Origin of the sequence: Nostoc sp. DedQUE07 (genome assembly GCF_034530975.2) — a bacterium.
In the GTDB taxonomy this organism is placed as follows: domain Bacteria; phylum Cyanobacteriota; class Cyanobacteriia; order Cyanobacteriales; family Nostocaceae; genus Nostoc.
In genome coordinates this window covers 114408-226063 of sequence record NZ_JAVRCC020000003.1, presented here as the reverse complement: position 1 = coordinate 226063, position 111656 = coordinate 114408, and the positions used below count along the sequence as shown (strand labels likewise).

125 protein-coding genes, 3 pseudogenes, 1 CRISPR repeat array and 2 riboswitches (2 of these 131 cut by a window edge) are annotated in these 111656 nt (G+C 42.7%); of the genes and pseudogenes, 59 read left to right on the top strand and 69 right to left on the bottom strand.

The window, feature by feature from the left end:
* From rnc to RMZ95_RS03800, 4 genes and pseudogenes are all read right to left on the bottom strand, one after another.
* Nucleotides 1–400, bottom strand: partial view of a ribonuclease III gene (gene rnc, locus RMZ95_RS03815; RefSeq protein WP_322686009.1) — the 5' portion only. Its footprint begins 287 nt before the window's first position; only the first 400 of its 687 coding nucleotides appear in the window; its start codon is at nt 398–400; its stop codon lies off the left edge, out of view.
* 137 nt (nt 401–537) lie between these two features.
* On the bottom strand, nt 538–1338 hold the full coding sequence (locus RMZ95_RS03810; RefSeq protein WP_322686008.1) for an NYN domain-containing protein: 801 nt from the start codon (nt 1336–1338) through the stop codon (nt 538–540).
* A 682-nt stretch (nt 1339–2020) separates the two neighbouring features.
* Nucleotides 2021–2233, bottom strand: coding sequence for a hypothetical protein (locus tag RMZ95_RS03805; RefSeq protein WP_409882142.1), 213 nt, complete (start codon nt 2231–2233; stop codon nt 2021–2023).
* A pseudogene (locus RMZ95_RS03800) lies at nt 2220–2303 on the bottom strand (Uma2 family endonuclease); the annotation flags it as partial. The gene RMZ95_RS03805 and the pseudogene RMZ95_RS03800, both read right to left, overlap by 14 nt.
* A 121-nt stretch (nt 2304–2424) precedes the next feature.
* Between RMZ95_RS03800 and bchD the strand changes: the two are divergent.
* On the top strand, nt 2425–4455 hold the full coding sequence (bchD, locus tag RMZ95_RS03795; protein WP_322686006.1) for a magnesium chelatase ATPase subunit D: 2031 nt from the start codon (nt 2425–2427) through the stop codon (nt 4453–4455).
* Between the two features lie 51 nt (nt 4456–4506).
* Here bchD and RMZ95_RS03790 read toward each other — a convergent pair whose 3' ends face one another.
* A complete protein-coding gene (locus RMZ95_RS03790) occupies nt 4507–5292 on the bottom strand; it encodes an RNA polymerase sigma factor SigF (protein WP_229498888.1) in 786 nt (261 codons plus the stop codon).
* A gap of 651 nt (nt 5293–5943) precedes the next feature.
* Between RMZ95_RS03790 and RMZ95_RS03785 the strand changes: the two genes are divergently transcribed.
* From RMZ95_RS03785 to RMZ95_RS03750, 8 genes and pseudogenes are all read left to right on the top strand, one after another.
* Nucleotides 5944–6672: a Bax inhibitor-1 family protein gene (locus tag RMZ95_RS03785; RefSeq protein WP_322686005.1), complete on the top strand. Its 729-nt coding sequence runs from the start codon at nt 5944–5946 to the stop codon at nt 6670–6672.
* A gap of 131 nt (nt 6673–6803) precedes the next feature.
* Nucleotides 6804–7932: pseudogene (locus RMZ95_RS03780) on the top strand (PCRF domain-containing protein).
* Nucleotides 7933–8082: 150 nt separating this feature from the next.
* A protein-coding gene (prfB, locus tag RMZ95_RS03775; protein WP_322686004.1) for a peptide chain release factor 2 occupies nt 8083–9205 on the top strand; the annotation gives its coding sequence in 2 pieces (ribosomal slippage) (nt 8083–8154 and nt 8156–9205; 1122 coding nt in all).
* Between the two features lie 130 nt (nt 9206–9335).
* The gene (locus RMZ95_RS03770; RefSeq protein WP_094350437.1) at nt 9336–9491 is read left to right on the top strand and encodes a DUF3285 domain-containing protein; all 156 of its coding nucleotides are present in this window, start codon (nt 9336–9338) and stop codon (nt 9489–9491) included.
* Between the two features lie 163 nt (nt 9492–9654).
* On the top strand, nt 9655–10143 hold the full coding sequence (ybeY, locus tag RMZ95_RS03765) for an rRNA maturation RNase YbeY (RefSeq protein WP_409882145.1): 489 nt from the start codon (nt 9655–9657) through the stop codon (nt 10141–10143).
* 153 nt (nt 10144–10296) lie between these two features.
* Nucleotides 10297–10752, top strand: coding sequence for a diacylglycerol kinase family protein (locus tag RMZ95_RS03760; protein ID WP_322686003.1), 456 nt, complete (start codon nt 10297–10299; stop codon nt 10750–10752).
* 294 nt (nt 10753–11046) lie between these two features.
* Nucleotides 11047–11646, top strand: a complete 600-nt coding sequence (locus RMZ95_RS03755; RefSeq protein WP_322686002.1) for an aminodeoxychorismate/anthranilate synthase component II — start codon at nt 11047–11049, stop codon at nt 11644–11646.
* 3 nt (nt 11647–11649) lie between these two features.
* Nucleotides 11650–12417 carry an MBL fold metallo-hydrolase gene (locus tag RMZ95_RS03750; protein ID WP_322672732.1) on the top strand — a complete coding sequence of 256 codons (768 nt, stop codon included), beginning with the start codon at nt 11650–11652 and terminating at the stop codon, nt 12415–12417.
* Between the two features lie 125 nt (nt 12418–12542).
* Here RMZ95_RS03750 and RMZ95_RS03745 read toward each other — a convergent pair whose 3' ends face one another.
* On the bottom strand, nt 12543–13784 hold the full coding sequence (locus tag RMZ95_RS03745; protein WP_322672731.1) for a VCBS repeat-containing protein: 1242 nt from the start codon (nt 13782–13784) through the stop codon (nt 12543–12545).
* Nucleotides 13785–14517: 733 nt separating this feature from the next.
* Here RMZ95_RS03745 and RMZ95_RS03740 point away from each other — a divergent pair.
* Nucleotides 14518–15828, top strand: coding sequence for an aminopeptidase P N-terminal domain-containing protein (locus RMZ95_RS03740; protein ID WP_322686095.1), 1311 nt, complete (start codon nt 14518–14520; stop codon nt 15826–15828).
* A gap of 123 nt (nt 15829–15951) precedes the next feature.
* Here RMZ95_RS03740 and RMZ95_RS03735 read toward each other — a convergent pair whose 3' ends face one another.
* On the bottom strand, nt 15952–17142 hold the full coding sequence (locus RMZ95_RS03735; protein ID WP_322672728.1) for a HAMP domain-containing sensor histidine kinase: 1191 nt from the start codon (nt 17140–17142) through the stop codon (nt 15952–15954).
* Between the two features lie 416 nt (nt 17143–17558).
* A riboswitch (cyclic di-AMP (ydaO/yuaA leader) is annotated at nt 17559–17780 on the top strand.
* Nucleotides 17781–17877: 97 nt separating this feature from the next.
* On the opposite strand from RMZ95_RS03735, the gene ntrB reads away from it, so the two are divergent.
* The 4 genes from ntrB (at nt 17878) to RMZ95_RS03715 (ending at nt 22227) form a co-directional block, all read left to right on the top strand.
* The gene (gene ntrB / locus RMZ95_RS03730; RefSeq protein WP_322686001.1) at nt 17878–18729 is read left to right on the top strand and encodes a nitrate ABC transporter permease; all 852 of its coding nucleotides are present in this window, start codon (nt 17878–17880) and stop codon (nt 18727–18729) included.
* Nucleotides 18730–18816: 87 nt separating this feature from the next.
* Complete coding sequence (locus RMZ95_RS03725) at nt 18817–20259, top strand: ABC transporter substrate-binding protein (protein WP_322686000.1); 1443 nt, start codon at nt 18817–18819, stop codon at nt 20257–20259.
* Nucleotides 20260–20309: 50 nt separating this feature from the next.
* Nucleotides 20310–21146: a nitrate ABC transporter ATP-binding protein gene (locus RMZ95_RS03720; RefSeq protein WP_322686094.1), complete on the top strand. Its 837-nt coding sequence runs from the start codon at nt 20310–20312 to the stop codon at nt 21144–21146.
* A gap of 37 nt (nt 21147–21183) precedes the next feature.
* A riboswitch (cyclic di-AMP (ydaO/yuaA leader) is annotated at nt 21184–21403 on the top strand.
* 203 nt (nt 21404–21606) lie between these two features.
* Nucleotides 21607–22227 (top strand): universal stress protein, encoded by a 621-nt coding sequence (locus RMZ95_RS03715; protein ID WP_322672769.1) that lies wholly within the window; start codon nt 21607–21609, stop codon nt 22225–22227.
* Nucleotides 22228–22562: 335 nt separating this feature from the next.
* Here the strand turns inward: RMZ95_RS03715 and RMZ95_RS03710 are convergent, their stop codons facing one another.
* Together RMZ95_RS03710 and RMZ95_RS03705 are read right to left on the bottom strand one after the other, a co-directional pair.
* Nucleotides 22563–22775, bottom strand: coding sequence for a high light inducible protein (locus RMZ95_RS03710; protein WP_322672725.1), 213 nt, complete (start codon nt 22773–22775; stop codon nt 22563–22565).
* Between the two features lie 41 nt (nt 22776–22816).
* Nucleotides 22817–23020 carry a high light inducible protein gene (locus tag RMZ95_RS03705; protein WP_322672723.1) on the bottom strand — a complete coding sequence of 68 codons (204 nt, stop codon included), beginning with the start codon at nt 23018–23020 and terminating at the stop codon, nt 22817–22819.
* Nucleotides 23021–23745: 725 nt separating this feature from the next.
* Between RMZ95_RS03705 and RMZ95_RS03700 the strand changes: the two genes are divergently transcribed.
* From RMZ95_RS03700 to RMZ95_RS03685, 4 genes are all read left to right on the top strand, one after another.
* Nucleotides 23746–26865, top strand: coding sequence for an MFS transporter (locus RMZ95_RS03700; protein ID WP_322685566.1), 3120 nt, complete (start codon nt 23746–23748; stop codon nt 26863–26865).
* Nucleotides 26866–27155: 290 nt separating this feature from the next.
* A complete protein-coding gene (locus RMZ95_RS03695) occupies nt 27156–27428 on the top strand; it encodes a hypothetical protein (RefSeq protein ID WP_322672721.1) in 273 nt (90 codons plus the stop codon).
* A 278-nt stretch (nt 27429–27706) separates the two neighbouring features.
* Nucleotides 27707–27949: a hypothetical protein gene (locus RMZ95_RS03690; protein ID WP_322672720.1), complete on the top strand. Its 243-nt coding sequence runs from the start codon at nt 27707–27709 to the stop codon at nt 27947–27949.
* A gap of 113 nt (nt 27950–28062) precedes the next feature.
* Entirely contained in the window at nt 28063–29004 is a 942-nt protein-coding gene (locus RMZ95_RS03685) for an alpha/beta hydrolase family esterase (RefSeq protein ID WP_322672719.1), read from the top strand.
* Between the two features lie 12 nt (nt 29005–29016).
* Here the strand turns inward: RMZ95_RS03685 and RMZ95_RS03680 are convergent, their stop codons facing one another.
* The 3 genes from RMZ95_RS03680 to RMZ95_RS03670 form a co-directional block, all read right to left on the bottom strand.
* Nucleotides 29017–29847 (bottom strand): dienelactone hydrolase family protein, encoded by an 831-nt coding sequence (locus RMZ95_RS03680; RefSeq protein ID WP_322672768.1) that lies wholly within the window; start codon nt 29845–29847, stop codon nt 29017–29019.
* Nucleotides 29848–30153: 306 nt separating this feature from the next.
* Nucleotides 30154–30988: direct repeats of the CRISPR family, unit length 37 nt; unit sequence ATTGCAATTTATCTAAATCCCTATTAGGGATTGAAAC.
* A 3-nt stretch (nt 30989–30991) separates the two neighbouring features.
* The gene (locus RMZ95_RS03675) at nt 30992–31513 is read right to left on the bottom strand and encodes a DUF29 family protein (protein WP_322672718.1); all 522 of its coding nucleotides are present in this window, start codon (nt 31511–31513) and stop codon (nt 30992–30994) included.
* Nucleotides 31514–31608: 95 nt separating this feature from the next.
* Nucleotides 31609–32232 (bottom strand): class I SAM-dependent methyltransferase, encoded by a 624-nt coding sequence (locus RMZ95_RS03670; RefSeq protein WP_322672717.1) that lies wholly within the window; start codon nt 32230–32232, stop codon nt 31609–31611.
* 93 nt (nt 32233–32325) lie between these two features.
* Here RMZ95_RS03670 and hemH point away from each other — a divergent pair, with 93 nt between their 5' ends.
* Nucleotides 32326–33492: a ferrochelatase gene (gene hemH, locus RMZ95_RS03665; protein ID WP_322672716.1), complete on the top strand. Its 1167-nt coding sequence runs from the start codon at nt 32326–32328 to the stop codon at nt 33490–33492.
* 119 nt (nt 33493–33611) lie between these two features.
* Here the strand turns inward: hemH and RMZ95_RS03660 are convergent, their stop codons facing one another.
* From RMZ95_RS03660 to RMZ95_RS03645, 4 genes are all read right to left on the bottom strand, one after another.
* A complete protein-coding gene (locus RMZ95_RS03660) occupies nt 33612–34166 on the bottom strand; it encodes a DUF4126 domain-containing protein (protein WP_322672715.1) in 555 nt (184 codons plus the stop codon).
* Between the two features lie 708 nt (nt 34167–34874).
* Nucleotides 34875–36170, bottom strand: a complete 1296-nt coding sequence (gene purB, locus RMZ95_RS03655; RefSeq protein ID WP_322685567.1) for an adenylosuccinate lyase — start codon at nt 36168–36170, stop codon at nt 34875–34877.
* Nucleotides 36171–36221: 51 nt separating this feature from the next.
* Nucleotides 36222–36773 carry a DUF421 domain-containing protein gene (locus tag RMZ95_RS03650; protein WP_322672711.1) on the bottom strand — a complete coding sequence of 184 codons (552 nt, stop codon included), beginning with the start codon at nt 36771–36773 and terminating at the stop codon, nt 36222–36224.
* Between the two features lie 186 nt (nt 36774–36959).
* Complete coding sequence (locus tag RMZ95_RS03645; RefSeq protein ID WP_322685568.1) at nt 36960–37976, bottom strand: YihY/virulence factor BrkB family protein; 1017 nt, start codon at nt 37974–37976, stop codon at nt 36960–36962.
* Nucleotides 37977–38189: 213 nt separating this feature from the next.
* On the opposite strand from RMZ95_RS03645, the gene RMZ95_RS03640 reads away from it, so the two are divergent.
* Nucleotides 38190–38831, top strand: a complete 642-nt coding sequence (locus RMZ95_RS03640; protein WP_322685569.1) for a type I restriction enzyme HsdR N-terminal domain-containing protein — start codon at nt 38190–38192, stop codon at nt 38829–38831.
* Nucleotides 38832–38847: 16 nt separating this feature from the next.
* Here RMZ95_RS03640 and RMZ95_RS03635 read toward each other — a convergent pair.
* Together RMZ95_RS03635 and RMZ95_RS03630 are read right to left on the bottom strand one after the other, a co-directional pair.
* Nucleotides 38848–39468 (bottom strand): annotated as a pseudogene (locus RMZ95_RS03635) (ATP-binding protein); the annotation flags it as partial.
* 57 nt (nt 39469–39525) lie between these two features.
* On the bottom strand, nt 39526–39984 hold the full coding sequence (locus tag RMZ95_RS03630; protein WP_322685570.1) for a helix-turn-helix domain-containing protein: 459 nt from the start codon (nt 39982–39984) through the stop codon (nt 39526–39528).
* Between the two features lie 181 nt (nt 39985–40165).
* On the opposite strand from RMZ95_RS03630, the gene RMZ95_RS03625 reads away from it, so the two are divergent.
* From RMZ95_RS03625 to RMZ95_RS03610, 4 genes are all read left to right on the top strand, one after another.
* On the top strand, nt 40166–40477 hold the full coding sequence (locus tag RMZ95_RS03625) for a hypothetical protein (protein WP_322685571.1): 312 nt from the start codon (nt 40166–40168) through the stop codon (nt 40475–40477).
* Nucleotides 40478–41159: 682 nt separating this feature from the next.
* Nucleotides 41160–43577 (top strand): hypothetical protein, encoded by a 2418-nt coding sequence (locus tag RMZ95_RS03620; RefSeq protein ID WP_322685572.1) that lies wholly within the window; start codon nt 41160–41162, stop codon nt 43575–43577.
* A 279-nt stretch (nt 43578–43856) separates the two neighbouring features.
* A complete protein-coding gene (locus RMZ95_RS03615; RefSeq protein WP_322685573.1) occupies nt 43857–44081 on the top strand; it encodes a hypothetical protein in 225 nt (74 codons plus the stop codon).
* Between the two features lie 32 nt (nt 44082–44113).
* The gene (locus RMZ95_RS03610; RefSeq protein WP_322685574.1) at nt 44114–44644 is read left to right on the top strand and encodes a hypothetical protein; all 531 of its coding nucleotides are present in this window, start codon (nt 44114–44116) and stop codon (nt 44642–44644) included.
* Here the strand turns inward: RMZ95_RS03610 and RMZ95_RS03605 are convergent.
* The 7 genes from RMZ95_RS03605 to RMZ95_RS03575 all read right to left on the bottom strand — a co-directional run bounded on the left by RMZ95_RS03605 (nt 44641) and on the right by RMZ95_RS03575 (nt 51099).
* On the bottom strand, nt 44641–45318 hold the full coding sequence (locus RMZ95_RS03605) for a hypothetical protein (RefSeq protein ID WP_322685575.1): 678 nt from the start codon (nt 45316–45318) through the stop codon (nt 44641–44643). The two genes, RMZ95_RS03610 and RMZ95_RS03605, sit on opposite strands and share 4 nt — an antisense overlap.
* Nucleotides 45308–45460 (bottom strand): hypothetical protein, encoded by a 153-nt coding sequence (locus RMZ95_RS03600; RefSeq protein WP_322685576.1) that lies wholly within the window; start codon nt 45458–45460, stop codon nt 45308–45310. Before RMZ95_RS03600 ends, RMZ95_RS03605 begins: the two co-directional genes overlap by 11 nt.
* Nucleotides 45457–46059 (bottom strand): hypothetical protein, encoded by a 603-nt coding sequence (locus RMZ95_RS03595; protein ID WP_322685577.1) that lies wholly within the window; start codon nt 46057–46059, stop codon nt 45457–45459. Before RMZ95_RS03595 ends, RMZ95_RS03600 begins: the two co-directional genes overlap by 4 nt.
* Nucleotides 46059–46346: a hypothetical protein gene (locus RMZ95_RS03590; protein ID WP_322685578.1), complete on the bottom strand. Its 288-nt coding sequence runs from the start codon at nt 46344–46346 to the stop codon at nt 46059–46061. Before RMZ95_RS03590 ends, RMZ95_RS03595 begins: the two co-directional genes overlap by 1 nt.
* Complete coding sequence (locus tag RMZ95_RS03585) at nt 46333–47952, bottom strand: hypothetical protein (protein WP_322685579.1); 1620 nt, start codon at nt 47950–47952, stop codon at nt 46333–46335. The genes RMZ95_RS03590 and RMZ95_RS03585 overlap by 14 nt, the downstream gene beginning before the upstream one ends.
* Nucleotide 47953: 1 nt before the next feature.
* Nucleotides 47954–48658 (bottom strand): hypothetical protein, encoded by a 705-nt coding sequence (locus tag RMZ95_RS03580; RefSeq protein ID WP_322685580.1) that lies wholly within the window; start codon nt 48656–48658, stop codon nt 47954–47956.
* A 131-nt stretch (nt 48659–48789) separates the two neighbouring features.
* Entirely contained in the window at nt 48790–51099 is a 2310-nt protein-coding gene (locus RMZ95_RS03575; protein ID WP_322685581.1) for a hypothetical protein, read from the bottom strand.
* Nucleotides 51100–51183: 84 nt separating this feature from the next.
* On the opposite strand from RMZ95_RS03575, the gene RMZ95_RS03570 reads away from it, so the two are divergent.
* The 4 genes from RMZ95_RS03570 to RMZ95_RS03555 all read left to right on the top strand — a co-directional run bounded on the left by RMZ95_RS03570 (nt 51184) and on the right by RMZ95_RS03555 (nt 55459).
* Entirely contained in the window at nt 51184–52491 is a 1308-nt protein-coding gene (locus RMZ95_RS03570) for a hypothetical protein (RefSeq protein ID WP_322685582.1), read from the top strand.
* Nucleotides 52491–53327 (top strand): hypothetical protein, encoded by an 837-nt coding sequence (locus tag RMZ95_RS03565; protein ID WP_322685583.1) that lies wholly within the window; start codon nt 52491–52493, stop codon nt 53325–53327. Before RMZ95_RS03570 ends, RMZ95_RS03565 begins: the two co-directional genes overlap by 1 nt.
* 20 nt (nt 53328–53347) lie before the next feature.
* The gene (locus tag RMZ95_RS03560; protein WP_322685584.1) at nt 53348–53839 is read left to right on the top strand and encodes a hypothetical protein; all 492 of its coding nucleotides are present in this window, start codon (nt 53348–53350) and stop codon (nt 53837–53839) included.
* Nucleotides 53840–53917: 78 nt separating this feature from the next.
* Nucleotides 53918–55459, top strand: coding sequence for a DEAD/DEAH box helicase (locus RMZ95_RS03555; RefSeq protein WP_322685585.1), 1542 nt, complete (start codon nt 53918–53920; stop codon nt 55457–55459).
* Here RMZ95_RS03555 and RMZ95_RS03550 read toward each other — a convergent pair.
* From RMZ95_RS03550 to RMZ95_RS03480, 15 genes are all read right to left on the bottom strand, one after another.
* Nucleotides 55456–56064: a hypothetical protein gene (locus tag RMZ95_RS03550; RefSeq protein WP_322685586.1), complete on the bottom strand. Its 609-nt coding sequence runs from the start codon at nt 56062–56064 to the stop codon at nt 55456–55458. The genes RMZ95_RS03555 and RMZ95_RS03550 overlap by 4 nt on opposite strands.
* Before the next feature lie 12 nt (nt 56065–56076).
* Nucleotides 56077–56391, bottom strand: coding sequence for a hypothetical protein (locus RMZ95_RS03545; protein WP_322685587.1), 315 nt, complete (start codon nt 56389–56391; stop codon nt 56077–56079).
* Nucleotides 56392–56484: 93 nt separating this feature from the next.
* A complete protein-coding gene (locus RMZ95_RS03540) occupies nt 56485–57309 on the bottom strand; it encodes a ThiF family adenylyltransferase (RefSeq protein ID WP_322685588.1) in 825 nt (274 codons plus the stop codon).
* Nucleotides 57293–57898, bottom strand: a complete 606-nt coding sequence (locus tag RMZ95_RS03535) for a Mov34/MPN/PAD-1 family protein (RefSeq protein ID WP_322685589.1) — start codon at nt 57896–57898, stop codon at nt 57293–57295. The genes RMZ95_RS03540 and RMZ95_RS03535 overlap by 17 nt, the downstream gene beginning before the upstream one ends.
* Nucleotides 57895–58641 carry a hypothetical protein gene (locus tag RMZ95_RS03530; RefSeq protein WP_322685590.1) on the bottom strand — a complete coding sequence of 249 codons (747 nt, stop codon included), beginning with the start codon at nt 58639–58641 and terminating at the stop codon, nt 57895–57897. The genes RMZ95_RS03535 and RMZ95_RS03530 overlap by 4 nt, the downstream gene beginning before the upstream one ends.
* Entirely contained in the window at nt 58638–59417 is a 780-nt protein-coding gene (locus RMZ95_RS03525; RefSeq protein ID WP_322685591.1) for a hypothetical protein, read from the bottom strand. The genes RMZ95_RS03530 and RMZ95_RS03525 overlap by 4 nt, the downstream gene beginning before the upstream one ends.
* On the bottom strand, nt 59417–59854 hold the full coding sequence (locus RMZ95_RS03520) for a hypothetical protein (RefSeq protein ID WP_322685592.1): 438 nt from the start codon (nt 59852–59854) through the stop codon (nt 59417–59419). Before RMZ95_RS03520 ends, RMZ95_RS03525 begins: the two co-directional genes overlap by 1 nt.
* A gap of 5 nt (nt 59855–59859) precedes the next feature.
* Nucleotides 59860–60309 (bottom strand): hypothetical protein, encoded by a 450-nt coding sequence (locus tag RMZ95_RS03515; protein ID WP_322685593.1) that lies wholly within the window; start codon nt 60307–60309, stop codon nt 59860–59862.
* A complete protein-coding gene (locus RMZ95_RS03510; protein WP_322685594.1) occupies nt 60306–60983 on the bottom strand; it encodes an rRNA adenine N-6-methyltransferase family protein in 678 nt (225 codons plus the stop codon). The genes RMZ95_RS03515 and RMZ95_RS03510 overlap by 4 nt, the downstream gene beginning before the upstream one ends.
* Nucleotides 60984–61393: 410 nt before the next feature.
* The gene (locus RMZ95_RS03505) at nt 61394–61966 is read right to left on the bottom strand and encodes a hypothetical protein (RefSeq protein WP_322685595.1); all 573 of its coding nucleotides are present in this window, start codon (nt 61964–61966) and stop codon (nt 61394–61396) included.
* Nucleotides 61959–62333, bottom strand: coding sequence for a hypothetical protein (locus RMZ95_RS03500; RefSeq protein WP_322685596.1), 375 nt, complete (start codon nt 62331–62333; stop codon nt 61959–61961). The genes RMZ95_RS03505 and RMZ95_RS03500 overlap by 8 nt, the downstream gene beginning before the upstream one ends.
* A gap of 25 nt (nt 62334–62358) precedes the next feature.
* The gene (locus RMZ95_RS03495) at nt 62359–62583 is read right to left on the bottom strand and encodes a hypothetical protein (RefSeq protein WP_322685597.1); all 225 of its coding nucleotides are present in this window, start codon (nt 62581–62583) and stop codon (nt 62359–62361) included.
* A 55-nt stretch (nt 62584–62638) separates the two neighbouring features.
* A complete protein-coding gene (gene dnaN / locus RMZ95_RS03490) occupies nt 62639–64156 on the bottom strand; it encodes a DNA polymerase III subunit beta (protein WP_322685598.1) in 1518 nt (505 codons plus the stop codon).
* Between the two features lie 3 nt (nt 64157–64159).
* Nucleotides 64160–64621: a hypothetical protein gene (locus RMZ95_RS03485; protein ID WP_322685599.1), complete on the bottom strand. Its 462-nt coding sequence runs from the start codon at nt 64619–64621 to the stop codon at nt 64160–64162.
* A gap of 144 nt (nt 64622–64765) precedes the next feature.
* Nucleotides 64766–65227, bottom strand: a complete 462-nt coding sequence (locus tag RMZ95_RS03480; protein WP_322685600.1) for a hypothetical protein — start codon at nt 65225–65227, stop codon at nt 64766–64768.
* Nucleotides 65228–65275: 48 nt separating this feature from the next.
* Between RMZ95_RS03480 and RMZ95_RS03475 the strand changes: the two genes are divergently transcribed.
* From RMZ95_RS03475 to RMZ95_RS03455, 5 genes are all read left to right on the top strand, one after another.
* A complete protein-coding gene (locus RMZ95_RS03475) occupies nt 65276–65911 on the top strand; it encodes a ParB N-terminal domain-containing protein (protein ID WP_322685601.1) in 636 nt (211 codons plus the stop codon).
* Between the two features lie 3 nt (nt 65912–65914).
* Nucleotides 65915–66613: a ParB N-terminal domain-containing protein gene (locus RMZ95_RS03470; protein ID WP_322685602.1), complete on the top strand. Its 699-nt coding sequence runs from the start codon at nt 65915–65917 to the stop codon at nt 66611–66613.
* 28 nt (nt 66614–66641) lie between these two features.
* Nucleotides 66642–67367 (top strand): methyltransferase domain-containing protein, encoded by a 726-nt coding sequence (locus tag RMZ95_RS03465; protein WP_322685603.1) that lies wholly within the window; start codon nt 66642–66644, stop codon nt 67365–67367.
* Between the two features lie 18 nt (nt 67368–67385).
* Nucleotides 67386–68285: a peptidoglycan-binding domain-containing protein gene (locus RMZ95_RS03460; protein ID WP_322685604.1), complete on the top strand. Its 900-nt coding sequence runs from the start codon at nt 67386–67388 to the stop codon at nt 68283–68285.
* A 77-nt stretch (nt 68286–68362) separates the two neighbouring features.
* The gene (locus tag RMZ95_RS03455; RefSeq protein WP_322685605.1) at nt 68363–69094 is read left to right on the top strand and encodes a hypothetical protein; all 732 of its coding nucleotides are present in this window, start codon (nt 68363–68365) and stop codon (nt 69092–69094) included.
* 44 nt (nt 69095–69138) lie between these two features.
* Here the strand turns inward: RMZ95_RS03455 and RMZ95_RS03450 are convergent, their stop codons facing one another.
* From RMZ95_RS03450 to RMZ95_RS03385, 14 genes are all read right to left on the bottom strand, one after another.
* Nucleotides 69139–69687 (bottom strand): hypothetical protein, encoded by a 549-nt coding sequence (locus RMZ95_RS03450; protein ID WP_322685606.1) that lies wholly within the window; start codon nt 69685–69687, stop codon nt 69139–69141.
* A gap of 57 nt (nt 69688–69744) precedes the next feature.
* On the bottom strand, nt 69745–70518 hold the full coding sequence (locus RMZ95_RS03445; protein WP_322685607.1) for a hypothetical protein: 774 nt from the start codon (nt 70516–70518) through the stop codon (nt 69745–69747).
* Nucleotides 70518–70685 (bottom strand): hypothetical protein, encoded by a 168-nt coding sequence (locus RMZ95_RS03440; RefSeq protein ID WP_322685608.1) that lies wholly within the window; start codon nt 70683–70685, stop codon nt 70518–70520. The genes RMZ95_RS03445 and RMZ95_RS03440 overlap by 1 nt, the downstream gene beginning before the upstream one ends.
* 3 nt (nt 70686–70688) lie before the next feature.
* Entirely contained in the window at nt 70689–71261 is a 573-nt protein-coding gene (locus RMZ95_RS03435; protein WP_322685609.1) for a hypothetical protein, read from the bottom strand.
* Nucleotides 71262–71263: 2 nt separating this feature from the next.
* A complete protein-coding gene (locus tag RMZ95_RS03430) occupies nt 71264–71938 on the bottom strand; it encodes a hypothetical protein (protein ID WP_322685610.1) in 675 nt (224 codons plus the stop codon).
* Nucleotides 71935–72855, bottom strand: coding sequence for a hypothetical protein (locus tag RMZ95_RS03425; protein WP_322685611.1), 921 nt, complete (start codon nt 72853–72855; stop codon nt 71935–71937). The genes RMZ95_RS03430 and RMZ95_RS03425 overlap by 4 nt, the downstream gene beginning before the upstream one ends.
* A 171-nt stretch (nt 72856–73026) precedes the next feature.
* The gene (locus tag RMZ95_RS03420; protein ID WP_322685612.1) at nt 73027–73959 is read right to left on the bottom strand and encodes a ParB/RepB/Spo0J family partition protein; all 933 of its coding nucleotides are present in this window, start codon (nt 73957–73959) and stop codon (nt 73027–73029) included.
* A 43-nt stretch (nt 73960–74002) separates the two neighbouring features.
* The gene (locus RMZ95_RS03415; RefSeq protein ID WP_322685613.1) at nt 74003–74809 is read right to left on the bottom strand and encodes a hypothetical protein; all 807 of its coding nucleotides are present in this window, start codon (nt 74807–74809) and stop codon (nt 74003–74005) included.
* An 88-nt stretch (nt 74810–74897) separates the two neighbouring features.
* Nucleotides 74898–75461 carry a hypothetical protein gene (locus tag RMZ95_RS03410; RefSeq protein WP_322685614.1) on the bottom strand — a complete coding sequence of 188 codons (564 nt, stop codon included), beginning with the start codon at nt 75459–75461 and terminating at the stop codon, nt 74898–74900.
* On the bottom strand, nt 75434–75562 hold the full coding sequence (locus RMZ95_RS03405) for a hypothetical protein (protein WP_322685615.1): 129 nt from the start codon (nt 75560–75562) through the stop codon (nt 75434–75436). The genes RMZ95_RS03410 and RMZ95_RS03405 overlap by 28 nt, the downstream gene beginning before the upstream one ends.
* A complete protein-coding gene (locus RMZ95_RS03400; RefSeq protein ID WP_322685616.1) occupies nt 75553–75894 on the bottom strand; it encodes a hypothetical protein in 342 nt (113 codons plus the stop codon). Before RMZ95_RS03400 ends, RMZ95_RS03405 begins: the two co-directional genes overlap by 10 nt.
* 118 nt (nt 75895–76012) lie before the next feature.
* Nucleotides 76013–76591 carry a hypothetical protein gene (locus RMZ95_RS03395; RefSeq protein ID WP_322685617.1) on the bottom strand — a complete coding sequence of 193 codons (579 nt, stop codon included), beginning with the start codon at nt 76589–76591 and terminating at the stop codon, nt 76013–76015.
* Between the two features lie 8 nt (nt 76592–76599).
* Entirely contained in the window at nt 76600–76953 is a 354-nt protein-coding gene (locus RMZ95_RS03390) for a hypothetical protein (RefSeq protein WP_322685618.1), read from the bottom strand.
* 81 nt (nt 76954–77034) lie between these two features.
* Nucleotides 77035–77466: a hypothetical protein gene (locus RMZ95_RS03385; RefSeq protein WP_322685619.1), complete on the bottom strand. Its 432-nt coding sequence runs from the start codon at nt 77464–77466 to the stop codon at nt 77035–77037.
* Between the two features lie 295 nt (nt 77467–77761).
* On the opposite strand from RMZ95_RS03385, the gene RMZ95_RS03380 reads away from it, so the two are divergent.
* From RMZ95_RS03380 to RMZ95_RS03345, 8 genes are all read left to right on the top strand, one after another.
* Nucleotides 77762–78016 (top strand): hypothetical protein, encoded by a 255-nt coding sequence (locus tag RMZ95_RS03380; RefSeq protein ID WP_322685620.1) that lies wholly within the window; start codon nt 77762–77764, stop codon nt 78014–78016.
* A 5-nt stretch (nt 78017–78021) separates the two neighbouring features.
* On the top strand, nt 78022–79215 hold the full coding sequence (locus tag RMZ95_RS03375; RefSeq protein WP_322685621.1) for an asparagine synthase-related protein: 1194 nt from the start codon (nt 78022–78024) through the stop codon (nt 79213–79215).
* Complete coding sequence (locus RMZ95_RS03370) at nt 79212–80822, top strand: ParB N-terminal domain-containing protein (RefSeq protein WP_322685622.1); 1611 nt, start codon at nt 79212–79214, stop codon at nt 80820–80822. The genes RMZ95_RS03375 and RMZ95_RS03370 overlap by 4 nt, the downstream gene beginning before the upstream one ends.
* Complete coding sequence (locus RMZ95_RS03365) at nt 80779–82032, top strand: asparagine synthase-related protein (protein ID WP_322685623.1); 1254 nt, start codon at nt 80779–80781, stop codon at nt 82030–82032. The genes RMZ95_RS03370 and RMZ95_RS03365 overlap by 44 nt, the downstream gene beginning before the upstream one ends.
* A 45-nt stretch (nt 82033–82077) precedes the next feature.
* Nucleotides 82078–82719 carry a hypothetical protein gene (locus RMZ95_RS03360; RefSeq protein ID WP_322685624.1) on the top strand — a complete coding sequence of 214 codons (642 nt, stop codon included), beginning with the start codon at nt 82078–82080 and terminating at the stop codon, nt 82717–82719.
* A gap of 2 nt (nt 82720–82721) precedes the next feature.
* Complete coding sequence (locus RMZ95_RS03355) at nt 82722–83228, top strand: hypothetical protein (RefSeq protein ID WP_322685625.1); 507 nt, start codon at nt 82722–82724, stop codon at nt 83226–83228.
* 219 nt (nt 83229–83447) lie between these two features.
* Nucleotides 83448–85391: a hypothetical protein gene (locus RMZ95_RS03350; protein ID WP_322685626.1), complete on the top strand. Its 1944-nt coding sequence runs from the start codon at nt 83448–83450 to the stop codon at nt 85389–85391.
* A 299-nt stretch (nt 85392–85690) separates the two neighbouring features.
* Complete coding sequence (locus RMZ95_RS03345) at nt 85691–86905, top strand: asparagine synthase-related protein (protein WP_322685627.1); 1215 nt, start codon at nt 85691–85693, stop codon at nt 86903–86905.
* Here the strand turns inward: RMZ95_RS03345 and RMZ95_RS03340 are convergent.
* Nucleotides 86870–88069, bottom strand: a complete 1200-nt coding sequence (locus RMZ95_RS03340; RefSeq protein WP_322685628.1) for a class I SAM-dependent methyltransferase — start codon at nt 88067–88069, stop codon at nt 86870–86872. The genes RMZ95_RS03345 and RMZ95_RS03340 overlap by 36 nt on opposite strands.
* A gap of 83 nt (nt 88070–88152) precedes the next feature.
* On the opposite strand from RMZ95_RS03340, the gene RMZ95_RS03335 reads away from it, so the two are divergent.
* Complete coding sequence (locus tag RMZ95_RS03335) at nt 88153–88635, top strand: hypothetical protein (RefSeq protein WP_322685629.1); 483 nt, start codon at nt 88153–88155, stop codon at nt 88633–88635.
* A 278-nt stretch (nt 88636–88913) separates the two neighbouring features.
* Here RMZ95_RS03335 and RMZ95_RS03330 read toward each other — a convergent pair whose 3' ends face one another.
* On the bottom strand, nt 88914–89216 hold the full coding sequence (locus RMZ95_RS03330; RefSeq protein ID WP_322685630.1) for a hypothetical protein: 303 nt from the start codon (nt 89214–89216) through the stop codon (nt 88914–88916).
* The gene (locus RMZ95_RS03325; protein WP_322685631.1) at nt 89213–89749 is read right to left on the bottom strand and encodes a hypothetical protein; all 537 of its coding nucleotides are present in this window, start codon (nt 89747–89749) and stop codon (nt 89213–89215) included. The genes RMZ95_RS03330 and RMZ95_RS03325 overlap by 4 nt, the downstream gene beginning before the upstream one ends.
* A 245-nt stretch (nt 89750–89994) precedes the next feature.
* On the opposite strand from RMZ95_RS03325, the gene RMZ95_RS03320 reads away from it, so the two are divergent.
* A complete protein-coding gene (locus RMZ95_RS03320) occupies nt 89995–90276 on the top strand; it encodes a hypothetical protein (RefSeq protein WP_322685632.1) in 282 nt (93 codons plus the stop codon).
* A gap of 270 nt (nt 90277–90546) precedes the next feature.
* Here the strand turns inward: RMZ95_RS03320 and RMZ95_RS03315 are convergent, their stop codons facing one another.
* From RMZ95_RS03315 to RMZ95_RS03290, 6 genes are all read right to left on the bottom strand, one after another.
* The gene (locus tag RMZ95_RS03315) at nt 90547–90681 is read right to left on the bottom strand and encodes a hypothetical protein (protein ID WP_322685633.1); all 135 of its coding nucleotides are present in this window, start codon (nt 90679–90681) and stop codon (nt 90547–90549) included.
* Nucleotides 90682–90734: 53 nt separating this feature from the next.
* Entirely contained in the window at nt 90735–91586 is an 852-nt protein-coding gene (locus tag RMZ95_RS03310) for a hypothetical protein (RefSeq protein WP_322685634.1), read from the bottom strand.
* A 119-nt stretch (nt 91587–91705) separates the two neighbouring features.
* Nucleotides 91706–92464, bottom strand: a complete 759-nt coding sequence (locus RMZ95_RS03305) for a Rad52/Rad22 family DNA repair protein (protein WP_322685635.1) — start codon at nt 92462–92464, stop codon at nt 91706–91708.
* A 2-nt stretch (nt 92465–92466) separates the two neighbouring features.
* Entirely contained in the window at nt 92467–93969 is a 1503-nt protein-coding gene (locus tag RMZ95_RS03300) for a hypothetical protein (protein WP_322685636.1), read from the bottom strand.
* On the bottom strand, nt 93966–94226 hold the full coding sequence (locus RMZ95_RS03295; RefSeq protein WP_322685637.1) for a hypothetical protein: 261 nt from the start codon (nt 94224–94226) through the stop codon (nt 93966–93968). The genes RMZ95_RS03300 and RMZ95_RS03295 overlap by 4 nt, the downstream gene beginning before the upstream one ends.
* A gap of 76 nt (nt 94227–94302) precedes the next feature.
* Nucleotides 94303–94578: a hypothetical protein gene (locus RMZ95_RS03290; RefSeq protein ID WP_322685638.1), complete on the bottom strand. Its 276-nt coding sequence runs from the start codon at nt 94576–94578 to the stop codon at nt 94303–94305.
* A gap of 143 nt (nt 94579–94721) precedes the next feature.
* Here RMZ95_RS03290 and RMZ95_RS03285 point away from each other — a divergent pair, with 143 nt between their 5' ends.
* The 3 genes from RMZ95_RS03285 to RMZ95_RS03275 all read left to right on the top strand — a co-directional run bounded on the left by RMZ95_RS03285 (nt 94722) and on the right by RMZ95_RS03275 (nt 96771).
* Nucleotides 94722–94946 carry a helix-turn-helix transcriptional regulator gene (locus RMZ95_RS03285; protein WP_322685639.1) on the top strand — a complete coding sequence of 75 codons (225 nt, stop codon included), beginning with the start codon at nt 94722–94724 and terminating at the stop codon, nt 94944–94946.
* A gap of 28 nt (nt 94947–94974) precedes the next feature.
* Nucleotides 94975–96513 carry an RNA-guided endonuclease TnpB family protein gene (locus RMZ95_RS03280; RefSeq protein WP_322685640.1) on the top strand — a complete coding sequence of 513 codons (1539 nt, stop codon included), beginning with the start codon at nt 94975–94977 and terminating at the stop codon, nt 96511–96513.
* A 63-nt stretch (nt 96514–96576) separates the two neighbouring features.
* A complete protein-coding gene (locus RMZ95_RS03275) occupies nt 96577–96771 on the top strand; it encodes a hypothetical protein (RefSeq protein WP_322685641.1) in 195 nt (64 codons plus the stop codon).
* Nucleotides 96772–96780: 9 nt separating this feature from the next.
* Here the strand turns inward: RMZ95_RS03275 and RMZ95_RS03270 are convergent, their stop codons facing one another.
* Nucleotides 96781–100050 carry a hypothetical protein gene (locus RMZ95_RS03270; RefSeq protein WP_409882141.1) on the bottom strand — a complete coding sequence of 1090 codons (3270 nt, stop codon included), beginning with the start codon at nt 100048–100050 and terminating at the stop codon, nt 96781–96783.
* Nucleotides 100051–100171: 121 nt separating this feature from the next.
* Entirely contained in the window at nt 100172–101410 is a 1239-nt protein-coding gene (locus RMZ95_RS03265; protein ID WP_322685643.1) for an ATP-binding protein, read from the bottom strand.
* Nucleotides 101411–101692: 282 nt separating this feature from the next.
* Between RMZ95_RS03265 and RMZ95_RS03260 the strand changes: the two genes are divergently transcribed.
* The gene (locus RMZ95_RS03260) at nt 101693–101863 is read left to right on the top strand and encodes a hypothetical protein (protein ID WP_322685644.1); all 171 of its coding nucleotides are present in this window, start codon (nt 101693–101695) and stop codon (nt 101861–101863) included.
* Between the two features lie 50 nt (nt 101864–101913).
* On the opposite strand, the gene RMZ95_RS03255 is transcribed toward RMZ95_RS03260, so the two are convergent.
* The gene (locus RMZ95_RS03255; protein ID WP_322685645.1) at nt 101914–102228 is read right to left on the bottom strand and encodes a hypothetical protein; all 315 of its coding nucleotides are present in this window, start codon (nt 102226–102228) and stop codon (nt 101914–101916) included.
* 72 nt (nt 102229–102300) lie between these two features.
* Between RMZ95_RS03255 and RMZ95_RS03250 the strand changes: the two genes are divergently transcribed.
* The 11 genes from RMZ95_RS03250 (at nt 102301) to RMZ95_RS03200 (ending at nt 108915) form a co-directional block, all read left to right on the top strand.
* Nucleotides 102301–102600 carry a hypothetical protein gene (locus RMZ95_RS03250; RefSeq protein ID WP_322685646.1) on the top strand — a complete coding sequence of 100 codons (300 nt, stop codon included), beginning with the start codon at nt 102301–102303 and terminating at the stop codon, nt 102598–102600.
* Nucleotides 102601–102838: 238 nt separating this feature from the next.
* Nucleotides 102839–103360, top strand: coding sequence for a hypothetical protein (locus tag RMZ95_RS03245; RefSeq protein WP_322685647.1), 522 nt, complete (start codon nt 102839–102841; stop codon nt 103358–103360).
* Complete coding sequence (locus RMZ95_RS03240) at nt 103353–104021, top strand: hypothetical protein (RefSeq protein ID WP_322685648.1); 669 nt, start codon at nt 103353–103355, stop codon at nt 104019–104021. The genes RMZ95_RS03245 and RMZ95_RS03240 overlap by 8 nt, the downstream gene beginning before the upstream one ends.
* A gap of 134 nt (nt 104022–104155) precedes the next feature.
* On the top strand, nt 104156–104806 hold the full coding sequence (locus RMZ95_RS03235) for a hypothetical protein (protein WP_322685649.1): 651 nt from the start codon (nt 104156–104158) through the stop codon (nt 104804–104806).
* Between the two features lie 3 nt (nt 104807–104809).
* The gene (locus RMZ95_RS03230) at nt 104810–105382 is read left to right on the top strand and encodes a hypothetical protein (protein WP_322685650.1); all 573 of its coding nucleotides are present in this window, start codon (nt 104810–104812) and stop codon (nt 105380–105382) included.
* Between the two features lie 2 nt (nt 105383–105384).
* Nucleotides 105385–107007 carry an ATP-binding protein gene (locus RMZ95_RS03225; RefSeq protein ID WP_322685651.1) on the top strand — a complete coding sequence of 541 codons (1623 nt, stop codon included), beginning with the start codon at nt 105385–105387 and terminating at the stop codon, nt 107005–107007.
* Nucleotides 106935–107318, top strand: coding sequence for a hypothetical protein (locus RMZ95_RS03220; RefSeq protein WP_322685652.1), 384 nt, complete (start codon nt 106935–106937; stop codon nt 107316–107318). The genes RMZ95_RS03225 and RMZ95_RS03220 overlap by 73 nt, the downstream gene beginning before the upstream one ends.
* 86 nt (nt 107319–107404) lie before the next feature.
* Nucleotides 107405–107707, top strand: coding sequence for a hypothetical protein (locus tag RMZ95_RS03215; protein WP_322685653.1), 303 nt, complete (start codon nt 107405–107407; stop codon nt 107705–107707).
* A 2-nt stretch (nt 107708–107709) separates the two neighbouring features.
* Nucleotides 107710–108153 carry a hypothetical protein gene (locus tag RMZ95_RS03210; protein WP_322685654.1) on the top strand — a complete coding sequence of 148 codons (444 nt, stop codon included), beginning with the start codon at nt 107710–107712 and terminating at the stop codon, nt 108151–108153.
* Between the two features lie 21 nt (nt 108154–108174).
* Nucleotides 108175–108579: a hypothetical protein gene (locus RMZ95_RS03205; RefSeq protein ID WP_322685655.1), complete on the top strand. Its 405-nt coding sequence runs from the start codon at nt 108175–108177 to the stop codon at nt 108577–108579.
* 12 nt (nt 108580–108591) lie between these two features.
* Nucleotides 108592–108915 carry a hypothetical protein gene (locus tag RMZ95_RS03200; protein WP_322685656.1) on the top strand — a complete coding sequence of 108 codons (324 nt, stop codon included), beginning with the start codon at nt 108592–108594 and terminating at the stop codon, nt 108913–108915.
* A gap of 218 nt (nt 108916–109133) precedes the next feature.
* On the opposite strand, the gene RMZ95_RS03195 is transcribed toward RMZ95_RS03200, so the two are convergent.
* From RMZ95_RS03195 to RMZ95_RS03185, 3 genes are all read right to left on the bottom strand, one after another.
* Nucleotides 109134–109481, bottom strand: coding sequence for a hypothetical protein (locus RMZ95_RS03195; RefSeq protein WP_322685657.1), 348 nt, complete (start codon nt 109479–109481; stop codon nt 109134–109136).
* A gap of 60 nt (nt 109482–109541) precedes the next feature.
* Nucleotides 109542–109799 (bottom strand): hypothetical protein, encoded by a 258-nt coding sequence (locus RMZ95_RS03190; protein WP_322685658.1) that lies wholly within the window; start codon nt 109797–109799, stop codon nt 109542–109544.
* 273 nt (nt 109800–110072) lie between these two features.
* Complete coding sequence (locus tag RMZ95_RS03185) at nt 110073–110324, bottom strand: hypothetical protein (protein WP_322685659.1); 252 nt, start codon at nt 110322–110324, stop codon at nt 110073–110075.
* 108 nt (nt 110325–110432) lie between these two features.
* Between RMZ95_RS03185 and RMZ95_RS03180 the strand changes: the two genes are divergently transcribed.
* Nucleotides 110433–111656, top strand: the 5' portion of a protein-coding gene (locus RMZ95_RS03180; protein WP_322685660.1) for a hypothetical protein. 261 nt of this gene lie beyond the right edge of the window; 1224 of the gene's 1485 nt are visible here — the first part of the coding sequence; it begins with the start codon at nt 110433–110435; its stop codon lies off the right edge, out of view.

Below are 111656 nucleotides of genomic sequence, written 5' to 3'. Positions count from 1 at the left end.
TAATTGCGCGGACTGTTTCAATATTAGAATCATTATCCAAATAGTAAGCACCAAGAACTGCTTCAAATGTACTACTGAGCAAATTAGGATTTTGGTAGCCTCCATCTCTAATTGCACCTTTTCCTAACCGCATTCTAAAGTCTAAACCCACCTCTTCAGCAAACTTTGCCAACTGCTTCTCATCTACCAACGCCGAACGCCGCCGGGTTAATTCATCTTCTCCCATTTCTGTATGACGACTATAGAGATATTCGCCACTTAAAAAATTCAACAAAGCATCACCGAGAAATTCTAGGCGTTCATTATGTTCGCCTTCTCTGGGGTTTTCATGGACGTAAGAACGGTGGGTAAGCGCACGGCGTAGAAGTTTTTCATTATGAAATATTAGAAGTTTGTGCATTTTTATTTTGTGTTTTGTTGCGAAAGTTGACTATTGGGAAAGTTTACGAGTGCTATTATCTTCAGACATAAAAAAACCGCAAATAGCGGTGTTAGGAAAAACCCAGCCTTTACTTAACTGGGTTTTTAAAATCTCTTTTAAGCAGCTAGTTTGTCTAATTCAACTAAAAACAATTCCTGACCTTGCTTTTGAACTTTACCATCCTTTACAGCAACGTCAATAAACTGGGTAAAACTCTTAAATTTATTGCCATCATCTGTAGAAATAGATAAGTATCCTTGATAATTCGCAAAACGTTGACGCATCAATCTATCAATGCGACCAAATACGGTGGGCTTACCTTGGCTTAAGGCAGTTTTGATAGCTTCAATTAGATACTCTATAGCCTCATTGTAATTAATCTGAGACACAATAGCTGTGTTTTGAGGTTGAGTCTTATTGCTATTGTCAACTAGCTCAGGTAATTCATCTACAAAGTAGAAATTATCATTCCCAACCAGTTTAATCAACTTTTGGCTCTCACTACCTCGTTGAGCAAAGACCATGACTTTTTTACCCATAGCTTTGAGAATGGAAATTAATACAGCAAAATCCTTGTCTCCTGAGAATAGGATAATATTCTTTAGAGAAGAATTAAAAGCAACTGCTTCATAACAGTCATCTTTAAGTCGTTTATCTGCACTATTCTTTGAGGTGTCAGGAATATTAACACATCTAAAACCAAGCTCTTTTAGCTTATTTGAGGAAGCTATTTGGTCTTGACGCTGTGAATTGTAATAAATATTTTTGCACGATACAGCCCCGTTAGATTTTGCAAATTGCAGTACCAAACTAGCGAATTTTATGATTGAGGGAACGTTCTGAATATCGCAAAAAATGCCAGTATAATCTTTTTTCTGGCTTGCTTGTTTTTTGGAGGGTAGATGATAGCTTGTCATTTGAGTATGTCCAGAGTTGGTTTAAGGAAACCGGACAGCTTTAACAAATTACATATCTAGTAGCAGCCTAGCTTTATCAAAGAGATTTATACTAAAAAGTATTTCCCTTTTCCTCACTAGGCTCTCTATTTACAAATTTAATTGATTTCTAGTCTAAGAAAGCAAAATCCCTGGCTTACTGCTAAGTATCAGGTTATTTATTCCGCCGAACATTCACCCAAATATATCGTTTTTACGCTGATAGTCTAATCAATGAATTGACCTGACATCAGGCTGAATGTTCAGCCGAAGGAATAACGCGATACTTAGCGGTAAGCTAGGGATTCTACGTTCTTAGACAACAATCAATAATTTGCACTTGTCGAGTTTTGTTTTAGAGTGCATTTGTTTTGCTGCCGTTGTTATATATCTAACATGGGCTTAATCTGTGTGTCAAGCATCTTATTTTTCCAGAACCGTAAACCCAACGACTCGATACCTATATATTTATAAGCTGTTAGGAATAATACTTTAGCGAAAACTCTACCTCATTCGAGAGATAAATTAAGTAAACAAAACAAGGATATCACTTGATTAAGTAACACAATACATTTATTTAAATCACCATATTTACTTTCAATATTTTAAAATATGGTTAACTGTAAAATATAAATATTTTATAATATTTTATTTAATAAATAATTTACGATTTACTTTGAGCGATCGCATCATGTAAAATACCTAAAATTTTCTTAATATCCTTAATATAATATTCACTCAAATCAATCGAAACTACATTACTTTCAAGCTTGAGAAATTGCCAGATAGTATCGGTAGTAACAGCACCATATATAATTTTGATTTTATTTCCACCTCTTTCGTTAAATTGAGCAGCTATCATTGTGGTCATCTTCATGGAAAAAGCCCAATTCAATAAGCTTGTGGTATTCAGCTATTGTGAAGCGTTTAGCCTGGGCAATACTCATCAATCTTCCTCCCAAGGGAAATGCGATCGCGATAACCGCTCACCAGAGGCGATCGCACTTATATTCTAAATGTGTCAGAAATTGGTATGCTAAAAGCCGAGACTCGCTATGAAAGCAAACAATGCCTGCGCCTACTATCAATCCCACCATCACTGCTTTTCCCTTGACAGCCGTAGTCGGTCAAGAAGCAATTAAATTAGCCTTACTGTTAGCCGCAGTTGATCCTGGTTTGGGAGGAGTGGCGATCGCAGGTCGTCGCGGTACGGCAAAATCTGTAATGGCTCGTGCTATCCACGCTCTACTACCACCGATTGAAGTTGTCAAAGGTTCAATCAGCAATTGCGACCCCAATCGCCCCGAAGAATGGGACGATCAACTGTTGGCGGAGTACGCAGACAAAGACACTCAAGATGTTCCCGTCGAAATCATTCCCGCGCCTTTTTTGCAAATTCCTCTAGGTATCACCGAAGACCGACTCCTCGGTTCAGTAGATGTTGAAAAGTCGGTAAAACAAGGTGATACGATTTTTCAGCCTGGGTTACTCGCTACAGCAAACCGGGGTGTACTGTACGTAGACGAAATTAATTTATTAGATGACCAAATATCAAATCAACTTTTAACAGTATTATCTGAGGGACGCAACCAGATCGAACGGGAAGGGATTAGTTTTCAGCATCCGTGCAAATCCCTATTTATTGCTACCTACAATCCAGAAGAAGGCGGATTACGAGAGCATTTGCTAGATAGAATTGCGATCGCACTCTCTGCTGATGGTGTACTCGGCTTAGATCAAAGAGTAGAAGCAGTCGATCAAGCGATCGCTTATTCTAAATCTCCCCAAGACTTTCTCGAACAGTATAACGAAGATTTAGACTCTCTCAAAACCCAAATCATCTTGGCGCGGGAATGGTTGAAAGAAGTAATCATCACCCACGAACAAATTGCCTACTTAGTAGATGAGGCAATTCGCGGCGGAGTTCAGGGACATCGGGCCGAGTTATTCGCCACGCGGGTTGCCAAAGCCGCCGCAGCTTTAGAGGGACGAACAACAGTTAATGCCGAAGATTTGCGCCGTGCGGTGGAACTGGTAATTGTACCACGCGCCACAGTTGTGCAGACACCACCACCAGATCAAGCACCACCTCCGCCTCCGCCGCCGCCACAAAATCAAGAAGAACCCCAAGACGAATCAGAAGAGGAACAAGAAGAACAGGAAGAACAGGAAGAAAATCAAGAGCAAGAACCGCCCAGTATCCCGGAAGAGTTTATCTTCGATCCAGAAGGGGTAATTCTTGATGACAGCGTGCTTTACTTTACTCAAACAGCAAAGCGGCAAGGTAAATCTGGTAGTCGCAGTGTCATCTTTTCGGATGACAGGGGACGCTACATTAAGCCAATGTTGCCCAAAGGGAAAGCGCGACGCATTGCAGTAGATGCCACGTTGAGAGCTGCGGCTCCTTATCAAAAAGCACGAAGAGAAAGACAACCAGATAGAAAAGTTATTGTCGAACAGCCTGATATTCGCTCGAAACGCCTGGTACGTAAAGCCGGGGCGTTGGTAGTATTTGTGGTAGATGCTTCTGGCTCAATGGCACTGAATCGAATGCAATCGGCTAAAGGTGCAGTAATGCAACTATTGACTGAAGCTTATCAAAACCGCGACCAAATAGCATTAATTCCCTTCCGAGGAGAACAGGCCGAGGTATTATTGCCTCCAACACGTTCTATTGCTTTGGCGCGTAACCGTTTAGAAAGGTTGCCCTGTGGTGGGGGTTCGCCCTTAGCACATGGTTTAACTCAAGCTGTGCGCGTCGGCTTAAATGCTCAGATGAGTGGAGATATTGGGCAAGTTGTCCTTGTAGCAATCACCGATGGGCGAGGTAATATTCCTTTAGCGCGTTCTTTGGGCGAACAGCTAGAACCAGGAGAAAAGCCAGATATCAAAGGAGAATTATTAGAAATTGCTGCGAGAATCCGGGCTTTAGGAATGCAACTATTAGTAATTGATACAGAAAGTAAATTTGTGTCTACTGGGTTTGCTAAAGAATTATCGCAAACAGCAGGCGGTAAATATTATCATTTGCCGAAAGCGACAGATCAAGCTATTGCTGCTATGACCAAAGGTGCGATCGCTGATTTAAAATCTAGATAATTTGTCATTTGTCATTTGTCATTTGTCATTGGATTTTTGACTTAGCTATGACTACGAGCCAGTAGGCATTACCTGTGGTTGTAAATAGCAAATCAAATCTTGAATTCCCTTTTGCAGATAGCGGGTTACTGTCATTGGACTAGTACCAATGTTCTTAGCTGCATCCTTGCGAGAAAGTTCCTTCAAAAATACCATTTCAACTGCCATACGGGGCTTTTCTTCCAACATATTGATTGCGCCTTGAAGTTGTTGGCGTTCTTCTTCTTGTTGCAGAAGCACATGAGAACGAGGACAAGGAAGTGCCTCACCTAAGGTTATTTGGCAATCAACATAGTTAACTGCGGTTGCATCTAAACTCAAGGGCATACGGTTTTGAGCAGCTAACTTGGTTTCTTGCCACTCTTGTACAGATACCCGAAGTTGGCTGGCAATTTCAGCATCCTTGGGCGGGCGACCTAAAGAGATTGACAAGTCCTTGCGAATTTTTTGTCCTTCATTATATAATTCTTGCCAACGACGAGGAATTTTTAATAGAGTACTGCGATCGCGCAAAAAGTGCAGCATCTCACCGCGAATATATGGCACAGCAAACGAACTAAAAGCATATCCTTGGCTGGGATCGAAACGCTCAATAGCTCTAATCAAACCAAAATACCCAATTTGTTCTAAATCTTCATAAGGTTCATTGCATTGATGGCTGAATTTATGAGCCATCTTCCGTACTAAGCCAGTATGTAACTGTACAAGTTTATTACGAAGTTTAATAGATGGATTCTGGTGATACAAGTGCAATAATTCTATACCATCAGTTCGTAAAGAGGACTCACTTGTTGCCATATAAATTACCTTTGTTGTAACTCCTATTCCTGAGAAAATGGAGCTGCGTATATTTTCTTCTAAGCTGTTATTATTTTGCTGAGTCAGGGAAGAATAAGCCATCGTCGTTTCACTGAACTTGTTAGGGGTCTAACTCCACAATTCAGTATTTGTACGCATGATTTTGCGAACCTCTTTGTCACAGGTGATTTTTGCTTTTTATATAACTGTTGAATGGTAAATAATCTTTAGCTTTTGCAACAAAAACTAGCTATTTATGCTGAAAAATGCATCACTTACCTAATAGTCATCTGTCATACTGAGTGCAAGTGGATCGGTAGTCAATACTGCACGCTTTGTGGATTTTTAACTCGGAATTGGATTTGGGAAAAGGTTACTGGGTTTAGGTTAAAGGTTTTTCCCCTTTTCCCCAAAACCCGACAAGTATTGGATCGGTATTGAATTAATTGCAAAATAGGTTGCAATCAAGGGTAAAGAGTATGCTATCAGTACTAAAGATGCTGTGAAATCCTCAAAAACTGACGACTCTAATTTTCAACAACAAAGCCGCCCTTCAGATTTGGCAACGATATTAAATCCTTGTCCGTTAACGGCAAAGATTGGTAAGAATAGGAATAAGCAGAACGTTTTCCTAAAAAACAGTTTTTCAATATGAGCAATACCAGTAATTTTCGTGAAGCTATCCGTGAGGCTAAATCTCACGCCCTTGTTGGCCCAAACGTGATTGCCAACGCCCTCCCCTACGTCGGTGGTGGATTGGTGCTAACCGCATTAGGAACCTACGGTGGTTTAGGAATTATCCGTACTAACCCCGAAATATTCTTTCCCACCTTCATTGGTGCGGTGATTTTGGAGTTAATTTTGTTCTTTGTTGCCCAAAATGTTGCCCAAAAAGGTAATAAGGGTCTTGCACTACCTCTGTTGGCAACCTACAGCCTCTTGTCTGGATATACTCTCAGTGGCTTGGTATTTGTCGCTTTGAGATCCCAAGGCGTTGGCATTCAAGGCATTGGGTTAGCTGCCCTTGGTTGTGGTGTCACCTTTATTGCTGCCCGTCAAATTGGTTCAAATCTTTCTGAACAAGATGGCATGGCTTTGACGAAAACCATCAATCTTGGTGTCATTGCCTTGGTGGTTGTGTGTTTAGCGCAATTCGGGTTTGCTATGTTTGGTGTTTACACGCCAAATTGGTTAGAAATCGCCATCTCCGGTTTAGGAGTATTCCTGTTTGTTGGGGTTTCTGTTGTCGATTTCTACATCTTGCCCCGCACTTACAGCGATGACCAATATTTGCCTGCTGCTTTGTCGATGTACTTAACTTACATAAACTTGTTTGTCTTTATCTTGCGGTTGCTAATTGCCATCAATGGCCGCGATTAATTGTCTGTAGGCACTAAGACAAGTAAAGTTTTATAAAATAAAACCCGTGGTTGAATTTTTAGCAACCACGGGTTTTTCATCGTTTTAATAGTAGGATATATAGATAAGTTAAGCCTCAAGTGAGCAAAACTATGCTTGAACTCTTAAATATCAAAATTGAAGTAAAAAGGTTGTCTAATATCTTGACCAAGGCTGAAGGCTGTCTTTGACCTCCCAGAACTGAGTGCAAAAACTCAAGAGTTGAATCAATTAATTTCTCAACCTACTTTCTGGCATAATTCTGTCACTTACTATCAGAAACTTCAAGAAATTGAATACCTCAACGCTAAGAAGAAACAATATCAGCGATCGCACTTCATCCTAGAAGATATCAAAGCTGCACTAGAACTACTAGAATTATCTGCTGATGAAGAATTATTGCAAGAGGCGCAAACCAACCTTACCCAACTCCAGCAAGAACTTGAAACAGTAGAAATAGAACAATTCCTGTCCGGCCCCTGCGACCAAAAGGGGGCATTCTTGGCAATTACGGCTGAGGTTGGAAGTATAGATGCCCAAGACTGGGCAGCTATGTTATTACAGCTATATCATCGTTGGGCAGTAAATCATAACCATAAAGTGTATCTAGTGGAAGAGTCAGCAGGTGATTTAGGAGGGTTTAAACATGCCACCCTAGAAATTACAGGGCGTTATGCTTATGGCTGACTAAAATCAGAACAAGGAACTCATGCAAGAATAGAGCGAATTTCTCCTGTTCATGGCAATGGCAGACGGCATACTTGCCTAGCCAGTGTAGAAGTCAGCCTGATTTTAGATGAGTCTATTGATTTTGAGATTCCAGAGAAAGATTTGGAAATTACTTTTTATCACCATCGGGGGAATGTCAACCGAACAGAAACATGCGTAAAGATGGTTCACATTCCGACTGGGATTAGTGTATCTTGTAACCAAGAGCGTAGCCAGCTGCAAAACAAAGAGAAAGCCTTGGCTATTCTCAAGAGTAAACTGTTTGCGATGTCTACGACGGGCTACGCCTACGCACTAGCCCAAGGTGTCCAGATTGACAAAATTCAACCCCGACAGATAAAATCTCTATCCAACAAGCTCATCCGTGAATATATCTTGCATCCTTACACCAAGGTGAAAGATTTACGTACCAATGTAGAAACACCTGCTGCGACAGAGGTATTAGACGGTAAAATTGATTTCTTTATCAAAGCCTATCTGCAACAGCTAAATCACACTACTTCAGTGAGCTAAGAAGCGCTTGATAATTTCAAGTCACTTTTGTAACTTATATAAGTAGTGCAGAAAAAATTTGCTCAACTACAGCTAAAATCAAGAAACATAAGTAGAATAAAGAGCAATTTTCCAGTTTAAAGCGCTCTATCTATCATTACAGCAAGCACTATGGAAGTTTTAGAACTCAAACGCGAAATCGAAACGTTGTCTGGCCGCCTGGGTAAAACCCAGGACTATCTTTGACGTACCTGCACTGACAGCCAAAATTCAAGACCTCGAAAAAATATCAGCTCAACCAGAATTTTGGGATAACCAAACCCAAGCCCAACAAACTCTGCAAGAACTCAACGACCTGAAAGCCCACCTCCAGCAATACGATCGCTGGCACGCCAATCTCGAAGATACTAAGGCAGTTGTGGAATTATTGGAGTTAGAAACCGATGAGGCACTACTCCAAGAAGCCGAATCTACCATCACTAAACTCAATCGTGACCTGGATCAGTGGGAGTTACAACAGTTACTTTCTGGGCCCTATGATGCTGAAGGCGCTGTACTGACGATTACTGCTGGTGCTGGTGGCACAGATGCTCAAGACTGGGCATTTATGCTGATGCGGATGTACACCCGTTGGGGCGAAGCTCACGGCTATAAGGTAACTTTAGCTGAAGAGTCGGAGGGTGATGAAGCCGGAATTAAATCGGCAACCCTAGAAATTACCGGTCGCTATGCTTATGGTTACTTGCGCTCGGAAATGGGTACACATCGCTTAGTGCGGATTTCCCCTTTTAATGCTAACGGTAAGCGACAAACCAGTTTTGCTGGGGTGGAAGTAATGCCGCAGATTGATAACTCTGTGCAATTGGATATTCCAGATAAAGATTTGGAAATCACCACAACTCGCTCTGGTGGTAAAGGTGGGCAAAATGTCAACAAAGTAGAAACAGCAGTGCGGATTGTTCACCTGCCCACGGGTCTTGCCGTGCGCTGTACAGAAGAGCGATCGCAGCTGCAAAATAAAGAAAAAGCCCTAAATCGCCTCAAAGCAAAGCTGTTGGTCATAGCCAAGGAGCAACGCGCCCAAGAAATTGCCGAAATTCGTGGCGATATGGTAGAAGCCTCTTGGGGAAATCAAATCCGTAACTATGTGTTTCATCCTTACCAAATGGTGAAAGATTTACGTACAAACACGGAAACAACAGCGATTGGTGATATAATGAATGGCGAACTTGATACATTCATTCAAGCTTATCTGCGCCAAGAAAATAAACTAGTAGAAAACAGTCAGGCATAGAGGCATTCATTACATAACATCCCGATTACTAAGGCGTTTCTGTGTGAAACGCCTTAGCAATATATGGGCGATCGCCATTCTATCCCAGACCAACTGTTACAGTTATAAAAGAGTCTGTAGACAAATAACTATGAGCAACTCACCTTCAACAGAACCTCAACCTAGCTACGTTAAACTCGCCATGCGAAACATGGTGCGGAAGGGTGGAACTTCCCTAAAGCATTTTGGATTGACTGCTGTAGGGCTTTTAGCTCTGCTTGTTGGTCTTGCTTACCTCACTCACTAAACTAGTCATTAGTCATTAGTCATTAGTCATTAATTATATTTAAAAGGACAGATGACCGATGACAAAGGACAAAAGACAGTCTTAACGACAAATCGTAAACCTCAGACAAGGAGACTGTGTGCCCCTGAGAGTTGAACTATATGTGGAGGAGTATTTTTATGAGTTGTCCCCGACAACATCTGTAAAAATTGACGAGACTGATGACCGAATTACCCCTGAAACTTGGGAAAACTGGTTTAATCGCTGGTTGGAAATACTTCAGCCTCAGATTCCACCAGCGCCAAGTTATGAAATCGGGCTGCGTTTGACAGATGACTTGCAAATTCAAGAACTGAATGCTCAATATCGTCAGCAAAATAAGCCGACAGATGTTTTAGCCTTTGCTGCTTTGGAAGTGGATTTTCCTCAAAGCAAAGAAATGCTTGCCTCTGTCCCATTATACTTAGGTGATATTATTGTGTCTGTAGATACAGCACAACGCCAAGCTCAACAACAGGAACATAGCTTATCAACTGAGCTAGCCTGGTTAGCTGCTCACGGTTTATTGCATCTGTTGGGCTGGGATCATCCTGATGAAAAAAGTTTGGAGCGAATGTTAAAACAGCAAGTGGGATTGCTGAATGCAATAGGTATTGCTATTGACATGGAATAGCAGTAATTGAAGTATCTCTTAATGTTAATTTTGGGTAATACTTTTATAATACTTCTGTGGAAAATTGCTTAAAGATTGCCTCAAAGTTAATTCTGCCATTAAGATCGGCGAATATTCCCACTGTAGCAACTCTGTTCTTGTGTTTTTAAGTCTATGTCGCAAAAAATTTCTCCATCACCAACGCCTACCTCGTTACAAACACTGGTGTCTGACGAACGGGAATTCTCCTGGAAAGTAGCCTCTAATTTATTTATTAGTTTTAAATATGCTTGGGCTGGAATCAGCTATAGTTTTCAAACTCAACGTAATTTTCGCATCCACGTAAGTGTTTGTGCTTTAGCTATTGCTTTAAGCGTTTTTTTGCATCTACAAGCGGTAGAAATAGCGGTAATTGGTATAACTAGTGGTTTAGTTTTAGCATTAGAGTTACTAAATACAGCGATCGAGTCCGTTGTGGACTTAACCGTTAAGCAGACATACCATGATTTGGCAAAAATTGCTAAAGATTGTGCGGCTGGTGCAGTGCTTGTCTCTGCTTTCGTAGCGATGCTAGTAGCAGGTACGCTATTGCTTCCTCCTCTGGTAAAGTTAATTATATCGGCTTTGTAGACGTGATTTAGGCATCGCTAAGTGACTCATTAAGAGAATCACACTCTGTCCGAATCCGGTTTGCAGAATATATTTAAAATTTAAATCGTGCGATGTCTACGACGGGCTACGCCAACGTGCCAAGCATCCTGGCTAAAGGATTACTTGGTAATCTTTAGAAAATGGCCGTAGAGTAGCCACTTCATACTTACACGTCTACGTCAACATTATTTTTACACCTAATGAACAAATAGCATGAGATACTTATCTATGCTTTTTGCAACTGATCAGTCGTAAAACCAGGAATGATAAGCTTTGATTATAGTTATCGATAATTACGATAGTTTTACATATAACTTAGTGCAGTATCTGGGAGAATTGGCATCAGAGTTCCCAGCGGCAGATGATATTAAAGTTTTTCGTAACGACAAGATATCCATAGATGAAATTCAGGCATTAAAGCCGGAAGCTGTAGTTATTTCTCCTGGGCCTGGTCGCCCGGAAGATGCCGGCATTTCTTTAGAATTGATTGAACAGCTAGGACAAGAGTTACCAATTTTGGGTGTCTGTTTGGGACATCAAAGCATTGGTCAAGTGTTCGGTGGTAAAATAATTTCTGCTCCAGAGTTGATGCATGGCAAAACTTCTCAGGTGTCTCACACTGGAGTGGGGGTTTTCCGGGGATTAGAAAATCCTCTGACCGCCACCAGGTATCATAGTTTGGTAATCGAACGTGAGACTTGCCCAGATGTGTTAGAAATCACCGCTTGGGTTGAAGATAACACCATTATGGGAGTGCGACACCGGAACTATCCTCACATTCAGGGCGTCCAGTTTCATCCAGAGAGTGTCCTGACATCTTCAGGAAAACAGTTATTGCGAAATTTTCTCCAACAGTTACAGTCAAGAGCATAATTAATGAAACGACGACAGTTGATGGGCTATGCTGGGGCGGGGTTGGCCACAGCTTTAGTTACTACCTTGGGTTCTGAATCTCAAGCTGACGCACAATCTAGCGGTTTATCAGTTCAGTGGTTGGGTCATACTTGCTTTCTTTTTACTGGTGGCGGTGCGAAAGTTCTCGTCAATCCATTTCGGTCAATCGGTTGTACTGCTAAGTATCGTCCCCCTAAAGTTGCAGCAGATTTGGTACTGATTAGCAGCCAACTGCTAGATGAAGGTGCTGTGGATGTACTACCGGGAAATGCAAAACTGATCTACGAACCAGGAGTTTATGAGTTTAAAGGCATTAAATTCCAAGGAGTTGCCATAGACCACGATCGCAAAGGTGGTAAGCAGTTTGGCTCAAATACTGCTTGGAGTTGGAAGCAAGGCGGAATTAATATCCTACACTTAGGCGGGGCTGCTGCACCTATTTCTATTGAGCAAAAAATCCTGATGGGGCGTCCCGATGTGGCATTTATTCCAGTGGGAGGCAGTGCAAAAGCCTACAATGCTGAGGAAGCAAAGCAGGCTGTTCAAGTATTAAATCCCAAGTTAGTGATTCCGACTCATTACCGGACACAGGCTGCTGATGCTGCTAAATGCGATCTTTCACCACTAGATAATTTTCTAACCTTAATGCAAGGTATGAAAGTGCGGCGTAGCAGTGCAGATAGTATTTCTATTAGCCCTAAAGATTTGCCGGAGAATGGCGAGATTCAAGTTTTGAGTTACAAGTTTTGAGCAGTAAGGAAATGAAGGAATCAGGGAGCAGAGGAGCAGGGGAGCAGGGGGCAGGGGGAAGAATAAAAATTACCTCTTTCTCCTCTGCCCAATGCCCAATTCCCAATGCCCCATGCCCCTAACTTTTAGAACGTATACCACTCTCCGGTCAGCTTATCTGCATCGCTGATGGGAGTCTCAACTGCTGTCGTTTCATTTATAGTCCAAATGTTGTCTGTACCTGCTGTCTGATCGCGCCAGTAGATATCAGTCTTGCCATCGCCGTTGAAATCGCCAAGAGATGGTGTCAAGGCCGCGTTATTAGCTGGTAAGAAAGCTTCAGTTGCAACTGTTGTGCCATCCATCAACCAAGCAGTGTTCTCACCAGTTGTGCCATTGTGCCAGAAGATATCGGTCTTGCCATCACCGTTGAAGTCACCAATTTTGGAAGTCCAGGATGAGTCAAGTGTGCCCAAAGCACCCTCTGTGACTAAAATACCATTTATCGTCCAAACCTTGTTCTCACCGGTTTGAGCGTTTCTCCAGAGAATATCAGTCTTATAGTCGCCGTTGAAATCACCAAGGGTAGGAGTCCAGGCGGGATCTTGTGATTGCAGCGCCAATTCAGTCTTTTGCGTACCATCCATAAACCAAGCTGTGTTATCGCCGGTGGTCTGATCGCGCCAGAAGATGTCACTCTTACCATTGCCGTCGAAATCAACAATTGTAGGAGTTAGTGCTGTGTTTGTAGTGTCTAGAACAGTTGCATTCAGAACAGTAGTGCCATCCATTTCCCAGATAGCATTCTCGCCAGTTGTGCCATTATGCCAGAAGATATCGGTTTTGCGATCGCCATTGAAATCTCCAATCTGAGGACTCCAGGCTGGATCGACGCTACTTAGAGCAGCCGCACTACCAACTTTGGTGCCATCCATTAAGACAATACTATTCTCACCGGTTGTCTTATTGCGTAATAAGAAGTCGGTTTTGCCATCAGCATTGAAGTCAGCAATTTTGTAATCATAGGCGGATAGGTCAAATTGACCCAAAGAACCCTGTTCGATAACTTTTGTGCCATCCATCAACCGAATGATAATCTCACCTGTTGCAGAATTGACCCAAACTTTGTCTGTTTTACCATCCCCGTTAAAGTCAGGAGTAATCGCCGCACTAGTTAAGTAAGGATTAGGATTGGGATTTGCTGACGTTTTAACAGGCGCAGTTACCGGTTGACTTTCTAGTGCTAGTGAAGAACTCTTATTTCCAAACCCCAAATCATAATTTAAACTCTTAAGAGAAGTTGTCAAGATTTCTGATTTTGCAAAAGAATCTGATAACAATCGAGATGTATTCAAAGCTAAGGGTGAGGAATTTGAATTTGCCGGCATGGTGTATTTTTATTATTGGGTGTTATATTCTTTTAACTTTTTTTTGTAATCTCTTTCTGTAACGAAATAACATTTGCTAGGGTTTCAATTTTTCTTTATAACTATTTTTTATTTATTAATGTTATTCCTGGAAGATAAATATTTTTTTGTTTTAAACTATTATTCTAAAATTTTCAAGTTCTATATAAGCATTTGCAAAATATATTTTGTAATTGCTTATATGATTATTTATAGATAAAAATGATTATTTTATCTATTTTCTTTGACATTAGGACTTACGCAAGTGTCACCAAAAAATCGGATTTGTAGTTTGTAGTAAGCGGCTTTAACCCTTATTTTGAGGACTAAGTCCTCTCTGTGAGACGCTACGCGAACACTACGAACTGAAAATAATATGCCAGTTGCGTAAGTCTTGGACATTTGAAGGTTGTATCAAAAATATATTTACAAACTAGAAATTTATTTTATGTTTAATTAAACCGACTTAATTAAGATAGAAGCGATCGCTACATTATTCCTAATATATTTTTTTGGTTAGGTACACAAGCTAAGTCTGTTACCCAGGTATAAAGTGTGTTTTACTCCTGAATTCTGTATTCTGCTGTATAACTTGAGTGGAAACAAATATTGGTTAGAATAACTTAGATTAGCAGCTATTAAGAGGCATCATCTGTGCATTTGTTAGTTGCTAAAAGTGTCAAAGAATACAATACCTATTAAAAGTACATCAACTATGCAAGCAGAATATCGGCAGCGTCGCGAGCAATTAATGGCAAAAATAGGTGATGGGACAGCCATTTTTCGCAGTGCGCCAATGGCAGTGATGCACAACGATGTCGAGTATGTTTATCGCCAAGAAAGTGATTTTTTTTACTTGACTGGTTTTAATGAACCACAAGCAGTAGCAGTGTTAGCGCCGCATCACGCAGAACATCGGTTTGTGCTGTTTGTCCAACCGAAGGATCGCGAAAAAGAAGTATGGACTGGTTATCTTTGTGGGGTAGATGCAGCCAAGGAAATTTATGGTGCTGATGAAGCATACCCCATTAGCGAGTTAGATGAAAAGTTGCCGCAGTATTTGGAAAAAGCTAGCCGGATTTACTATCATTTAGGACGCGATCGCAATTTTAACGACCAAATCCTCAAACATTACCAAAGTTTACTGCGGACTTATCCGAAGCGTGGTACTGGGCCGATCGCCATTGAAGATACTGGCCCTGTCCTCAACAGCATGAGATTGATCAAAAGCGAAGCTGAGTTGGAATTGATGCGTGAAGCAGCTGCGATCGCAACTGAAGCCCACAATTATGCCCAAGAAATCGCCGCACCGGGACGTTATGAGTACGAAATCCAGGCGGAGATGGAACGCATCTTTCGAGTCCGGGGTGGAATGGGGCCTGCTTATCCTTCGATTGTGGCATCTGGTGTCAATGCTTGCGTACTCCATTACATTGAAAATAATCGTCAAATGCAGGATGGAGAATTACTGCTAATTGATGCTGGTTGTGCCTATGGTTATTACAACTCGGATATTACCCGGACATTTCCTGTTGGGGGTAAATTTACGCCAGAACAAAAGACATTGTATGAGATTGTTTTGGAGGCGCAAAAACAAGCGATCGCTCAAGTCCAACCAGGTAATCCCTTCAAATTAGTTCACGATACAGCAGTGCGCGTCCTCACAGAAGGTTTAGTCGAACTTGGCATTCTCAAGGGTGAAATTGATAAGTTAATTGAAGAGGAAAAATACAAACCATATTATATGCATCGTACCAGCCATTGGTTAGGTTTAGATGTCCATGATGTCGGTGTTTATCAGCATGGTGAAGACAAACCACAAATTTTACAACCAGGTCAAATTTTGACAGTGGAACCGGGACTATATATTGTGCCAGATACTAAACTAGCAGAAGACCAGCCACAGACCGATCCTCGATGGGTTGGGATTGGCATTCGGATTGAGGATGATGTATTAGTTACGCCTGGGGGACATGAGGTGTTAACTGTGGGGGTTCCCAAAGAAATAGATGAAATCGAAAGATAAAAAATGGGGATGGTAGACATCATCGCTAAGAAAAGCCCTGGCGTTGAAATCGTGGCTATACAGACAAAACCCTTGATTTTGTATAGTCCACGGAGGTTGACTTTGCTTGTGTAACCGTGACTTTTAAAACTCCACTTCTAAAGGAAAAATTGCGGTGAAAGTAGAACCAACGCCTACCTGTGAGGCTAGGTTAATTTGACCTTGCAATAGTTTTACTAAACGCGAGACGATCGCTAATCCCAATCCTGTACTATCAGGAAGATATGGGCGATCGCTAGAACTGACGCGAAAGTAGGGTTCAAATATCTGGGCTTGGTTTTCGAGTGCAATGCCAATCCCAGTGTCAGAAACTGCGATCGCCCATCTCTGCTTCTCCAACACCTGACACATGATAATAATAGTCCCCGACTCTGTATAACGAATCGCATTACTAATAAGATTTGTAATAATTTGTTGTAACTGAAACGAATCTGTGATTAATTTTTCAGGGATGCGATCGCAATCGACTACAATTTGTAAATTTTTTCCCGCAGCTAAAGGTTCCAACATTTGACAGATATTATCGATTAATTCCCGCACATCGGTAAGCGCTAATTGGATTTTTGTCTGTCCTGCCTCATAGCGGGAAAGTTCTAGTACATCATTGATTAAATGGAGTAACTGTCTACCATTGCGTAGTACCCGCTCAATATGTTCTAAATTCGTATAGTTGTCTTTTATATCAGCCTTTCGTCGTTGTTGGCGTAAAAACAGATCCGAATAACCAATAATAGAAGTTAGAGGATGTTTTAATTCGTGGGCTAGTTGAGAAAGATACTCTTGATTGGCGCTAATTAACCGCGTGAGTTCCTCGTTATGGAGCCTTAGTGATACTTGCAACTGCTGTAATTCCCGCAAGCGTTCCTCAACATAACTCTTGAAACATCGAGCGATCGCTTCGTCTAGGATAGCGTCAATCAAACGCATAGAACGAATTATCTCTACAGGTGTTCCTTCCAATAAATCTGCTTGTAGAGCGTCAAGTATTATTGTTCGCAGCAGATGATATTCTCTAGCGATTTCTGCTGCATCAAAGCCTTGTTCGGCACGAATAGCTCCATGCTGAAAACTGGCAGTAACTATTGACTGAATATCATTATCTTGAGATTTTGAAAGCACTGTCACCATAGCTTTCAAAACATCAGGGACGTGATCCTTTACGGCTGTATAAGATAGGTCATCAGCACTTTCAATCCGTCTATCCTTGCGAACCGCTAAAATCCATTTATCGACGATGGTATCCGTTTTTTCAGCCAGTACTTGACTAAAATCCATTATGTTAAATTCAGCTAGGAGATAGATGAGTAAACTTCCATATCCAATTAGTTTAGCGAGTGCAGTGGGTTTTTACCAAATTTAACAATTTAGTTCACCTACCAAAAGGAATAGATTATATATGTTATTTTGTTTGCTAATTAAGTAGCCGTATATAAAATTTTATCAGTATATTCCGTTTTATATTAAAAAATATTAATCAAGCACGTAATATTTTTGATACTTTGCTTAACTATATTGTTTAGCTGTCTGTGCAAGGAGTTAACTCACAACATAACTAGATACACAAGTCTTATTTGTTGCCATTAACTAGTTATTAACATTTAATTTAAGTATTAAAATAAACAATAGTTATCATAAGATAGATGGCTTTTACTGAGGATCGATGTTATATTGTGCATAAATTAGTATCCATTAGAGTAAGTCAGCCTAATTCAGCGTGTCACAGTGCATAACGCTGGAGCGGAGGAACCAAATTGTGGGGCGTATCTCATAGAAAGTGAGGAGTTGAGAGTGAGGAGTTGGAACTTACTAATACTAATATTTAATTCATAACTCATAACTCATAACTTTCTTGTGAAGGGCATCTCTCAGCCCTAGCCCGTCAGCTAACTTCGTAGGCATTGAGAGGAGACTGAAGAGACGGCATTTTTATAATGTTCCGATCTCATCGGTGTCCAAGGCTGGTACTGCTCGGATTTTTTGTACCTGCACTTAAATCTGTTGAGGTCGTAAATGATATTTCAACTAAATTTGGCTGCGATCGCTGCGATCGCTGGACAAGCTGCTTGGAAAAAAACAAAACCTGTTATTGTCAGGGATGTCTTCTTTCTACCTGTATTAGGCTTCTTGGGAATAATTGTGCTGTGGTGGATTGTTGCACTTGCCAACCATGAATTGATGCCCACCCCACCAGAAGCGCTAATCGCTAATTTAGACTACATCTTAAATCCTTTCTATCAGCGAGGCCCAGGGAATTTAGGAATTGGTTGGCTATTGATCGCAAGTCTGCGCCGGGTATTAATAGGCTTTTTGTTGGGTGCGGTAGTAGCGATTCCTCTGGGGTTTCTAATTGGCATGTCCAGATCGGCAATGATAGCGCTTAATCCGATTATTCAAATTTTTAAACCCGTATCGCCCCTAGCTTGGCTACCCATCGCCTTAGCAATTTTCAATTTAGCAGATCCTTCAGCCATTTTTGTCATCTTTATTACTTCCTTATGGCCGACAATTATTAATACCGCTTTAGGAGTTTCTAGCGTTCCCAAAGATTATTTAGATGTGGCACGAGTCTTAGAAATGCCCCGTTGGAGACGAATTACAAAAATCATTTGGCCTGCAAGTTTGCCGTATATTTTTACAGGTCTACGAATTAGTTTAGGCATAGCTTGGCTGGTAATCGTCGCCGTGGAAATGCTCACAGGTGGTATTGGTATCGGCTTCTTTGTCTGGGATGAATGGAGTCGCTTAAACCTGAGTTCAGTCTTTTTAGCTGTGTTGGTAATTGGTGTAACTGGGTTAATTCTGGATTATGCCGTGGGCAAAATCGAAGAATTAGTAACCCATCGCCCTAAAACTTCCAACTAACAAAATTAGCCTGCTATCAAAACAGCAAAATTTAACGAGACTCTGCGCCTGAAGCGTGAGCAATCAATCACCAATGGAGCTACAAGAATGGGTGATATTAACTGGACTCGACGAGATATTATTAAGGGAATAGGAGCAACAACGGCGGGAATAGCGCTGTCCTCTTGTGGGATTTCAGGAGATAGGTCAGCCAAAGGATTGACAGAAGAAGCTTTAGCTGTGCAACCAGTAGTTAAAAGCGGCGACCTAGAAAAAGCCGATCTTACAGTTGGTTATGTTCCCGTTAATGATTGTGCGCCATTTGCGATCGCCTGGAAAAAAGGTTTCTTCCGCAAGTATGGTTTAAACGTTACACTCAACCGCGAAGCCAGTTGGGCCACCTCCCGCGACGGTGTAATTTTTGGTCGCCTGGATGCTTCACCCGTAGTATCTGGTGCAGTTACCAACGCCAGAATTGGTGCCGAAGGCGCACGCCACGCCCCATTGTGTGCAGCGATGACCATACATCGCCACGGTAACGCCATGACCATGAATAAAGCCATGTGGGATTTTGGGCTGCGTCCGTGGTACGAGTATCAAGAAAAATATGGCGATGGTGCTTTAGAAGCCTTTGGGCGTGATTTCCGAGGTTACTTTGACAACCAACCGCCAGAAAACAGAGTTTGGGCAGTAGTATTAAGTTCCTCCATTTACGAATACTTTATCCGTTACTTATCCGCCGCCGCAGGTGTCGATCCGCTTAAAGAGTTTCGCATCATTATCGTTCCGCCTCCCCAAATGGTAACAAACGTGCGGATTGGAGCAATGCAAGCTTACATGGTTGCGGAACCCTGGAATACACGAGCAATAACTGGTAATGAAAACATTGGCTTTACCTTTGCACAAGGTAAAGAAGTCTGGTTGGGACACCCAGATCGACTTTTGGGCGTGATGGAATCTTTCATCGAGAAATATCCCAAAACCTATCGTTCCCTAGTCAAGGCGATGATTGAAGCCTGTCAGTATTGCAGCAAAGCAGAAAACCGCCAAGAAGTAGCCGAACTGATAACAGACCGTTCCTTTACAGGTGCTAGACCTAAAAAGAAAGATGCCCCAATTGCGAAATTTACAAGTCCGGCAATTCTCGGCAATTACAACTATGGCGGCTTTGACGGCAAAGACCGCACCATCAAAGCCGATGACACCACGATTTTCTTCGATATTCCTGACAACATTCCCAAACAGCCAGGAGAACACTCCACATTTTTATGGAGATCCAGAAGTATGTGGTTGATGACACAAGCAGCGCGGTGGGGACAAATAAAGGAATTCCCCAAAAATGCCGAGAAACTAGCAGAACTTGGCTGGAGAGCAGATTTATATCGGGAGATAGCATCGGAAATGGGCATCCAATGTCCCAAGGATGATTACAAGGTCGAACCACCAGAGGTATTTATAGATAAGAAAGGCTTCGACCCCAGCGATCCGGTGGGTTATCTGAATAGTTTTGCCATCAGGGCTAACGCTCCCACTCGTTTTTTCATGTCTTAATTCCCAAGTTCAAATATTGATTGACTAAATTATTTCCGGAGCCTTTGATGATGGAATATACCTCATTACCTATTAATACCCAGACCAAAGTTATGCCCCGCGCTGGATTTTTAGAAATTGAAAATTTAGTCAAGTCTTATCCGACACCTGATAAAGATAATTTTGTCGTTTTAGATAAAGTTAATTTAACGATTGATGAAGATGAATATATTTCTGTAATTGGTCACTCAGGTTGTGGGAAATCAACTCTAATCAAAATAGTAGCTGGTTTAGAAAAAGCCACTTCCGGTTCAGTCAGGCTAGATGGGAAAGAAATTCGTCAGCCAGGAGCCGAAAGGATGATGGTATTTCAGAACTATTCTCTGTTACCTTGGTTAACAGTGCGAGAAAATATCCGTTTAGCCGTAGATGAAGTGCTAAAAAATGCTAATCGCTCTGAAAAAATTAGCATTGTAAATGAACACTTGGCAATGGTAAACTTGACGGCGGCGGCTGACAAATATCCTGATGAAATTTCTGGAGGTATGAAACAACGAGTAGGTATTGCCAGAGCCTTAGCAATTCGTCCCAAAATGTTGCTGATGGATGAACCTTTTGGGGCATTAGATGCACTAACTCGTGGCAAATTGCAACGGCAGGTATTGGATATTTGGGAAAATAATCGTCAAGCAGTGATGATGATTACCCACGATGTAGACGAAGCAATTTATATGTCCGATCGCATCGTTTTGATGACCAATGGCCCAGCTGCTAATATCGGGGAGATTTTAGAAGTTCCTTTTGAGCATCCGCGCGATCGCGCCGCCATGCGAAACTCAAAAGAGTATTTTGAACTCCGCAACCACGCCTTAAATTTCCTCGATCGATATTTTGCCCAAGACGAGTAAATTAGATTATCATTTTTTTAGTGGGTAGCCTAATTCAAATCCATGAAAGCTGAATTTGGAACGGAGGAACCATATTGTGGGGCGTATCTCATAGAAAATGAGGAGTTAAGAGTCAGAAGTTAAGAATTATTAATATTAACTCAGCACGGGCTAAACGCCCCGCTTCCGCTAACAGCACTTAGCACTCAGCACTTCTAAGAGAGAGACACCTTCCAGTCTTAGCCCGTCAGCTAACTCCGTAGGCAATGGAAGGAACCCCCAAGACCTTGGCTGTAATACAGTTATTATTGGGGTTTCCTTGACTAATTTTAAGATTTTAAATTTTGGTTATCGTCACTCAATCTAAGATCCAAAATCCTTCGACTGAACCTAGCCGAAGTCCAAAATCTAAAATTGGTCGCCCTGCTTCTCATTGCTAATTCATTTCATTAGGAGAAGTAAAGCTGTGCAAATAAAGCCAATGTTAGCACGTCTGCAAAGTGCCACAGGCCGAGATGATTTAATCGAACAAATGGTACTACTGCCAGAACCAAAAAAACCTTTTTCTAAAAAACTTCAAAAGGCGAAAGCAGTTAATTTAATTGTTGCTTATGATGCATCTCCCAACAGTCATACGGCATTAGATATTGCCTTTTGGGTTGCCCATCAAACGCGTTTGGCCACCAATACAGAAGTTACAGTTCAAGCCGTTTATGTAGTAGAAGATAATCAAAGCAATCAGTATTCAAATATCTTGAGTTTTCCCCAACAACAATCTTCATTAGAATGTGAAGTTAGTGAAGTATCAAAGTCTGTCACACAGGTATTAACTCAACCTAAATTACAGACAGCGATCGCTCCTTTACAACAAGCAGATATAATTCTCTGGCAAGCCCGAAGTTTGGCTGAAGAATGGCAGGGTTCTTTCAAATCTCATTTGCGATTTGGCTGCATTTCTACAGAACTTCGCAAAGTTGTTGAATCAGAAGCGGCTGATATTCTGTTTCTAGGTTGCAACTCTGTCAATCATCCAATGATTGAAGCACTAGGTTCTAAATTTCCCTGTGCTGTTTTGGGTATTCCCAGTAGTATTGATGAATAATCACTCTTTAAAATTTCAGTAATTTTTGTCAAATTTTGATCGGAGAAAAGTCACCTACTTGTAAGTGACTTTTTTGCTACACAATAAATAAACTTTCAAAGGTCGTATGTGGAAAACTGGCAAGCATTTGTAGAAGCCAATGCAATACTGCTAAGGCTAAAAAATGAAAATGTATAGGTTGGGTTTTGTTACTCAACCCAACCTACGAATTAACAATCTTGGTAAATTTGCCAAATTGGTGCAATATTGTACCGTCTCTGAATGGGAAGCGCTATAAGCACTTAAGTGTTTACTACAAACATATCTTAACCTGTCATAATGCTTGTAGCAGACGACTAGTAGCCAATCAGATGTAAAACGTCGCGCAGGACACTATAACCAGCTAAATCCCAAAGCAAATAAGCAAGGAAACCAATAGCCGCCAAGCGACCATTCCAAATTTCGGCTTGAGGAGTCCAACCAAACAAAAATGCATTCCGGTCTATACCGTTGTATTCCGGTGCAACAGCTGGTAAATCAGTAGAAGGACGAGTTTCTTGAGTTGCCATTTTTTTCTCCAAAATTTAATAGTTTTTTAGGTGTTTAGTTTCTAGTAGCTAATCAAATGTAAAACGTCACGCAAGACGCTATAACCAGCTAAATCCCAAAGCAAATAAGCAAGGAAACCAATAGCCGCCAAGCGACCATTCCAAATTTCGGCTTGAGGAGTCCAACCAAACAAAAATGCATTCCGGTCTATACCGTTGTATTCCGGTGCAACAGCTGGTAAATCAGTAGAGGGACGAGTTTTCATTGTTTTTTCCTTCCTAATCAAGTTGGTTTTTATTCTTTAAATGCTCTCGTAACCAATCATGTACAAAACTCTATAGCCAACTAAATCCCAAACTAAATAGGCAAGAAAGCCAATCATTGCAAAACGACCGTTTAAAATTGAGGCTTGAGGAGTTTAATCAAACAGAAAATCATTGCGATCGCAACTATTATATTCCGTTGATATTATTGGCAAATCTCTAGAAAAAGGAATTGCCATTTCCTTGCCCTCAACAATTCGTTTGTTAACTTTAATGTAGCTATTAATAACTAGAATGCTTTCTGTCTATAGGCACAAAAGACAAGCACTTCTTCTGACCGATGCTTAAACGTATTATTATAAATAAATCCACCTAGAGAGGGTGATAAAAACAGATATTGAAATAAATCTAAACTATTTGAAAGCAAACTATTTTTAAAATAGAGTTACTCACTATAAATTAAACAATTAAAATTAAAATTAGCAGTAAATTAAGTAAGATTGCTTGCCATTGAATTATGTTCTTTACCAAGAGATAACAAAAGTTATATCTTTCGCTGTATGAGGGTTTCAGCCTTTGGAGAGATGCTTTAAAGACGTAAATTCTACGATTGTGATCTAAAGAGTTAGGTATTGCCATAGGTACAAACATAATAAATACTAAGAGTTGCTTCTCAAGAAATTCTTAATTCCCCCAAATTTAAACTTAGTAGGTAGAAGGAAATCCAATGTTCCAAAGTACGGAAATCATGGTGGGACTCTATAAACCACTATTGTGGTTAGCACAGGTTCCATTAGAACGCTCAAACGTCACACCAGAACAAGCATCGGTTCTCATTTCCGGGCCACGCTTTTTTGTGGCTTTAATCTCCGGCGTGATTCTTGCCTTTGCTTTCCAATTAGTTTTAACTAATCTCTCCCTTGCATTCGGTATTTCCTACCTGGGGCACTCATCTGACTCGGATTCAGATAGTAGGGAGGTGGAAAGTTTGGGCGGTAATATTCGCAAAATCGGTACAGCAGTGGGAATTTGGACATTAGCCACTGTGACGATCGCCTTATTAATCGCTTCTTACCTAGCAGTAAAATTGAGCCTTGTGATCTCAGACCGAGGATTGGGAGCGATTCTCGGTTTAGTGATTTGGGGTGCTTACTTTTTGCTCTTAGTTTGGGTAAGTTCCACCACCGTAGGCTCCTTAATTGGCTCAGTTGTCAATACGGCAACATCTGGCTTTCAGGCGATTATGGGAACTGCTACCGCCGCACTAGGTGCGAAAGCTGTAAATAACCAAGTGGTAGCCACAGCTGAAGCCGCCGCTGCTGCTGTCCGTCGAGAACTAGGAAGCGCCATCGACCCCGTAAGTATCCGAGAAAACATTGAAGATTACTTAGAAAAGATTCGTCCTCCAGAACTCGATGTATCAAAGATTCGGAGTGATTTTGAAAATTTACTCAACGATCCGCAATTAAAAGCGATCGCTGGGACTCCAGATATCCGCAACATCGACCGCCAAAAGTTTATCGAGTTAGTCAGCAGCCGCACCGATCTTTCCAAAAAAGACGTTAGCCGGATTTCTGATACCTTATATAAAGTTTGGCAGCAAGTGGTAAGTCAGCAAGCACCCACCGCAGATCGGCTGGGTGAGTTAATGGATTATTTGAAATCACTCCCACCAGGACAAACCAAAACAGATGAACTCAATGCCAAACTGGATCGGTTATTAGCAGAACAGGGTGGTTCCAAAGAAACTGACCAAAACCAAAAGGCAGCCTCTGGCCCAGTGCAAAGTACAATCCAGCAAGCACTATCCGCCTTAACCGCCACTGTGCTGGGAAGGGCAGATTTGCCTGATTTGGATGTGGAAAAAATCTTGCGTAGTCTCACCACCGCCAAAGATAAAGTCTCTCAACAAGCAGATAAGCTAGGTTTGCCAACACCATCACAACCCTATAGCCCAATTCGGGCTGATGTCGAAAACTACCTGCACAATACTTATGCTTGGCAACTGAGTCCAGAAAGAATTGCCCAGGAATTTCATGATGTCATCTACGACCCAGCAGCCGACCCTGGAATCGTCCGCCGGGAACTAGAACGACTATCCCGTAATGATTTTGCCAATATTCTGCAACAACGGGGATTGCTTACCCAAGCCCAAATTCAGCGCATTGCCAATCAGCTAGAAACAGTCCGCCAAGAAGTGCTAGTAACAGTCAGAGCTATTGAAGAAAGAGATATAGTTCAAGACTTGCAACGCGCAGTAGAAAGTTATCTGCTCGTTACTCCCAAGGCAGATTTGACACCCGAAGGCATCGAGCAGAATTTTAAACCACTGCTGGAAGACTCAGAAGCAGATTATGAAACCCTGACATTGCGGCTAGCGCACCTCGATCGCCAAGAAATTCGGCAGATATTGCTACAACGTAACGATGTCCAGTTATATGAAGTAGATAGCATTGTCGATGAGTTGGAAAAACAACGCGATCGCGTCTTGGTAGAATCCAAAGGACTAGCAGAACAGGCACAATATCAAGCAGAAACCCTGTGGATAAATGTAGAATCATATCTGCGTAACACCGGCAAATCAGAACTGAATCCTGATGCCATCCGCGCCGACTTCAAAAAGATACTAGAAGATCCGCAAGCTGGAATTAGCTCAATTCGGGCACGCTTGTCTCGCTTTGACCGCGATACCTTAGTCCAATTGTTGAGTCAACGGGAAGATTTGAGTGAAGATCAAGTTAATCAAATCATCAATACTACTGAGGAGTCATGGTATAATATTCGCCACACACCTCAAATTGTAGTCGATAAAGCTAAAGAGCAATACGACTCTGTGACAACAACGATCGCAGATTATCTCCGAAATACTGGCAAACAAGAACTCAATCCAGAAGGCATTCAGCGAGACTTGACCAGATTGTTTGAAAATCCCAAAGAGGGAGCCGTCGCATTGCGCCGTCGGTTGTCGCGGGTAGACAGAGATACACTGGTGAAATTGCTCAGTCAACGCCAAGACTTGAGTGAAGAACAAGTCAATGAAATCATTGATTCCACCCAAACTTCGATTCGTAACTTTGTGCGTGCGCCTCGTCGTCTAGCTAGCCGTACACAACAAAGAGTAGAATCATTCAAAGGTTATTTGGAAGAGTATCTGCGTCAAACGGGTAAAGAAGAACTCAACCCAGAAGGTATCAAACGCGACTTGCAATTATTGTTGCACGATCCGCGAGTTGGAGTAGAAAGTTTTGGCGATCGCCTTTCCCAGTTTGACCGTGATACCATCATCGCCCTGCTGAAAATTCGGGAAGATATTTCTGATGAAGAAGCAGCGCGGATTGCCGATAATATGGTGTCCGTAAGGGATCAATTTGTCGAACAAGTACGCAGCATTCAACGGGGCATTCAAGATGCAATTGACGGGGTTTTCGCCCGCATTCGTAACTATCTCAACTCCCTGGATCGCCCAGAACTTAACTATGATAGTATTAAGCGCGATCTTCGCACAGTTTTTGACGATCCCCAAGCTGGTTTTGATGCCCTGCGCGATCGCTTGTCCTCCTTTGACCGTGATACCCTAGTGGCAATCATGAGTTCTCGTGAGGATATCTCCGAAGAAGATGCCAACCGAATCATCGACCAAATTGAACGGGCACGCAACACAGTATTACAGCGTGCAGAACGCATACAGCAGGAAGCCCAACGCCGTCTAGAACAGGTAAAGCATCAAGCACAGCGGCAAGCAGAAGAAACGCGCAAAGCCGCAGCTACAGCAGCGTGGTGGCTGTTTGCCACAGCATTCGTCTCCGCCATTTTCTCTGCATTAGGAGGAGCGATCGCTGTAGTTTAACAAGTTGTCTCCGCTAACTTTTCAGCCTCCCATTATGGGAGGCTTTTCTATTTTAAGTACGTCGAGAATAAAGAAATACGCATTGGCATTTGTGTAATTATGTCTTTCAATATAGTCATATATGAATATCCTTTACTGCTCTAATCTCAGCAATTAGATGGGTGAAAATAGAATTGGTTTAATGTTTTAATTTTTTTAAATAACTTGCAATTAAATCTCAGCCTATTATCAATAAATTACTGCGTAATTTTTGCAAGTTAATAATTTTACCTAAGTAGTAATTTCAAACAATGGAAAACACGTTAGTTGATAAAACCTTCCGTGACAGCAGTGGCAAAATTGTTGTGGCTCAAATGCCAAACCCACCACTTATTCTTTGGATAGTAGCTAGTTTACTCACTCTAGTTTTTACAAGTGGTAAAATCAATACAGTGTTAGACTTTGTGGCAAATGGCGCATTGTTTACTTGGGCGTGGATGGAGCTATTTCAAGGCGTTAATTATTTTCGCAGAGCGCTAGGTCTTGCCGTATTGATTGGAATGATTGCATACAGAATTCAGTAATTATACTTTATTAAGTAATAAATAAGACTCAAGGGAGAATTCTAAACTCCTTTTTTTTTGTCCAAAGTTTAAAATGTGAATAAAGTCATACTGACATTATGACTTTACTACACTGTGTTTTCTTATTCAGCATTTTAAACTGAGAGCAATACAGCAAATCAATTAATTCGTGTAACAAACAAAGCTTACTGTAAAGCTAATGAGTAAGAATATTTGTTCGCGAATTATTGATAAATGCTGTATAAAACTCAAGCAAATTAATTGATGGAGATTTGGATATGAAACGTATTTTATTAGGTACATTACTTGCTCTCCCATTTGCAATTTCCTCCTTACCGTCACAAGCATCAGCAGCAGAAATCATTGTCAGACCCAATGTTCATAGAGCTGCTATTGTGCGTAGACCTGTTGTTGCCCGATATCAACGAAAGTTAATTCCTGCACATTGGGAAACAGTACGACGCGGTCACAGGTGGGTTAAAGTTAGAGTTCCTGCTCGTTATGTAAATGTCAGAGTTTAATATCTAAATAGAGGCTAACAACTTTAGTTGTTAGCCTCTATTAGTTAAAACTTTGTTGCTGAATAAGACTTATAATTAAATACAAGTAGTTAAGATAAGTCAATTTAATCAACATGAATATATCTAAAAATTCTCATCTTTTAAAAAAGTTTTTAATATTTATACTAGGAGTTAGTTTCGTAACAGCCTGCGATTCCATTCAGGCTGACGAAAAAAATATAACTAAAGAAAAAATCTTGATTGGTGATAATTATGGAGAACTATACGATCAAGGAAAGTTACGGACTTACTATTTTTACACTCCAAAATCTTATAACCTACACCGCCCGATACCATTAGTTTTAGTGTTTCATGGAGATGATGGTAATGGTCGGTCTATCAGTAATGTGACTCGCTTTAATGAATTAGCAGACCAAAAAGGATTTATTGTTGTTTATCCAGATGGAATTGACCAAAAATGGAGTCTTAGAGGTAACGCTCAAGGAAAGGTAGATGATGTTTTATTTGTCAGTGCTTTGATTAATCATCTTCAGCAGCAACTTAATATTGATAGTCATAAAGTTTATGCCACTGGTTTTTCTAGAGGTGGCATACTTACTCAAGCACTAGCTTGTAAGCTACCTGATAAAATTGCTGGCTTTGCATCAGTAGCTGGTTCGCTCCCAGTTAGACTCAAACCTAGTTGTCAGCCTCAAACTCCGATATCGATGTTAACGATCAACGGTACAAACGATCGCGATGTACTTTATGAAGGTGACGATCGCACTCAACGAGGAGCGCTGGTTTCGATCTCAGACATGGTACAGTTTTGGCGATCGCACGATCGATGCACCTTATCAAATGCATCTCCAAATTTTTCTGAAGATAAAGTAAAAACCGCTATCTACACAGGTTGCAGTGGCAATTCCGAAGTTTGGCAGCTAGCGGTAGTCAACGGTGGACATTTCTGGCCTGGTGGTTCTTCAACTGACGAGAACCTAAACAAATTCAATGCGAAGTTGGGGCTGAACGCCAGTGAAACAATTTGGAACTTTTTTCAGCGTCACAGTTCATAAGTAGCTAATTTTTTAAACACCATTTTCCTTAAACCATGCCAAGAGGCGTTTCCAACCATCTTGAGCTTCTTGCTGGCGGTAGGAGGGGCGATAATCGGCAAAAAATGCGTGGGGTGCATTGGGATAGACGATAATTTCAGATTTGCTACTGCTGGACTGTAAGCGATCGCGCATCTGCTCTACTGTATCAAGAGAAATACCTGTATCTTTCCCACCATAAAGTCCGAGAATCGGGACTGTCAGTTTTGATGCAATATCCACGGGATACTGGGGCTGAAGTTCGTTAGCATCGCCCACAAGTCGCCCATACCAAGCTACACCAGCCTTCACCTGGGGATTATGTGCAGCATATAACCAGGTAATACGACCGCCCCAACAGAAGCCTGTAATTGCCAACTTCGCGCCATTACCCTTAGCTGACTTCTTTGCCCAGTTTACAGTAGCATCAAGATCGGATAATACTTGGGCATCTGGTACTTTGGCGACAATTGGACGAATTTCGTCTATATTGCTTAACTTCGAGACATCGCCTTGACGGATAAATAATTCGGGTGCGATCGCTAAATATCCCAACCGAGCAAAGCGACGAGTGATATCCTGGATATGCTCGTGTACGCCAAAAATTTCCTGGATTACCAGAACGATTGGGAAATTGTCACCGGTAGCTGGTGCTGCTCTATAGGCAGGAATTTCGCCATCTTTAACAGGAATTTTCACTGCACCAGCTACTAACCCCTTGGCATCAGTAGTGATGACTCCGGCAGAAATGGGTTGTACTGCAAGGGCAAAACCTGTCGCCACTGTCGCTGTTGCAATAAATTTGCGGCGCGTTATTTCTTTCATCATCTCTACGTTGAATTACTAAGTTCCCTTATATTTAGGTTACTGTATGGTCAAATGCGCGCAAGGGTAGGTGTACAAATTTCACACCCGAAAAAAAGTGCTTCTATCTCAACACCAGCAAGCATTTCACCCCACTAATTGTCCAAATTCATCCGCGCAATCTTTGAAATGCTTACAAAAATTGAGTTTCAGCTTTCAAACTTTCCCGACACTCTTTCCAAAGAAATTCTCTAATGCTATGATTGCTCTAGAACCGCGCAACCGCACCTTGAAAACTAAATATAGCTTGGCTTTCAGGCTCCCGCTATTGCAATTTATCTAAATCCCTATTAGGGATTGAAACATCAGAGAATAGAAGCATTCATTAGTTACTCTTTAAATTGCAATTTATCTAAATCCCTATTAGGGATTGAAACAGTGCTTTTCGCATTCCCGTTAGCATCTACATAGCCAAATTGCAATTTATCTAAATCCCTATTAGGGATTGAAACTTCTTAACAGTACTGATGCGGCTGCGGCCGCCGAATTTATTGCAATTTATCTAAATCCCTATTAGGGATTGAAACTACGGCCGATCCGCTAAAACAAGAACTTTCAACAATTATTGCAATTTATCTAAATCCCTATTAGGGATTGAAACATCTATATCGGGCTTACTCACAGCTTTGAGAATTGCAATTTATCTAAATCCCTATTAGGGATTGAAACGCAAGTGTTCCAAATAATTGACCTGTCATTTTAATTCCATTGCAATTTATCTAAATCCCTATTAGGGATTGAAACAGTTAGAAACCAAACTTAATTTAAATAAATAACTTTTATTGCAATTTATCTAAATCCCTATTAGGGATTGAAACGCCTATTCCAAGTAACGCAGCTATCACCCGAAGAATTGCAATTTATCTAAATCCCTATTAGGGATTGAAACTAAAAAACAGTGGCTAAGTGTTGGATGCTAAACGATTGCAATTTATCTAAATCCCTATTAGGGATTGAAACAAAAGCATTATATCCTAGATGGCTTAAAAAACATATTGCAATTTATCTAAATCCCTATTAGGGATTGAAACCTCAAAAGAAATAGAAACCAATGGATAAACTCTAATTGCAATTTATCTAAATCCCTATTAGGGATTAAAAAATTTTACCGCCTACCTGTTTTCCAATCTTCTCCACCGGATAACTGAATTAAATTTTCAGCCACAACTGCGGTTAATTCCTTAGCTGAATAAGAATAAGTTAGCGCCAAAAACTTCAACGCAATCTGAATAATTTGGTTCCTATCCACTATTTCAGACAGTTGGAATTGATTATATACTCCATTCATTACTTCATCGCTGGCATCAGCGATCGCATCTTCAATCACTTCCTCTTCTATTAAACTCTCCCACTCACCTAAATTAATATAGTAAGATTTTTTCTTATCTTTGATATTAAGATTTTTAATTTCTCGGATTGAATTACGAATAGAATTTGCCCATGAACCAGTTAATCGTTGTTCTACTTGGTTCTTAATCAAATGAATCAGCAAAATCCTTAAATAAGCTTGGATATTCCGCAGAATAGCTTGTTTACTCATGCCTTCTAATTCGTCTACAATTGCTAAAGCATCTGCATAACGTCCTTCCAAAATACTCTTTTTGAGGTCTATTAGTTCCTGCGTCATTTTTTCACCGCCTACCTGCTTAAGTACTATATAAAAATCACCTATACTTTATTAATAGCAGAGTCTCCTAGCTGCCATTAATAAAGTAGTATTGTTCATTTATTCGCCTGTATCACTTGCAAACTCCCACCTGCATATAAAGTAGATTTACTCACTTCAAAGCCAGTCATAGCTAACAACTCAGCTAAATCAGTTTTCAGCAATTCCCAAGCTGTTTCCGTCTCAAACAACAACAAAAACACCGATATCCCAGGCCAAAATATCGGATTTGTCGGAGCGTGAAAATCCACCAGCGTAAACACTCCTCCCGGCTTCAGCACCCGATAAACTTCATTAATAATTTTTCGTAATTGCTGAGGCTGCATCTCGTGTAATGCAACGCTCGTATGCACCACATCAAACAAATTATCTGCAAATGGCATCTCTTCAGCAAAAGCTTCTATGTATGAAGCTTCCGGTACATTTAGCCGCGCCCGTTGTAAAGACTTAGGTGAAGCGTCTAATCCTGTTACGTTTTGTGAAGTTTTTACTAAAAACTCCGTCGTTTGTCCACTACCACAACATAAATCTAAAACCTGAGAATCTGAGTGAATTGTTAAGCCTTGCAAAGCAAGTTGCCGAAAACGGGCTTCACCACCTACACTTAAGGCTGCTAAACGAGAGATACCATCATATAACCACTGATAGCGGTAACTCCAATCTCTTAAAATTGTTGCCATTGCATATTTCCTTGCTATTAAGCTTTATATTTAATAAAGATATATTGTTAACATTAGTAAAAAACCTGAAAAGATTGGGGGAAAGTAACTGCTATGGGTCGTGTAGGCGTCTTATTACTCAATCTCGGTGGCCCTGATAAGCTAGAAGATGTTGGGCCGTTTTTGTACAATCTATTTTCCGATCCGGAAATTATTCGCCTACCATTTCGCTGGTTGCAAAAGCCCCTAGCCTGGTTTATTGCCACACGGCGAACCAGAACATCTCAAGAAAATTATAAGCAAATCGGTGGTGGTTCCCCGTTGCGGCAGATCACAGAAGCGCAAGGGGAAGCTTTAAAAGAACAGTTAGGTTTTTTAGGGCAAGAAGTTAATATTTACGTGGGAATGCGTTATTGGCATCCCTATACAGAAGAGGCGATCGCACAAATTACCCAAGACAAGGTAGAACACCTGGTAATATTACCACTATATCCCCAGTTTTCTATCAGTACCAGTGGTTCCAGCTTCCGGCTTTTAGACAAGCTTTGGCAAGAAGATCCAAAACTCCAACCTATTGATTACACCGTCATTCCTTCTTGGTATAAACAACCAGGCTATCTTCAAGCAATGGCGCAACTCATAGCCCAAGAACTTGAGCAATTCCCCAACCCGAATGACGTTCATATATTCTTCAGCGCTCATGGCGTTCCGAAAAGCTACGTTGAAGAAGCAGGCGACCCTTACCAAGTGGAAATTGAAGAATGTACTGCGTTGATTATGCAGACTCTCAATCGACCCAATGCTCACACCTTAGCTTACCAAAGTCGTGTCGGCCCAGTAGAATGGCTCCAACCCTATACTGAAGATGCCCTCAAAGAACTAGGCGCAGAAGGCGTGAAAGATTTGGTTGTGGTGCCAATCAGTTTTGTCTCAGAGCATATCGAGACACTACAAGAAATTGATATTGAGTATCGAGAAGTAGCCGAAGAATCAGGAATTCACAACTTCCGCCGCGTACCTGCTCCTAATACTCATCCAGTATTTATTAATGCACTAGCCGAATTAGTGATTGATGCACTGAGAAACCCCAGTTTCAAGCTTTCGCAAGCTGCTCAAATGAAAAAAATGGTCAAGATGTACCCTCAAGAGCGTTGGGAATGGGGTCTGACGACTAGTGCTGAAGTATGGAATGGTCGGATTGCGATGCTGGGTTTTATTGCCTTAATCGTAGAACTGATTACCGGTCATGGCTTCTTGCACATGATTGGGCTTTTGCGATAAAGGGAATGGGGCATTGGGCATTGGGCATTGAGCAGAGGCGAAAAGCTTAGTGCAAATCTCCCCTTAGTTTTCCTACTTCCCATACTTCCTCATCTCACTTGTCTGTCATGCCCCATTCCTTATGCCCCATGCCCTTTTCTGCCTTTGTTATACCAGTCATACCACTGTTTAGCACTACGAAGTGCGAACCACAGCAGTATTAAAGCAATTACTCCTCCTTGCCAGGGAGCATCAAAGGCAAATAGTACTAGAGCAATGCACAAGGTATCTTGAAGAAAGACTGCCCACAACGGTAAGCCACGTAACCGATAGAACCAACCAATTTGGACGAGCTGGAGTACCAAAGCTAATAAACCTCCAATTATGGCAATCAGCCAGTTTGGGGTTGCTGTTGCTGTAGCTACTCCTAACCCCATAATTGCGCCTACAAGGGGAGACATGAATAACTGAACCACTTGGAGCAATCTTTGCCCCCAGAGCTTTTTTGAGGCTAATAATTCAATTAATGACCAACTGGTGAGGCAACATAATAATATTGGTGGAGAAATGTGAGATAAGATTGGAACTTGTGACCACAAGTTGCTACCCTGCAATAAGCCAATAATTAGCAAAGGTATGCCTATTCTCATTCCTGCTGCCGCAGAGGCAGAAAGTGTGGCTAGGATTTCAATCATCAAAGCACTCGTAATATTAATACATAAGTAAGTATTTGTTATGTATACTACCCAGTGCTGGCAATAATTCGAGCATCAAACAGATTACAATATTAAATTTTGTTGGTATCTTTATACAGCAGAATTCAGGATTCAGAATGGGCTACAACTCCGCTGCACCAACAGAAGTAAGCTGTTGTGTTTTTAATTTGCACATTGAGACAGCAGGGGAGCAGCACTTCGACTACGCTCAGTGACCGGAGAGCAGCACTTCGACTCCGCTCAGTGGCCGGGGAGCAGCACTTCGACTCCGCTCAGTGACCGGGGCAGAGGAGAGGGTTTACAGGTTTTACTTAAAAGATTATGAGGCAACTTGTAGGCGCGACAGCTTAAAACAGGCTTTATACGTGGCTTTGAGACTTAGCTTGCGTACCTCACTAACTTCAAATTCGCTGTATCCCTCTTCTGTCACTTTCCGGGAGGGCGATCGCTAGAAGCCTCATGAGGCAATCAATACAAGCTATACTATTAGAAAAAAATCGGTCTTGTATTTGTTATTAGAAAATAATCGCGCGATCGCAGGCTATACAAAAGCTCTAGAATTCAGAAATGGCAAAAGTTTTCGGAGAGTGACAGAAGAGGGGTATATCTTTTTTGATGATATCTGCGTATTTCTGGGATGACAGGTCTGTAGTAAGCGTTTAAGCGCTTACTACAAGGAAATTAATCCTAAATACCTAATCGTTGGTAAACTTCTTCTAAATGCCGCAGATGTTGCTGGGGGTCGAAACAAACCTCTAGTTCTGCTGGAGACAACTTTTGGGTAACACGCGGATCTTTGCTAATCAAGTCTTGGAAGTTTCCTTCTGGCTGATTCCAAGCGGCGTGGGCGCTTTCTTGAACGATCGCATAAGCATCTTCTCGGCTGCTTCCCTTGTCTATTAAAGCCAATAACACTTTTTGGCTGAACACAACGCCGCCGTAACAGTTGAGATTGCGTTTCATGTTCTCAGGATAGACCAACAGGTTTTTAACCAAATCGGTTATTTCTGACAACATAAAATGCGTCAAAGTACAAGCATCTGGCAAAATTACCCGTTCTACAGAACTGTGAGAAATGTCTCGCTCATGCCATAAAGCAACGTTTTCTAAAGCTGCACCAGCATGACTTCTGACGAGTCGTGCCATTCCCGTCAGTCGTTCCGAACGGATGGGATTGCGCTTGTGTGGCATTGCTGAGGAGCCTTTTTGACCTTTGGCGAAAAATTCTTCAACTTCTAAAACGTCTGTTTTTTGGAGATTGCGAATTTCTACAGCAAAGCGATCGATAGTTGCCGCTACCAAAGCTAATTGTTGCACGTAGTCGGCGTGGCGATCGCGGGAAATAACTTGGGTTGAGGCTGTATCGGGTTCGAGTCCGAGTTTTTCACAAGCGATCGCTTCTACACGCGGTTCAATATTCGCGTATGTTCCGACTGCACCAGAAATTTTACCCACCGCGATCGTTTTGCGGAGTATTCTCAAGCGTTCTTGGTGTCGCAACACTTCTGCTAACCAACCAGCTAGTTTAAAACCAAAAGTAATCGGTTCTGCGTGAATACCGTGCGATCGGCCAGCCATTACTGTATGACGATGTTCCCGTGCTTTTTGGCGAATTACCTCAATCAAATCTTCCAGACGTTGCAACAATATATCCAGACTGGCAACTAATTGCAGTGCTAAAGCTGTATCCAAAACATCCGAACTAGTTAAACCCAGGTGAATGTAGCGTCCGGCATCACCAACATATTCATTGACATTTGTCAAAAAAGCAATGACATCATGGCGGACTACAGCCTCAATTTCTAAAACCCGCTTTGGATCAAAATCTGCCTTGGCCTTAATTTCCTCAACGGCTTCAGATGGAATGTAACCAAGTTCAGCTTGAGCCTCACAAACAGCAATTTCGACTTGCAGCCAAGTTTTTAGTTTATAGGCTTCACTCCACAGATTAGCCATTTCGGGCAAAGTATAACGCTCAATCACAGTTCGGCACAGAATACAACCGTCATATTTTACAGTCTAATTAATGTCTAATTAATGTAGATCGCTTTTTAACGCGACTTTTTCCTCAGGGACAGCAGTAGTTTTTGAATCCGACGTGATAATACTAATCCTGCCATCAGCCTCCATATATGCGAACTTCACATCAGCTAAAAATTCTACACCTTGCTGACGTAACTTGCTCATCAACTCATCATCTGTAATTAACTCTCGTTGCAGATGGCGTTCAATCATCCGACCGTTTTTTACTAGTAGCAACGGTGGCGGATTCAGGAAACGTTGAAACTGGGGAAGTTTGTAACCCAACCAGTTCAGCAAGTAACTCCAAAAAATCACTGTTCCGACCAGAATAGCGCCTTCAGTAATTGATGTGTAATTACTTGCCATAGCATTTTGAGCAGCTTCCGCAAATAGCACAACTACGAGTAAATCAGTAATTCCTAGTGTTCCTAGTTGTCGGCTAGGAAGCAGGCGTAGCACTGAGAACAGCGCTAAGTAAACTAGCGATCCGCGGATAATCAACTCAAAAATGCTGATACTAGGAATAAAAATTGCTTGCCAATTGATAAAAAACCATTTTTCCATTAGCACTGATTTTCTTCCTTGTTCAATAGACTTCTGGAAAAAATCCAGTATAAAAAAGAGTCAGAATTCAGAATTGCTGAATACTCTACTCATCAACTGTAGCAATAAAAACTAATTCACTGGACTGGATATTAGGTACTTTCATATCTATCAGATTTACAAATATAAATCTCCAGCAATCAAGCATTAAAATCGCTGATTTTTTCTTCTCTGTTTTAAGCGTTTGGGCTTCCTAAAATACTGGAATAAGCGATTAATCAAGCGAGAAGATGGCTTCTTCTTATTCGATACTTGTTCTGTTGGCGCCTTGCCATTATAGTTTGTGTTATCAGATACATGTATAGCATTTTTAGTCGGGACTATGCCGCTGCCATGCCTTCGGGAATAAACTTGAGTAAATTCTGCACCGAAGAAAAGAATTTGTGCGGCATAGTTAACCCAAGCTAAAATTACCACCAGTGAACCAGCTGCACCATAGGTCGATCCAAAACTACCATTACCTAAATATTGTCCTAATAAAAATCTCCCAATAGAGAACAAAACTGAGGTGATAGACGCTCCAATTAAAACATCACTCCATGCAATTTTGACATCTGGTAGAACTTTAAAAATTAGTCCAAACAGTGCTGTAGTTATTGCAAAAGAGATAACTAAATTAGCAATCTGCCAGATGAAATCAAAACCTGGCAATAAATTACTAAAGTATGTTACTAAGGTTGCTAATATCGTACTAATTACTAGAGAAACTAAAAGTAAAAAGCCAATTCCAATCACCATTGCAAAGGACAAAACCCGGAGGCGAATCATGTTATTTATGCCACGACCAGGTTTGGGTTTCACTTCCCAAATCGTGTTCATGGCATCTTGCAACTCAGTAAATAAGCCTGTAGCACCCACTAGTAGAACTAGGACACTAATAATCGAAGCGATCGCTCCTGTCTTTGGTTGGTTAGCATTTTGGATGGCTGTTTCGAGAAACTTTGCGCCATCTACCCCGACTAAACCTTGAATTTGTCCGACAATTTGACCTCTTGCCGCTTCCTCTCCAAATACTGCACCTGCGATCGCAATTACAATAATTAGCAATGGTGCAATAGAAAAAATTGTGTAATAAGCTAACGCCGCCGCTAACCGCGAGGCTTTATCGTCACTCCATTCTTTGAACGTCTCTTGTAATAACTTCCAAATTTCTTGCAAATTCATCCAATCAGTCTCCTTGTAAGGGATGTTGCTTAGTCCCTGATATATTGGATACTGATTTGTTGAGTTGCGGCATCCTCCCAAGGGTGTTTGTGAAGCGTTCTTGGGGAGTAATTTAGAATTTTATAGTCACATGACAATGCGATCGCGCCAATTGGCGATAAGAAAGATGCGCTGATATCGATCCTATAGCAAAGCAATTTTTACCTAGAAGCAATGACACAGACCGCAGCAATTGCAGAAGCGATTACTACTCTTCAGGATGTAGAAAATCGATTTGGTTTTGTCCGTGTTGAAAACGAGCAATTTTTCCCAGAGTGGTATGAGGAATTGTCTGAAATTACAGAAGCGCAAAAAGCCTCTGTGGATGTTGTGCGGCGCAGATATCTTTATCACCGTGCCGGAGGTGATTTACTAGAAGGGACAGTCATATTGTTGTTGGTGTCACCAATACTTGCACTCTCTGGATTTTACGATCCTCCTTTCAGAATTAAGGCTGAATCATCTGTGGAACTAATGCTTAATGATGACGAGGAAATACTGCGCGGACGAATTGATCTTTTAGTGTTACAAGATTGGTTATGTGTGATAGTGTTGGAGTCGAAAAAAACCACACTCTCAGTTTGGTCGGCTGTACCGCAAGCTCTAGCTTATATGATGGCTAACCCCAATCCCAGTAAACCTGTGTTTGGAATGGTGACGAATGGAGACAATATTTTATTTATCAAAGTGATGCAAACAAATACACCACAGTACGATTTGTCAAGAGTTTTTGCTCCGTTTACATCCGCGAGGGAACTGTACGCCGTTTTGCAAATTCTCAAACGTATTGGTGAGTTAATTTCTCCTACGTCTTAGCGTTCCCTTTTCCCTTTTATTGCATTCTATCAATTGTGCGATATTGAATTGCTTCCGCTACATGATTGGTTTTTAACTCATCTTCTCCTGCTAAATCTGCAATAGTCCGTGCTACTTTGAGAATGCGATCGCTTGCTCTTGCCGATAAACCTAATTTTCTAATTGCTGCTTCTAATAAATTGCGGCTAGCATCATCTAACTTACACCATTTCTGGAGATGGCGACTTTGCAAATGAGCGTTGCAACGCAGATTTGTTTCTCCTTGAAAACGGGTAATTGCGCGATCGCTTGCTTGTTGCACTCGTTCGCGTACTGATATTGATGTTTCTCCCGTCGGTTGTTGGGTAATTTCTTCTGGTTTCAAGCGATTCACTGCAACTTGTAAATCAATTCGATCCATTAACGGCCCAGAAAGTTTTGCCCAATATTGTTCGCGTTGGCGGGGAGAACAAGTACATTGTTGGATGGTATCGCCATAGTAACCGCAAGGACAAGGATTCGTACTCGCCACCAAAGTAAACTGCGCGGGAAACATTACCGATAGTTTGGTGCGGGAAATTGTCACATAGCCATCTTCTAGAGGTTGACGCAAAAATTCTAAAACATCTCGTTTAAATTCCGTGAGTTCATCCAAAAACTTCCGACATTAACAAGTGCTTAGTGGAACGAGTAAAACTCGTTCCACCAAACAGTTTTACTCCTCAATCCGTTCTGCGATCGCTCTTAATAAATCAGCCAGTCCCTTTTGATTCAGCAGTTCCATGTGAAAACTGACGCCTTCTCCCGGAATGCCATTGATTGAAATCTTGGGGCGAGCTAACCGAGCGATTATCTGCTGGGCTACTTTTGCCGCTTCAGCATCCGGGAGCTGATTGATGATCGGCAAAACGTCTTCAGCGAGCCGATACTCTCGGATCTGGGGTGCGTGTGTTTTGGCTTCCAAAATCGCGATTAATTCCTCTTTTGTATAGCCGGTTAAAGGAGCAATCTTTTGCAGAGTAGTGATTTCTGGCTCTTTAAGATCCGCTTCCTCTAGCCGCGTAACCGTCCTATGGCTGATTCCAGCCTTTTTGGCAAAGCCCCTTACGGAGTCATGCCCTCGCGCCGATTTAACTATCTCTGCTAGTTTTTCTAATCCAATTCTTGTGTACAAACTGCCCATGCGTTCTAATGAAATATTTGCCGCTGGGGCGAGTCAAGGATTCCTTGGAACTTGTAAGATACAGTGTTAAAATGGGTTGTATAAGTTGCATTTGGATCTCATAAAATCCAAAAAGTCAAAGTCAAAGTCCATAAGCTACACCACCGACCCAGTTACCATGAATGGCGCTGAAATGGCAGCCACAACAATGGGTATGAGCGTCGAAAAACTCGTGAGGAGGGCTATTAACGAATTCGCGGATTCTCTTCAGTCGGAGCAAAGAACTTGCAAAGAGGGGCGAACTAAAGGAGCGACTGTAGAGATATATGACGATCGCACTGTAGGAATTTTACAGGATGCAGTGACCAGAACTGCGCTCACTCAAAGCACCGTGATCCACAGATGTTTGAAAAAATATCTAGAACATCACAAACCGCAGATAAGGCAAAATATCGAAGCGATTCTAGAGAAGCTGAATCAAGTTAATGAGGTGTTAGTGGCATGATTTGCAACTTACTTCAGACTTCTGTTATCCGCTTTCAGCAAGCAAAAGGTTTGGTCAATTTGTATTGGGAAGGTGGGCTTTGTAGGCACTGCTCTTGCAGTTTTCTTCCAACAGAGCTACTTCGCCAGCAAGTCAAAATACTACAGGTTGAGGCAACAAAATTTGACAAACCCGTGCTTGCATACAAAAAGTAGTCTGCTGGAAACAGACTACTTTTTCTGAAAAGATTGCACTATCTATCCGACAAGATTACATAGTGCGTCTATGGCTCATGTATCAATTTTGAACCTAATTATGTTCAAGTTCTGATACCAAAAACAGACTGCGAATATTTATCACAAGTGTTTGCAACAAGCACTCGCTTTTGCTTGTTTCGTTTCTTATTATGGCACAAAACTATCTAGACAGATATACCAATTTTACCGCAATCACAAAAGCGACAAAGGCGTATTTTGTCAATGCCATTTTAATCACTTCAAGCATTGCAAAACACTCTAACAAAACCAGCGTTACCAGGCTTTTAAAGAACCGATACTGCTTATTGAGTCGCACACATAACACGCTATCTGTAAGTGCGATGTCTTCGATTGAACAGAAGCAATTAACAGTTAAAGAACTTGACATAGTTCTTTAACTGTTAATTAATTGTCAATACATTGAAACCACCAATAAGGAACTCAAAATGACTTTTAATTTAGAAGCGTCACAACAACGAGAACAACAATTAGTAAAGCTGTTAAGCAAGGAAGCTAATCCTACTATTCAGGAAAGAAATTCTTTACAAAAAGAGCTTGATTCTTTGAGAGAGAATATAGCAAACAATATGACATTTCAAAGCTTGCAAGTCGGGCATTACGTCGTTAAAGCTAATAGATCCAATCTTGGGAAAATAACTGAAAAAAGTCCCTTGAGCCATCCCACAGTTTTTGTTTCATGGAGCGGAGGAACCCCAGTATCCGAACAACCTAGATTATTGCAATTAGATGAAATCGCTAATTCTGGGATTGTTAAAGCTGGCGATATTGTTCGAGTCGCCAACAAAGAGAACGGCAAAATTACTGGGTATCGCTTAGAGAAGGTAGTCGATTTACAAGCGCATGGTTACATAGAAATAGCAAATAATGAAGTAGTTTCTTTTGCCCACGGACACTGGCAAATAGTTGAAGAATTCGATCGATGGGATTTCGACTGGATTGTGGGCGAGTCATACAGCGATACAAATGAAAAGGATATCATTAATGCCAAAGCTTCTTTAGCTAGAGCAAGCTTAAGTACTGCAACCTTAGCTCTAGAATGGGTGAACCAGTATCTCAAAGGAGGCGATCGAGGCAGAATTGAAGCGTTGGAGAAACGCATCCGACAACTTTCCAATCCATCTGTATCTCTTTCGCCATTGGAATATCTGCGAGAGTTAAAAGTCATCGTCCATCCCCCGATCGCTGCTAGAATTGTCAATGCGGCGGCTGTTGATAAGTTGTTGCACATAGCTGTAGCTGCCGTCACAGCCGAAGAATTGGAAGTTGCCGAATGTCTGATTGCAGATGCAGAGAAGTTTGCCACATCTGCTGGACTGGTACTCAAAGTCAATATGGATGGCTGGCTAATCGCTCCTTTGTGCAAAACCACTGAAGAAGCGCTGGCCCTGTGCCCAGAAAGAGGCGATCGCGTAATGGTGACTGGGGAGAATGGAAGTTCCCGGCTTGGCTCAATAGTCTCGCGTACAAGTGAAGTTGGGTCTGCTGGGGTTCAAGTCAAAGCTACGGTGAAGTGGGATGATGGCGTTGAACTTGTAGAGAATGCTTTTACTCTAGAGGCTTTGCCGCCCTTACTTGAATACCTGTCTAGTATTGAGAATGCCCAGACAGATGACAACCATGCTCAGACAAAAACCGAAGAAATCAAGAAAGCGCCGCTGCCTCTGGGGGTTCAGGAAGTATTAGTTTCAAAATTGCGATCGCACCCAATCAACTCCACGATTTACGGCGAGGTGGAAGACGATACTACCTTGGATGAAATGATCCAAAGCTCTGGATGGATTAAAACTCTATTAGTGACACCAGAGGGTGACGTTGTTGGCGGTAACAGACGCCTCCGAATAGCTCGAAAGCAGGGGAAAGAGAAAGTTTTAGTAGAGGTGAGGGAATTTGCAAGTGATGCGGCGGTACTAGAAGCCTTACTGCTCGATAACGCGGTTCGGGAAAAAACGGTTGAACAGAAGGTCAGAGAAGCTAGATTATGGTTGCCCATAGAATCAGAGAAAGCCAAACTCAGAAAAGGACGATCCGAGAACCAGGAAAATTTTCCTGGAGGTGAGGCAGGGCAAGTCCGGGATATTGTCGCTGCACGAGTTGGATTAGGCAGTGGGAAGAGTCTCCAGAAAGCGGAGAAAGTGCTTGCTGCGATTGAGGCTTTGAAAGAAGTCGATGCTGTTGCGTCTGAGGGATTGCGCGATCTCTTAAACAATAAGTCAATCCATGCCGCCTACTGCTTAGTTTGTCAGAGCGAAGAACGGTTGAAGTGGCAGCCTAAAGTTGGCGAAAGGGTTTCAGTTTCTCTAAAAGCAGATCGCCATGCCGGAGCAAATGGTACGATTGCAGAGGCTCTTAAGGGAACATTCGCCCTTGTTCGATTTGACTCAGCATCTGAGGAAATGAGTGAAGACATGGTTTCTCTAAGTCTGCTGCTGCCTGCTGATATCGCCGATCGCAAGTCGAAACAAAAAGCAGATCGCGAACAAAAAAAACCTGAAACGCGCTTTGGTTTAACAGAGCAGCCGGGTGGAGGGCTGCTACCAGAAGCACCCCGAAATGAAGGCTTCGATCCAAACGCAACTCCCTCGGATGGGGACGGGAAACAGAATACCCCTATCAGCAACGTGATTAATTTGCCATTGCGGGTTGATAGTGAAACCACTGGTGACACAAGCGTAGCAATGGAAATAGCTATGGGAATTCGTCATCTTACCCCAAAGGAATTAGCCGAATCCGTGAATTGGGCGGCAGAAGACAACACCAAGCCTCTGACAGATGCTCACTTGGACGCCTTGATGGCGGTAATTAGGAACATCTGGGAAAGGCGGCATCCAGAAGTTGCTAATTGAACAGATGGCGTTCTCGACATTCCGTTCGAGAACGCCAAAATCATAGTAGGTTGCAAAATGCCTAGAAAGCTAATTCATACGATTGTTGTCAGTGCAGACATTTATATGCAAATAATCGCCTGGGCATTGCCGTCAAGATTCCCCTTTTAAGCTTTAATGGAAAGATCAAAGAGCGGTACAAAATCATCAACACCCTGACGAAAACATATATGAAGCGCCGTCTAGAAGGAGTTCTCGGAGACTATCTATACTGGAAAAAGTAATTATTCTTAAAAAATTATGGTTGCACAGATTACTCGAAACACTACGACGACCAGCAAAACTATCGATGTCCGAGAATACACCGTCAGAGCGCACAAACGCACAATCCACAGCAGGGTTTTCAACTTCATCTGCTTGAAATGTTCTCAGACGACAACCCGCGAAACATTTGGTTGCCGACCAAGCTATTGTGAAAAATGCAGCCCACCCCAAATACCTAAAACATCTAAAATGCGACGGTGAGAATAATTAAACAACCTTAAAGTGCTGTTGCCATGCACGACATTGAAAGCTTGAATCAAGCAGTTTTAAACCTGAAAAGTTACTACCAGCAAATCTTAGAAAACAATCAAGCTACAATCGCAAAACTCCAATCTGAAAACAGCCTAATAGAAGTGCAAATACATCATGCTGATGCACTTCTATTAGGACATCAGTCTCAAAGTTCAAAGGCTTTATGCTTGGTTGAAGATCGAGAACCGATTACAAAAAAAGTTGCGCCGAATGCTGGCAAAGCAAGAAGAAATAACGGTAGCAATCCTCCTTTGACCCAACCATATCAAGGGATGAGCGTCTTGGCAGCGTCTACAGAAGTTATCAAAAGTAAAGTTGGAGAAATACTTTCAATCAGGGACATCTCTGATATTATTTTCCTGCCGCATCACTCCAAGAAAGCTCAAACCTCTTTGAGGAATTTACTTAGCCGAGAATTGAGCCGTGGGGTTAAAGAAGGAAGGTTTTTTCGGGCAAAGATGGCTGGGCATTATACTTGGGATCTATCAAAGATAGAAAAGGCATCTGCCTAACTATTAATTAGCTTTTGTAGACAAGCATCAACAGGAATGCAAACTAAAGCTAAATATTTCCGAATCTGCCACAGAAAAATTAACCACTCTTGGCGATTTGGCCCCACCAGACACCGCAAACAGGCGTGAATTTCTATCGCATGAGTTAGCTCATCTTCTGCAATTGGCGCTAGCTTTAATTGCACTTCCTCTGGAACAAATCTGAGTAATTGCTTGTAGAATAGCGACTGAAAATCTTCAAGAACGTACATAAATGCCAAGCGACTTTCCCAATCATAGGAGTTCGCGGTACGGAAGCAGAAGAAGATTTTAGTTGATAAGTAGCGCGTACTCATTCCGTCAGCTTGATATGATTCGCCACTTGTGTCCCAGTCTACGCAGCCCCAGTCAAAGGCGGCTTTTTCTTCGCGGGACATCAGCCCAGCGCCTGACATATTCAGTTTGCTGCCAGTAAGCTTACAAAATACCTGCGCGTGACCGTACTCAGAGAGCGCTTGCTCTTTAAGCGTCTTTGCTAGCGTTCCGTAGAAGCAAGTTGGGAGTCCTTTCGCCTCTCGGTGCGATCGCCAGCAGAAGAAGAATACTCCAACTTCTAGCTTTTTTAGAAGAAGCAGGTAGTTGGGCAGCAGGGTAATTATTCTGGCTAACACGATCGCCAGCACTTCATCTACCATCTGCTTTTTGCTCCTCGCGTGGTTCTTGTGTCCGAGCTAAGGGTGCAAAAAGTAGATGTAGCGGGACGATGATGCCAGCCACTGTAATTGCACAAATAATTGAGATGACTAGCTCCAAACAGCTGTTAAGCATCTTCATCATTCATACCCCAGTAAGCTAATTACGTTGCCCGTCATCGTAAAACAACATGCATCCAAGTTACCGCCTCTGGTTGGATTTCTAGCGTACACTGCAATCCAACGATAAGTAGAAGTAATGTTGACCGTGAACTTACCCCCAGTTTTCGGGAGTTGGGCTATTGGGCTAGCTTCTTGCCCAGCAAGATCCGTGTTTGGTTCTTCCGACCAGCGGTAAACGCAGATGGCATCCGATACATTGTCAATCGAGATATCAAACCCCGGCACTATAATTAGTGGCAGCGCCGTTTGTGCCGAATAAAATTGAAAGATTTTGCCACTACCGCCTTCTGAATATGTGCATTCAGAAGTGCAAATAATCCTTCCGGGAATGCCACCGCCACGATTGCTGCCGTACTTGTGCCAGCGTCCCATTGTTGGATTGTCGTCGGGCATTAGTACTGCGTCGTCGTCTGCGATCGCTGTGCTAGCCGCGAGAAACATATACCATTCGGCATCTGTTTCTATAGATGTCGCTCGCGTGTAGCCATTGCTGCGCTGGCTGGGCGTGAGCGCCTTAATTGAAGCTTTATCTGCAATGTAATATCCGGTAAGTGGTGCCATTAGCCTCTAGGAACTGTATCGATGATTGCGGTTTGGGTGCCGACTGGTCGCACCAAGCTAACATAGGCCCCTTTGTGGAGATTGGAACTATTAGAAATTGCTTTGGCAAAGCCTAACGTGCCATCGGGATGCTTCACGTTATAACCGACAAAGCTGATATCGTAACCGAGAATTTTCGCTTGCTGTTCTTGATTGCGATCGCGGGATATTTGAGCATCGCGTACTTTATCAAAGTAGGCAGCGCGATTGAGTAAAGCAGCCTGGGCGAGGGCTTCAACTTCTGGCATATTTTTTCACTATTAAAAAGCTAGCGCTCACAATCCTAGCCTTTTCATCTCCAATTGGCAGCAGTTTGATAGTTTTAGGAGTTTCCTTTGTAAGGCTGCAAGCGTTGTTTTCGGTGTCTAGAGAAATAGAAATAATTTTGGCTTGAACGGTAACAGGTTGAGTTCTTAATAATTCCTGAACTTGAGTTCCTGCTTGTTCTTCGTATAAGTCAATTTTGTAAAAAACACTTTTGTGAAGATTGAAAGTTTGGATGTACAAAGGTAGCTGCAAGCACAAACCTGCTAACCCCAAAGCTGCCCGAATATTTTCAGGGGTAAGCAATGATAATTCATAGCTATAAACAGGTTGTAGCCAATCAGAATCTTCTACTGGAATTTCTGGATTCTCGTACAAAATTGCTGTAGCTTCAACTCCTTCAACGATAAACTTTTGCAAGAAGCGATATTGAGCGATTTCATTCTCATCGTATTCATCATATTGAAAGAAACTGACAAAAGTCTTTTTAGGTGCTTGAGAAAGGAAACATTGCAGCCCATTGGTAAGTCCGATTTCGCCCAAATGTACATCTTTTATTTGAGCGTTTTGTTGCCGTCTGAAGTAAAAATCTCCCACGGGAACTTTTTCAGGCAGAGGATTCCAAGTAACTTCTATTCTTCCTGATGCATAAGCAGAGCGGTATGGGCTATCTCCAAAAGCCCGTCGAAAACTAAGCAATATTCCAATGGCTGTTCGGCTTACTCCATCACCCACATAAGAGCTTCCATTTCCTATATCTGAAGCTTTGCGTAAATTCACATTAGTTGTAAAACTAGAGCCAAGATTAGGAGTTCTGCTAAGATAATAATGATTCTCGATTACCTGGGGATTTGGATAATAAAGATATTCTACTTCTTTCCCAATAACCCATTCAGTGTAATCGACTCCACCGCTTACACTTATGTCGCAATTAATCGTTAAAGTGGATGGAAATGATGAATAGGTGTCGATGTAAAAAACTAAAATAATCCACTCGATTAAGTTGTGAGCGGGATTGCTTAAATTAATATTTACGCCCGTATAATCATATTCCGTTGTGAATGACCAATCATACCCCGAAGCCCCAGCATAGGCGATGTAGGCATCACTAACAATTGAATTATTCAAGATACATTCTTCTTGAGAAGCGTAACGTTCTACTCCGCCATAATATGAGGTTACGGGTCTACATCTGCCACCACTAAAAGTCCATTCGCCACTAATGTTAGGGGCAATATCTTCATCTTTTTGAGTGTCGAGATAGTAAAGCAGATCGGTTGTAATTGCAGTTTTGGTAGTTTGTTTTTCAGTTGGTAATTCCGGGGAAACGTGCGGCATCGCGTCGTAACCAGGTAGCCCATAACCGCGCCGCAAACGCACATCTTCACCACGAGCGATCGCGCCATTTGTATCAGATTTCCCGTAAAAAACATTGCCGTTAATATCTTGCAATTTGGCAAGTTTAAGTTGCGGATCGTAGCCTAAGTATTTGGTAGCTACCGATTCATCCACATTTGGATCGCTAGCGTTACTTTCGTACTGGCTGCGATTCATTTGAGCCTGCTGCTTTAATAATTCAATTTCATCCATATTAGTTTCCAGAGACAAAGCCTGTATTGAGTAAAGCGATCGGGACTGTGTAGCTGTAGCTTCTGCCTGGGAGGATGGTAATTGGCGCAGATTCAATAGCGAAAATGCTAACTATTCCATTAGCAGAGCGGGCCCGAAAATTGCCAGAGCCAGTATTTTGAATGTTGATTGGCGTTGATGAGTTAACTGCTGCGATCGCAAAATCATTAGTTGTTGGCGTTAGGACTTGGTAAATTGTCCCGGCGACAATACCTGTCGGCAGGGTGGCTACATCGTCGGGGGTGAATACTAGGCGATCGCCACTGACCCACGGATGATTGGCTATGGTAATTCGATCGGTCGCTGCATCTACATTGCTATTGGTGAAAGTCCTGCTGGCTAAGGGATGAGCGTTGGCTAATAAAAAAGCAGTCTGGAATTGCAAGCTGCTAGCACCAGCAGTAAAGATTAGGGTTGCCGTTGGCAGTTCGTGGCGGTTTGCCCCAGTGTTGTAGCTGCCATCGCCGGATAGAGTTAGCTGTGTCCTGGTGTAACCTTGATCGGTAATCTCGTTACTCACGAAGTTGGCGATGGTGCTGGCTCTGCCTAGAGAGGAGGTGTTTGCCAAGCCGACATAAAATTCGTCAATCGCTGGTGGAGTTGCGCCGCGAAACATGACTTTGGCAGTTTCTGAAATCCAAGCGTTGGTAAAAATTCCTTGAGCCATTGTTAGGAGTTAGTCATTTGTCATTTGTAATTTGTCATTTGTCATTTTGTAGAAGTGGGAATAGGGAATGGGGAATGGACATTAGGCATTGGGCATTGGGCATTGGACATTAGACATTGGGCATTGGGCATCTAAACTAAAATTTCCCAATCTAAAGATTCCCAATCGGCTGTCTCCCAGTATCCAAGGTTTATCAAAGAATCCCAACTGACATTTGAGAGAGCATCCCAGCTGTGAGCCTCCCAATAATTATCGTCGTAGACGTAATTCCAATCCGCTTCTAGCAAGGAATCCCAATTTAGCAGATTGCTCCAAATCGCTCCGTCACCAACAAGCTCCGACATCGTGCCTGCCCAGGCTCCACAGCCTAAGCCAAATCCAGAGGGAATCGCAGTCGTGATGGTGGCGATGCTGTAAGCATAGCCGTTGAACGCCGCCCCCATACCCATGCCAGCGCTCAAAGGCTGAACCCGATCGTAAGGTGGCGCGACATAGGGAACTGCTGCTGGCTGTCCTTCGATTTCAGGTGGTGTTTGCCAAGTCCCCAGCCAAATACCATCAAAGCTAACTAGGACGCGGGTTTGCCCTACCACCCAACTGCAACCATCTACCAAAAAGGCTTGCCCTGTACCATCTAATTCCACTGCTCTAATGTTGAGCAGTGGGTGATAGTCAAACCAAGCATCGCTTAGAACTACAGCAATTTGCTGACCTTTGTTGCGACCCAGCAACAACTGCCCTTCCCGTTCTGCGATCGCTTTTAGCTGATTAATCGCCTCCGTGTTGCCACTTCCCGAAATTTCGATTTCACCTCTTTTGAGTGCAGGTTTGAGTTGGCCAGCCAAGAAATCAACGCTGAAAGTGCGTTCGCGGGGACGCAAATCGCTGACACCGCCGGGAACGGCGAAGGTAACTTGTTGCTCTAAATCAACTTCCTCGGTCGCGAATTCTGCGGGCTGCCTTTCTGGGGCTGCTGGAGCAAGCTGCCCAGAATTGGAGGTTTGGCGATCGCCACTAGCATAAAGCATATCTAGCTTGTTACTCGTGGGCCCGCGAGTTCCTGTTTGGTTGCCAACTTCAGCTAAGTCGGGCTTGGTTTTAATTAAAGGTTGGTAGCTGTAGTATTCGTATTCCCAAATACCTTTGGTTGGTTCTTCCCAAGTCTCAACTTTTAATTCTGTGTCAACCAAAAAGTCGGGTGGAAACAGCCACTTTGTCCAATCTTCGTCTGTACCAGATAACAAATTACCTGCGATTTCAGAAGTTTTAGTTGTTATTTTAAACAATCTATCTTTGGTGTCATACTCGTAAGCGTAAGAATTATCAGCAGATTGCCTTAGAGAAAAAATATTAAAAAAGAAATTAGGCTTTGCTTGGGCAAATTCCACAATTGCGGGTGCAAGCAGAGAAGAAATGCTGGTAGATTTAATTTTGAGTTTACCTTCTGGACCTTGTTCGTAATAGATTTTATCTACGCGGTATTCAGAGGTAATCAAAGATAGTTTTGAAACGGTAATATTTTGTAAAAGTTCTTTGGGAATTACCAGCCCAATTGGCTGCTTGGTAGTGGTTTCCGTCTTGAAAAGTTTTCGATCGGGAAACCATGTTTCTTTAATTGTAGTTTTTTTGATAGTAATTATGCTGTAACCGGCATTTTTGTCGGCAAGAATAGCAGAGCCGTACTGCTCTGTGGTGTCATCCCGCAACACCACTGGACTGACAATTACTCCTCTGCCAACAGCTTTGATGATTTCGCAGGGAGACTCAGCCGAATCGAGGCGCTTGTACCAGATTTCATCTCTGCCAACGGTAACGGTGATAGCTGGCGTGGAAGCCGAAATATTAGCAGATCGAACTTGAAAAACTTCGTTCTTGTCTACCCAGCTAAATAGATTATTTGCATACAATATTTTGCCGACATTAGCTAAATAGCTACCTGTTAAATTGATGGGATAATTGATTATAGTATTTGGCAGTTCGCCACCAATAGCAGTAATTCCAGAGGCTGATAATAGTCTTTGGATTATCTGTCCAGAAGTGGTATTTTCCCCTAATTTAATTTCGGTAACGCTGACATCAGTTGGTTCTCGAAAATTAAGTAGAGCAGTTAAATCCCCCACATCAATTGTCAGCCGACGAGAATCTTCATCGTACTTAGAGGATATAATTCTCAATGTTCCTCTGGGATGCCTTCTAAAAATGCCTTGACTGTCATGTATGTCGATTGTGATTGTCTGTCCGCGAAAGAAGCGATAGTTTTTGCGATCGTCCAACGACTCATCAAAGCCTAGCGATCGCCCCAGAACAATGGAGCCAGTAAATGTTATAAGCCCGCTTCCATCGAGGTGGGAATCAGAGCCTTGAAAGGAAATAAAGCAGGAAGAGTAGTCTTTGTCCCCAATGAATAATTGGGTTTTTTTAGCAGAGGCATTCAGCGTCATAAATGTTATTTTTATCAGTGAGATTACTGTATAAGGTAGACATTAATATGGCTAGGATGTAACTGCCTAATTGATAGTAATTCTATGACTTTAATTGAGGGGTTAACGCCATCGGGGAAGTCGAAAGCTGTCGCAGTAACAGAAGAAGGTTCGCTAAATATTGCGGTTGAGATTCAGTCTGAAGGCGGTGGCCCAACGGGTGGGTTGCAAGAAGATACATTCACAGCCATTTTTGGGGAGAAGTCCGACGCGGCGACGACCACGGTTACAGGAAATTTCAGTTTCATTAGTCTGTTCAAAGGCTTACTGAGTCTAGTCTTAGACCGCTTGCCCACAGTTGGGGCGAAGACAGCAGCGCTGTCAATCCCCGTAACCTTATCCACTGATGGAGCATTTGCTACCAACTTTGGAGCGGCGTCTGATGCGGCAACGACCACGGTTACAGGAAGTGCCAGTTTCATTGGTTTGTTCAAGGGCTTACTAAGCCTAGTTCTAGACCGCTTGCCCACAGTTGGAGCAAAGACAGCAGCGCTGTCGATTCCGGTCACGCTCTCAACCGATGGAGCATTTGCTACCAACTTTGGAGCGGCGTCCGATGCGGCAACGACCACGGTTACAGGAAGTGCCAGTTTCATTGGTTTGTTCAAGGGCTTACTAAGCCTAGTTCTAGATCGCTTGCCCACGCCAGGAGCGAAGACAGCGGCGCTGTCAATCCCCGTAACCTTATCCACCGATGGAGCATTTGCTACCAACTTTGGGGCAGCGTCCGACGCGGCGACTACCACGCTTACAGGAAGTTCCAGTTTCATTGGTCTGTTCAAGGGTTTACTGAGTCTAGTTCTAGACCGCTTGCCCACGCCAGGAGCGAAGACAGCAGCGCTGTCAATCCCCGTAACCTTATCCACTGATGGAGCATTTGCTACCAACTTTGGGGCGGCGTCCGATGCGGCAACGACCACGCTTACCGGAAGTGCCACTCTTATCGCTTTATTCAAAGGATCGATGTCTCTCATCCAAGAGGTGCGCGATCGCCTAACTCCTAGTACTGGCATTTCTTTCACTCAGGTACTGGCTAATGCCAATTCAGGATTTTTGAAAGCGACCCCCGGAAGTCTGTATACGATGTCCGTAATAAACATGGGGACTTCCAAGAAGTACTTATTAATTTTTAATAAAGCCAGTGCGCCAACGGGTGCAGATACCCCAAGTAGAGTATTCCCGGTAGCCGCAGGCGATACCCTTCAAGATGGGTTTTTGTTCATTGGGCAAAACGAGATTGGTGGCGGTGGCATCGCTTTGAGTACTGGAATTGCCTGGATGATTTCAACTAGTCCCACTGTCCCAACAGGGGCAACAGCCACTGAGACGATACTAGGTTTTAGGTACGCGTAATGGGAATTTATAATGGGGCTAGAGCAGCTAGTAAAACCACTGCCATTACAGCATCGGGAACCTTCAACAAAGATCCTCGCGCCGTCACGTTATTAGTTCAACTTTGGGGAGCAGCGGCAGGATCGCGAGGCGGTGGAAACACGTCTACCAAAGGGATAGCCGGTAGTGCTGGCAGCTACAAAGAGATTTTAATCCCTGCTAATCTTGTTCCAGCAAGCGTTACGGTAACGATTGGAGCGGGAGGGCTGGGTAGCCTTGGTGTCGCCAGCACGACGCCTGCTGCTGGAAGCAATGGCGGCAATACCAGCTTTGGAAATTTTGCTACTGCTTATGGTGGTGCTTCGCCCACATCTGCTAGCGCTGGAGCAGCTGGAGCGTCCTCACTAGCTGCGGCAACTGGATCTAGCACAGGTCTTGGACCGGACGGAGTTAACGCTACAACCACGGCACAATCAGGTTTATTTAATGGCGCGACTTCTGGCTCGGCTGCGAGTGGAAATGGGGCGGGAAGCGCTTATGGGGGCTGCACGGGTGGCAATGGAGCAGCAAGTACGACAACAGCCGGTGGTGACGGTGGTAGCCCCGGCGCTGTGACTGGTGGCGGGGGAATCGGCGGTGCTGCTGGGACTCCGGGTAATCCTGGCGCAGCTGGTATCAACTCTACCTACGGCGCTGGTACAGGTGGCGGGGGTGGGGGTGGTAGCCCTACGATAGGTGGCAAAGGAGGGAAAGGTGGAACCGCATCAAGTGGCGGCGGAGGTGGAATTGGGACTACGATGGGCGGCGATGGTGGTGATGGTGGTGATGGACTGATTCGAGTAACTGAGTTTTTCTAGTAATTTATAGGAGTAAATAAATGGCAAGATATGCAGTAGTAAATAATGTCAGCGGAGTGGATAAAGTAATCAATGTAATCGTGTTAGAAAATGCTGCAAATTATGCCACTCCTTTTACATTAGTCCAAAGTGATGTTGCAAATATTGGAGATATCTATGATGGAACAAACTTTACAACTCCTGTAATCATTCAGCCTCCCGACTGGATTGCTTTTGGATTAGGAATATTTTCTAATCAAGCTTTCAATCGGATTGCTAACACTTCAGGAAATAAAGTTGCAGTTGGTACTTTAATCTCTATTGGTACATCTGTAGTTAATACTGAACAGATTACTGAAACAGCGATCGCCGCTATTCCGACTGCGTGGAACGGAATGATTGATGGTACACCTCAAGATTCCAGGCCAGTTGCAGAAGACGTTACTGGATGGAGAGCAGTCGCATCGGCTTGTAATGTAGATTTTATTTTTGAGGATGACGGAAAAATTGCAATCCAAGCCGTAGCTGCTTAACTTTAATCAGTAGTTTTCTCATACTGGCTGTAGCAAGCAAGTTTTTAAAATGGAGGTTCCGACTAGCAAAAATTTAAAATGCGGCAAACCAAAAAGCCTACACTATACGAAGATCAGCAAAAAGTAGTCGATGAAGTTTTAAGCCTGATAAAGCAAGAGCAAAAACGAATTTTAGTTTACGCTGAAACAGGCGCGGGGAAAACAACGATTGCAATTGAACTAGTATCTTATGCAGTTAAAGCTGGGATGCCTTGCTTATTTGTAGTCCCCGACGAACCCTTAATCGACCAAACAATTAAGACGGCTAACAAGTTTGGTTTAAAATGCGGCGTCATTAAGTCTGGACGAAAAGAAGACCGCAGCCAGAAGCTACAAGTTGCTGGCATCGACACTTTAATTAATCGCAAGTTTCCTCTTGCTGAAATCGTCTTTGCCGATGAAGCCCACGTTAGCTATTCACCAACTTGGCGCAAGGTTCTTGAATACTATTGGCAGATGGGATCTGTAGTGATTGGTTTGACAGCCACTCCCTACCGCACAAATCCTAAAGAGGGTTTGGGGGAAATTTATGATTGCCTCGTCAAAGCTCCGCAAATGGCCGATCTGATTGAAATGGGGCGGCTGTGTCCATTTTTGTATTTTGGTTTTCCGAGGCTTGATTTAAGCCGAGTTCGGAAAACCAAAGGCGATTACGATCCTAAAGATTTAGGCGTAGTTGTTGACACAGATTTAGCTTGCGAACAAATCGTTGATGAATGGGAGCAAAAGGCTTCTAATCGAAAAACAATTGCTTATACCGTTTCTTTGGATCACAGCGATCGTTTGCAAGCTAAATTCCAAGCCAAAGGGTATAACGCGGTTTGCGTTGATGGCAGGATGGAAACCTCTGAGCGTACCTCTACATATACTGGATTTGCTAGTGGTGGCAAACTCGATCCACAAATTCTAATTAGTGTCGATGTTTTAGAAAAGGGATTTGACGAGCCATCGGTTAGCTGTATTATTCAAGCTCGCCCTACCATGTCGCAAATTAAATATCGCCAGCAAATTGGTAGAGGCTCAAGAAAATCTCCAGGTAAAGACCATTGCATCGTCCTGGATTATGCTGGCAATGCTTACCGCTTTGGGTTTGTAACCTCAAAACAAGAAGTTACCCTAGATAAAGATAAAACATCTAGCTCAGGTACAGCACCAATTAAAGCTTGTCCGCGTGAAAAGAGTGGGTGTGGGGCGCTACTGCATTTATCAATCATGAGTTGTCCTCATTGCTCGTATCAGTTTCCCGCCAAACAAAAAAAAGCGAATTACCATTACTCAATGGTTGCAATAGCTCCAAGAGTACCATCAGATAACACTGAACTCGATGCCAGAATTGCCTTTTATTCTGAAGTAGCTCAGAGGTCTTTTAGGAAGGAACTACCACCTGGTAATGCGATCGCTTTATTTCACCAAAAATATAATGCTAGTCCTGCACTAGATATTACCAAAGGTGCTGTTTTTGGTGCTAACCCATCTGACAATCAGAAAAACCTTTACCGCGCTTACCTCCAAAGACAAGCGCTGCGCTCTAGTAAAGATTTGGAATGGATAAGCCAATACATGAAGCTAGAATTTGGCTAAATTAATCCACCAATAGCATTATGGTTGGGGGCAATAAACTTTCGGGCATGAAAATCAATCCGCTTTGTCCAATTGAGATCGTCTGCATGATTTTTAAGCAAATCGAATGCTAGCGATTTGACAACAGCCAAAGCAAAGCGATCGCCTGCGCTCCAAGCAAGTCCTGAGACTCCCACCAAATCCAAGTGCCACAAGCCCAAGCACTCAATTTTAATTTGATTATTAATGGGATAACGGCTAATGCGGCTAATGGCAATTTGATGAGTTGCGAATGGATGTTCTGTAAAAACGTAGTCTCTTGTAGAGGGTAGTAGTTGTTGCCGAGCAATTCCCGCAGGTACTTTTGATTGCTGTCTAATTGTTGTGGGAGATCGCTGGAGTCGGTCACAGGTAAGTAGCAAGTCATAAGGGGCATACTGCAATACGGCCCGCCATACAGCGACGGAAGTTGCTGTATTGTTTCCCAATAACAACAGTCTGCAAAAAGTGCTGGTGTACTCACTTTTAATGACAGGAGGTTGGTATTTCTGGCGTCGGGAAATCCCGAAAAGGCGCAGCAGTTGCAAGAGAAGTTTGTTAAAGTATTCGCCGGCTCGATCAAGCACTGGTTTAAATTATTATTCATCCTCTTTATTTTTCGGTTCAAGAGAAACGTTTGACAAATATTGATAAGCTTTATCTGTGGGCAATTTACGGATTGTTCCTGCTGCCGCTACTATAGCCAAAACTTGTTTCATCGCATCTTCAAAAGTTGCGTTAGGCGCATCTCTAATCATGATTCCGACAGGCAAACCTAGCAGGATCAAAAATAATATTTCTAAAGGATCTAGGTGAATTTTTGTAGCCCCAAAAAATAAAGTCATTCCTTGGTTGCGGCGACTATATTCGTCGGATTCTCCTTTTGCTATCGGTATTTCTTTATTTCCTGACATAAATTATTTAAGTCGCGCCAAAAGCTATTAACAATTTGGCACGACTTAAATAATATTCCCTCAATATAATTACTGAGGGGACAGAAAAATAAATTATTTTAAGAGATTACTTTTGGTGATGTAAATCGAGCGAGAGCTGCCAGTTGGCAAGTCGAAGTAGGTAGCAAATTTACGTAAGCCACCAAAAACAATACCTCTTAAATAATCATTAATTTCCGCAGCGACACGAAGATTAATTGATAGAGATTGGCTTGCAGCTAGCTCCGCGCAGCTTAAGCTTTGTTGGATACGCTCTTGCTCCTCAACGAGTAATTCTGGATGAACCAATACTGGTGCTGGTAAACCCACACAAAAGCTGGAATTTACTGGAAATGCATAACGGCGCAAGTCTTCAAATGAGCTTGTATTTCCTAATAATATTTGACCGGATTGTTCGTGATTACCGCCATCAATCCACAATACTCTATACGTGTTTCCTGGAATATTTAAATCTAACGATTTAGCTAATTCAATTCTTGCTTTTGCATTATCAACGCACCCCACAACAACAATTAAATTTAACCCTCTGCCTTTATTGAGGTTAATCATACCAACCTCGAAAGGTTGGTTAATAGCACCAATATCTAATCCCATGCTTAAGCTTAATCGATGCGCCAAAACTTGTGCTTTTGGTCTTGTTAAATCGCCTGGGCAAAAAAGTTGTCGAATGATGTTTTTCTCTTCTACAATATCGAAATCAATGAATGTTGCACTCGCCGTTTTACCAGTAATATTTATCGCATACATCAATCGAGCGATGGCATAGGCGCAGTGGCTTCCAGTTCCACCACAACCGACGAGCATGAATTCAATTCGATCCCATTCGGGAACAAGGAACGGGACAGATTCTAGAAAAGAAGTATCAATACTTGTATTCATGAATATCCTTAATAGGGTGTTTATCGAAATCTTCAAAAATCATGTAGGCAGGAATCGAACAAAAGTAGCCGGCTAACCCAATACGAACGCTAATCGTCGGACGTGAATTGACCCAGCCCAAAATTGCATAAATCCGAAATCCTTGCTCGTCAGCATTATCTTGCTCGGAAAAGGTTGGAGCCATGTCTGCATGAGAATGGACTTCTATCAAAGCTTTTTCATAATCTGTATTCACCAAACTTTCATAAGTGGGCGCAACGGAACTTGGAGATGCCATCTGTTCAGGTTTCGATATCACCCAATCATTTTCTTGCCATAAATACCAAAGGATTTCGTTCTCAGTATTTTGAGCTTCACCTAACATCCTATCTAAAAAAGACCTGGGAACTCGCTCTCCATACCATATACAAATTGGTTCAATGTTAGCGAGTCCCCGAATTTCACACTTACCAATTACCCACATAACTTCTATGCCAGAGCGTTTAGCACGTATCAAAACACCATTGGCAGCAAAAACGTATTCATACAACTGAGCGGTAATTGGAGGCAGATTCGGCGTAACAGCAATAACGTATCCTACTAAGTTCATTGATAGTTCCTTGTCGCTCTAGTAATTATTGTGTCAATCGAGTAGTTTCCAAAAACAGGGATTAGCGTTCCTTTCGGGTATTTCTTTTTGCCCTTCAGCAGCAACAGTGAAGTCCGAATATCCGAACGATTCTTAGTTGACTTTCCATCAACTAAATGGTCGGTGAAAGCCGCAGCAAAAAATATCTGCCAAGCTTTTTCAATACCAGCAGGGTTCGCAGACGGCAAGAAATTTTGACCAAAGCAGATTCTCCCTGCTATATCCCCGTCGTATTGGTTTTTGTCAGTACTAACATTTGGTAAAGGTGCATGATACGCTATCGATTTCGGACTAAATTCATCTTCTTTAATTGCCCAGATATAGTATTTTTCAGCAATCCCGAAAAACACCAACCCAGGCATAGGGACGCTGATTTTTTCAACTCCCGATTCCTTAAAATACAACAGTAAATCCAACTTACCGGGAGGAGAAAAGCGCACACACCAATCTCCTTTGGCACAAACACCACAGCGAATAATATTATTGTTGAGCCAACCTGAATCAATAGGCTCATTACTAAAAGCGGCGCGAACCGAAGCGCTAGAAATCAACTTAGTTTGCACTCTCCCGGATTCCACCCAACGAAATACATATTGTCCATCCAAAAAGATTAAAATTGGCGGTTCGTTCGCGCTTGAGACAAGGTAATCAGCCGCACTTTCAAAAAGTGAATTAGGTAAATATGTCAAAGGTTCGTTGTTCATAATAAATCAGCTAAAACCTCCATCAAAGGTTGTGGTGCATCGTGAGGTTCGTCATCGCACTCGTAGAGTATTTGGCAAAATGCAGCAATGTTTTTCTTGTCCTCTAGCCAATCATCCAACTCAGCTACTTGAGAATAAATAAACTGACAATCCAACCAATTAGCCCTAAGCATTTTTACATTGTCAATCGTCCAATCAAACTCAAGGTAAGCTTCGTTGGTCGAATCTAGCCAAACATTGCCCGTACAATGGTCGAGAATTTCCATTATTTTGGGCAATACAATTAGAGGTGTTTGGGATTGTTTGCACAGCGCTTCTAGTTTTAAAAAATCACATCCCTGAACGGCTTCCAAGTCAGGAATTGCCTCACTTATCCAGTTGGGTATTTCTCCAAAAAAGCCCATCCCAACGTGACTTGAGATGCAAAGCACTAATTGAAAAGATTTCGGTAAAGATTCTAATTCTGTGTCCCACCAATCTGGATAAAATGGCCAAGCGGGAATTAAAGTAAATGATTCTTCCCCCAGCACAAGACTTTCTGGTAGGGAGAATAAATTCTCGTCAATCAACCTAAACAAGTTGAGTTCCCACGAGCTAATCGAGTCATCAGTAATCATCCATTGACAATTATCAAGAGCATAATCTTCAGGGAAAAAATGTTGATAAATCTTATGTAGCTCAACTAACCCGTCCAACCGTTCGAGATAAAAAACTGCATTACTCATATTGCTGGGCAGTATTAGATGATGCAGTAGTTCCATGTCTTCGTAGTACATCAAAATCCTGCGATTGTAACGTTACTGGCTTGAGGTGGACACTGGCAAAGGAATGTCAAAGCACGAGCCATCGAATCTTTTTCTTCCTGCCCAGCTTTCACGGCTGCTTTAATTTGCGGTTGCAAATCGAGAATGTGTTTGAGTTCAATTGGCGAATTACGAAAAAGTATTTGTTTGGCTTGCCAGGATAAATCAATTGCAGGATTAAGCTGATTTGGCGACAACATTAAAAATTCGATTACCGCATCGTTACCTTTGGGGCCAGCTCGCTTAATCATCCTTACAACCATTAGTCCATCAGAATTGGTTTCTCTTGTAATCTCGGCATTCGCTAGTTGTGGGTAAAAGGGTACGAGGACACTTTTTAAATCTTCGTCAACGCTTGCGATCGCATCATCAATATTGATGTCTTGTCCGTCGAGTTTAATAATTGCCATTTGGTTTATCCAAAAAGATTGAGTTTTGTTTGTTCTGCTTCGACTACTTCGCTTGCCACAACATCTACTTCGATAGTCGGCAACGATGCTTTAGATTTAGATTTTTTCGGTTTGCTCTTGGTATCTGGTTTTACTTCTGCTATCGCATCTATCTGGGCAGCGCGATCGCGTTCAATCGCCGCAGCTAACCTAGTCGGTAACTCTGCAATAAGCTCTGCCAATAATTCATCAATTAGCTGCGGGATAACTCCGCAAGTGAAGTCTTCAGAACGGCAGTTTTTGATAATTGGCGGGTCTTGATGGTTGCGAATTCCTATCACAATCCGTCGTCCTTCCACGGAGTCGTCTTCGGGGAAGATTTGGATATTAAAAGTTATGGGGCAATTGGCAAATTCATAAGATTTAGCCAATGCCTCCTCAACTGATTCCGGTTGATTTGTAGCTTCATCTGTCATTTTCTTAAGGTCACTAACTCGGTTGACACACCCACAGGGCGATCGCCTTTCCTGAAGGCGTCTTTAGGCAGCGATTTAACAACTCCACCAACATCATGAAACCAATCACGGAACGCAGTTTCAATCTTTGTCTTGCGGAAAAAGGCACCGCTAGAACAAACTGCGACTAGAACGCCACCATCTTCTAAACAATTGTCATAGGCATGGCGAATATGATTTATGTCGCCGTTCCCTCTAAAGTCAGGATTCATCGCGATCCGAGAATAGGTTCCACGGAAAGTTAAAAAATCTTGGTTGTACACCTTGAATCCCTTTAGACTTAGAAGCTTGGCTAAGTCGGTATCAAGCTCGACACAATCAACCTCATAACCGAGATCGAATACAGCTTGGGCGATGTGTCCCGAACCTGCCGAGGGTTCCAAAACAGTCATCCCCGGTGCGAGATCGAGCGCTTTGAGGATCTGTTTAACCACATCGGGCGGAGTAGGGAAGTAACCGGGGATATTGGCGACGGCTGCCCACTGCTGCAATCGCCGTAGTTCGCGCTGTCTTTCTTTTTCGGGGTCAACGACTATCGGATATTTTTCCAATAGTTCTAATAGAGCGTCACGAGCCTCCTCACGTTGAACTTTGTTGCCCAGTCCGGCTGCGACTAGTCGCGACTCCGGGAGCACATGGTTGCAGTAAATCTGCTCGATCAAAGCACGAGTTTTGACCCGTAAAAGAATCAGAGGAAGCGAGCCATCCTCTAATGCACTAGCCATCGCCAATAGGCACTGTTGGATTTTCTCTAGATACTCTCCTTCTTTCTCTATGGCTCTGCCAACTCTCAGCTTTTTTGCCGTGATGCTGCCACTGAGAATGGATGGGTTCTTTTTCTCATCAATAGAGATTTGCATAGCTTGCGCCATCTCTCGAAATCGATCTGATAGTTGCAAATCGGACTGAGTGACGGGCTTCTTCGGGGGTGCTATGCTCTCGCTTAGATCCTCATCGCCTGTTTGCGAGTTGAATAAGTTTAGTTGCATATTTGTGGCTTGATGAATGTCGCTCCAGGAAAATTTTCCTGGAGCTAGGGCGATCGCTAAATTGGGCGATCTTCTGATTCCAGTTTTGCGGCGAGTGCGATCGAGAGATCGTTTAAAATGCCAATTGCTGTTTTCAGCTTTTCCCCAAACGCCTCAATCTCAGCAGTGCTGAGGAAGTCCCCACTATGGTCATAAACTTGCTCGGCTTCACAGAGGCTAAAGGTTAGCTTGCTCTCAGCGTCTTCAAGAGATATTTTTCTGCGGAGGAATAGCGCTTTAATTTCTCCCATAGCCACGAATAGGCGATTTACTACTTTTAAGGATGGGGCAGTAAAAGTATCACCATAGTCGGTTTCTACCTTCCAAACTTCTGCCCCATAGCGGTGTATGTAAAACTGAGTCCCTTGGTAGACGAACCTTGCAAAAGTCCGGTGATGGTCGCCATCAAATTCAATCCCCATAGCTTTTTGCAAATCTGCGCTAAATATCGGATCGAACTTTTCTCGAAACTCGGCGATCGCAAATTGTCTTTGGGCTTCTTCTTGGGCAAGTCGTTGCTGATTTTCGAGTTCTTTTGCTTGTAGGTGTCGGTTGTAAGCGTCGTTGATAAGTTGTTCTAAATCAATCATTTGTTCCATCCCACTCCCAAATATTTACTTCCATCGCGTATCGCTCGCCATTGTCGGCTCCTGTATAACCGTCTTTCCAGCGCCAATACCAAACCAGCATTGTCTCCCCAGTCGGCACAAGGCGATTTGTGTAGGTGATTATTGTTCCGGGTCCGCCAGAGCAACTTACAACTCGGTCATCACGGAATGCCGAATAGTTGAAAGTTATGCTTCCGCTGATAAGTCTCCTATGGCGCATCCCATCAATGATTCCAATTTCCCCAGCTTTAGCTTCTTGCCAAGGCTTGGTCAGTCTGATTGCATCCCCTGCTTGAACTCCCATCCAGCCTTGGTAGGAGGTATCTAATTTTCTTTCAGATTCTGTCATGGTCATTGCACCTTAATAGCAAGCATCAAAACTCTGGTAAAGACTCATAGAAACCAGAGCCTTGGCAATCTAGAACATCTGAGTAGTGATAAGCTAAATCCTCGTCTTGGCTCAAGAAATTCGACCAAAATTCTTTGGATGTTTCTTGCCTACTCTCTAATTCCTTTATCGCGTCCTCTCTTTCTTGGTCTGTTAAATCAGTGTTCAAGTATGCAATCAGTGCGGATACGATAATTTTGTCGTTCATCATGGAATACCTTTTTAGATAATGATGGGTACGCGATCGCGTACCCATCAGGAAGTTCCTACGAGCGCAACTGCACAGGCATGATCAATGCCACGATGTCATACCCATTTAGTGGGGTACAAATCACCGGGGTAGCTGGGCCATTGACCTTGATTGCTACTTCTTGAGTCGCGATACTCTTGAGAGCTTCTGATATGTACTTGATGTTGAAGGCTATTTTGATGTCCTCACCAGAGACTTCGGCAGGGATTGCCTCGGTTCCAGAACCAGTATCATCGTCTTCCGAGTACAGGGTTATCTTCTTGGCCTCGACAGATATCTTGACCAAGTAGGTCTTGAGAGCTGCCAATACTGCCAACCGTCCGATGGAGCCAATCAACGGTAAGCGCTCAACCCAGATTTCTCGCTGAAACTTTTTCGGAATCAGTTCGTTGTATTTGGGATAATCGCCTTCTAGGAGGCGAGTCACAATAGTCGCTTCCTCTAGTTTGAACTGAACTATGCTCGGGCCCGAGCTATTACTAGACTCGTAACTGATTTCAATCATCGCCTCATCTTTTGCTAGATACCGCTCGACTTCGTGCAGCGATCGCGCTGGGACTGTTAGATGTTGGTCTGTCTCAATGTTTGTAGCTGAGTTAATATCAGCCCGATACAAAGCGAGTCGGTGTCCGTCTGTCGCGGCTATTTCAAATTTGCCTTCGGGACGAAATACCATGTGCGCCCCACACAAAACCATCTTGGTCTGATCGGTTGAAGTAGCGTACAAAGTACTGCCGCAGCCCACTCGTAGCAACTTGCTAGTCACTTTCAATGTAGTGACATTCGTTGTCGGAATCGGCAATGCTGGGAAATCGTAAGCATCGATGCCGGAGATTTCAAAAACACCATTGGCGGTGGTGAGCTTCGCCTTGGGGGAAGATTCGTTCCGCTCTAGGGTGATTGTGCCTTCAGGCAGTTGAGAAAGGATGTCGCTCAGTATCGAAACGGCGATGGTATAGCTTCCGCCCACGGGTACTTCTGTCGCTAGGAATGAGGTAATTACCCCCAAGCTCAAATCGAATCCGACCATTTCAACTCGCCGAGTCTCGGCGTCGGCGGTAATTTTGACGTTCGATAGGATCGGATGAATTGACATCGTGCGGATAACTCGCCGCACTTGAGCGATCGTCTTGGCAAAAAGGGCGCTGTTGCAGGAGAATTTAAAGTATCCGATGCTTTTGTCTTCAGTCGCGACTTCCGGTTCAGGGGGAGTTTTGGATTGGACTTCATCGGAAACAGGTTCGGCAGCAATTACCACCTCTGCTGCTTCAGCCTCAGCTTCTACAACTGGGGCTTCAACCTCATCGACTTCAGCCTCAGTTTCCACTGGGGCTGATTGTTTTAGAGATACCCAGTCCGGCTTTAAGGTTGCAGATTTACCATCGTGACATTTAAGCTTGAGCCAACCTTTGGTACTAAATCCAGTAATCTCGGCAACAGTACCGTTGTAGTTCGTGTCCTTAGTATTCTGCGATCGCAGAATTTCCACTTTGTCGCCAACCGCAAATACTGGCGTTACTGATGTTGCAGTCATGTTTTAAACCTCAAATAAGGAAAGTTGTCCTGGGACGGGATGTCTGGAAAATTCAACCGAATCGATATAGCGTTGGCATTCCGCTAGCACTTCGAGTTCTGTTGTTTCATCCATGCTTCGGGGAGTTAAATTGACTCGGAACCCCCAAGGGTCGTGAAGCTCCAAATGGAAATCGCTAATCAATTCAGTAATTGAAATCACCCAATGTCTGTAGATGATTTCTTCGCAGGCTTTGATAAAAAACTTTTCAAAGAAAAACCAGTTCAAACTCTCCCCGTATCCAGAAAGCCACTCATAATTATGGATTACGTGGCTTGCTTTTAAGGAAAAGTTTTTAGCTCTATCGAAAGTTGTAAAACAGCGGCGATGCCAAAAAATGCAGTGGTTTGAATCGATGACAGTCAACTGAAATTTTCCAGGAGATATTTCAGTAACTACGGAAGTCCATACTGGTTCATTTTTCATGTTTCATGCTTTATTAAATGTAAAAGAAAATTGTTGTTTTCCCCCTTGCATTAGGCAACTTGATTGTTTGCTACACTTAGATTCTAACACATTTTTTGATTGTTTGCAACATTGATTTAGGCAAGGAAAAGTAGTTATACAAGCTTAAGATTCCAGCTTTGATTTTGATGAAGATAATGCTTTTTTCTGCGTTCGCACTTCTTTCAGTATTATCACTGTAAAAACATTAGATAAATTCGTATATACAGGTGTAAGAGGTTCGATTAATTCAACTAATTTCCCTAGCTGAGTGTAAGCTTCTTGGGTGAGCGAGAGTGTTGACCACGGTGCGGATGAGGGTGCAACATCGGCGGCGGTTTCTTTGATTAAGCTTTCGTCTTGAGCGCAAGATGTGGCGTATTTCAAGATAGCCTTGGAAGCATAATCTTGCAGAGAAACAAACTTTCCGCTGGTTTTTACGAGCCAGTCTACATGGTTTTTTAGTCTTTTCTTTACAGTTTCGTTAACCCGTATTTTTTGAGTCTCAACGCCTTTGTATTTTCTCCCAGCACCGGGGCGGCTACCCCCTGCCTGCTTTGGCTGAGATTCTGGATTCTTTTTGGTCATATAAGTTATCAAGCACTAGTCCTCCATTTATTTTAAACATTATTGTCAATGAAAAAGAAAGCTGAAAAACCAAATACGATGGTGCTTGAAACTTGGAGTATTGAAAAAGCTGTAAATGCTCTAACAAAAAACAATCCGAGAATAATTACAACCAAGCAACTAGCTGATTTGCGAGGCGGTATCAAACAGTTTGGATTGTTACTACCTCCTATTGTTAATAAGCAGACGGGCAATGTAGTTGGCGGACATCAACGGATTCGGGCAGCACAGCTAGAAGGGCTGACTGAAATTCAGGTCAAAATAGTCGATTTGGATGAGAAGGCAGAAGCCCGACTAGGACTAGCACTCAATCGAATTAATGGGAAGTGGGATTACCAAATCCTTGAGGAAGTTTTGGCAGAATTATCAGCTTCTGAAGCGATCGCATTTTCGGGATTTAGCGAGTCTGATTTGATAGATATCATGTCAGATTATGAAGAACCTTTTGGAGAAACTTTTGAATCTTTTGCAGAACGTTTTAGTACCAAGAAAACGGCTGATTTTGTAGCTTTTCGTAGTGCAAAAGTATTTTTTACCTGCTCAAAACTGGGCTATGAGGCATTAGTCCAAAGATTGTACGCAGAAGTCGGCGTTGACGATATTGCAGCAGGTGCGCGGTTTTTTAAATTAATTGGTCTAGGGTAAATCATGACATTGCAATATAAAGACTTCTCCATTGCCGAACTTGAAGCAATGGTCAACCCCAAGAATCCGCGCTGGATGCCAGAATCTCAAATGGCTGCGTTGGGGGAATCGCTAAAAGAGTTTGGGCTAGTTGAACCGCTGATTGTTAATACGAGAAATAATCAAGTTGTCGGGGGACACCAAAGAATTCAAGCCGCTAAAAATAGTGGATTGGATTTTCTTTCAGCAGTGCTTGTTGACTTGCCTTACGACCAAGAAATGGCGTTAAACCTATCCCTAAATAAGATAAAAGGGGATTGGGATTACGACAAGTTAGCAGAGGTTTTGTCAAGTTTCGACGAAGCCGATCTTATCGGTACGGGTTTTAACATTCAGGAAACGGAAGCAATTGTTGCCAATGCAATCAATGAAGCTGAAAACCTAGCTTTTGGTGACAACGAAACTGTAGACGAAATTCGCAACCACAGTGACGAAGAAATCCAAGAAGAACTCGAAAGTACAGTCAAAGTTCAGTTTGGAATGTTCTCGAAACACATTCCATCCAGCGTTTATGAGGCTTGGGTAGAACGCCTCACAAACTTAAGCCCAAACGGGAGCAGTCCAGCAGCATTAGGAAGTGTTATCGCCGAAATGCTGAACATTCAACTTGCTGCTGAAGAAGAAGAGAATACCGACGCAGAACAACTAGCAGAAGTAGCCTAATAAATTTTATTAAATTGAGAAAAATCGTATGGGACAAGATGCCTTAAAGGTTGATAGCGATATTTTTGTCGCTCCAGGTAATTGGGAATTCAGCGCTCAAGTCGCTCCTAAATTTAATTCTCACGTGATTAAATCAGTTCCTTATTATTTAGATACTCAAGTCGCCGTCGCCGAAGTCTCTGATTGGTTTGTGCGAAAAAACTCGCTCATCCTAGATTTAGGGTGTGCGACGGGAAGCACTATTGGCGATGTTTACAGACGCCATATAGGCAAGAATATCTCTATTGTAGGAATTGACAACTCTGCACCAATGCTGGCAGAAGCGAACAAATCACTCCAAGGATTTCGAGGCATAGAATTAATCAAGGCGGATATCGAGACATACAATTTTCCTAAAGAAATTGACTTGATTTTGAGCCTGTACACCTTGCAATTTGTACATCCAAAGTTTCGGCTAGAAACCTGTAAAAAAATCTATGAAAGCCTTAATCCTAGTGGTGGGTTTTTGTTGGTGGAGAAAGTAGCCGATGAGGACAGCACCCTCTCCGAGATTTTTTGTCAGTTGCACTGGCAGCGCAAAGAGGCAATGGGATTAAGCGTCGAAGAGATTTATGGCAAGGCAAAATCCCTACGCGGCGTCATGGTTCCGCTAACTTTAGAAAGGAATTTCGCTATGCTCCGGGAAGCTGGGTTTAGCAAGGTCGGTCTTTTCTTTAAGTGGTTCAACTTTGCTGGCATTGTGGCAATTAAATAATTCAAAATTATCTTCAAAATGAAACTTCAAGACTTTAAAGATACCTCGACTAAGCTTGGATTTGAAGCTATAAACAAAGACAGGGAACTAGCAGGGCAAATTCAAGAACAACTAATTAACTTGGGTTTATTAGACGCTCCTGCTGACGGTAGATTCGGCCCAATCTCTACAGCAACATTGCAGACTTTTCAAAAGAAACTTAGCCCAGAAGAAGTTGGTTTTCTTTCTTCTGTAACTGCTCAAAACTTACTAGAAGCCAAGCCTGAAGATTTTAGAACGCCGATAAAATTCGGATCTGATTTTGCTAGTCGCATTCTCAAATATATGCAAGCTAAAGGCTATCAAGTCTTTAGCAACAATCAGGAATACAACATCGTTTATATTGAGGGGCTTAATGCCGATGGCACTCTCAACAATGATGCCCCAAACGTTTTCAACGATCGCCGCATCGTTATCGAAGTTGTCGATGGAGTTCCTAAAATTGCTGGAAACTGGGAAGCTACGTCTGAACCCGGTAGCTATTACACATATCACCCAATAAACGCTGGCGGGGCCGCCAGGATTCAGTTCGGGCAGTACAAAGCTTGGGCTGTTGGAATTCACGGAAATGCCGAGCCACACGAAGCATTGGTGCAGGTCAGAGATATCACCGTCTGCCGAGATTTCAACAAAGATGGAACGCGGACTGGCGATAAGCTCGACACAGGACTATTCGCTGTGAACCAGCACTGGGGTTACGATTATCCCGCTAACGATATCAACAACGCTTCTGCTGGTTGCTTGGTTGGGCGAACCCGCCAGGGGCATCGAGAGTTTATGTCTCTAGCTAAACGCGATCGCCGCTACAAGGCTAATAATGGCTACATTTTTTACGCCACGGTTATCCCAGGCGACGATTTCGTGAAAAGCACCATCTAAGAAGCAGGAAAATTTTCCTGCTTCTCAAAGTTGGAGGCTGATTTTGGGCTAAATAAAGCAGAAAAGAAGGATGCTTTATGAATAAAATCCCAAAATCGAGTGCTGTGCTGTTACTACTTTTAATTAGTTGTCAGCCATCGCCTCCAACCACACCCCAAGCCCCAATCGCGATTCAGCCGCCCAGTCCCGAACCAAAACAAGTGTTGCAGCAACCTGCAACACCAGACCCTTTTGAAGAAGCTATCAGTCGCGGCAGTAGTGCAGCTACGATTGCTCAAACGAGTACATCTTTAGAGGATCGAAAATTAGTGCAGGCTCAGTGGCAAGAAGCGATCGCACTGATGAAAGCTGTGCCAAAAACCAGTCCCAATTATGCTACGGCACAAACCAAGATAACTGAATATCAAAGCAATTTGAGCGGTGTATCGAAACAACGATCTGTTGCAGTTGCCGCCGCACCAAAATCAATAACCAAACCATCTGCAAACACAAAGGTTGTGTCTGCAACTCCAGTCGCCCAACCCGCTCAATCGCAATTAGAGAGTTACTTCAACTCTGTCATCGACCAGGGTGGCGATGGGGACAGTTATTGGTGTGAGGAATACAAGTCTCTGCAAAAAACTTTGTATTCTCCTCGCTCCTATAAAATTCTTTCCTCTGAAAAAAGGGGGACTGAAAAACAGCCAGCTTTCAAATTCCACACCACAGTTGAATCAAGTAACAAAGGTGGTAGTCCAATTGTTGTAAATTGGAACTTTTACTTGGTTGAGAATGGGAATAGTTGGTGTATTGCTAATATGGACTCCTAACTCTTTTGACTTCCCGTCTTGACTGCGGGAAGTCAAAACCCTGCTTAAATTTGAGTAATTCCCAGTCTCCTTAAGGCAGTTGCAAAGCTTTTATAAGTCCCAAACAAAGTATTACAGTAGTAAACTTCAAACTCAAAATCTTTGTTGAGATAAATAGACCAGAGCGAGCTTATTCCCAGCCACTTGGAACAGTCGCATTTTAATTTCTCAATCCCTTCAGTTTGGGTTGGAATCAGGGTAGGAATCGTTGAATCAACATTTTTCTTCTCAACAAAATAATCCAGTAAATCAACCCCATGCGCTGCTTTTCTTAAGTAAAAAAGTAACCGCGCTGCAAACTCCGCTTCATCGCATCCGGTGTAGGGAATGCTAAAGCCAAAAGTAAATTTACTAATCCGAATCCCAGTTGGCGGTTGAAAATCTACTCCACGCAGATATTCAAAATAAACATTCACCTCGCCCCCATTCTCGTAGATTTCAATTTCGCCCCATTCAAACACGTAAATTCTCAGCTTTTTGTTGGTTTCTTCCCGTAAAGTTCCACCAAGCAATTGCGCTATTTCTATAGCGTTAAACTCTGCTAGTCTATCCATGATATTTTGTAAGGTAAGAGTACTAAAAACGACCGATGCCTGCGGGGGCATCGCCTTCTAAATTGGTTGAGTCTGGTGTCTTTGTGGAGTCTTGGTGACAACGGGAACAGTTTTGGCTACTTCAATGCCGTGGATTTTACGCCAGGTCGGGATGTCTCGAATATATTGAAGCACCCCGGTTTCACCGATTACCCCTAAAAGCATTTCGGCAGATTCCCATTCCTTGGAAGTCGCACCAACTTCTTTGAGTAAATCGATAAGAGCCTGATTCATCTGAATCACGGTTCGCATTTCCAAAGAGTAGTGCGGTACTTTCTCTGAAAGTAAATCTTGCCGCGATCGCACTTCACCCCCATGTCGCATTGAAATCTCCAAGATTTGTTGCCCCAAAGGGTCTACTGGCAACTGATGTTGAATCATGTCGGCTTTAGACTTTTTCCGACGAGAAGTAGTCCGCTTGGGTTTTTCAGAAACGGCAAGTTCTAGCACCTGCGATATGGGCAGCACTGTTTGAGCTGTCACCATCGAATGACGCCAGTCGAGCAAGCAATGAGGGTAAACAATTTCAGCCGTTATCTCCCGACGCAGACGGTCAATGCCGGCGGGTGTAAGTTCGACGTAAAGCTGGCGTTCTAGCCAGCCCATGCCTAAATCTAGTTCCTCATCATCCTCGTTGGGAGGGGCGTAGACAGGTAAGTCTTCATTCCAAGAAATAACGTAGTAGAAGTAACCGCAAGTTGCGTCTTTAATACTGAGGACGCGGCTATCTGGTTTGCTTTTGCAGAAATTCTCAACCCATTGCTTCTGCTTTTTATTGGGTCGTCGTGCCATTATCCATGCCTCCCAAAAACATATTCGTAACTGGCAATTGCTGCTTCTTCTGTGGAGAAAAAGCCTTGAAAAGTCCCTTGGACGATGTAACACCACTTGCCCAAGTCATCAGGTTCTAGAGTGGAAGAAATATCGATATCGGCTTGAGTAATTTGGAAAACTTTCATCTGTTAAACCCACCGATAAAGGTAATCCACGGCATATCTGTACAACGTGATGAAACCACCTGCAATAATCTTCTCTTTGCTGTTGGCAACAACTTCGTCAGATGCCTCAAAGGTGCGATAAAGTGGTTTCACCCAAGGGTTAGCAGTATCCCAAAATCGCATTTGATAGGTATCGCTATTGATGGGTAGCCAATAGGAATGGCGAATTTCGGGAAACAGAAGATGTTTCTTTTGGTCTAAAATTGTGGTCGCTAATTTTAACTCTGATTCTGACAGCTTGTTAACATCAAATCGGGGGTCTTTAACGGTTTTATAAAACCATAAAATTGAATCCATCGGGATTAGCTGTTGAGCGTCGGGGTGACTACGCATCCTCTGATATTCCTCAACCAAATACCGAGCCGCTTGGGTCATGGATTTAAATTCTTCCAGATGGTGAGTCTGCCAAACTTGTATGTTTTCAGTTTTGATGTGGCGCAGGAACCCTGCGACTTTACCGGACTGTGGAACATCGACAGCACAAGTGAAGCCAAACTTAGGATTGGCAGGTTGTAAACGGCGAATTTTAGAAATCATGACTATTTATTTTGGTCTAGAAAGGATAGTAAACTTGCGTTGTGGTTAATCAGAGAGGAACAATCTCTCAACATTGACGGTTGCCAAAAAAGCTTTCCTTGCTTAAATTCTGGAGGGTCTTTTTTGGGCTTGGGATCTGGGGCGACATCCCACCCCGCATCAACATATTCGGCGTTACCTGCACCATTGGGAAATATCCACTCTTTGGCGTGAAACCTTGGTTTTTCCGCACACCAAGCAACGCAGATAATGGAGCTGCCAGGATACATAATCAGGCGATCGTAGTTGCAATGCTGGCGAATCCAATTGAACACTGGGCGGGGATGCGGGTAGGCATGGATAACGATATCGGCAGCGCCGCCGATGCCCCCTTGGGGAGGGCGGAACAAATGCAGAGCTAGAGGATTGGAAACGCTTGGATACCAGTGCTTCCAAAGCTCAAGCGAACAAAACCCAAAGGTGACACTAACAGGGCCAAACTTTTCCACAACAGGATCGAGGATGTGATGGCACAGTCCTTGGAGTCCCTTCACTTCCAATCCAGTCCAGCTGCTAGGGCAATTAGGAATGCCGCGAGTTATTGCAGTTTGCGAGTAAAGAAAGTCGGAAAGCACAAAATACTTTCCGACGCGCACATCCTGCGGACGAGTGCGGGGATGCCATTTGCGTTCGGTCATTTTGATTCAAATAAAGTGTGTTCTCCCAAAATTCCCATGCGGGAAATTGATTGGGGTTTGTGAATTGTGCAGCCACGAAAATTTGGATTCCATTGCTGAATAATTCGCTTTGAACTAATCGCATCAACTCCGACACACAAAATCGGACTTTCAGGATAAACCCGAATAAAATCGAATTTGTAATTATCGGAAGCTTGCAAATAAAAAGCTAAATCCAGCGCTGGTTTCGACCAATTATGCACCCAAATATCGGCTCCCCCACTAGTGCTAAATCCGTGAGCTAATGCAGATTTGGGCCACTGAGCGCCATCAGTACGATAAACATACTTGTAAAGCTCCAAACCCAAATATCCCCTAGTAATCGAAATTCGGTTAAATTCCTCACACAAAGGATCGAGAAGTTGTTCGCACAGCATTTGCATTAATGACATTGCTTTTTGTCCTGGCTCAGATTCCCAATCAAAAGAATTGGAAATTCCTTTTTTGATGGCAGTTTCGGAAATCAAAAAGTCCAGCAATGTAAAATACTTGCCGACTTTGATATCCTGAAGACGGGTTCGCCGTTTTTTATTTCCACCATTTGAGGCACGGATTATTTTGGGCGGCGGAACATCCAAAAGTGTCGATTTATCACCTAATAAAAAAGCACCGCCAAAAATGTGCTTGCAAGGTAAATGACGATTATGAATATCGGCGCAGTTACAAGCACAAGCTTTTGGGCCCAGACGGACAATAAGCTGCTTATTAGTTCCGGGGAAAAAATTTACTCCATTTTCAACAATCTCAAATTCGTAAGTTTCAACTACTTCTTTGGCGCGAAACCGACGACTTTTAATATCGTCGGTTTCTTCTTGGGTCAAAAGTATTTTTCCATCGCGCCAACAAGCTAAGGCGGTAAAAGCTAATTTGGGTTGCATTGTTTTAGACGGGAGAGTTTGTCTCTCTCGGTTTTCGCGGGTTTGATTCTTTGCTACATCTCGATCTTAACACATTTTTTGATTACTTGCAACATTTTACTTCCCTGAAAGCTGCGCCACACAAAGGTTTTCGGGTATGAGTATTTTTTGGTGCAAAGCGAATATCGGGCTTTATTCTGGCTTCTGTGAGTCGTAATTTACTGGTATTTTCCGTCCCTTTTTTGTCGCTCTCACTGGTACAACTTCTTCCTCTTCCGATCCAACACAATGAGCATAAATTCGCCGCAAATCCTGCATCAATGGCTCTTTAATTTCAGCAGGGAAAACATGGTGACGCTCGGCAGTAATCATCTCGTAAAGCCACCAAGTTTGAGCGGCACAATTATCTAAGAAAGTCCGTTTCTTTAGAGCTTTAGCGGTGCGATCGCCGAAGGAGGCAAGGTCAAATAAACTGTCTTGAGACTGGGATTGGTCTTGCTCATTTTTCTGCCGACGAATATCGCGCAACAATTGGCGAATTTGATTAGCCGTCAAGTCGTATTCAGCAGTAATTTTGAATAGCGATTGAATCTCTGTTTGATTCAACGGGTAAGTTTCTGTAAAACTTGCCACTTCAAAAGCCCGTGAAAGTAAATCCAATTTGTCTGTTTGTATTTCCCAGTCTGTGCCCAAAAGCCGAACAAGGGAATGATATTTGCGTGCCATCCCTTCACTAATCGCCAAACTCTTAGCAGCCTGCTGATAGTTATTACCGCATTTATTAATCAAGAAATCAACGCACCGTGCATATTCAAATGAGGCATATTGCAACCTGTTAGCGTTGGACATTAACGCCATCATTTGCGCTTCTTGCAAACTAATTTGATGAACGCGACATGGGGTAGAAGTGTCACCACGACGAATCATGGCTTCGAGTCGGTGATGCCCTGCAATTAGAATCTTTCTGCCATCAGGCGAGAGCCAAACGTCCAAAGGATCTAAGGCTTCCGGCTTCCAGTTTGCAACCAACCACTGTACCCTTTCTTCATCAAAAGCGACAGACCGAAACTGAAAAGAACCCAGGTCTTTTTCAATTTCACTTAAACGTACTCTAGTTGTTTTCATGGTGAAATTAGGGAGATGTCAAATCTCCCCCTATAGGACAAAATTAACCCAATAAATCAAATAAATTGGTTTGCTCTACCGCTGGCATCGGCGCTGGCGCGGCGTCACTTTCCTCAGTTTCATCTGTCGAGAATTCCAGAATATTGAGTTGCCCATCTATCTCCGAAACTCCGGCAGACTGCTGCTTTTTATCTGAATCAACGGTGCGCTTTTTCCAACCTCTGAGCCTTGCTGCTTCGACTACTTTAGAGCGGATGTCTCGCGCCAATTCTTCGTAGTCATGCTTGATGCTTTTGTACTCAACGGGACGGCAACCAATCAATTCCCAGGTATCTTTTACCCCATCCTTTAATCGATTGTGAGCCACCATCGCCTCGTTACACGCCCATAAATAAACATCGACCCACCGACTTTTCATCGGCGCTTCGTAACTGGCGGGCATCATCACAGCCACTATTTCACCTGGGGTAACTAGGTTGCCGACAATCCCCTTATCGTGTTCTTCAAAAACTAACTTCAGGCGGTCGATTGCGATCGCTCTAAATATCCACGAGGGTATCGTATCCGACCAAGCTCCGCGATGAACCATCACGGGGGCTGCGATGTAACGGATGTGCCCCATTTCCATATCGCCCATTTCAAGCAGTGCAGCAATAACTTCCTTATTCGTGTCTAGTTCAGCTAGCAACAACAGCATCGCTCTTGTCGCTGGGCTAAGACTGCTTTCGGCAAGAGAGCGGCGGTTTTTAGCTGTCAGCGCTTCCACGTCGAACAAAGAGTTGTTTTTGGCTTGTTTGCGGCGGTTTTTGGCAGTCAGCGGTTCAAGGTCAAACAAAGAGTTATCAGTCATGGCTAAAAATGAGTAGGTGAAATCTGTCCACGGAAGTCCGTGGACAGGGTGAATGTGAATCTATGGAACTAGCTAAAAAGCCTGTGGATTAGGTGGTAAACCGGATGTCCTCAAGTTTGCAGACAGTATTGGCAATGCAGATCGGTGCATTTATAGATTCCAAATGCTTACAGCGTTCTGCCAGCCTTTGCGCCGCTTCGGCTTTGTCATCACCAAAGGCAACGTCATCATCTCGGAAGGAAAAATGTTCAACAACTTGTCCTTTCCAGCGAACATAGCCGTCAACATCTTGAGTTAGGTTTTCAATGCCATAAAACCAATGACAGCCAGGGATATCTTCTTGCGGCTTTGCGTCTGGCTCACCTTCACCTTTAATGTAGTTAAGTAACTCCACTGCTTTTGCAATCCGCTCCTTGGCGACTGATAAAATGCGACCAGTTTTGTGTAAATCGGTTGTTTCCAGAAGGTCAACCAGTAACCCTAGCGCTTGATAAATTTCCGGCGCAGAGGCAATCAATCGAGCGTCAGCAACCGGATCGCCTAAAATCACATCCTCTGGAATCTGAATATAAGCAGGACGCCATCGAGAGCCATCTTCTAATGACACAATCCCATCACATCTAGCTACTCCAAAACGTTCAGTTGGTTCCATAATTTATCGGCGTCCTTTTCCCCGGTGAGGTGGGCAAGGGCAGTATTGACATTACCCACTAGCAAGCCAATAACCAAACCGAGATTTGCTACTATTCGCATTCGATTAATCCTAAAGAACGTAACTCTTCTAAAGCTTTTGCATCCCAACGAAGAGGGCTTTTTGCTTCGACATTGTAAGCAAATTCAACAGCTTCTGAATTCTCGCTGTTGAATTCAATCGCCACCTCGTAGTAATTGCCAAAATCGTGAGCTGAACTTTTAATGCGGTAAGAAACCTCATCTTCTAATGTTGGCGGGACAGGAAATAATCGCTGCAAGTATTCCTTATAAATCCTGCACTCTTTTTTTGCAGATATCGCATCATAATCAGCAGTGCCGACTTGCTGGCATTGCTCCTCTGCGGGCACAGTTCCTATCTCTAATTCATTCAAGGGAATAACCTCTTAACTTATTGGCAATCTGGGTAAAATAAATTCCACCCAAATCACCGAACTCCATGCAGACATGAAGCTCGGTGATTCAGGAGTATTGGAATTCAAGTCATGTTAATTACTTGCAGGCGATCGCGTGTCCTGTGCCGATGCCAAAAATTCTCGCTCCGGGGCAGTAAACTATCAGTAAATCAAGGAATTCGTCGCGGTCATAGTACTTTTGAAAAGTGCCAATTTTCGTTAGCTGCTGTCCTGCCCCATCACAGCGCACAGCGACAACTATTGCCTCGGTGCATAATTCCCAAGTCAATTGCAGGAGTTTGCAACGCTCTACAGGTTCTTCAATGACGTTGAGAACATAAATCAAACTGACAATTGAATACGTGGTTTTCAGCTTTTGAAACTTGGGGTAGTGGTAAGGATCGAATGCGTGAACTTCATAGCGATCGTCAGTGCGCTCTTGAAGTCTTGGCATATCCAAATTGTGTCCACAACCAACGTCGAGCCAAGAGCCAGTTCTGGGAAGAAAACTGGAACTTATAGCGTTCCGCAACGGTAAAGATAACTGTTGGCGTTTGATAGCTGTTTTCCATCTGGGAGTTTTCCAGTTTTTGGGATAAAGCCAACTGGGGTATTCGTCGCACTCTTCATCATCAACGGAAATGTCAAACAAAGAAGTTTGGATTGGATCGGGCATCCTATTATTCAAATAGCTACTTGTAACTCCATTTGTGCGATAGCCTCACGTTTCTCCAGTTTCATCACAGAAAACTCATCCAGAAGCCTACCTAAATCAATGTTTTTAATCTCTCGAATTGCCCTCACCTCAGAAATATCCTCTTGAAATTCCCAGTGACTAATATGTTCTTGTAAAAGCTGTTGGCGCTTGGCTTTGCGCTGGGCGTCATTGTAAAGTGTTTTGTCAAAAGCTATTATCGAATCAACCTGAGATTCAATTTGCTTGATGATTTTATAAAGCCGCTCAATCTGAATATCAAGCTCGTGAATCTCAATCTTAATGCTAGCGATCGCCGCAGGATATTCGCTAAATTTAATCACTAATATCTCCAAAATTTAAATTCATTTTCCACGAAAAAATAAGGGTGGATTTCTCCACCCTTCATATCTATCCTCTCTCTCTTATTTGATATACCTTCTCCAATACTTGCCTTGTTCATATTTAACTTCAATCCATGCATAATATCTTTCGCCTTCCAGTTCAGCTAATAACTCATAATGCACTATCGCTAATACAACTGCTACGAATCCTTCACGGGAGCTTGCTGAATAATATGCTCCCCACAATTCATCTATCGTATTAGCTCCTGCTAACTTAGCTGCTAGCTCAAATACTTCTTCCGAGGGGGTCAATGAAGCCCATATCAAAGAGGCTCCAATCAATTGTTCTTCCACCTTGGACTCTGCAATTATCATCTCCAATTGGGGGATAGAGTATTCCTGCCGATTCATTCTGTTCCATGCTTTTCCCCAACTGCATATACCCATATCCTCTACCTTTACACTTCCACCACAATCCTGATTCTTCTCCACATCTTCTATTACTCTTACCATCGTCTTTTCCTCGCGCTCGTTGATTGTTTGCTACATCTTAATTCTAACACATTTTTTGATTTTTTACAACATCTTGAACTTAGCAAAAGCCTTATAGTGCAAAGGTTTTGCTCAACAGAAACAAGATTCAAAAGTGGTATGGCGACCTAACATATCCGACTTTCAAAACTTACGTTTTCAATACTCTGAATAAGTAAATATATCGATGCGGATCTTTGAGGTTTATTCCGAAACTGGTATAACCAAATGCTCGGACAAGCTTTGATTTAAAGAAGTGTCTATTGAGGAAATAATTATGCGAAGAAAAACTTCTAAATCCCAATTACGGATGGCGAGTAAAAATATGTTTTGCAAAGGCGGTGGTGGTGGCGGCGGCGGCGGCGGCGGCAGTGGTGCGAAGGCGGGCGGTGGTGCCACTAAACAAAAAACTGCTAAGAAAACAAAAAGCGACAACGGATCGGTAAAGCAGAGGCAAGCAGCAGCCAAAGCTAAGGGAATAAAAGGGGCAGGCAAAATGAATTCTCAAAGTTTAGCTGATTTAGGTTTCTAGATTAAATGAGGATATCAGGCAATTATCATCTAAAAAGCGATTCAATTTATCAGGCAGATTTGCAAATCAAGCCAGATACTTTTGCAGAAAAAGAAGGTTGGCTGTTACCTATAAACGGGCCGTTTACTTTAGTAAAAGCCGAACGAGGCACAGCTATTTTATACGTTTCTTCTCCTGGGGAAACACCCTTGTATTACACAGCAACGCCTGCCTCCCTCCATTGGGGGGAACAGAAATTGAAGCTACCGAAATCTGCAAAGAGAGTCAACCCTGGAGAGATGATAATTTGGGAACCAGGATATATTACAAAGCAAGTTATTGATAATATCCTGGTTTCTAATATTCGAGGCGATTATCCTATAGTATCCGCCTACGAAGAATATGCTCGGTTAATCCTATTTGCAGTTCAGAAAAGACTTGCCACTTGTCCTCAAAGCCATCGGGTTGCTATTGCTCAAAGCGGCGGATTAGATTCCTTAATCCTTGCTTGGGCACTACACACTTTAGGCGTGGAAGTCTACCCCCTTACCGTCTGCACAAACTCCACTAATTTAGATATTACCGCCGCCACTGCTTGTTTGGAAAATTGGGGATTAAAGCCGATTCCGATTGTCGTAGAAAATTCGCAAATTGAAGAATTATTAAAAGAAGCAATTGCCTGCTTGGAAGATGTAGAGACATCAAATCTGCGAATGGCAATGGGAAGCTTGCTCATGGCACGAAAGTGTCAAGAACTGGAAATTCAAAGTATTTTCATTGGGCATGGACACGATGATATTCACGGTAAAGGAACTTTAGTAAAAGCTGCACTAAAACACGTAACAGAAGGAAATGAATCGGAACGTTGGGCGATCGCACGTAAAAATGTAACTCTAGCCACGGGGGGAATGCTGAAAATGTTTTCCTCGACTTTTCGCAGTTACGGCGTTCACGTGCGAATGCCTTATTACGACAGAGATTTATTGAATTGGGCTTTTAGTCAGCCAACTTCAATCATTCCTGTGACTTTCGACAAGTCTTTTGTTCGGGATTTTGCTACTACAGTTTTACCGAATGGGGAATGGCTAAATAAAAAGCATTCGGTTGGATATTTAACAGGGGCAGGATTGAGTTTTAAACAGCCGTTGCTAAAGAAAAACCCGTGCCTTGCTGCTGAATTCATCCGGGAAATCTTATCAGATATTAAAAGGAAAAAATGATTGACATCAAGTTAGTACCTTTAGACCAATTAGAAGCCTGGGGGAAAAACCCAAGACAGCGAGATCCAGAGCGATTTGAATGGATCAAAATGTCATTAAAAAAGTTCGGGTTTGTAATGCCTGTATACGCAAGACAGTCAGACGATGGCAAGCCCTCAATGCTTTATTCAGGGCACCAAAGAACTGGGGCAGCGCGAGAACTTGGGTTTACTCATGTACCCGTGGTTTACCTACCTGGATATGATGAAGCCACAGAGCGCGGGATAAATATAGTTTTTAACCTTTGCACGAACGATCACGCTACCAAATCAGATTTCGGCAAGAAAGCGGCAATGGAATTATCGGATTTGGAGAAGTTTCAAGCCTTGCCAGATACCACAGATCCTTTTCCTTGCTTGAAACAATTTGATATTAAACCTATCGATTACCAGGAAGATTTAAAACCTTCAGAAATAAGTAATATGACTTTTCTATTCGCCCAAACTTTTTGTGATTTGGGCGTAGAAATTCCAATCATTTTAAATGCCGACAACGAAATCATCAACGGAGGCCCCAGGCTTTTAGCCGCCTTATCTTACGGGCGAATTGCTCACTCGGCAGTAAAGGTGACAGAGAATAGCGAAGCAATGCAGCTGTTCCTAAATAAAATCACAATGAGTTTTGACCTGCAACGAGCTTTTGGGGAAGAGCTGCGTTACAACTCATTCTTTCGCCGCCGCAACCAAGCCGCCCAACGAGTAACTTTTGGAGTTGGCTTTTACCAGTGGGTCTTTGGCAAGGAAGCCCGAAGTGGAGGCAAAGCCTGGTTGCTCAAGCACATGGTCAAACTAGAAGGAGAATATCGCGCCCGCTTTATTGCCGAACACGGAACCACCTGTATCGATTTCGGCGCAGGAAGGTTGGACAATACCAATAAACTTCAGGCGGCTGGCATCACTTGCATCCCCTTTGAACCCTATGCCATGAAACCGAACAGCGACCAAATCAACCCTGCTGGAGCAAGGTTGATAGCGAGGCGCTTTTTGGCGTGGATTGGCACCAATCCAGTAATTGATTCGCTATTTTGCTCAAGCGTATTTAACAGTGTTCCCTTCGCAGAAGACCGGGAACACTTGATGGTGATATTTAACGCCATCTGCTCTCAAGGAGCCAAGCTTTACTTGCATACGCTCTCCGATTCCAATCTTGCCAGCCGAGTATTTAGCAACGGGTTAAACGCCTCATCTCGTTCCGATGGCGCAATTTTACTTGATACAGAAGCAGGACTTTATATCAACGAAATCCTAAAAGTTCCCAAAGTGCAGAAGTTCCATTCTGAAGAAGAACTAACCGCTCAAGGTAAACGTTACTTCCACAAAGTTACCTATTATCCTGCCAACGGTTCTTCGCATGGAATCAAGTGCGAAGGGTCAAGAAATATCGACCCAATTCTATTAGTAAAAGCGTTGGAATTCGAGTTCAACCTGCCTTATCCCAACAACCAACGGATGGGGTTGGCACAAGAAGCACTAACGGCTTTTTCTAAATTTACAAAAATCGATTTACTGGCTGTCAAGGAAGAATATGATGCAAAGACTGATAGGCAAGTGCAATCCGAGAAGGGATAAAGACTTTCAAGTAGTTGATTACGCAATCAGTCCTCTAAAATTTCAAAGCATAGAAGGTTTCAATATCCCAGTAGACTGTGGAGCTAGCTTTGTTAGCTCCCAGAATGGAAAAGTTTGCTTATTCACCGGATGGAGCCATGAAATCCCAATCTACTATTCAATTTACCGCGACAATTTGTACTGGCACGAGCAATATTTAGCTCTACCCAGACAGATGCGGCCTGTTTTAGTGGAGCGAGGACAAGCTGTTATTTGGCATCCTGAGCGCGGTATTACAACTTACGAGGTTGAACCGATTCCCCGCCCGCCTATTAGAAGTGATGAAGTTTCCCTAGATGAGGCAGTCGAAGAATACTTAAACCTTATTTTGGATGCGGTAGGCAATCGCATTAAATCGAGTATTCACCCTGTTGCTGTTTCTCAAAGCGGCGGATTAGATAGTTGTTTAGTAGCGTGGGCACTCCACACACTTGGCATAGATTTCGTGCCAATGGTTGCTTGTTCTTCTTTAGAAGATTGGGATTATCAAATGGCACAACTAGTTTTATCTCAAATTGGCATCGAACCGATGCCAATAGTTATCACACCACAGAGGTTGCCAGAGCTATTTGATGAGGCTGTCTTTTGCTATGAATCGACCCAATTCGACAATCTGCAAATGGCAGCGGCTAACGTGGCGATCGCAAAGCAATGCCGAGAGCTTGGGATAAAAACCATTTTTAATGGACACGCCCACGATGACTTAATGGGGAGCGAGGGGTTAGTCCAAGGTAAATTCAAGCAACTAAAAGGCACTCAATCTGAGCGTTGGCGTGATGCTAGGCGAGATTCGATGTCTGGTTTTGGCATGGAAAAGATGTTTTCGGCTGTTTTTCGTCGGCATGGCATTAAGGTGCAAATGCCATTTTTTGATACCGACTTAGCAAATTGGGTTTTTAGCCAAACCACAAATATTATTCCAGTAAAAGCAAGAAAACCTTTTGCTCGTCTAGCGACCCGTAAAGTTTTACCGATTGGTGAATGGTCGCGGGAAGTTTACAACCGCCACGGTTACATTACTGGCGCTGGATTTTATGAAGACAATATTCGTCCAGCGATTGATGAGCATCTAGAAAAAGCCAAAATCGTTTTTGCTTACATTAAAACCCAAGATTGGCGCAAAATTGCTTCGCAGCATGATGCCGAGCCAATCGAGGGGGGACTTAACTAATTGATTTGGTTTGAATCGCGGATCTTATAAAAGGACTTTAATGTTGTGGCTAGAAAAGGGAGGGTAAAACTTAGCAACCAAGAAATTCAGGATCGAAAAAACTACATTTTAACTCGCTTGCGATCCGGCTTTACTCGGCTAGATGTGCAGCGCCAATTTGCAGAAAATTATAAATGCACAACTGAAACAGCTCGTGGTTGGATAAATAAAACCTGCGATGAACTAGTTGATACAGATATTAATCAGCGCAAGCGAAATCACGCCGTAATTCTTGAGATGTATCATGCTCAGATTACCGCCTATCAAAACGAGATTATGGCGATGCAGCGAGAGATTGATAAAATTACCGAGCTTGAAACTATTCGTAAATTGACTTTCGCTCAAATCGAAAATGCGTCAGGTGCCCAGTTACGAGAACTTGAGCAAAGAATCAAATCAATTCCAGAACCACGCCTGACAGATAAAGCTTTTTTAATAGAAACTAAATCCCGCATTCGTGAACGGATGTTTAGAGTTATTTCAGAACTCAATCGCCTTCAAGGACACAAAGATCCTGCGACCGAATGGCGCGAAGCTTTGGGACTTTTACTGGATAATAATTTACTTCCTGGAACAGTCGCCGATCGCATCTTACAAGTTATTGATAGTCATGAATCTGAATTAAATAACAAAATACACCAAATCTAATCATGAGAAGGATTAATAGATCGCTTAATGAAAGAAAATTACAAAAAGGTGGGGGTGGTAAGGGTGGAAGTGCTAGTACAGCAAAGTCTAGTACTGCTGCAAAATCTAGTGGTAAACGTCAAAAGTTAAATAGAACAAGTACAAATACAGCTGACAAATCAACCTGGCAAAAACCGCCTACAGAAGCGGTCACTTTCTTTAAAGGACAAAGAGTTCAGGGGGGAGTTAAACAGGATGGGACTGTTTATTGGACTGTAGATGGCTCTACTTCCTATCAAGGCGGCAAGCCGCCGATGCAAGAGATGAGGGATCTTAAAAGGGCGTGGAATGAATACAAGAAAAGCCCCAATGCAAAAAGAAAACTTACTGCATATGTAGCCGATGAAGATGGTAGAGGAGCCGCAAGGTTGAGAATGTATCAAGACTTTGGTTTTAAAATATCCAATCAAATGGGCAACTCAGCGAAAGTAACCCTTAACAACTTTGGCAGAAAACCTCGGCAAAAGTAATCAGAGGAGAAAGAATTCATGTAATTTTAGACAATAGGTGAGCGGCGATTAAAGCCTAGAAGGCTTAAAAACTCTAATTCCGCGATCGCAGATTAAAATACCCTACCAGATGGACGACACAACACTCAAAGATTTTATCGATCTGGCAGCCCGTCAGACCTACCGTAAATTACTTGAAATCGATAGCTCCAACATCCAGGAAAATTTTCCTGCTTCTCGATGAACATAGGAAATCTCAGGCAGAAACTACAAAACGCGGCACTGAGGTCAGCTGCTGTAAATACTTCCCGCACTCAAAGTAAGCACGATCAACGGGAAGCATTCATTGCTGATGTCTACTCGCGTGGGGGAGCGGGCTTTGTTGAGCGAGTAGGACTCTTCGCCACCACTGAGCGTCAATCATCAGTGCGGCTACCGCGTTGGTATCGTGAGTACCTGCTGACGATTGGGGATTTTCGGCTCAACAAGGTTTTGACTACAGGCCCAGCACAGTGCGGAAAAACGCTCGGACACGCCATGTTGTTCGTTGACTGCCTGACCACGGGTAAACTCAACGGCGTTTGGTTTTACGACACCCGCACATCACTCGATCAAAACGTACCGATGCAGTTTCAGCCGGTGGCAGAATCTTGGATTGCTAACATGATGGCAGCTGGGCATAAATTCAATCGGCGTAGCGATCGCTGTATCAACACTCGCTACCAAATCGACCAAGTAAACGGCATCTTCGCCTACGTTTCAACATCTCGCCCCGGACAACGAGACAACGGGACAGCCGCCGCGGGTGGAATGGCCGTATCCTACCAAGCTGACTATGCCTTTCTGGAGGAGCGATCGCAGTATCGAGCGGGTTCTGCTGATTCTATTCCTCGACGGCTGGATGCTTCATTGCTACCCACACGACCAATTAGGGAATTAGGGACGCCAGGAGGAGGGACGGGTATTGAGGAGCAGATGGGGAAAGTTGACCACTTATTTTATCCCCATTACACCTGTACTAAATGCAAACAAACCCTGCCCCTTGACCCTAAAGGCTGTCTGCTGCGGGAGACAGTACAGCGCGATCCTTTGGGGCGAACCAAGAAAACTTACCTGAGCGATTCGGGTCGTCCCATTTCTTGGTTTCACCGCGATGAGAACGATCCGGTGGACAGCGCTTACTTTGCCTGTTCGCACTGTAGCGAGCCAATTACTGATGAGCAGCGCTATGATGCCCGCTTTTGCTGTCGGCATAAGGGGACTGAGTTAGCTAGCTTTCTAGAATCCCTCCCCCCAGGCGTTCCTGAATACACTTGGACGATTGGCATCCACCTTTCACCCCTGACTCGCGAAACTCAATTTAATTTGGCAGCTAAGATGATTGAGGAAGGGATGACCGCCAGCACGACCGATGACTGGCAACAGCAGATGTTAGGACATGCTAGTGAGCATCAAGTTGGTAGCATCAACCCTGAAATGCTCCGAGCTTCGATGGCTTCCCCTGTGCCGCAGAGAAAACCTGAATTGGTTCTGGCTGGGATTGATGTTGGCAGAAGCGAGGACTGGTTGGCAATTGTGGAATTCTATCTTCCCGACAATTATCACCGCCTCACCCGCGCCGAAGTTATTGAAAAAACCATTCGCCATATCAGTTATGCCAGCGATGTTATGCGGAATGACATCCCAGATTTGTTGACTCGTTTCGATGTCAATTTTGGGTTGATCGACAACGAGCCATCGCGCGAATCGTCCATGTATCTGTGCCGTCGGACTTGTCTTGATATGGCAGACCAAATCGCCTACCTCAAAGACCCAGTGCGAAGATCCCAAGTTGCAGATGGTGGCATCACTTACGATTGCTACCAAATCCGCAACGAGAAGTTCATGGGTGCAGTGCTTGAAGGCTTTTTACTCAAGGCCGATGATAATTACCCCCTCTACCGTTTACTCCCAACTTGGGAAAAATGGTTATCAAATCCCAGCGAGCGATCGCCATTGCGGCACTTGATGGGCCCATCACGCGATCCGAAAACTCAGCAATGGAAACGAGGTCCGGGTAACGTTGACGACTTTTACTTTGCACTAGTATTCGCCGAGGCTGCCTTCTACATCAAGCTTGAGGAGATGATGCCAGACAAAGATGATTACGGTCAAGCATCTACTAGCTTCTCTTCTTGGTGGTGACTCTTCACCAAGTAGAGAAGTTTTCGGAATCAAAAACTTGCCAAAGTCTCGACTTCGACTGGCGACCAGTCGAAGTTTATATTTAGCACTTCTTACGGCGACCGTAAGAAGTAGTCAACTTCTTATAGTGACTATAGGAAGTTTTAGTACAAAGCAACTATAACTTTCCCTCTTCAAGAGGGAAAGTTGAACCATAAGTTTGCCGTTGCGCTGGCTAAGTTATGGGTAAAGCCACACGAGTGTAGGGTGAAAATTTAAAACTTTAAGCTAGATTTGTAGCAATTATTTGTTATACCAGCATGAGAATATCAGGAAGCTACAACTTAAAAACTAGTCCTAAAATTTCCTCCTCAGATTTTCAAATTCAGCCAACAAATTTTATAGATTTAGAGGAAATACGACTTCCTATTTCCGGCCCATTTGCGCTTGCAGAAGGGAAACATGGATCTTGTTATATTTATTCATCTTACCCTTCTGAGATTCCCTTATATTTTAGCGTTATAAAAAATGAGGTTCACTGGGGAGAACTGAAAGGAAAGCTGCCGGGGAACCCAGAAAGAGTCAAGCCAGGATATTTGGCTCATATTAAACCTGGTGGCTATAAACTTGTTCCTGTCCAAAATCAATTGCCAGCCCCGGCTATCCGTCAAGAGAAGGTCTTCATCAAGGACGCGATCGCAGAATACTGGGAACTCTTATTGGTAGCAGTACAACGACGATTGGCTACTTGCCCGCCTGGGAAAATAGCTGTTTCCTGTTCTGGGGGTGTGGACTCTTTACTGATATGTCAAGCATTAATGGTATTGGAGATAGATTTTATTCCTTTCACTGCTTGCACAGATTACAATTCTTGGGATATTCAAAACGCTATTTTGGTACTGGAGGCAATGTCGGGGCCTAAACCAGTAGCAGTTTTAATTGATAATGACTTTGTTATTTCTCATGCACAAGAGGCAATGTCGCTATACGAATATCTTGGCCCTACAGATAAATACAATCAAGCAGCAATATCTTATTTGGCTATTGCAAAGGCGGCAGAAATTGCAGGGTGTAGCGCTATTTTTAATGGGCACGGTCAGGATGATGTTCACGGAAATATCCGCAGCATTTATAAAGAATTAAAAAATGAAGACGATTCATACAAACAAGCCCAGATGTGGCGAGACGAAAGAATCAGAGCTTTAAAAGAAATGCTATATCTCTGGAACGATCACAAATTGTTCTCCAGCATATTCAGGCATTATGGTATTCACGTAAGAATGCCTTATTTTGATTGGGATTTAGCAACATGGGCTTTATCTCAACCAATCAGCATTATTCCAGTTGATAAAACTAAACCCTTTGTCAAAAAAGCAGCTAATCTACTACTACCGCCGGGCCCCTGGAACCACTCAACCTACGCTAGTACTGGATATACCAAAGGAGCCGGCTGGGAAAATCCTAAATCTAAGCACTTGTCCGATCTCGTGGAAGAACTTTCAAGAAAGTTTTTTAATCTCCAAAATAGCCAATAACCCATGTCCTGCGCCAATACCTAGCTGTGTATCGTATTCTAAGTTACGCAAAGCGTAGGCTAATTCCGGTTCAATAAAGCTAGCTCTAGGATCGGCAGACAAATGGCAGTTTTTCCAATTTTCACTTTCAGTCATCTCGATAATATTATCAAGAGCAGTTAAGTTTTTCAGTAAACTACTTGATAGATTGTTCTTCACCTCTATTTTTTCTTTAGCTATCTTAGCTTGACAAAACTCGATCAAAGTATTCCATTCTTCAATAATCGTGTTGAAGAATTCATGGATTAGCGGCTCATTTGAATCAGTAATTATACTTTTATCTATAATCAAGTCTTCGAGATTAGTTCGTAACAAAGGGTTAAACAAAGAATTCACAAAACTACGAGTTGGCTTAAGCCCTGTCCTGTATTCTCCGGTATCAATGTGTCGCCCTACTAAAATCGATCTATCCATGACATCTAGAATATTAATGCCGGAGGTAATTGAACTTAGGCTTTTTAAAGAATGTCCCGTCCAAAAGGTCATAGGGAATTTCTCAATATTTAACCTTGTGTTTTTGGGATATAGCCAACTCATTGTATAATCATAAACTGCTGGTTCTTGACCCCAAAAGCCTGGCCACTCTAAGGAATAGCGACCCAGTAGATCCAAAACCACTAAACTATAATCAGTAGTATGTTCTACAATATTTTGTAGCAATTTATGTAATTCTTCGCTGGTGAGATGGCTAAGACTTCCGTAAGAAGAGTAATATACATCAAAGCTTTTCTCTGTGTTAATATTGCCTAAGCCTTCTCGTAAGTCTTGCCGAACAAAAGTTACATTCTTGTTGCTCCCAAATGTCTCCTCAGCCTTTTGAATCATAGACTGATTGATGTCCAGTCCAACATACTCAACGGTATGACCTACTGGCGATAGATTTTGATGTTGCATGATTTCACTTAAAAGCTTAAATCCCTGTCCAGGCCCACAACCAAGATCCAGAATTCGCATTTTTCTTTTGCGCCCTATTTCTACCAGTAAACCGGATAAATGTTTGCCTAAAAACATTTTAGTTAACTCGTTTTCCCATCTAATACGAACATAATCGTACAAAGAAGGAGCTTCTTGAAGTTCGTAATGTCCTTGCTCGATAGCGCAAACGTAGTTTTTTTGTCCTTGCATATTTAATAAATAGAAAAAGTTTTATCTATTTTATCTAAATTATTTTATTTTAAGCACTAATTATTATTAATAAAATGCCTTAAATGCAACCTTTGCTTGCTGGAAATTGTTTGGTAGTATCTACCAATAAAAGCATTTTATCCGCAACGCTGAGTGCGCCCCCTACGAATCCGATTCTCTTGGCTATGGACAACCCAATTTCTATCAAATGCTTGAGCATTGAGCAACCAATTGCTTGGATGCTGTTTCACGGCAAAAGTATGTACAGCCAAAACTACCTAATTAGCCACAGGGGATTAACTTTAATCCACGCGGGCAATATCAACAAGCGATTAGCGACAAAGCTTATGCCACGAACACTACTATCTACGCAGGTAATCATTGGAAGTATTGAAATTGTTGGCTGCCGTTGGTCGGATCAACCTCAAGAGGGATGCGACGCATATAGCTATCACTGGTATTTTGAGAAGCCAAGCTTATGGGATAAAGAAGTGCCCTTTGTAGCGAAAAACCCCTTTTTTGATATTCCCTTTGAGCTAATAGAAAGTCATGGTTTGAAGATATAAATGTGTAGTTTTAGTTGCGATCGCCTAATTAAAACAGTCGAGGACAGAATCGAAAAGCACAAACAAGATTTTCGTCGATCGCCAGAATTCATAGTGCTCACCAGAGAATACTATGAGTGCTTTATCTGCTATCAAGCTAAGATTGATCCTGGCTCTGATATTTTTGTTAAGAAGTTCCAAGGAATTAGCTTAGTACTAATTTTTGGGCACGACATATTAGAGCTTGCTGGAAGACCCAGTGATATGTATTTCTATGAACTTAACAATAACAAATCAAATTAATCCAACTCTTGTAAAATTAGCTGCCAATCCTCTTCTTCTAATTTTTGGGCTAATTCCCAATCATCCTCGGAATAATTATCATAGTATTCTTCGGTTAATTCAAAATCTGTTAATTCAACGTCCCCAGCAATTAATTGCTCAACTTCTTCTTTATACAGAGGTTCTGAAGCAATAGCGATATAATCATTGTTTTCGCGATCGTGGAAATCGTCTTCAACAATAATGTAATCGTAGTTTAACTTTAGCTCACCACTAGGGAGGACACCGCGACTACGAACCTTCCAAATTCTTATACTCATTTTGCTAAAGCTGGAATTGAATTATTTTCTGGAATTAGCACTTGCCAGCCTTGGCGATCGCGGCGAAAGACAAATCCTAATCGATAATGTTCTTTGTTGCCGTATAAAGTACTGGGACTAAGCTCCAATACTTGACTTAACTCTTGATTTGATAATCTGGCATGAGGCGAGGACGCGTACTGTTCAAGCAAGCTTAATCGACTTGATAATTTTTGATAGTTTGCTTGTAAAGTAAGGTTATCAAAAAGAATTAAAGAGCGATCGAGTGAAGGTTTATCTGAATTATCTTCTGTTGGGGATAATTCTTTTAAAAATTCAGCCAACACTTCTTTCCCGGAACACCTGGCTAAGTGATATGCTCGCAGCAACTCAAATTCAACTCCTGAGATGAAAGACTGATTGCCGACTCTTACAGGAGTAATTTTACAGTCTTTTGTATATGTTCCATAAAACAGGCTTTTCCCTATATTCAAAGTAGCCATGACGCTTTTAGTATCAACCCTATCAGCTACTGCAATTTGTGAAACGTCCATAAGATTGACTTTTTTCTATGATGATAAAATCATATCAAAAAGTAGTACACGGAAATCCACGGACTAGCTTTTTATTTAATCAAGAACTTAGCTTATTGGGACTAGAGTGTGTGCCGTGTATATTGAAACATAATCATTTGAACTATTAGTCATTTTCTCCCTTAAACCAGCTTATGACACCATCTGGTTTTTTATGGTTAAACTTTATGGCAATATGTAAAAGTCTTTTCATGTGTAGCAAAATCATGTCTACCAAAACGGAAGAAGCTTTACAATCTCAGACCGAATTGCTTAACAAGTTTTCTGGAATAATTAGAAATTTACTGAAATATATTTCAGCTTTGAAAGAGGATCTACAAGAAACAAAAGCCGCAGCTACTGCCCAACTAGCTCAATTGCTTGGTGTTGATGACTCGACTTCTGCATCCATTTTGGCAAGTAATCCAGACATTCAAGCACTTATAGACGAGGCTACTGCTGCCTTACCCAGCGAGCAGGTTGAAAGCGATACTGCCACTAGTTCTTAATCTTGATTCTGACATCCAGGAAAATTTTCCTGGATGTCAGGTGTGACTTTACCGAGAAGTTTGCCATTGCGGCAAACTTATGGCTCAACTTCGGATAGTCACTATCCGAAGTTGTCCAGAGGATAGTCACTATCCCTTGGCAAGGTTATCGGTAAAGTCATAATCGCTGTTATCCTATCAGCATAAATAATAATCTTTCTGACTTATTAGCCCTCCTTTTTAACCAGCGTGAATGCTGGTTTTTTTACGAGAGAAATTTTGGGGCGGGCGTCATGCCCGTCCGACTAGCAAGATACTAACTTCGATATTTATTTTGAATGCTACACCAGTCTGCATGGCATGACACAAAGAAGCATATTGTTCCTGCAATTTTTTATATTGTTTCTGTGATTCTTCTAAAGTCATGTTTTCCCTAGCAGTAGCGCAGAGCGCAAGCTACTATGGCTCCAGTATCAATGTCAGTTTCCATTTATCAATTCTCCATCAATACAAGCGATTCCCCACTGAGGAAATTTAACCAGCAATTGCTTAATAACAAAATGTAGAGCTGGGTCATCTTCCCAAGATGAAAGCAAGAAGTCAAATCCAGGGCTTTCTCCAATTATTGCTGACATTTTTAGTTTCTCCCTTCGCATCGGACGGAGTTTAGAGTGAGCAGCGATCGCATCAGGCGACCACTTCTGGTCAGTCGCCATTGGGGAACATTCAGCATCCTCTTCCACGCCAACAAGTGAAGGCGATGCACCCTCCAAGGGTGCAATCGCCGTTTCGTTTGGATTAGTAGAATCACACCTCACGAACTCTTTTGAAGAGTTCGTGAGGTGTTCGTGAGGTGTTCGTGAGGGCTGCTCAAGTTTGGTTGAGGGATGGGTTTCAACCGAGATAGATGCTTGATTCGTAGCATCCATCTCTTCTGAATTACTATTTACCTCGTCATTTGTAGAATCTAGTTTTTCAGTTTTAGCATCTGCTTCCCAAAACTCTTTCATGCGACTGCCATGCAAATTCCGCACAATCCAACCAACAGTTTCGCGTCCATCACTTGTAGACTTGTCGGGCTTGAAAAGGAATAATCCAGTTTCTGCTAGGACTTTCTTGGCTTGGATAAAAGTGCTATATCCAAGATTAGTAGTCAACGGCATCCACCGCGAACCATAAGGATCTGATGTCCAACATTCTTGCCACAATTGCGTTACGGATGACTTTTGTCCTGATGCCCAAAGCATATCTTCGACTGGGACAATCACATGAAGCCTCCTATAAGGTGATGGTGTTTTTTTGGTAGTAGGTTTCGTGATAGTAGCAGGCATAAATATAATCCTTAGTTGTATTGGCGCATGGAAAATTCCCTCGTGGCAGCGAGGGTAGTTTCGGTATTTAAGGGCGGCATGAAGGCTACATGAAGGCTAACTATCTGATATTAGATAGTTTAATATTTCGTGGTAGTCGGCGATAGAGTCCGCTTGCCGGATTGTCGTAACTTGTCAATCACTGCCTGATATTTGTTGGCAGGAATATCTCTGGTTGATTCACATCCAAAACCCATGATTACATTTTTTGTTACTTCATCATTCAATCGAAGTTCCTTGCGTGCGATCGCCCATAATTCTCTCCTTTGATCCTCGCTAATAAGAGGTTGTTTTAAAGTTACGGGGGATGCAGATTTTAGTACCTTTACTGATTGCGAATGCAGTTTTTTTTGAAGTTTATATTGCTCAGAAAGTCGCCGCACTTCTCCACAAGCAGAATCATCGAGCTTGTGCATCTGCTCCCAAAGGTAAGTAATAGTGAAAACTTGGTCGTCGAGATAGCGACCAATCCCCCAAGCTTCTGCCGCATTTTTAAACGCTTCTGCTGCTAGTCGGTCGGGCGGACTCCCCCGCGTCATTTCTTTACCATTGCTGCTGATAACCGAGATGGGAACACTGGCGATCGCTTCTTTTCTGACCCCCAGAATCGTGATGGCACAGCGACAAATAGCTTCGTTTCCCAGGTACTGGATTTCCGAGTAATCGGACATCCACTCTGGGCAAACTTCTTCTAATCTTTCACGGACAGTTTGCCATCCCAAATATACCCACTTCTTGTTATTTCCAGGTATTTCCCTGAATTCGTGAAGATGTGCGGGAAGTGGCTTTTTAAGTTCCGATAAAATGCGGCGCAGTTCCTCCCTAGTTTCCATATCCATACTTAAAATCTCAACACCATGACTTCACTGCGAGGAACAATTATGATTTCGCCTTTTTCTGTGCGAAAACTCCATTGCTCTTGGCTTGTACCATAGTCAACAAACTTATTGAATTTGCACACCTGTTGGTTAATTTCAAAATCTAATCGAGACAATGCTTTTGCCAAGGATATATGGTGTAGCCAGGAAAGTTCTCTATCTTGAATAGCTGATTGAAAACTGGTTTCTAAGAAAGTTGCCAGTTTTATGATTAGTCGCTCCCTTTCTTCGGTCGTCCAAGTCTCCATAGCCGTGGTCAAAGTTTTGTTGCTGCATCTGACAAGTGACGAAATCTCATCCCAGTTATCGGCATCTTTTAACCGCTGCTCCAAACTTGGTACATCAGGAACGCCGGAATAAAAGGCTTCTAAGAAAGAGTTTTTGTTACTGACCTTGTGCTTAAATCTAGGCTCATTAGCGACACTTGCGATCAAATCGTCACCACCGGGAACAACAACCAATCGTTGGTTTTCTTCAAGCTCGATTAAATCAAACCAAATCTTATTTCTTTTAGCACCATCTACCGCACACGACATCCAGCGAGTGTACTGCTTCAAAGTAGAATCGTAGGTTTCATCCCCATCAGGTAACGCTTGCAGTGTCACCCATTCTTGCTTTGCATTCGCCGCGTTGATGTACAACTGCTGATAGGGGTATGACAGCTTTTTAGGATCGGCGATTTCTAGTGCTATCGCGTCTACATCAATCTTCTTCAACCTCTCCAATGGCATTGAGTACACCGCGCCATCAACTTCTAATAAGGCATTATCACCCTCTATTTCCCTTACCCACGAGGCGTAGATTTCCCCGCCGTCGTGCCACTGCACGGGATAGGGTTGTAAATCTGTTTGTTCGGGCGCTTCGACTTCATAATCTGCTTTCGCTGGTTCAACACTTGCAAACTGCTGTTTGAATCTAGCGATCGCAACTGTCGGATCGACACCTGAGAGGATCGTCTTCACCAGTTCGCAATTCACTTCTATGGTTCTCTGCTTCGAGAGTCCCAAGAGTTCAGCCGTTTCGCTGATGAGCTTGCCAGTCTGTGCCGGGACGTTTAGCTCAAACGTCTCGTCCTTCTTCTCGTCTACTGACTTATATTTCTCTCTCGGTTTTGTCGGCAGCTTCTTAATTAGTTCAGTAATCTGCGCTTGCGTTGGTTCGTTCGACCTTATTTCCTCAACAATTGGGGCATAGCGAGGTAGAGGGAGCTTCAGCAGGGTTCGGATATCAAGTTTTGCGATCGCATCAATATGCTCAGATAGATGCTCTTTAAGAAAGTCAGCTAGTTTTACATAAGGCCCGGCGCTGCGGCGATTCCACCCGAAGCTGTTTAAGAATTCCAGGTAATCTTTTGCGGGCATCGTCTCGCGCTTTTCGGCGACTGATAGCCAGAACTCTAGGGACTGCGCGGTTGATGAAAATAGTTTGGAGGGGCTTGGAGCTAGTTCAATAGATGTTGTAGTCATCTCAAACCTCCAAGCAAGCTATTGCCGTGCCCTGTGGTGGAAATTGATCGCAATTCTTGTTCAGCATTTTCGAGGTGTTTTACCACCGACTCAAGCTCAGGCTTTTCACTTACCAAACTGGTAACGGCGTCTAGTAAGTCTTCAAGGGTGTAACCTTCGGTAGCTAAAATCTGCATAAATTCACCCATGAACTGGGTTAAAGCTTGGCAGCGAAGGTCTTGCAGTGTAAATCTGATTTCTCTTTCGTAGTCCATCATTTTCGCATTCTCAAAAATTACACAACATTTACTGATGGGCGCAAGGTGCGCCCATTGGTAGTGGGAAGTTTTTGATTTATGCCGTGATGGATGCGATCGCTTCGGCATCGGTTAGCCAGCAGCCGCATTGTGAGGTGCGACAAGGCTGGGATATCCAATGACCATCAATGCTTTGATAAAAGGTTCCGAGCAGGTTAATCCCTTTTTCCCCACCCCAGACGCGATATAAATCACCAAGGATGCCGGGAATGCTGTCAATTTCGTAGTGCCCGAATTCTTCGGACTGCTGAATAAGATGGATGCTCAAGTTAATTTGGGCGATCGCTTGAGAGTCAAGGATTCCTTCTGACATATAATGGAATTCTCCATGAATAACGTGGATAGAGAGGCGCTTCGTTTTCCAGACACGGCGCTTTCTCTATTGCTATTAAACCAAGTCAACTTGTAAAAGTCAAGTTGACTTGGAATAGATTCTTGTAGTAGGATGTTGTATAGATGAGTTTGGGTGAAAACTTTATGACATTAAGAGAGTCGCTCGGACTCACTCAAAAACAAATAGCTGATGCAGTGGGCGTAACCGATCAGACAGTTTCTAACTGGGAGCGCGGAATTCATATTCCGCGCCTTACGTTGAAACAAACCATCAAACTCTGCAAAATCACTAACCGTACCGTAGAAGACTTAGCAAATTTATTTGAACCAAGCAAAGACTCTGAGTAAAAAGAAGATATATGCCCAGTAGTGGACTATGAAAACCCTCGAATTCAAAATTTATCCAACTGCTGCCCAATCCCAAACTATTGATTTGTGGCTTGAACAATTAAAGTGGGTATGGAATAAGGGTTTAGAACTGCGCTTAGAAGCCCAACAACGACGCTGGCGCGAGAAGTGCGATCGCCCTTTACCAGACAGCCTGAAACTCAAATGGAAAAAGGGTAAATTGGTAGGCTGCGGAGTACGAAAAACCAAGGCAGGACACAAGTTTTGCGAGATTCGCGCCTGCCGAAATATCGAAAATCCCAAGAAGTTTGCCCAATGCGAATTCTTCAGAAGTGATCGCCTTCCTGAATGGCTACGGGATGTCCCTACCCAAGTGAAGTCGGGGTTAAATGACGCCCTAAACAAGGCATGGAAAGCTTACAGCGACCCCAAACACCCTGGTAGGCGTCCAAGATTTAAAGGCAAGTACGGCAAACTGAAATCTCTTGTCAATCGCAACGCTGGGGGCAAATCTAAACAACTCAAGCCTGAGAGAATCCCCGGTAGTGATAATGGCTACGTGCTGTTTCCCAAGTTGGGCAAATTGTATGTGAAGGGATTGTTTAAGCGATTCTTGGCTGATTACGATTATGGCGCGGCTAGGATAATCAAAGAACCATCAGGTTACTATCTTCAAGTGTGCGTCCCATCTGTTGATATCCAACTACTACCCAATAACAAAGCTGTGGGTATTGACCCAGGCATAAAAGCGGTTATTGCCACTGACCAAGGGCGATTAGTCCCGAACCCTGGACTATTAAACAAGAAATCAAAACGACTTCGCAGGCTACAACGCAAGCTATCACGTCAACTCAAAAATAGTAATAATGCTAAAAAGACTAAAAAGCTTATTGCCCTAAGTTATGAGAAAATTCGCCGGACTCGTAATGCTTTCAACCACAAACTCAGCACCAAGCTGGTGCGAGAGTACGGGGCAATAGCAATAGAAGACACGAAGTTGCAAAATATGACACGCCGCCCTAAAGCTGTATTGAGAGAGGATGGCAAGGGCTACGAGCAAAATGGGGCTAGTCGCAAAGCTGGGCTGAATCGTAGTTTGCTAGATGTGTCCATCGGTGACTTAAGAGCCAAGATTGAGGTTAAGGCTGCATCTTGGGGCAGACCTGTAGAACGTACCCATGCACCCTATTCAAGTCAGAACTGTCACTGTTGCCGAGAGAAAGGTGATAGACGCAGCCAATCAGAATTTATTTGTAATAACCTCGATTGCATCGCTTACGGGGTGATACAACAAGCAGATACCAACGCTTCACGGAATCATCTGCTTAATTCAAGTTTCCTGAAATCAGGGAAGTACCGCTCTTGGGAGTGGAAGCTTATGCCACTGAAGGGGAGCGAAACGCTTTCGTTGCAGGTGGAAGCTATTGATATAGCACCAGAAGCTGAATATGCTTCTCGATCGCCCGAAAGGGTCATGCAAACCAAAAAGCCTGCGCTTGAGCCAGAGAAAAGCTGTATACAACTTACTCTGTGGGATTGGGCGCTGGAAAACGATGCTGGTGGGTAAGAGCGATCGCAAGACACAAGGAATCCTTGTTGCGATCGCTCTTGTGGAAAATGATGTTGGAGCATGAGAGTTGATCGCAAGAGCGTTTGGCGCTGTCCCTCCGACCCAAATCGCTATTCTTTCGCGTTGGGCTATGGCAGTGGAATCGCATCTTTTAAAGAGTTTGCCCAAGACGAGTTTTTGAGTGGGAGTTTTGAAACCCCGGAGGCAGCGCTGGCAGCGGGGATTGAGGAAGTTAAAACTATTGAAAAAATGTAAGGCGATAGTTTAAAAAAGCAAGTTCCGATAATCTCCTAAGCTGCGTGATAATAGTCGATTAATGAGATCCTTAGCTGAACTTTTAGCAACTTCATCTTGGCTTTGTAGAACTGCTCTTAGTATGCCATCGTAGCTACCACTAGGATACGATAAAAACCACTCTCTTGCTTGATTGCTATCAGCGATAATAGACAAGCATTCAACAACATCTTGTGGAAAGGTGGGTGCTAAATTTTCCAAGGTTTCAAAAAAATTACTGGCACGATGCACCGTTCCGAGTAGCTTAAAGACATTTATTAACTGTGCCATCGCCCATTGATTGTCGAACCTACCAGAAGCGAGCCACCAGCTGAAGTACTTGAGATCGGATGCTTGCTCATTTGGAAAAGTAGAGTTGTTAGCTTCGGCAATACGCCACTCCATAAGTTCTTTGAGACGCTGGCTTAATTCTTCATTAAGCTGAAGATTGCCGTAGAGCAATCGGTGACTAATTTGCCGCATGAACTCGTTACGAAGATCGGCGCTAGCATTAGCAAAGAATTTTTTGAGTAGGCTGTCAGATTCAGTTAGTTCGACTTCTTTCCACAAGAAGAGATAGAGTAAGTGATGGCACAAAACTCGACCTGCTTCTGACTGTTGACGAGAGATAGGATTTATGACAAACGATCGCTCTAAAGCACGATCGTATTTTTGTTTTAAAACGCTGAAAACAGCATGAAAAACATCGTTGTCAATGTATCCTTCCCAAGCAGCTTCAAACATCCATTGCAACTCTGGAGACTCAGGGAAAATTCGATCTACGTTGTTCAATGCCCATTCTGAAGCTAAGTTGAGTAAATGGGGAAACTCGTTGCCGTAAACTGCACGGATAGCAGACGACGGATCTTGCTGAGGATCGAGGTGTTGCTCCAAAATCTGTTGGACTTCAGGTAAGTCATTGAAATCTTGAGAAACCGCATTTTCGTTAGTATCTCGCCTAACCCACAAGGCATACGAAATAACTGCGCGTATCGCTTTGCCCCTCACTGTGTTACAAGAAGCTTCATAGGCACTGTAATTGCTGCCCTCATATTGAGGAGTAAAGCCTGGTGTAACGCGTGGGTCATCGATCGCGGATTGCAAGAGTTTCCAAACCTGATTGCGAAGTGTTAAGGGTATTTTGTTTGATTCGTTTGCTGAAAGTCCAGATGCAATCAACTCAACGATCGCATCGCGAATTCGACTCCAGTCTGAGTATCCGTTTGAGATAGCCTTATTACGTATTTCGTGCAAGTTCTCCTGCATCCATTCGCAGAAATTAACTACAGGTTGCCATGAAAAAAGTGGTTGTTCGCTGACCGAACCTTTCAAGGCTTGTTGTAGTCCTCGAAGCAGCCACTCCATAAACGCCGAATCGAGTTCTTGAAATCTTTCTATTTGGTTAACAAAGCTTTCAGGGTTGGGAGCAATCACCTGTTGAGCAAGCTCCAAAGCCAGACCATTCCTGGATTTTTCACCTAAATCCCCAGAAGGCTGCCATTCTCGCAAATAAGTGAATAGCTCGTCGATGTTATCTTGAGCCATCTGAGCCAATTCAGCCCCTGATTTAGGAGAGCCGGAACCAATCCGCACAGTATAGCTAAACCTATCATTTACGGAATCTAGAGATATGGGTGGGCCGATTTCCTGGACAAGACGATCGTAAAGCTGCTTTAACTCTAAGGGAAGATAATCGCTAATAATAGATAGCCAATCTCGCTGCCAATGTCTAATGTAGCTATCTCGTTTATCTTCTTCAATTTCTGATGCGTCTACTGGCCCTTCGGCTAGCCACTGAAATATTTGATTTTGAGCTTCACTCGGAAGGTTGTTGAATTGCTCTTTCAATAACCGTGCATGTTCGTGTGAGTAACTAAAATATTTTTCAAGTAATTGAAAACGATCTCGCTGTGTCAAGCGCTCAATAATTTTTTCTGAAGCTTGTTCCGGAAACTGCCTTATCAAATGGAGAGCAATGCGATCAAAAATTCGCCAGCGATAGCCTTGGAGTTTTTGCAGCAAATTGTTTACTTGATTTTTATCTGCCTCTGAAATACGCTTAACAACATCCAAAATAGAATCCGTCAAAATACTTTTAATCCCATGATAATGTCGTTCAATACTGTCGATGTTAGGACACCACAAATATGAATGATCTTCATAAATTTGATTTGTCTGAATAAGCCCTGAAAAGTTTAAATAGCTATTCAGTAATTCACAAAGCATTGTTAGAACTTCATGAGGTTGATTTTCTGCTAATACAGACACATACTCAGTGAGTATTCTGTCGTAATAGTATTCACTAAAACGAATGACGGGCTTCCTAAATGATAAACTCTCCAAACTTTCAGGTAAAAATGCAAGAAGTTCAGATGCCAATTCAATAGCTATGTGTGTTTGATTTTCAATGCTGATAAGGCGAACAATTAATTTGCCAAAGGTGTCTGGTAAATGTCCAAAAAGATCGGTTTTTTTCTTAAGCCATCCAATTGCCTGCTTAACCCAAAGGGCGGCTATATCAGGCGGCATCTTCAGAGCGGCTTGTGCTAAGTCCTCATAAATCCTGAAGTTATTACTGCCTAACTCGAAAAGCTGCTTGCTAATTTCCAAAACAGTTTCAGGCTCGTGGAAAGCAACTTTGATCAAGTACTGAGACTGTGGCCAAGCAGGAAACCAAACGCTCCCAGAATAGGCGTCAGTTTCCATTCCTAGTGGATTAGCAAAAAAGCCTGCTTTTTGGAGTGGTTTTAGCCATGTAGGAGATTCTAGACGCTCGAAAAAGTATCCAAGAGCGAAGGCGTTATTGGGTGTTTTAAGTCGCAAATAATCAATATCTTGCCCACTTGGCTTGCTTTTTTTGAGTAAATTATCTAGATTTTCTCGAATTACGGATGCACGAGTTTCAAACTTATCAAGAACTACATTCAGAAGTTCGTTGATTTCTCTCCAAAAACTTTCAAAATTCTCATCGATCTTCCTGGGTGGAGCTAGATGGTTGCGATGAGCACGCTTATGTAATCCATCTTCACTTTCTCTACCTGGCAACTTCAGCCAAAATTTGCCAACAGCAGATGTTTCAGGAATTTCTAGAGTTTTTAATACTCCTAGAATTTCGTTTTTGTGGTTGTCGTTACTGGATTGGTTTTTACTCTCGGTCGGAACCAAGATCGGTTTTAAAACACTGCGAAGAGAACTTTCAATCTCTCGCAACGAATGCCCTACAAAATGGGTTGTAGATTCAAACGGGTTATCCATTTCCATAAAACGGCAAGCATCTTTATAAAAGGCTGCTGCACCTGGACCTACCAGGGTGTTTAATCTACGATGAATACGCTCGTGTTCAGGGTACCTGAATTTATAGGGTTGCATAAGTTAAATAAATTTAATTAACTTGAGTCTGTTCAAATATATCTGAGGTGATTAAACCCTCAGAAAGTCCACGCATAACTATGTATGGCTGCATAAGTGGATTAATGAAGCGGAACCGATAGCTGCGAGGAGATCCCTTTCGTTGAAGAATAGGGCCTCTTTTTATCTCACAGAAATCATTCATGTGAGGCGAAAATGCCGAAATTTCATAGTTTTTGTTTTTTATAGCTGACATTGGTTGACGAACATCAGTTGCAGCAAAAAAGCCCATGTCATCTGTAGAGGCTAAAGCGCAAGCTAGTAGAACTTCTGAATACAAAGTTTCTCTAGCACTTAGGATTGCCTCATGATAGGCATTAATAATGCTGCGCTGGGCTTTTCTGACACCCATAGCTATAGCATTTTGTAAGTCTTGTCCTGTAATGCTATCTCTATCATGTGAAATAGCAGATTGTGCAGCATGTAATGATAACAAGTGTGTGTAGTGCGGCAGCCCTTGAGATAAATATGCTATTTCTATTTCTACTCTTTTATCTATAGACATATTGAGTAGGTTAAGTCCTTTGGTCATAATTTCACGCAACTCATCCAATGACATCCTGGGCATCTGAACTTGAACAAGTGACCTCTCTATCGATGCGTGTTTAGAAATAAGATTATCTACTGAATCTGCAACGCCTACGAGAATAATAGTTGTATCAACCGAATGATCAGACAGAGTTTTTATTGTGTCTGCTAGAAGAACTGTTGTTTGTTCATCTTTAATTCTATCAACTTCATCAATAATTATTATTGCTCTGCCTACGCTTCTTTGAATTAAATAACGAATTGTATCAGGCGTAATATCTGATGGAACCAAATTATCTAAAGTAATGTATTGAGTAACAATTTCTGGGTTAAATCCTATAGATGATTTTTGAACAGGAAAAGTCAATTCTCGAAGAACTTTATGCCACAACGAAGAAAAATCATCTGTTCCGTCGCAATTGATAATTCCCGAATTTATATCCTTAAGACCATGAGTTTTCATGATTTCTGAAATCACATTAGCTAAAGAGGTTTTACCTACCCCTCGTTCTCCAAAAAGAATGACATGTTGTCCTCTTTGAGCCACTGCGTTAATCACATCACTTACTTGCTGGACTCTTCCAGAAAACAAAGCTTGCTTGTCAATGGGCGCTCCTGGACTGAAAACCTCAGCAACCTTGATCAAACGTTTCATTCGTTCTTCTTGGGCAATTGTTTTATCCATACGACGCACAATATAAGTCAGACTTCTCGTAATTATGCCTTGCCTTCTCACAATTAAGCTCGGTATTTTTACTGTATATCTGACTTTGTTACTGGCTTGCCCCGATTACGCTAAACTTTTTGTATAGTTCTCCTAAATAAAAGCTCACTTCTCATAATTAAAAAGGCTGATCTCGTAGTTAAGTACGATTTACTCATATTTAGGTAGGTGCTAGCTACAGTAGTAACTTTTCTACTAGAGGCGTTGCCAGGGGAGTTTGCAATATACCTAGCGATATAGCTCGTGACGGCAGCCGTTGTGGCAATCGAGCAGCTAGCCCTAGCCAAAAATCAGGGGGAAGGTGATTCATGCTGTGACACAAAAGCGATCGCATACCCCCAAACAGCTTGCGTTATCTACTTTGCAATCTACTTTAAAGTGTCCACGGAAATCCACGGACACAAAGATTTATAGCTTCAGGAAAATTTTCCTGGATGTTGCTCTTGTAGATGTGAGGTTGTCATTCATGTACCTAATCCTGGTACATCCCCAGATTCATCTATCAACCCCCGCGATCGCAGATCCGACAATTCTTCAACAGTTGGTGGCTTGGCGTTTCCGTTCAGCACGTCCATCCACAATTGTGCTGGTGTTATACCCCGTTTCCAGGCCAGATACTTGTTCCGTTCGACAATTCGTTTTTCCCGCTCCATCAACTTGGCCCCTAACAGACTGTCTGCTTGCTGAGTTTCTGTGCTGCCGCGTTGAAAAGCATCATTCTTGAGTAAATCCCGGTAAATCTCTCCTAACCCAATCCTCAGCCTGTTATCTTCTGCCATAACCTATTTTTGCCCTAAATAATACCATAATACTTCCATTGATGATATTATCGGCATAAAGAGATGCGCCCGATGCTGACGACACCGGACGACTTCCCCAACACAGACATTACCTGTAGAAGGAGCGATCGCATTATGCCTCAACAGACACTTCCTTTGATGCACCCAAGGGAGTTTCTTTGTAAATTCCCGTTAACGTATGGACAGCTAGCCCAGCATCTGGGAGTAACAATACATGCAGTCGATAACTGGATGGGTAACAGAGCTAATCCATCTAGGCAAACCCAAAGACAGCTTGCTGATTTTGCACAAAGACTTAAAGAAAATGCTCAGTTGAGAAAATCTGTATTATCTACAGAATCTGAAGACTAAATCGAAAGCATCTGTAACTACTACAGATACAGCTATTGCCCCTCAAATCTGAGGGGTTTTTAATTGAGTTATAAGTTTTTTGCGCCAAAACTTAACTATCGAAATCCTTGGATATCTTGGGAAAATGCTAACCCTTTGCAGCATTCTTGGGGTACAGCAAACAAGCGGTTTACTCCGAAAAATCAGGTTAAACAATCGGTTTGGTGCAAAAGATTGAGCAGTTTGGCACCAAAAAGTAGTGATTTTACTGCAAGGTTTTGCAAATATTCGGCGCAATTCAGGAGGTGAAGAAAACATGGTATGCACGGTGCAGAAAACAAGAGAAGTCGATAGAGACTTGAGAGGTGTTTATGAGGCATTGTTTGGCAATAGGATCGCAGATAGTACCTGGCGAATTATTAAAACTTTTTTGAGTGAAGCCCAACTAGAACTTACGCCAAATAATCTTCAGGAGTACGCAGCACTAAGAAAGCGATACCCAAAATTATCGTTAACCTCGCTAGAATTTAGAGCTTTGTTAATTGCCGTTGAAAAAGCGAAAAAGTTACTACCTGAGTCCATAACTGGCGAACAATTCGTTAAATTGCTAATCGCGCAAGAAATTCGACCAGACCTTTCAACAATCTACAGATGGTTTAACCAAGCTGGCTCTAGATACAACAAGTCAACTATTTACTCAGGCAACGTAATATTTGCTGTGATTTATCGAGCAGTCGTTTGGAAATTTATTGATACAAGGAGAAGTACGAAAAATGGCTAAATTGCCAGCAGGAGTCAGACGAATTTACAACCATTTCTACAAACAGAAAGCTACTGGCGAAAAGGGGTACACTCCTACTCCTCTTGAAATTAAAGAGTATTTGGATTCTAAGGGCTTTGGACAAGAAACGCTTGACGAACACCAGTTTAATGAAACTATTGCCTATTTCTCCAAAGGTAAATTATCTTTACCAACCGACAAACCCGTTGTTGAGTCGATTACAGGGAGTATCAAGCCTGAAATCGACTCCTCTTCAGATGATATTCCTGCTGAAGCAAGCCTTGCCTTGAGCGACCAGCAAATACAAGGTATTGTGAACAACAAAGCCGCGTCCATGTCGATGCAGTTATCTGCGGACGATGTTGACTATGTAGCTAATCAAATTGATAGCGTCGATGCCACGCTCGAAGATGTTTTAGCTCAGACCGAAACCTTGTTATGTGCATACGCCGATCACAAACAGAGGGAAAGCCTGGAAAAAGTAGATCGGATGTTTGGGCGAGTTTACAATCACATTCAGAATGGCAATCAAGCAACATCAGACGAACTTTCTAGAGGATTAAAGCAGTTTGGTAAAGACGTAGCTCAATCTCAGGAAGCCTTTAAAAGTTCGCTCCTCGTCAACCTCAAGCGCCTTCAGACCTCAAGCAAGCCAGCGTAGAGTTGTACTGCTAATTACCGGGATTCTCTGGTTAGTGATTGGCTGTGGATGGAGCGTGAAAATGATTTGCGATCGCAATTCATACCAGCATGGACTGGAATTGAAAAAATATCACAAACAGACTGAGGTATGGAATGCAAATAAAAAACCACATGAGAGGTAAAGGGAAGCTTATCCAAGGTAGGATGCAGCGAACCTTTGGCATCGATTCAGCTTTTCTAATTAAATGTTGCGAAGGGGATGAAGTGTCACTGAAGAAACTAGGGCAGATGGGGCGTGAGGGGGCACTAATTACTAAACTTATGCCTAAAGTCCAAGCTGCTGCCCTTGCAACCATCCAGGGAACGCAGGATCTAAACGTTGGACTGGCGAAAGTTATTACTCAAGCTGCTAGCTCCTCAACTGCAATTAGAAAAGCATCGGCAGAAGTCGTACTTGCTGGCCAACGCTATGGAAACGAGCAGCAAGAGCTAGCCGCAACATTTGTCACGTCTAAGAAACTTGAATCTCTGCGGCACACACAAACAATCGATTATATAAAGCTCAATGCTTATATCGACGAACACATGATGCGGGTTGACGGAGATGCCCGTCAGTTGGAAGCAAGCTACAAACCAGAAATTCGGCAGATTGACGCTGATGCAGCAAGAAGGGAGAAGGTTGGCGACCATCTCTTGAAATATGGTGAGCTATCCCAACCTGAAGTCATACCTGAAAAGAATTATTTGAAAGGAGGAGCGAGGGAATTCTTGGGCGGAATTAAACGGGCAATTCTTGGGTTTTAGTATATGTTTTCAGAAGAGTTAGAACAACCAAATGAAGAAGCTGTAATTTACGCCCCAGATACAGCTATCCCTAAAGATTTAGCAGAAGTTTTGCAACTCGAAAAACAGCGTCGAATAGAAATCTTAATTGTCAGAAAGAAAGTTCTTACTTTTTTCGTGGGATGGACTTTTCACGCTACTGGGGTTGCGATCGCTAAATGGTGTTTGGTTATCGGTGGGAGCGGGGCGCTGTGGACAGCGGCGACGTTGTGCTTCACAGTTGCATTTGTGCCAACAAGCTTTTTAATTTCTGGCATGAATATCAACTATGTAGATGGTCAGTTTCAAGTTTCAGATATGCAAAAAGCAGGTAATTTACTTGTTGGGGCAATTACTGCTGTTGCCTCTACTTGGTTAGCAGTTCGGGAAAATCAAGCGTTGTTAGATTTATCAAATCAAACCGTAGTGCAAATCTCTGAGGATATCAGGACTATTCAAAAGCAGTATCCTCAATCAGATCCGTGGCTCTCAATTGTCATTGCCGGAGTTTTATTCTTTGGAGCAATGTTTGCCTTTGGCGTTGCTAATCGGAGATAGCCATGAGTAAAGGCGTGAATGCAGTAGTCGAGCTTGCTACAATTGCGGCTTTATTTGGAGCTACTGTGTTCTGCACTATCTCTTCTTTATCTAAGCAGCCCTACGATTTAGTCGAGATTCGATTCTGTCCACCGTCGGCTAATGGAATCAAAAGCAAGCAGCAAAAGAATCTCGATAGGCAATATTGTTCAGTTCCTCGGTTTGTTTTGCGTGAGGAGTGGGATATGAGGGGATTATTTGGTAGTCGTATTCCCGAACGCGAAGATGTCCAATTTAAGCGTTTGCTACCCACAGATAACCCTAATCAGCATTGGGCGCTAACTGGGACAGCCGTAAGTCTTGCTGCCATAAGTTTAGCAATTTATACTCGCAATTCTTCGTTGCAATCAAAATACTACAGTTGGCTTGAGGAAACAAAAACTACCAATTTTGAATTGTGGCAAGACAGCAAATCACAGCGAGATTTAAAAACAGTTGCAACTCAAATAAATACCCAGTTTAAAGCTGATATTTATTCGGCGGTAGACAGCCAAAACCGAGTTGAAGCCGGACTAATCTCGACAGAAAGATTAGCCCAGGAACAACAAATGCAAGACAATCTCGGCTTGACTCAGTATGAGTTGATGATTGCCGAATTTAGGAGGAAAATTGCTGAAGAAGAATTAGCTAAAGCCAGGGCAGAGAAAGAAAAAGAGAAAGTTTTAAATGCTAAAGACTCTAAAGTTGCAAAGGAATCTAACAAACTTGAATTAGAAGAACAGTATCGCTGGATTTACAAACTACTCAAGCTACCTTTTCGAGTCTTGTCAGGAGAACAGGGTTCTGGCAAATCCACACTCGAACGCTTGATGATTCGCCTCCTGAAGGAAGATGGCTGGTACGTTGTAATTATCAATCCTGAAACTAACCCCGATGTTTGGTCTGGTGTTAAGGTTCTGGCTGATGTTGAAGAAATTACCGAATTTTTCAAGGCGTTTCCTGAAACAATTAGAAGTCGCCAGCAACACGCTAGAAACTTAAAGATTGATGAGGATGACTATCTCGATACTCTTGAAGATAAGCAAGGGTTAGACGGGAAAGTTGCAGTCTTTTTGATGGAGGCGAATACTTATGAGGTTCATGGTGTCGAACCTGTTCTCTGGGCAGATTTTCTTAAGCAGTCGCTGACAAATATCAGAAAGTGGGGTTACACCGTTTGTCTAACCGCTCATAGCGACAATCAAACAAGCGTCGCTAGTAAGCTGAAAGGCTTTTCCGCGATGATTGACGATGCCCCTAGAGTCGATTGCGTAGCTAAAGCTGGGGAGAACGGGGAAGCAACTTCTAGTGGCAAAGCGCTGCTGAAAATGAAAGGAATCCGGGATAAAGAGCCTCTTGAGGTTGACCTTTACAACTATCCAAGAAGTAAAAAGTTTGATAGCGAGTCGGCAACATCAACTAGTAAAAAAAGCTCCAGGACAACTCCCGCAGCAACATCAGGAGATTGGTATGAAGAGATGCAGGAATGGGTAAACGAAATCGGAACTCCATCATCAGTAAACGTGAAAGCAAAGTGGGAGTCACTCACCGGACACACTCTCAACAGCGAGGGGCTAAGAGAACTAATGAAGCATCTGGGACTTTAGATTGGAATGCTCGTTACGGAAATACAAAAAACTATAAAAAACAGTGTGCGATCGCCCACAAATCTGTCAGAGGTCTATGTTGTGTTTGTCTGACTCATCCCTCGCAAGAATTGCATCATGCTAAATACGGATGCGATCGCATTGGTGAAACCGTGTTTCCGGTTTGTATTGATTGCCACGATAACGTGTGTCATTCTCCTAAAAATTGGTTGAAAGATAAAAACAATCCTGTCTGGAAAAATAAAAACACACCAGAATTTACCGAGCGATTAAAACTTGGCTATCAGCTTTTGTATGGAGGGATTGAATAATGATTTGCTTTATTTGCAATCTTGAGGCGGATGCGAGGTTTTTTGAAGAAACAAATAATATATGCTGCATCTGTGGATATCCTTTTATGAAAAAAGAAAAGATTCCATCACGGGATAATCACGAATTGGGCTATGCAAGCAATTATCATCTTCAACATTTAACTTCAGCAGAACATATCTCTATTCGTCCAGGACAGGAAATATATTGTGGCTCAATGTATGTAGAGGTAAGCGGCGAAATTTGTACCACATATAAATATCCATATCAATACAAAGAAGAAAGCTCATGCTTGTACGAAGGAACAAGATATATCGGCAAGAAGGGCAGACATGCAGAACGGATAGCTCTCGACATAAACATTGAAATTACTAGGCAAAAAGAAGGGTAAAAGTGAGTCGCATCAAGACCGAATTTGAATATGCCAGTAATTGGCGATCGTACTGCAACGCCGGATTGCGTTTAATGCCTTTTTGTACTTGCAATCCTATGCATGGCAAAGCAGTGACAGTTCATCACGTAAAGTACAAACGCAGCTTTCTGCGGCGAATTCTGGGAATGTTTCTGTTCCACAGCCCTAAAAAATCAGTATCTGGGCGTGAAATTGTCGGATACGATGTTTTTCCGCTTTGTGAAAATTGCCACCGTAACAGCTACGGCAAAAGCTCTTACCCAGGCAGCGTTCACTACACAAAAGTCTGGAGACAGTTAGGCGGATTAAATAGCCACAATGTTCCGTCATTAGCTTGGTCTTTAAGGTTTAAGTTTTGGTTTTTGGTGATAGTTTTGCAATTGGGCAGATTATTGATTTCGTTATTTAGAAACGCGAAAAAATGACTACCTTACTATGGAGAGTTTATGATCGAACTATCTGAAGCTTTAACAATTCTTGCAACTAGCACAGTCGCAAAAGACCGAGAGGCGATCGCACGCCTCGAAAAAGTTGCACAAGCAGATATAAAAAAAATCTTAGGGGAACTAGAAAACCAATCCACGCTGGCAGAAATTGGACTATTCAATTCACTACAGGAAAGAAGAAAACTAATGACAAAAATCATTGTCTCTGCTGGGCTGATGTGCAGCGGGCTTTCTTGCTTGGTGACGATTTGGTTCAGACCCAGTTTGGCGATCGCTGTTATTCCGGTTGGGTTCGTAATGGGTGGGGCAGCAAGTAGCTTGGTACTGGCGAATGAAGCGAACAGGAGAACTTTGGATAAGGAATGCCGACAACCGCGAGCTATGCTCTCTGCAAAGGATTCTTAAGGGTTGGATGTAATGACAGACGAAAACGAACTTCGGATCAAATTTAGAACCGATGAAGAATGGGATTTGCTGACGCTCCTCCGAGTCAAAGCCCATTCTGAAAAGTTGTCTGTGGAGCAATATATCATTAACGAACTTAAGAAGTCTGTTGAGCTTTCAGCCCCGCCTCCACCAGAAAACCCTACGCTTTCACCAGTTCAATTGGATGAGGTTCGACGACGAATTAGCAATGTGGATATGTCATTGCGGAGTGAAATTAGAAAACTCAAGGGTGATATTAACTTTTTGGCAGAAGCAATCGCCGGCATCCAAGCCGAATTAGACAGTGAAAAATAATTTATAAGTTAAACTACTTTCAAACTATGTAGTTTCAATGTTTGTGTTTATTTTTGAGCGCAAGCGTGGAAACTAATGGTGGGGAATCCCCACCATTTCCTGTCTCCAAACTAAATCAAATCACTTTAATTAGCTTGGCAAGTCCTTCTTGAATCATGGCGATCGCCGCCTTAACGACACAAGGCATGAGAACCAGGAAAATTTTCCTGGTTCTGCTCTTACCCTGCTAATCTGGCTAGCACATCTCGCGCTTCTCTTGCCCTTGCATTGAAAGAATGAACCTCCAAAAATCGACGTTCAGAGCGATTAGAATAATCTATTTCCGAAATATCAGCTAACCGGAATTGCCGACGATCGCAAGCTTTTTCACCAGCCAAAGTTTGAATACAATATCCATACCATCCATCTTGGAAGGCAACCAAAACCCCGTAGGTTTTGGAAGTCATGAAAAATACTAAATCTCCAATGTCGAGCATTGTTGTATATCTGCGATCCACGGAGCAGTGCCCAACTGGCCCTCGCATCCCGTAAGCAGCCAGCGTATGAAAATATTTGATTTTAGTCATTTCAAAAACCTCTTTTAATAATTAATAAAAAATGCGGGGAGGGAAACCTCCCCACACCTTTTACATCTCTGGATATAAGATTTCACTTATTTGATCGTTCACCCAATCCATCAAAGCTGCCACACTCTCAAGCCCTCTATTCATTCCATCTTTTGCCATGTCCGCTACTTTCAGGGCTTGGTCTAATTTCAAATCCTCTTCATGACTCAATCTATAGAATTTATTATCTGCATCCAATGCCGCTACCACCCACTCTTCTCCCAATTGAGCTACTATCACTTGCTGTACTTTTACTTCTTCACTTTGTACTTTGATCATCTTTCTGTCCTCGCTCGGTTGATTGTTTGCTACATCTTGATCTTAACACAATTTTTGATTCTTTGCAACATTCTGCTAGGCGTGAAACTCTTTCTAGTAAAAAGATTGGGCGTTTTCAATTTAAAATACTGCAACTTATCTGCAACGGGATGTATTGCCCAAAGTCATGACAAAAATCTGCAAAAAAGAGAATGCTCTATTACCCGCAGTGCAAATTATTTAAAAGTTGATTTGTTTTGATTCGTGGTTCTCGGTTTGGCAGCTGATTGATAACTAGATTTCCGGCACAGTTTTACCCCGAACTTTTACCTTGTTGCGAGTCTCGATCCACACTTTTGCACCGCAAGGCAAGGGTTGGTTAGGTCGATAAACGACAGTTGCTATTATGTTTCCATCGCGATCTAAAATATCAACACGATTTGCGTAAATATTTTCATCAGCCAACTTAACAGAAATTACTGGTAGTTTTGCACCTTGATTATTGGCTCGAATGTTGTGCTGATTAACATGAATTCTTAGAAGCATTTTCTTTCAGTGTTAGCATAGCTTGCTTTTTGTAACCCCCGTGATTGTCCGGTTGACATTAAAAAGGCAGACTTCACTATTCTTGAAGAGATATTTCAATAAAATGTTGTGGAACAGAGTCTAAATCCAAAATCAGAAAACACTACAGAGAATTGGTCGTACTATTGTGGGGACACTTTTCAGTTTTGGACAGGGCCAAAACCAGCGGAGGGCGACCCGTATTCAGAAGCGATTACCAAGCAAATTGAAGAAGGGTATATTTCAAATAATCTCATCAAAGAATGCGTCGATCGCAACGTAGCGGCGATGATTGGGTTGATGCCCCACTGGTTTTTATCCACTGGGAGCGAAGTTAGCGAGCAAGAATCAGAGAAGCGCTCGCCCCAAGTTATCGAAGCTGAGAAAATCTTGCAGACTTGGATAACCCAAATGCTCAAGCACATTGCCATGCAAGATGGTGATGAAGATGCTAACCCCTTAACAATGGCAGTTACTCAAATGCTGGTAACGGGGAAAGGCTACCTACGGCTGTATCGCCCCAAGCGATATAAAAATCTGCCTAATGCTAAACTCTACCAGAAGATTCGCCTACATTGCCCACCACTCGGAAGTGTGAGGGTGGATAGGGATGATGACGGCGAAATTGAGCAGATTGCTTATACCTATAAAGGTGGAACCGAGATTCAATCTTTAGATCCCGAAACTGGGAAGCTCACTTTTACTGTTACTTATTCTGGCAATGGAAATAATGAGCAGAGTCCACCAGAAAGTTGGGAATCAGACTTTGGTGGGCGCTGGACAATTTACGAATTGCGATCGCCTCCAATCATCAACAAAGATATCAAGAGGCTACAGAATGCAATCAACAAAGCTCTGACAATGCTAGGCAGAAATTTGGACTTGGCAGGCTTTTTGGAGCGGGTAATCACCAACGCTCAAACCCCAGGTGAGTGGGTTGAAGATCCAAATCGTCCCGGTAAGCAGCGTTTTATTCCTGATAAACGTGGGTTGCAAATGGGAGCAGGAAAAACTACTTTTCTGTCCGGGATAAAACTTGACGGCGGGGACTACACTACCCCTGGCGTCACCTACCGCGATCCAATTAATATTACAACTTTTGTGAGTTCCGTTGGCTTGTTCGCCGCCCGACTATATCTAGCTTTTAACCAAGGGCATATTTTGGCTTCTGGAGATGGCGCAATTTCCGGGATATCCAGAGTGCAGTTAAGACAAGATGCTAACTTGAGTCTCGATCGTCCCGCACCAGTAATTGAAAATGCTTTCGCCAACATCTTAGAAGTAGTGCTACGATTCCTTGAACCAGTTAAATAT

Bases quoted from the DNA above. Each gene is read 5' to 3' on its own strand.
- RMZ95_RS03305 (WP_322685635.1), bottom strand. From the start codon at position 92,464: ATGGATATGGAAACTAGGGAGGAACTGCGCCGCATTTTATCGGAACTT.
- RMZ95_RS03685 (WP_322672719.1), top strand. From the start codon at position 28,063: ATGAATATATCTAAAAATTCTCATCTTTTAAAAAAGTTTTTAATATTT.
- RMZ95_RS03470 (WP_322685602.1), top strand. From the start codon at position 65,915: ATGACATTGCAATATAAAGACTTCTCCATTGCCGAACTTGAAGCAATG.
- RMZ95_RS03670 (WP_322672717.1), bottom strand. From the start codon at position 32,232: ATGGCAACAATTTTAAGAGATTGGAGTTACCGCTATCAGTGGTTATAT.
- RMZ95_RS03725 (WP_322686000.1), top strand. From the start codon at position 18,817: ATGGGTGATATTAACTGGACTCGACGAGATATTATTAAGGGAATAGGA.
- RMZ95_RS03340 (WP_322685628.1), bottom strand. From the start codon at position 88,069: ATGCAAGGACAAAAAAACTACGTTTGCGCTATCGAGCAAGGACATTAC.
- RMZ95_RS03350 (WP_322685626.1), top strand. From the start codon at position 83,448: ATGAACATAGGAAATCTCAGGCAGAAACTACAAAACGCGGCACTGAGG.
- RMZ95_RS03690 (WP_322672720.1), top strand. From the start codon at position 27,707: ATGAAACGTATTTTATTAGGTACATTACTTGCTCTCCCATTTGCAATT.
- bchD (WP_322686006.1), top strand. From the start codon at position 2,425: ATGCCTGCGCCTACTATCAATCCCACCATCACTGCTTTTCCCTTGACA.
- RMZ95_RS03680 (WP_322672768.1), bottom strand. From the start codon at position 29,847: ATGAAAGAAATAACGCGCCGCAAATTTATTGCAACAGCGACAGTGGCG.
- RMZ95_RS03445 (WP_322685607.1), bottom strand. From the start codon at position 70,518: ATGGCACGACGACCCAATAAAAAGCAGAAGCAATGGGTTGAGAATTTC.
- RMZ95_RS03250 (WP_322685646.1), top strand. From the start codon at position 102,301: ATGCTGACGACACCGGACGACTTCCCCAACACAGACATTACCTGTAGA.
- RMZ95_RS03575 (WP_322685581.1), bottom strand. From the start codon at position 51,099: ATGACGCTGAATGCCTCTGCTAAAAAAACCCAATTATTCATTGGGGAC.
- RMZ95_RS03385 (WP_322685619.1), bottom strand. From the start codon at position 77,466: ATGGTAAGAGTAATAGAAGATGTGGAGAAGAATCAGGATTGTGGTGGA.
- RMZ95_RS03380 (WP_322685620.1), top strand. From the start codon at position 77,762: ATGCGAAGAAAAACTTCTAAATCCCAATTACGGATGGCGAGTAAAAAT.
- RMZ95_RS03440 (WP_322685608.1), bottom strand. From the start codon at position 70,685: ATGAAAGTTTTCCAAATTACTCAAGCCGATATCGATATTTCTTCCACT.
- RMZ95_RS03310 (WP_322685634.1), bottom strand. From the start codon at position 91,586: ATGCCTGCTACTATCACGAAACCTACTACCAAAAAAACACCATCACCT.
- RMZ95_RS03430 (WP_322685610.1), bottom strand. From the start codon at position 71,938: ATGACCGAACGCAAATGGCATCCCCGCACTCGTCCGCAGGATGTGCGC.
- RMZ95_RS03640 (WP_322685569.1), top strand. From the start codon at position 38,190: ATGACACAGACCGCAGCAATTGCAGAAGCGATTACTACTCTTCAGGAT.
- RMZ95_RS03535 (WP_322685589.1), bottom strand. From the start codon at position 57,898: ATGAACTTAGTAGGATACGTTATTGCTGTTACGCCGAATCTGCCTCCA.
- RMZ95_RS03645 (WP_322685568.1), bottom strand. From the start codon at position 37,976: ATGAATTTGCAAGAAATTTGGAAGTTATTACAAGAGACGTTCAAAGAA.
- RMZ95_RS03710 (WP_322672725.1), bottom strand. From the start codon at position 22,775: ATGGCAACTCAAGAAACTCGTCCTTCTACTGATTTACCAGCTGTTGCA.
- RMZ95_RS03475 (WP_322685601.1), top strand. From the start codon at position 65,276: ATGAAAAAGAAAGCTGAAAAACCAAATACGATGGTGCTTGAAACTTGG.
- RMZ95_RS03650 (WP_322672711.1), bottom strand. From the start codon at position 36,773: ATGGAAAAATGGTTTTTTATCAATTGGCAAGCAATTTTTATTCCTAGT.
- RMZ95_RS03570 (WP_322685582.1), top strand. From the start codon at position 51,184: ATGACTTTAATTGAGGGGTTAACGCCATCGGGGAAGTCGAAAGCTGTC.
- RMZ95_RS03335 (WP_322685629.1), top strand. From the start codon at position 88,153: ATGCAACCTTTGCTTGCTGGAAATTGTTTGGTAGTATCTACCAATAAA.
- RMZ95_RS03530 (WP_322685590.1), bottom strand. From the start codon at position 58,641: ATGAACAACGAACCTTTGACATATTTACCTAATTCACTTTTTGAAAGT.
- RMZ95_RS03625 (WP_322685571.1), top strand. From the start codon at position 40,166: ATGGCAGCCACAACAATGGGTATGAGCGTCGAAAAACTCGTGAGGAGG.
- RMZ95_RS03280 (WP_322685640.1), top strand. From the start codon at position 94,975: ATGAAAACCCTCGAATTCAAAATTTATCCAACTGCTGCCCAATCCCAA.
- RMZ95_RS03285 (WP_322685639.1), top strand. From the start codon at position 94,722: ATGAGTTTGGGTGAAAACTTTATGACATTAAGAGAGTCGCTCGGACTC.
- RMZ95_RS03330 (WP_322685630.1), bottom strand. From the start codon at position 89,216: ATGAGTATAAGAATTTGGAAGGTTCGTAGTCGCGGTGTCCTCCCTAGT.
- RMZ95_RS03290 (WP_322685638.1), bottom strand. From the start codon at position 94,578: ATGTCAGAAGGAATCCTTGACTCTCAAGCGATCGCCCAAATTAACTTG.
- RMZ95_RS03225 (WP_322685651.1), top strand. From the start codon at position 105,385: ATGAGTAAAGGCGTGAATGCAGTAGTCGAGCTTGCTACAATTGCGGCT.
- RMZ95_RS03465 (WP_322685603.1), top strand. From the start codon at position 66,642: ATGGGACAAGATGCCTTAAAGGTTGATAGCGATATTTTTGTCGCTCCA.
- RMZ95_RS03705 (WP_322672723.1), bottom strand. From the start codon at position 23,020: ATGAAAACTCGTCCCTCTACTGATTTACCAGCTGTTGCACCGGAATAC.
- hemH (WP_322672716.1), top strand. From the start codon at position 32,326: ATGGGTCGTGTAGGCGTCTTATTACTCAATCTCGGTGGCCCTGATAAG.
- RMZ95_RS03735 (WP_322672728.1), bottom strand. From the start codon at position 17,142: ATGGATTTTAGTCAAGTACTGGCTGAAAAAACGGATACCATCGTCGAT.
- RMZ95_RS03595 (WP_322685577.1), bottom strand. From the start codon at position 46,059: ATGGCACCACTTACCGGATATTACATTGCAGATAAAGCTTCAATTAAG.
- RMZ95_RS03230 (WP_322685650.1), top strand. From the start codon at position 104,810: ATGTTTTCAGAAGAGTTAGAACAACCAAATGAAGAAGCTGTAATTTAC.
- RMZ95_RS03590 (WP_322685578.1), bottom strand. From the start codon at position 46,346: ATGCCAGAAGTTGAAGCCCTCGCCCAGGCTGCTTTACTCAATCGCGCT.
- RMZ95_RS03760 (WP_322686003.1), top strand. From the start codon at position 10,297: ATGTCGCAAAAAATTTCTCCATCACCAACGCCTACCTCGTTACAAACA.
- RMZ95_RS03315 (WP_322685633.1), bottom strand. From the start codon at position 90,681: ATGACTTTAGAAGAATCACAGAAACAATATAAAAAATTGCAGGAACAA.
- RMZ95_RS03500 (WP_322685596.1), bottom strand. From the start codon at position 62,333: ATGACAGAATCTGAAAGAAAATTAGATACCTCCTACCAAGGCTGGATG.
- RMZ95_RS03320 (WP_322685632.1), top strand. From the start codon at position 89,995: ATGTCTACCAAAACGGAAGAAGCTTTACAATCTCAGACCGAATTGCTT.
- RMZ95_RS03255 (WP_322685645.1), bottom strand. From the start codon at position 102,228: ATGGCAGAAGATAACAGGCTGAGGATTGGGTTAGGAGAGATTTACCGG.
- RMZ95_RS03425 (WP_322685611.1), bottom strand. From the start codon at position 72,855: ATGCAACCCAAATTAGCTTTTACCGCCTTAGCTTGTTGGCGCGATGGA.
- RMZ95_RS03560 (WP_322685584.1), top strand. From the start codon at position 53,348: ATGGCAAGATATGCAGTAGTAAATAATGTCAGCGGAGTGGATAAAGTA.
- RMZ95_RS03810 (WP_322686008.1), bottom strand. From the start codon at position 1,338: ATGACAAGCTATCATCTACCCTCCAAAAAACAAGCAAGCCAGAAAAAA.
- RMZ95_RS03615 (WP_322685573.1), top strand. From the start codon at position 43,857: ATGGTTGCACAGATTACTCGAAACACTACGACGACCAGCAAAACTATC.
- RMZ95_RS03695 (WP_322672721.1), top strand. From the start codon at position 27,156: ATGGAAAACACGTTAGTTGATAAAACCTTCCGTGACAGCAGTGGCAAA.
- RMZ95_RS03325 (WP_322685631.1), bottom strand. From the start codon at position 89,749: ATGGACGTTTCACAAATTGCAGTAGCTGATAGGGTTGATACTAAAAGC.
- RMZ95_RS03750 (WP_322672732.1), top strand. From the start codon at position 11,650: ATGAAACGACGACAGTTGATGGGCTATGCTGGGGCGGGGTTGGCCACA.
- RMZ95_RS03205 (WP_322685655.1), top strand. From the start codon at position 108,175: ATGATCGAACTATCTGAAGCTTTAACAATTCTTGCAACTAGCACAGTC.
- RMZ95_RS03435 (WP_322685609.1), bottom strand. From the start codon at position 71,261: ATGATTTCTAAAATTCGCCGTTTACAACCTGCCAATCCTAAGTTTGGC.
- RMZ95_RS03190 (WP_322685658.1), bottom strand. From the start codon at position 109,799: ATGATCAAAGTACAAAGTGAAGAAGTAAAAGTACAGCAAGTGATAGTA.
- RMZ95_RS03805 (WP_409882142.1), bottom strand. From the start codon at position 2,233: ATGAAGATGACCACAATGATAGCTGCTCAATTTAACGAAAGAGGTGGA.
- RMZ95_RS03275 (WP_322685641.1), top strand. From the start codon at position 96,577: ATGAGAGTTGATCGCAAGAGCGTTTGGCGCTGTCCCTCCGACCCAAAT.
- RMZ95_RS03520 (WP_322685592.1), bottom strand. From the start codon at position 59,854: ATGGCAATTATTAAACTCGACGGACAAGACATCAATATTGATGATGCG.
- RMZ95_RS03715 (WP_322672769.1), top strand. From the start codon at position 21,607: ATGTTAGCACGTCTGCAAAGTGCCACAGGCCGAGATGATTTAATCGAA.
- RMZ95_RS03585 (WP_322685579.1), bottom strand. From the start codon at position 47,952: ATGGATGAAATTGAATTATTAAAGCAGCAGGCTCAAATGAATCGCAGC.
- RMZ95_RS03480 (WP_322685600.1), bottom strand. From the start codon at position 65,227: ATGACCAAAAAGAATCCAGAATCTCAGCCAAAGCAGGCAGGGGGTAGC.
- RMZ95_RS03485 (WP_322685599.1), bottom strand. From the start codon at position 64,621: ATGAAAAATGAACCAGTATGGACTTCCGTAGTTACTGAAATATCTCCT.
- RMZ95_RS03525 (WP_322685591.1), bottom strand. From the start codon at position 59,417: ATGTACTACGAAGACATGGAACTACTGCATCATCTAATACTGCCCAGC.
- RMZ95_RS03300 (WP_322685636.1), bottom strand. From the start codon at position 93,969: ATGACTACAACATCTATTGAACTAGCTCCAAGCCCCTCCAAACTATTT.
- RMZ95_RS03450 (WP_322685606.1), bottom strand. From the start codon at position 69,687: ATGGATAGACTAGCAGAGTTTAACGCTATAGAAATAGCGCAATTGCTT.
- RMZ95_RS03195 (WP_322685657.1), bottom strand. From the start codon at position 109,481: ATGACTAAAATCAAATATTTTCATACGCTGGCTGCTTACGGGATGCGA.
- RMZ95_RS03235 (WP_322685649.1), top strand. From the start codon at position 104,156: ATGCAAATAAAAAACCACATGAGAGGTAAAGGGAAGCTTATCCAAGGT.
- RMZ95_RS03545 (WP_322685587.1), bottom strand. From the start codon at position 56,391: ATGTCAGGAAATAAAGAAATACCGATAGCAAAAGGAGAATCCGACGAA.
- RMZ95_RS03675 (WP_322672718.1), bottom strand. From the start codon at position 31,513: ATGACGCAGGAACTAATAGACCTCAAAAAGAGTATTTTGGAAGGACGT.
- RMZ95_RS03720 (WP_322686094.1), top strand. From the start codon at position 20,310: ATGGAATATACCTCATTACCTATTAATACCCAGACCAAAGTTATGCCC.
- RMZ95_RS03515 (WP_322685593.1), bottom strand. From the start codon at position 60,309: ATGACAGATGAAGCTACAAATCAACCGGAATCAGTTGAGGAGGCATTG.
- RMZ95_RS03395 (WP_322685617.1), bottom strand. From the start codon at position 76,591: ATGCCCGATCCAATCCAAACTTCTTTGTTTGACATTTCCGTTGATGAT.
- ntrB (WP_322686001.1), top strand. From the start codon at position 17,878: ATGATATTTCAACTAAATTTGGCTGCGATCGCTGCGATCGCTGGACAA.
- RMZ95_RS03215 (WP_322685653.1), top strand. From the start codon at position 107,405: ATGAAAAAAGAAAAGATTCCATCACGGGATAATCACGAATTGGGCTAT.
- RMZ95_RS03700 (WP_322685566.1), top strand. From the start codon at position 23,746: ATGTTCCAAAGTACGGAAATCATGGTGGGACTCTATAAACCACTATTG.
- RMZ95_RS03270 (WP_409882141.1), bottom strand. From the start codon at position 100,050: ATGGAAATGGATAACCCGTTTGAATCTACAACCCATTTTGTAGGGCAT.
- RMZ95_RS03265 (WP_322685643.1), bottom strand. From the start codon at position 101,410: ATGGATAAAACAATTGCCCAAGAAGAACGAATGAAACGTTTGATCAAG.
- RMZ95_RS03455 (WP_322685605.1), top strand. From the start codon at position 68,363: ATGAATAAAATCCCAAAATCGAGTGCTGTGCTGTTACTACTTTTAATT.
- RMZ95_RS03415 (WP_322685613.1), bottom strand. From the start codon at position 74,809: ATGACTGATAACTCTTTGTTTGACCTTGAACCGCTGACTGCCAAAAAC.
- dnaN (WP_322685598.1), bottom strand. From the start codon at position 64,156: ATGACTGCAACATCAGTAACGCCAGTATTTGCGGTTGGCGACAAAGTG.
- RMZ95_RS03365 (WP_322685623.1), top strand. From the start codon at position 80,779: ATGATGCAAAGACTGATAGGCAAGTGCAATCCGAGAAGGGATAAAGAC.
- RMZ95_RS03620 (WP_322685572.1), top strand. From the start codon at position 41,160: ATGACTTTTAATTTAGAAGCGTCACAACAACGAGAACAACAATTAGTA.
- RMZ95_RS03495 (WP_322685597.1), bottom strand. From the start codon at position 62,583: ATGATGAACGACAAAATTATCGTATCCGCACTGATTGCATACTTGAAC.
- RMZ95_RS03790 (WP_229498888.1), bottom strand. From the start codon at position 5,292: ATGGCAACAAGTGAGTCCTCTTTACGAACTGATGGTATAGAATTATTG.
- RMZ95_RS03185 (WP_322685659.1), bottom strand. From the start codon at position 110,324: ATGCTTCTAAGAATTCATGTTAATCAGCACAACATTCGAGCCAATAAT.
- RMZ95_RS03745 (WP_322672731.1), bottom strand. From the start codon at position 13,784: ATGCCGGCAAATTCAAATTCCTCACCCTTAGCTTTGAATACATCTCGA.
- RMZ95_RS03610 (WP_322685574.1), top strand. From the start codon at position 44,114: ATGCACGACATTGAAAGCTTGAATCAAGCAGTTTTAAACCTGAAAAGT.
- RMZ95_RS03770 (WP_094350437.1), top strand. From the start codon at position 9,336: ATGAGCAACTCACCTTCAACAGAACCTCAACCTAGCTACGTTAAACTC.
- RMZ95_RS03375 (WP_322685621.1), top strand. From the start codon at position 78,022: ATGAGGATATCAGGCAATTATCATCTAAAAAGCGATTCAATTTATCAG.
- RMZ95_RS03345 (WP_322685627.1), top strand. From the start codon at position 85,691: ATGAGAATATCAGGAAGCTACAACTTAAAAACTAGTCCTAAAATTTCC.
- RMZ95_RS03555 (WP_322685585.1), top strand. From the start codon at position 53,918: ATGCGGCAAACCAAAAAGCCTACACTATACGAAGATCAGCAAAAAGTA.
- RMZ95_RS03740 (WP_322686095.1), top strand. From the start codon at position 14,518: ATGCAAGCAGAATATCGGCAGCGTCGCGAGCAATTAATGGCAAAAATA.
- RMZ95_RS03600 (WP_322685576.1), bottom strand. From the start codon at position 45,460: ATGATGAAGATGCTTAACAGCTGTTTGGAGCTAGTCATCTCAATTATT.
- RMZ95_RS03660 (WP_322672715.1), bottom strand. From the start codon at position 34,166: ATGATTGAAATCCTAGCCACACTTTCTGCCTCTGCGGCAGCAGGAATG.
- RMZ95_RS03295 (WP_322685637.1), bottom strand. From the start codon at position 94,226: ATGATGGACTACGAAAGAGAAATCAGATTTACACTGCAAGACCTTCGC.
- RMZ95_RS03580 (WP_322685580.1), bottom strand. From the start codon at position 48,658: ATGGCTCAAGGAATTTTTACCAACGCTTGGATTTCAGAAACTGCCAAA.
- RMZ95_RS03370 (WP_322685622.1), top strand. From the start codon at position 79,212: ATGATTGACATCAAGTTAGTACCTTTAGACCAATTAGAAGCCTGGGGG.
- RMZ95_RS03605 (WP_322685575.1), bottom strand. From the start codon at position 45,318: ATGGTAGATGAAGTGCTGGCGATCGTGTTAGCCAGAATAATTACCCTG.
- RMZ95_RS03785 (WP_322686005.1), top strand. From the start codon at position 5,944: ATGAGCAATACCAGTAATTTTCGTGAAGCTATCCGTGAGGCTAAATCT.
- RMZ95_RS03240 (WP_322685648.1), top strand. From the start codon at position 103,353: ATGGCTAAATTGCCAGCAGGAGTCAGACGAATTTACAACCATTTCTAC.
- RMZ95_RS03540 (WP_322685588.1), bottom strand. From the start codon at position 57,309: ATGAATACAAGTATTGATACTTCTTTTCTAGAATCTGTCCCGTTCCTT.
- RMZ95_RS03420 (WP_322685612.1), bottom strand. From the start codon at position 73,959: ATGAAAACAACTAGAGTACGTTTAAGTGAAATTGAAAAAGACCTGGGT.
- RMZ95_RS03565 (WP_322685583.1), top strand. From the start codon at position 52,491: ATGGGAATTTATAATGGGGCTAGAGCAGCTAGTAAAACCACTGCCATT.
- RMZ95_RS03505 (WP_322685595.1), bottom strand. From the start codon at position 61,966: ATGATTGATTTAGAACAACTTATCAACGACGCTTACAACCGACACCTA.
- RMZ95_RS03460 (WP_322685604.1), top strand. From the start codon at position 67,386: ATGAAACTTCAAGACTTTAAAGATACCTCGACTAAGCTTGGATTTGAA.
- RMZ95_RS03355 (WP_322685625.1), top strand. From the start codon at position 82,722: ATGAGAAGGATTAATAGATCGCTTAATGAAAGAAAATTACAAAAAGGT.
- RMZ95_RS03405 (WP_322685615.1), bottom strand. From the start codon at position 75,562: ATGCGAATAGTAGCAAATCTCGGTTTGGTTATTGGCTTGCTAGTGGGT.
- RMZ95_RS03200 (WP_322685656.1), top strand. From the start codon at position 108,592: ATGACAGACGAAAACGAACTTCGGATCAAATTTAGAACCGATGAAGAA.
- RMZ95_RS03410 (WP_322685614.1), bottom strand. From the start codon at position 75,461: ATGGAACCAACTGAACGTTTTGGAGTAGCTAGATGTGATGGGATTGTG.